Below are 112452 nucleotides of genomic sequence, written 5' to 3'. Positions count from 1 at the left end.
GTCGCCAGCACCGATGTCACGCTGCTCGACGCGATGGGCGTCGATCAGTCGCTGCGCCCCCTCGGCCTGTCGCGCGATGCCTCCGGCCTGTCGTCGAGGGTGGGGCGGGACACCGTGTACTGGGCGCTGACCGATGCGCGCTACCCGGCCACGATCGTGGGCTCGGACGGGCGACCGCAGGTCGTCGACCGGAACCCCGCACCGCCGGCGGAGATGCACGAGCCGCCGTCGTACGACGCGCTCATCGCACGGCTCCGCGATCACCAGGGACCGGATGCGGATGCGGCGTGGCTCGACCGCGAACTCGAAGCGGCTGTGCGCACCAAGGCCGTGCTGGTCGTCGAGGTGGGCATGCCTGACGGCTCGACGCGCGAGTTCCTTCTCGAGGCCAGCGGACTCGGTGGTGGCCGGCTGCGCGGTCGGGATCGTGCCGCGGACGTCGAGCGCACGCTGCCCGTCAAGAGCATCCGTTCGGCGCGGGTGTTCGATCCGTCACCGCCCGCTCCGACGACGTCGAGCCCGTGACACCCGAGCGCGGTAGACTGGTCAGCTATGTCTGATGGCCCACTGATCGTCCAGAGCGACCGCACCGTTCTGCTCGAAGTCGCGCATGCGGATGCGGAGAGCGCCCGGCACGAACTGGCGATCTTCGCCGAGTTGGAACGCGCCCCCGAGCACATCCACACCTACCGGATCACCCGCCTCGGCCTGTGGAACGCCCGCGCCGCCGGCCACACCGCGGAAGACATGCTCGAGACGCTCGATCGCTGGTCGCGCTTCCCCGTGCCGCCGTCGGTATCGGTCGATCTGCGCGAGACCGTGAACCGATACGGCCGCCTGGTGATCGAACGCGACGACGAGGGCGTGCTGATCCTCAGTTCGAACGATCCTGCGGTGCTCGCCCAGGTCGCGAACAACAAGCGCATCCAGCCGCTGCTGATCGGCCACCCCGCTCCCGATCGCTACGCGGTCGACGCATGGGCACGCGGCCAGATCAAGCAGGAACTGCTGAAGATCGGCTGGCCGGCGGAGGATCTCGCCGGCTACACGCCCGGGACCCCGTACGACATCGACCTCGCCGAGGACGGATGGCGGGTGCGCCCGTACCAGCAGGATGCGGTCGATGCGTTCTCGAAGGACGGCTCCGGCGTGGTGGTTCTGCCGTGCGGCGCCGGCAAGACGATCGTCGGCGCCGGCGCCATGGCCGCGACCAAGACGACGACCCTCATCCTCGTCACCAACACCGTCTCGGCCAGGCAGTGGCGCGATGAGCTGATCAAGCGGACCAGCCTGACGGCAGACGAGATCGGCGAGTACTCCGGTCAGGTCAAAGAGGTCAAGCCGGTCACGATCGCGACCTATCAGATCCTCACCGCGAAGCGGAAGGGCGAGTACGCGCACCTCGCGCTGCTGGATGCCCTGGACTGGGGCCTGATCGTGTACGACGAGGTGCACCTTCTGCCAGCGCCCGTGTTCAAGCTCACCGCCGACCTCCAGGCGCGGCGCCGCATCGGGCTCACCGCCACGCTCGTGCGCGAGGACGGCCGCGAGGGCGACGTGTTCAGCCTGATCGGCCCCAAGCGCTTCGACGCACCCTGGAAGCAGATCGAGGCGCAGGGCTTCATCTCCCCCGCCGCCTGCTACGAGGTGCGCGTCGACCTTCCCGCCTACGACCGTCTCGAGTACGCGGCGGCCACCGATGAGGATCGCTACCGTCTCGCGGCATCCGCTCCGGCGAAGATCGACGCCGTTCGGGAGCTGATCGCGAAGCATCCGGGCGAGCGCATCCTCGTGATCGGCCAGTACCTCGACCAGCTCGAGACGCTGTCCGAATCGCTGAATGCGCCGCAGATCACCGGTGCGACGCCCGTGGATGAGAGAGAAGAGCTGTATCGCCAGTTCCGCGAGGGCGAGATCGAACTGCTCGTGGTGTCGAAGGTCGCGAACTTCTCGATCGATCTGCCTGAGGCATCGGTCGCCATCCAGGTGTCCGGCTCGTTCGGCTCACGCCAGGAAGAGGCCCAGCGCCTGGGCCGGCTGCTGCGCCCGAAGGAATCCGGTCATACGGCCAGCTTCTACACGCTCATCGCGCGCGACACGGTCGACCAGGACTACGCCCAGAACCGCCAGCGCTTCCTCGCCGAGCAGGGCTACAGCTACACGATCCTCGACGCGGACGCTCTCGCGGCGGCCTGATCGTCGGGCCGGCTGATCCGCCGATCCGACGGATATCCAGCCACTGCATCAGCGAAGTCACCATAATGGGGACATGACTGATGCGCGCATCCTGGTCGTCGACGACGAGCCGAACATCCGCGACCTGCTCTCCACGGGTCTCAGCTTCGCCGGATTTCAGGTGAAGACGGTCGCCAACGGCGCCGCCACGATCTCCGCAGTGCTCGAGGAGGAACCCGACCTCATCATCCTCGATGTGATGCTTCCCGACATGAACGGGTTCAGCGTGACCAAGCGCCTTCGCGGCGCCGGATTCACCGCGCCGATCCTCTTCCTCACGGCGAAGGACGACACCCAGGACAAGATCGAGGGCCTCAACGCCGGAGGCGACGACTACGTCACCAAGCCGTTCGCGCTCGACGAGATCGTCGCCCGCGCGCAGGCCATCCTCCGCCGCACCATGCAGGCGGATGAGGAGTCGATCATCCGTGCCGGCGAGCTGTCGATGGATCAGGACACCCACGACGTGTTCGTCGGCAAGGAGCCGATCGAGCTCAGCCCGACCGAGTTCAAGCTGCTGCGCTACCTCATGCTCAACCCGAACCGCGTCCTGTCGAAGGCGCAGATCCTCGACCACGTGTGGGAGTACGACTTCAACGGCGATGCGGGCATCGTGGAGAGCTACATCTCGTACCTGCGCCGGAAGATCGACCCGCACACCGAAGAGTCCGTCATCCAGACCAAGCGCGGCTTCGGCTACATGCTGAAGGTGGGGAAATAACCCTCGAAAGGGAGCCTCATGGGGCACAAGCCTGACGCGGTCACCGGCTGGTGGCGGCAGATCAGCCTCCGCGCCAAGGTCACCGGTGTCACGGTCGCCGTGCTCGCGCTGGGTCTCGTGGTCGCCGGGATAGGCACGGTTCCGCTGCTGCGCAACTCCCTGATCAGCAACATCGACGCGCAGTTGCCGTCTCTGGTCACGAGCGACCTGGCCAGCCGCTGGTTCAACGTGGAGCTCGTCGACGGCGCCCTCGACCTCTCGCCATCGGAGAACGCCCCTCGCTCATCCGACTACTACTTCTCGATCTACTCCGCTGACGGCACGCGACTCGCCGAGGCCGGCGGCACGGCGGATTCCGAGCGGCCGGTGTTCCCGGAGACGATGACCATCGCTCAGGCGCATGCGCAGGAGGAGGAGACCGGGATCCCGCTGCAGGGCGAGGACGGCGGAGCCTTCCACGGTGCTGTCGTGGTCAGCGACGGGCCGGCCGGCACGCTCTACGTGCAGTACGTCGCGCTCCCGCTGGAAGAGGCCGACAGCATCATCGCCACCTACTTCGGTGTGTACACCACCGTCGCACTGGTGACGATCCTGATCGCGGCACTCCTGATCCGCGGTCTGGTCACCCTCACGTTCCGTCGTCTCGGCCAGGTCGAGTCGACGGCCATGCTCATCGCTTCGGGCGATTTCAGCCAGCGCCTGACCGATCTCGAACCCAGCACCGAGGTCGGACGCCTCAACTTCGCGATCAACACCATGCTCGAACGCATCGACCAGTCGATCGCCCAGCGCGACCGCACGGTGCAGCACATGCGTCGCTTCATCGGCGACGCGAGCCACGAGCTGCGCACCCCGCTCGTGAGCGTCCGCGGCTACGCGGAGCTCTACCGGATGGGCGCGATCCGTGGCGAGGAGGACACCGCCAGGGCGATGGAGCGCATCGAGAAGGAGGCGATCCGGATGGGTGTGCTCGTGGAGGATCTGCTCGCCCTCGCCCGCCTCGACGAGGAGCGCGAGCCCGAGATCGCGCCGCTCGATCTGCGCCCGGTCGCCAGGGACGCCGCTCTCGATCTCCGTGCGGCCGCACCCGGCCGCACGATCACGGTCATCGACAGGACCGCGGATGCCGTGGCCGTGGCGCCGCAACCGGCGCAGTCCCCGCATCCGACGACGACCACGACCGCGACCGGCCGCACCCGCACCGGGGCACTCGCGCGACTGCGGCGCCGTCCGCGCAACGCCGAGCCGGAGCGGCCGGAGATCGACTTCACTGAGGCCAGGGACACACCGGTGCGGACACCGCCGATCATCCTCGGCGAGGAGAACAAGGTGCGCCAGGTCGTCGCGAATCTGCTCGGCAACGCCCGCCGGTTCTCGAAGGAGGACAGTCCGATCGAACTCGTCGTCGACTCCGACCGCGCCGCCGGTACCGGCAGCATCGCGATCGTCGACCACGGCGAGGGCATCCCGCCGCAGATCCGCGAGCAGATCTTCGAACGCTTCTGGCGCGCCGACACCTCGCGCGCACGCGAGACCGGCGGATCGGGACTCGGCCTCGCGATCGTCGCATCCATCGTGTCCGCCCTGCACGGGACGGTTCGCGTCGATGAGACTCGGGGCGGCGGAGCAACGTTCACCGTGACATTCCCGCTCGCTCCGGCGCATGCGACGCCCGAGCATCTGCTGGAGGACACGCAGCCGCTCGAGCGCCTCGACCTCGACTCGATCTGACTGCTTCTGCACTGCGGGGCCATCGGCGCGATCCTCCACCGATGCGGCTTTCCGCCCCCTCGACGGCGCTCTCGTCCTCGTAGTGTCGGGGCTCCGATGAGAGGAGTTCCCATGTCCGTCTACACCGTCGACACCGACGCGGTCTTCGCCGCCACAGGTGCCACCCGCGCAACCATGGAGAGGCTGCGCAGTGAATCGCTCGCGCTGAAGGGGCAGCTCACGCAGCTGCAGTCGTCGTGGACCGGTGCGGCATCCGTCGCGTTCCAGGGGTGCAGCGATCAGTGGAGCGCGGCTCAACTGCACGTCGAACAGGTGCTGGAGTCGATCAGCGCGGCCCTCGGGTCTGCGGCGACGCAGTACTCGGACGCCGATCAGTACTCGGCGAGCCTGTTCCGCTGACCCTGAGCCGTTCCATCGCCCCCCATGGAACGCAGGAACGCCCCGGCCGAGGCCGGGGCGTTCCTGTCATGTCGGGGCCTGGATCAGAAGTCCATGCCACCCGTCGGGTCGCCTGCCGGAGCAGCGGCCTTCTCGGGCTTGTCGGCGACGACGACCTCGGTTGTGAGGAAGAGGCCGGCGATCGATGCTGCGTTCTGCAGAGCCGAGCGCGTGACCTTGGCCGGGTCGATGATGCCGGCCGCGAACATCTCCACATACTCACCGGTCGCGGCGTTGAGGCCGTGACCGCTGGTCAGCTCGGAGACCTTGTGAGCGACGACACCGGGCTCGAGACCGGCGTTGAGCGCGATCTGCTTGAGCGGAGCCGAGATGGCGACGCGAACGATGTTCGCACCGGTCGCCTCGTCACCCGTGAGCTCAAGAGCGTCAAGAGCCTTCGTGCCGGCCTGGATGAGTGCGACTCCACCACCGGGGACGATGCCCTCTTCGACGGCTGCCTTCGCGTTGCGAACGGCGTCCTCGATGCGGTGCTTGCGCTCCTTGAGCTCGACCTCGGTCGCTGCACCCGCCTTGATGACGGCGACGCCACCGGCGAGCTTGGCGAGACGCTCCTGGAGCTTCTCACGGTCGTAGTCGCTGTCGGTGTTCTCGATCTCGCGGCGGATCTGGGTCACGCGACCCTCGATCTGGTCGGTCTCGCCAGCACCCTCGACGATCGTCGTCTCGTCCTTGGTGATGATGACCTTGCGTGCGCGGCCGAGAAGGTCGAGCGTGGTGTTCTCGAGCTTGAGACCGACCTCTTCGGTGATGACCTGACCACCGGTGAGGATCGCGATGTCCTGCAGCTGAGCCTTGCGACGGTCGCCGAAGCCGGGAGCCTTGACGGCAGCCGACTTGAAGATGCCGCGGATCTTGTTCAGCACGAGAGTCGCAAGGGCTTCGCCCTCGACGTCCTCGGCGATGATGACAAGCTCCTTGCCGTCCTGGATAACCTTGTCGACGACGGGGAGAAGATCCTTGATGTTCGAGATCTTCGAGTTCGCGATGAGGATGTAGGGCTCCTCGAACACGGCCTCCTGGCGGTCTGCGTCCGTCACGAAGTACGGGTTCAGGTAGCCCTTGTCGAAGCGCATGCCCTCGGTGAGCTCGAGCTCGGTGCCGAAGGTCTGCGACTCCTCGACGGTGACGACGCCTTCCTTGCCGACCTTGTCGATCGCCTCGGCGATGAGCTCGCCGATCTCGGTGTCGGCGGCGGAGATGGATGCCGTGGCGGCGATCTGCTCCTTGGAGTCGATCTCCTTCGCGCTGGCGAGCAGCTCGGCCGTGATGGCTGCGACGGCCTTCTCGATGCCGCGCTTGAGCGAGATCGGGTCGGCGCCGGCTGCGACGTTGCGCAGGCCCTCGCGGACGAGCGCCTGAGCGAGGACGGTCGCGGTGGTGGTTCCGTCACCCGCGACGTCGTCGGTCTTCTTGGCGACCTCCTTGACGAGCTCCGCGCCGATCTTCTCGTACGGGTCGTCCAGCTCGATCTCCTTGGCGATCGAGACACCGTCGTTCGTGATCGTGGGGGCGCCCCACTTCTTCTCGAGCACGACGTTGCGACCGCGCGGGCCGAGGGTCACCTTGACAGCGTCGGCGAGGATGTTCAAGCCACGCTCGAGGCCGCGGCGGGCCTCCTCATCGAAAGCGATGATCTTTGCCATGAGTTTTGTCGTCCCTCCTGGACGTAGACGTTCTGATTAGCACTCAGGGTATGCGAGTGCTAACGCCCATTCTGGCACTCGACCCCATCGAGTGCAAGCCGCGGCCGACGTCTATTCGGCGGGAGGCTCTTCGGACTCGGGCGCGACGGTCGCACGATCGGTTCCGATGACGATCACGAGCTGCTTCTGGTCGGGATTGTTCGGGTCGGCATAGAAATCGTCCTGCACGACCTCCGCCCCTCCGATGACATCCGCGAGACCGATCGCGGCGAGTTCATCCGCCTCGGACACGTAGTAGACCGTGGTGTCGGCGAAATCCTGCGAGCCGGCCGGCCCGTAGCTCACCGAATCCGCAGACCATCCGCTGTTGACGATCGTCTCCTGGAGCTGCACGTCCAGATTCTCCTCACCCGAGGCGTTGAGCACGAGCACGCTGTAGGTCGTGTCGACGACGCCGGTGACCTCAGGGGTCGGCACGGCGGTCGGCTCCGCCGTGGGGAAGAGGTTGATGCGGCCCATCAGCACGAGGGCGACGAAGATGCCGATGACGATGAGGACGAGCGCGGCGACGAACGACCACAGCAGCACGATCCAGCCGTTCATCCCCGGGGCTTCGGCGCGATGCGCTCCCACACGCCCTGAGGAGGGCGCAACGTCATCGAATCGATCTCTCACGGATTTGGACACCCGACGATGCTATCTGCCCGTCGCCGAGAATCCACCCACAGGAGATGCCTGTCAGCCGGCGAATCCGCGCATCCTGGCCACGCGCTGATCGGTCCTGTTCTCGCGCAGGCGGCGCAGACGCCTCACCAGGAGCGGGTCGTGCTCGAGAGCCTGCTCGGTGTCGATGAGGCGACCGAGCAACTGGTAGTAGCGGGCAGGGCTCATGCCGAGAGTGCTGCGGATCGCCTCCTCCTTGGACCCGCCGTGGCGCGGCCAGCGCGCTTCGAGCGCGAGGATCGCGCGGTCGCGATCAGTGAGGTCTCCGAGCATGCCCCCCAGGCTAAGCGCGAACATCTCCCGCGCCGGCGCGCCACTCCCACCATCGCCCCAATGGATCCGCAGCCGCTCGCACGTCACCGTCGAGCGCGACGACGAACCCCGGCCACGTATCGGGGTCGAGCGCAGGCTGCCAGGCGTCGTGCAGCGATGGCGCGTCGATCGTGATCCAGCGGGCAGGAAGCGCCCGCACCTGTGCGATGAGCGCCTGCCGCGCCGCCCAGGGGATGTGGGCGAGCACTCCCGGGGTCGTGATCACGAGCGTGGCATCCACTGGCGCGGATGCGGCGACCGACGCGATGCGGTCGCGGGCGTCACCGCGCACGATCATCGGCGGCTCTGCGGCTGCGACATCGAGGGCGGCGGCGATGCGCTCCTCCCGCCCCGACTCCCCCGGCCAGACCAGACCCTGCAGCCACGCGCGATCACGCGGATCCCGCGCGTCGAGCGGGTCCAGGTCGATACCCGCACGCCAGACGACGTGCGGCATCCGCACCGGCGGCATCTCGCCGCGGACCTCGCTCGACAGGACGACTTCCGACACCCCGTCGTCCGGATCGAGAGCCGCCCGCAGCTCTCCCTCCGCATCCACGAAACGGTACGAATAGCGATCGGGGTACAGGCACAGCCCGGCGGATGCCCCGATCTCCAGCAGCGCCACGGGACCGTCGATCTCCGAGAGCACGGGCAGCAGCGGTGCGAGTCGCAACGGCTCGTTGGTCTGCACCCGGCGTGCCCCGCACTCGGCGACGATCTCGTCGGCGTGGGCGAGGAGGAAGCGGCGCCATTGATCGAACCTGGCGAGGGGCGCCCCCAGCATCCGCGTCACGGCGAACACGAGCGGAGGCTGCCGATGCGTCGCAGGGATCCGTGCGAGCACCGCCTGCACGTCGGCGTCGCCCTCGACGCCGCGCGCCCACTCCTCGTAGAGGGCGGAGCGCCCAGGAGCCTCGTCAAGGGCGAAGCGCCCGTAGCGTTCGCGCACAGCATCCGTCATGTCCTCATTCTCGCGCCGGCGACCATCGGATGCGACGCCGGTGGTGCGCAGGAGGGGCAGAATGGAAGTGACCCAGGAGGCACCATGGATTACAGCGTGAAGAAGACCGAGGACGAGTGGCGCGCGGAGCTCGGCGAAGAGCAGTACGCGGTGCTGCGCCAATCCGCCACCGAGCGTGCGTGGACCGGTGAGCTGCTCGACGAGACGCGTGCGGGTCTCTACACGTGCGGCGCCTGCGGCGTCGAGCTGTTCAAGAGCGGCACGAAGTTCGATTCCGGATGCGGATGGCCGAGCTTCTACGAGTCGATCCGCCCCGACGCCGTGCAGCTCATCGAGGACAACACCCTCGGCATGCAGCGCACGGAGGTGCGCTGCGCGAACTGCGGTTCGCACCTCGGGCATGTCTTCCCTGACGGGTTCGGCACCCCCACCGGAGATCGCTACTGCATGAACTCCCTCGCGCTGAACTTCACCCCCGGCGACACCGACGCGTGAGCGCACTCGATGCCGTGAGGGCGCGGCATTCCTGGTCCAAGGTCACGGATGCCGCGCCGACCCGCGAGGAACTGCTGACACTGATCACGGCCGCCGGTCGCGTCGCCGACCATTCCTCGCTGCGTCCGTGGCGCCTGATCGAGCTGCGCGGCGATGACAGGGTGACGCTCGGGAAGGCGCTGGCCAAGGCCGAGGGCGACAAGAGCCCCTCCTCCAAGCCGCTGCGCGCTCCCCTGCTGATCGCCGTCGTGGCGAGCTACCGTTCACGAAGCAAGGTGCCGCGCTGGGAGCAGGAGGCCGTCGCCTCCGGCGTCGCGCACACCCTGAGTCTGCTGCTCGACGAGGCCGATTGGGGAGTCTTCTGGCGCACGGGCGAGTACACCCGATCCAAGGCGGTCGCGAAGGCGCACGAACTGCGCAAGAACGAGGAGCTCCTGGGGTGGCTCTACGTCGGGGGCAAGCCTGCGGGCAAGAAGCCGGGGCGCCGCAGGAGCGTCGATGCCGAAGCGATGCTGACCGCGATGCCGAAGAAGAAGTCGAAGAAGTCGAAGAAGTAGTCAGCGACGACGCCGACGCCGCCACGGCAGCGCCACCACGACGGAGGCCACGGCCACCGCGATCATCAGCGCGAGCTGCCAGTGCGCCGGCCCGGATGCCGGCGGCCACAGCACGTCGATGATCACCGACGCGGTCAACTGGCCGAGCACCGAGCCGAGCCCGAGCAGCAGCACCCCGGTGTGCGCGACGATCGCCGCTCCGAGCAGGATGTAGGCGAAGCCGAGCAGCCCGCCGAGATACAGCCACGGCTCGAGCGGCAGCGCGTCCGGCATCCCTCGCACCGCGACGCTGACGGCGGCCGCGACGATGAGCACAGCGGTGCCGGCGAGGAAGCTCATCAGCGTCGCCGTCATCGGAGAGCCCACACGCTGGGCGAGGCGCCCGTTCGCCGCCGACTGCCATGCGATGCCGACACCGGCGGCGAACGGGAGCAGCAGCAGCCACAGCGGCGTGCTCGCGATCACGTCTCCGCTGAGCGACACGCCCACCGCCGCGAGTGCGAACACACCGCCGAGCACACGCCCGGGGGTCACGGCCACGACTCCGGCCGGCCCGAATCCGATCCGATCCAGCACGAGGCCGTGCACGGTCTGACCGGCGACGACGCCCACCGTGAACAGCGAGACGCCCAGCACGCCCGCGGTCACGCCCTGCGTCGACACCGTGAGCGCTCCGCAGGCGCCGCCGAGAAGCATCCAGTTGGGAATGGTGCGGGAGCGGACACCTCGCCAGAGGCGTCCGGCGCCTGCGCGCGCCGAGGGCAGCGCGACGGTGACGACGATGAGGGCGACGAGCCCCGCACCGAACGAGACGAGTCCGGCGACGATGCCGTCGTCGATGCGCACGCCGAGCACTCCGTTGATGCGCGCCTGGATCGCCGTCATCGCGCCGATCGCGACGGCACCGCCGAGCGCCAACGGCGCGGGAAGGCTTCGGGTCACGGTCACCTGAGCACACTACCCGAGCGGTTGCACGTGCCCGAAGTCGCCGGTCGGCGCTACTCTTGCGGCATGTGCGCGAGCTACGGACTGGATCCCCGATTCACCGACGCCGAGCTGCTTGCCGAGACGGACGCCGACGTCATCGAGGGGCTCCGGACCTGGGCGGAGCAGAACGATGGCGAGACCCTGCGACCGACCGGCAGGAATCTGCGCAATCTGAATCCGCTGGTCGTCTCCGACGGCGGCGCAGTCGCTGTGGAGCCCGCGTGGTGGGGCTATCTCGTCAACGGCGAGCCGGCGAAGTTCCCCTCGATCAACACGCGGTCCGAACGCCTGCAGGATCGCCCGAACGGACTCAAGACCCGCGCGATCGTGCCGTCGACCGGATGGTTCGAGATGCAGAAGCCGGCGAGGGTATGGCACGAGTTCGCCCTCGACAACCAGGCACTGTTCGGCATGGCCGCCGTGACCCAGCGCGGGCGCACACCGGACGGCGAATGGATCACGTGCTATTCCATCGTGATGGCGCCGGCCGCGGAGCACCTCAAGGAGTTCCATGATCGGATGCCGGTGCTGATCCCCCCTGGCATGAGCCAGGAATGGCTGAACGGCCCGCCGAGTCGCGAGCTCATCGACGAAGCACTCCTCGCATCCGGCGAGCTGGCCGAGCGGATCACCGTCTCGGCCCGGCCCTAGGCACGAGCATGCCGCATCTCGTCCTGATCGGTCTCGCCGCGATCCTGCTCTGGTCGCTGATCTCGCACCGGTTCGAACGCTGGGGAGTCGCAGGACCCTTGGGACTGCTGCTGCTCGGTGCTGCCACTGTCATCTGGGACGTCGATGCCTTCGGCAGCGCGATCGACTCGCCGATCTCCGAGAAGATCGTCGAGGTCATCCTCGCGATCCTGCTGTTCGTCGACGCCACCGAGGTCAAGGGCGGCATCTTCGGCCGCGAAGGCAAGGTGATCGCGCGTCTCGTGCTCATCGCGCTGCCGTTGTCGATCGCACTGACCGTGACGGCGGGCGCGTTCCTGATACCCGACGCCGGTCTGCTCCTGCTCTTCGTGATCGCGTGCGTGATCCTGCCGACCGATTTCGCTCCGGCCGCCTCGCTGCTGCGCAATCGGCGCGTTCCCGCGCGGTTGCGTCAGATTCTGAACGTGGAGAGCGGGTACAACGACGGGTTGATCTCTCCGGTGTTCGGCATGTCGCTCGCGTTGGCCGTCATCTGGTCGACGTTCTCGCACACGCCCGAATCCGATATCACCGAGGATTCGCTCGAGGCACCGATCATCAGGTTCTTCGACGTCTTCATCAACGCGGTGCCGTCGACGGTCATCGCCATCGTGATCGGCGTCGTGCTGGGTGCCGGAATCGGATACATGGTGCGCATCGTGCGGGCGCGGGCGATCGCGGATGCCCTCGGCGCCCGCTACGTCATGCTGATCCTCCCTCTGATCGCCTACGGCGTGGCGAACATACCGGCGTTCGAAGCGAACGGCTTCGTCGCCGCCTTCGTCGCGGGGATCGGCTACCGGATGACACGCACGAAGGGGCGATTGTCCGAAGGGATCGACCACAGCGAGCTGCTTCTCGTGGAGGAGGTGGGCTCCCTGGCGGCGAGCTTCGTGTGGTTCGTGCTCGGCGGCGCGATGCTCGTCGTGGTCGTGTCGGGGATCGACTGGTGGATGCTGCTGTTCGCCGTGCTCGCGCTGACCGTGCTGCGCATCATCCCGGTGTACCTCTCTCTCATGCGCAGCACTGTGGGCAGAGGCGACCGTCTCCTGGTAGGCGCTCTCGGCCCGCGCGGCACAGCGTCGATCGTGTTCGGGCTGCTCGCGTACAACGCACTCCCTGAGGACGAGGGCGTGATCGTGCTGACCGTCATGGTCGCGACGGTCGTGGGCAGCATCGTGCTGCACGGTCTGGCCGCGCCGTTGCTCCTCAGGCGGCGAAGGTCCGAGGAGCCGGCCTGACGCAACCGCGACTCAACTGCTGCGGGGAAGCAGTGCCCTGCGCAGCTGATCGCGTACTGCGCCGTCCACGCCCGCCCTCTCCAGATACGGCAGAGCGCCGCCGTGCTCACGGTCGAGCCAGTCGAACGCGTCGCTCAACGCCTGTACCGGCGACCCTGCGAGCACCTCAACCAGGTTGTCCGTGATGGGCACGCGGAATCGGCGCATCCTGCGCAGCATCCGCTCCGTCCACTCCCCCGACAGGTTCGCCGCCGTCGCGGAGTAGTCGGCCAGGATGATGTCGCGGTCGACATCGAGCGCTGTAAGGATGAGGGCGACGACCAAGCCGGTGCGATCCTTGCCCGCGGTGCAGTGCACGAGCACGGGAGCATCCGCCGACGCGACGGTGCGGATCACCCGTCCGAGATCGCCCTGATGACGCGACAGCACCGTCTCGTACACCTGTCGCAGCGTGAGGGTGCGCGGGTCGATCGTGCGCGGTGCACCGTCGATCGGCACCGACAGTCGTGTCGCACCAGTGCCTCGAAGCCGGTCGCGCCCTCCGATGCGTCGGTCGATGGCCGATCGGAGGTCGATGACCTGCCGGATGCCGAGCTGCCTCAGCCTCCTGCGTCCCTCGCGGGTGAGCCGGTGCAGCGCATCCGAGCGGTACAGCACCCCGGGCTTCAGCACGCCTGGGGCGACCTCGCGGAAGTTGTGGGTGCCTGCCAGATCGAGGCGGGTGAGGGGCTCATCCATTCGGTCATGCTATCTGCGGAGCCGCGGGACGCCGCCGCGCGTCTCGGCTATCGTGAGGCTTCACCGACGAAGGAGATTCGATGGGAACTGAGGAAGGCGGCTCGCGCCCTCGCGCGCGGCGCGACGGTACCGCGGACCCGCGCTTCGCCGCGCGCTACGCGACGATCGACGAGGTCGCCGAACTGCTCGGCGTGACACCCGTGTCGCTTCGACAGACGATGCGCCGGCGCGACTCCGGTGATGCGTCTTCGGCCAGCGATGCGTTCATCGATCCGATCGGGAACGTGTCAGGGTACCTCTGGGATCGCGATGATCTCACCCCGGAGGCGATTGCGGCATGGCACGATCGTCCCCGGCGTGGGCGGAGGCCGAACAGCGCGCGATAGAGCGGCGTTCGGGCGAGATGGAGCCGACTCGGATCAGGTCCGCTTACGGCTCGCGATCTCGTCAGAGAGCCGCTGCACGTCGGCGGGGTCGGCGTCGCGGCCGAGGGCGACGTAGTGGTCCATGGTCGCCGGTCGGTAGCGCACTGGCAACGTCTGGCCCGGGGAGAGCCGGGTGATTTCGGTGATCGTGAGCGCCTCGTCTGCGATGCCGCGGAACGAGATGCCGTCGACGGTCTCCACGTCGATCATCATGACCACGCGGGGGTCGCTGTTGATCTCCCGCCAGTCGACGAGAACGCCGAGCGCGAGCGTGCCGGTGCGCAGTTCTGCATTGCGTGCGAGCGCTTCACCGCTCATGAGCGGGTTCGGCGCGATCCCGGAAAGTCGGGCCCGACGCCGAGCGAATCCCGACTCAGATCCGGCCTGAGCTGCGCCGTCAGATCGCCGAGTCTCCCGACGGCGTGACCGGATAGCCCGGTCGCCGCGACGACGCGAACACGAACGAATGCATCGCGTCGGCGGGATCACAGGGTGATCGAGGAACCCGCGAAGGCGATCTGGACGTCAGAACAGCAGGAAGAGCAACGCCACGGCGATCGGGGTGCCGATCACGAAGAACAGCATGCCTATGATCTCGCCGCGACGGGAAGGCTCCGCGTCGCTGGAAGTCATGCCAAAAGTGAGAGACGGGCGGGAGCCGCTCGTCCGGCGAGTGATCCGATGCGTCCGCTGTCAGGTCTGTCAGGCGGGGACGACGACCGTCTTCTCGATGGTGAGCTCCGGTTGGGTGTTGACAGTGAGCGTGGCCGTGTAAGTGCCCGGCTCGACCCCGAGGCTGTCATTGGAGTAGACGTTCTCGTGGTGCTGTGGGGCCCCGACCGACGCACGTCCGCTGATTGAGGACGGCCCTGTCTCGTAGACAGGATCTGCGACGCCTGCTCTATGTATCGTGAGCCCCCATCCGAAGAGGTAAGAGTGCTCGGTGTCCGAACCGACGTAACCGATTGTCACACCCCACGGAAGCAGCGCGCGGTTGAGGTTCTCAGGGGCGGGCGCGACATACTCGGCGTCCAGCTGGAGCGTCAGATCCTCGCGCGCCGCGGACGGCGGTGCCGCAAGTGGCAAGGCGAGCCGGAACTCGGACCACGTGTCCCTCGTCCGCGCAGGAGTGGAGACGGTGATTGTCGCACGGTAGGTGCCGGGAGGCGTGGTGGAGGTGTCGAATGTACCGCTGGTCGTCCAGGTTTCGCCCCTCGCGATCACCGCAGCGCCGGAGTCGACCAGGATCGGGGCGGCACTGTCGTCATAGCGGTTCACCAGATGGATGGTCCAAGTGAAGGTCTCACCCGCAGGGTCATCCGCGACAAAGGTGGTGTACTCGATGCCAGCGTTGTAGGTCAAGGCGCCGGAGAACTGATCGGGAATGGCGAGAGCAGCACTGATGGACGGAGTGAAGCTCTGGGCCCCCGTTCCGGTGGAGGCGGCCGCGAGAGGAAGAGCGACAGCGGTGGCGATGACCGGCACGGACCACGCCGCCGTCTTGACGAATGTGCGCCTCGGAAAGCCCAGGGCCGGAGCGTGGGAAGGAACAGACGCATCGGGGTTCATAGGATGATTACAGCATGGCCGCCCCTGAGCGCAAAAATCTTGGATGTGGCGGGATCCACCGCACGCCTTGAACGGAGCCTGCCTCTCGCCCGCGGTCGAGTCGGTCATGTTGTCACAATCCCATCGTCGCAAGTCTGACGTCACGGCAGTGAGAGACCGGATGCCTGAGACGAGTGATTCCTCAGGCCTGCCGCCCTCAGCGACGAACTCTCACACGAGCTCGTCTGTCTTTGTCATCCTTCGCGAAGCCTCCGCACAAGGTGTAGTGCTTCCTCAGCGCGACGAAATAATCTGCGCTGAACCGGTGCCCATGTGGAGCCGACTACGGGATTCGAACCCGTGACATCCTGTTTACAAGACAGGTGCTCTACCAGCTGAGCTAAGTCGGCGAACCGCTCCAGTTTAGCGAGACCGGAGCTCGTCTCCGAACCGGCTACTCGGCCGGTGTCTCGGATGCTGTCGGCGCGGGCGTCGGCTCAGGCGTCGACGAGGAACCTTCTGTGTCGCTGGCCACCGTGAGCACGAACTGCGAGAACTCCGCGGGGTCCTTCAGGGAGCCCACATATGCCTGTCCGTTCACGACGATCATCGGAGCGCTGGTGAGCACGAGGTCGTCGGAGCCCACGAGCGGTCCCTCGAGCGCACGAGAGGTGGCGTCCTTGGCCCAAGAGGCGAAGTCGCCCTCCTCGATGCAGTTGCGAATCACCTTCGGGTCATCGACACCGACCGCGATCGCGAGGTCGGCGAGTTCGACATCCGAACGTCCGTCGGTGTCCATCTCGGGCTGGTCGACGAGGAGCTCGTGGTTGAACGGGTAGAACTGCTCCGGCGAGTGCGTCGCCACGCAGGCCGCCGCTGCCGCCGAACGCAGCGAGTACTTCGTGCCGTTCGAGCTCGCGGTGAGCATCGAGACAGGGTGATACGTGACGGTGACAGCGCCCTCGTTGATCCATCCCGCCAGCTGGCGTGCGTTGGCGCGCTCGAACTCGCCAGCACCCGGCGACAGGTAGTCGACGTAGATGTGCACGTCGACAGCCGCCTGCGATGCGGTCGGCTCTGGCGTCGGCTCGGCCGTCTCGCCTGCCCCGGCCTCGGTCTCCTCCGGTGCGGGAGTCTCGGGCACATCCTCGGCGCCCACGCTCGGAGCCGTGTTCACGATGATGCCGTCCGCGTCCATGCCGGTCGGACTCAGCGCCGGCTTCGACACCGACGAGGTCACGGCCATGGTCACTGCGGTGCCGATCGCACCGACGGCGACCACGGCGACAGCGCCGACGATGATCCGTCGCATGATGCGCGCCCTCGACTGCTTGGCGTGCACCTTCTGTGCCTTCTCCCGGACCGCCTCACGAGAATTGCGAGGGGTGGGGACGTTCGGCGTTTCGTCGCTCGACATCGTTCCTCTTGAAAGTCTTGATGGGGACGGGCTCCCCGGCGTCCTCTTCACGAGCAGGACCGCAATCGATGTTAACCAGTCAGGCTGGGAAATACCCAGGTGCGGCCGCCGCGTGCCATACTTGACTCGGCCCAAAGGTGGGCCACGGCGGCTCATACCCGCCGCATCCATCACAACGGATCGTCCGGCACGTACCTGCCGGTGAAGGAGAAAACAATGGCATCTGTCACGTTCGACGCGGCGACGCGTCTTTACCCGGGCGGCACCCGCCCGGCGGTCGACAAGCTCGACCTCGAGGTCGCAGACGGCGAATTCCTCGTCCTCGTCGGCCCTTCCGGTTGCGGTAAGTCCACGTCCCTGCGCATGCTCGCCGGCCTCGAAGAGGTCAACGACGGCCGCATCCTCATCGGCGATCGCGACGTCACCGACGTTCCGCCGAAGGACCGTGACATCGCCATGGTCTTCCAGAACTACGCGCTGTACCCGCACATGACGGTCGCCGAGAACATGGGCTTCGCCCTGAAGATCGCCGGCGTCAACAAGGAAGAGCGCGCAGCCCGCGTGCTCGAGGCCGCCAAGCTCCTCGACCTCGAGGAGTACCTGACCCGCAAGCCGAAGGCGCTCTCCGGTGGTCAGCGTCAGCGCGTCGCCATGGGTCGCGCGATCGTCCGTCAGCCGCAGGTGTTCCTCATGGACGAGCCGCTGTCGAACCTCGACGCGAAGCTGCGCGTGCAGACGCGTACGCAGATCGCCTCGCTGCAGCGTCGTCTCGGCGTCACCACGGTCTACGTCACGCACGACCAGACCGAGGCGCTCACCATGGGTGACCGCATCGCCGTCCTCAAGGATGGTCTGCTGCAGCAGGTCGGCACGCCGCGCGACCTGTACGAGAAGCCGGAGAACGTGTTCGTCGCCGGATTCATCGGCTCGCCTGCCATGAACCTCTTCTCGGCGGATCTCGCCGAGGGCGGCGTGCGGTTCGGCACCGAGGTCGTCGCGCTCGACCGCGACACCGTCGGTCGTGCGAACGGCAGCCAGGTCACGGTCGGCGTCCGCCCCGAGGACATCGTCGTCGGCCCCGCCGACGGCAAGGGCCTCTCGGTCACGGTCGACCTCGTCGAAGAGCTCGGCGCAGACGGCTACCTCTACGGTCACACCGACATCAACGGCAAGCGCACCGACCTGGTCGCTCGCGTCGACGGCCGCAGCCACCCGAACGCCGGCGAGACCGTCACTCTCGCAGCGAACGTGGGCCACGTCCACGCGTTCGACATCGAGTCGGGCCTGCGTCTGAACGACAAGCCGATCGTCTCGGCCGCGTAAGTTCCATCGCACACGGCGCGGGCTGACCTTCGGGTCGCCCGCGCCGTGTCGTTTCCCGGGAGCCACATGCAGGACGCACTGCGCATCACCGCCAGCAAGGTCACCCCCGACCTGCTGTCACTGCCATGGTCGACGCCGCTCGCGAAATGGCCGTCCGAACGCATCGTCTCGTTGCCCAAGGGCCTCTCCAGGCATCTCGTGCGCTTCGCCGATCTGTCCGGTCGCGTCGTCGCCGTCAAAGAGACCACGGCGGAGATGGCCCAGCGCGAGTACGACATGCTCGGAGGGCTCGCGCGTCTCGACGTGCCATGCGTCGATCGCGTCGCGGTGATCGCCGGAAGATCGGACGACGCAGGCACCCCGCTGCCCGCGGTGCTCGTGACGTCACACCTGCGGTTCTCGATGCCATATCGCGCGCTGTTCACCCGCGTGCTGCGTCCCGACACGGCCACCCGCCTGGTCGACGCTCTCGCGGTGCTGCTCGTCCGTCTTCACAACATCGGGTTCTACTGGGGCGACGTCTCGCTGTCGAACACGCTGTTCCGCCGGGATGCGGGCGCCTTCGCCGCGTATCTGGTGGATGCCGAGACCGGCGAACTGCATGAAGAGGGTCTCACGCAGGGGCAGCGTCTCTACGACCTGGATCTCGCACGCACGAACATCGCCGGTGAGATCATGGACCTCGCCGCCGGTGGGCGTCTCGAGCACGGCGTGGACGCCATCGCCATCGCCGACGGCATCGTCTCGTCGTATCATTCGCTGTGGGCGGCGCTCACCGCCGAGGAGTCGTTCTCCGCGAACGAGACGTGGCGCATCACGGAACGCGTCGAGCGGTTGAACGCTCTCGGCTTCGACATCGACGAGATGTCGATGACGACGACCGGCGATGGCACAGTCGTCGAGATACAGCCGAAGGTCGTGGACGCGGGCCACCACCAGCGCCGGCTCATCCGGCTCACCGGTCTCGACGTCGAGGAGAACCAGGCCAGGCGGCTGCTGAACGACCTCGACGAGTTCCGCGCGCGCTCCAAGAAGGAGTGGGCGGACGAGGAGATGTACGCGCACGAATGGCTCACCAGGGTCTTCGAACCGGTGGTGCGCGCGATCCCCTACGACCTGCGCGCCAAGCTCGAGCCTGCGGAGGTGTTCCACCAGGTGCTGGAGCACCGCTGGTACCTCTCGCAGGCGAACGGCAGATCCATCCCCCTGGCCGAGGTGCTGACCTCGTACATCAACGACGTGCTGCGGCACCGGCGCGACGAGGCCACGATCATGGGCCCACCGACCGAGACGATGTCGCTTCCGGTGATGACCGGCGCCGTGGCGGTCACCGACGACACCGGCGAGGTCGACTGGCGCGATCTCGTCTAGCGGTCAGTGACCAACAGCTCAGTAGCCGACGCCTCAGTAGCCGACGGCGAAGTTCTCGCGGTGATGGTTCGGGTTCTCGATCTCATCGACGAACGCGACACCGAGATCACGTCCTGAGATGTACGACTCGCCCGCGGCATCCGTCACCAGGACCGGCCCGCCGTCGCGGTACGTCCCGGTGCGCTCACCCGGTGCCCAGTTGCCGAAGCCGCCGGCCGGGTGCACGAAGAACCAGTCCTTGTCCTCCGGGGTGTTCTGGAGGTCCTCCAGCACACCGATCGCTTCCATGGCTTCGGCCTTGAACTCTTCGGGGAAGCCCGCATCCACGAGCCGAGGACCGTCCGGTGCGACCAGGCTGCCGCCCGCTCCCCCGACGACGCCGAGGCGCACGGCATCGGGCAGCGCCGCGAACAGTTCAGCGGTCGCCGGACGCACCTTGCCGACCATGTCACCACGCGGCGAAAGCGCCTGGATCACGACGTCGACCTCTTCTATCTGGGTCAGCAGACCTGGTACATCGAGGATGTTCCCCTCGATGTACACCGCGCCCTCGACGCGTTCGGTCGGCACGGAACGCGCGACCGAGACCACGGAGTGTCCGCGTGACACGGCCTCCGCGACGATGTTCGAGCCGGCGTAGCCGGTTCCTCCGATGACGGCGATGCGAGCCATGACCTCTCCTGACTACTTCCCGGCGAGCTGTGCGCGCACCGTCGCGACCTGGTACAGCGCGACGGATGCCGCGATGCCGGCGTTCAGCGACTCGGTGGCCGCGGAGATCGGGATCGAGACGATCTGGTCGCAGTTCTCGGTCACCAGGCGCGAGAGACCCTTGCCCTCGGATCCGACGACGATGACCACAGGGCGATCGGCGAGCTCGAGCGCCGGCAGCGACACATCTCCGCCGCCGTCCAGGCCGATCACGAACACGCCCTGCTTCTTGAACTCCTTCAGCTGCGTGGTGAGGTTCGTCGCCATGGCCACCGGAATGCGCGCGGCAGCACCGGCGCTCGTCTTCCAGGCCGCGGAGTTCACACCCGCCGAGCGGCGCTGGGGCAGGATGATGCCGTGTCCGCCGAACGCGGCGGTCGAGCGGATGATCGCGCCGAGGTTGCGCGGATCGGTGATGCCGTCGAGGGCGACGAACAGGGGCAGCTCACCGCGATCGATCACCTGCTCCAGCAGATCCTGCGGGTGCGCGTACTCGTACGGGGGAACCTTGAGCGCGACGCCCTGGTGCACGCCGTCGAAGCCGGCCATGCGGTCGAGCTCCTGGCGCGTGACCTCCATCACGGGGATGCCGCGGTGCGTGGCGATCGAGAGCATCTCCTTGACGCGATCGTCCATCTCGACGCGCTGCGCGATGTAGAACGCGGTGGCGGGGATCTTGGCCCGCAGCGCCTCCAGCACCGAGTTGCGGCCGGTGACGTTCTCGGTCTCGTCGCCCGCCTTCAACTTCGGAGCCCGGTTGGGGTTGCCGCCGCTCGGACGCCCGCCGGGTTTGCCCTTGCCGCCGGAGGCGGCGTAGCGCTCCGCGGCAGCCTTGCGCTTACCGGCCGGGTGCCAGGCGCGGTCCTCTGCCTTGGGCGTCGGGCCGCGTCCTTCGAGCGACTTTCGCCCGAGTCCGCCGGTGCCCTTGGTAGGGCCCTTCTTCTTGCTGTTGCTTGCGCCGGGGCGCTGTGGCTTAGCCATCAATACTCCAATGAGTTCCGTCTGGTGTGTCTTCGAGAGCGATGCCGGCCGCCGCGATCGCGTCGCGGATGCGGTCGGCTGCCGCCCAGTCCTTGTCGGCCCGCGCCTGGGCCCGTTGCGTGATCATCGTCTGCACGAGCGCATCGAGGGCGGATGCTTCGGCTCCGCCGTTCGTCGTCCATTCGGCATCGTGCGGATCGATGCCCAGGACGCTCGTCATCGCCGCGACCTCGCGACGTGCGCGCTCGGCGTCGGCCGCGTCGCCGCCGTCCAAGGCCGCGTTCCCCCGACGCACGGACTCGTGCACTGCCGCGAGAGCCTGCGGAACGCCGAGATCGTCGTCCATCGCGCGCTCGAACTCCGCAGGCAGTTCGATGCCGTCACGGTGCTCACCGTCGGCGACGGCGGCCCGCTCCGCCCTGGCCAGGAACGTCGTGATGCGTCCGAGCGCAGCCTCCGCCTCGGTCCACGACGACTCGGTGAGATCGAGGCTCGATCGGTAGTGCGCGGCGGCCAGCGCGTAGCGGACCACGAGCGGGTCGTGCACGGCCAGCACGTCGGCGGCGAGCGTGAAATTGCCGAGCGACTTGGACATCTTCTGCCCGTCGACGGTCACCAGTCCGTTGTGCACCCAGTACTTCGCGAATCTCTCACCCGCGGCGGTCGACTGCGCGAGCTCGTTCTCGTGGTGGGGGAAGCGCAGGTCGAGTCCGCCGCCGTGAATGTCGAACTCGGAACCGAGGTAGCGCTTGGCCATGGCGGAGCATTCGATGTGCCAGCCGGGACGGCCCGCGCCCCATGGCGACGCCCAGATCGCGTCGATCGGCTCATCGGGCTTCGCGCCCTTCCAGAGGGCGAAGTCCTGCGGGTTGCGCTTGCCTCGGGGATCGGCGTCCTCAGCGGCCTCCATCGCATCGACGGACTGGTGAGTGAGAGCGCCGTACTCCGCCCAGGACCGCACGTCGAAGTACACGTCGCCGGAGCCGTCGGGCGCCGGATACGCGTGGCCGCGCTCGATCAGGGTCTCGATGAGCTCCTGCATCTGCGGAATGGATGCCGTCGCGCGAGGCTCGTACGACGGGGCGAGGATTCCGACGCCGGCATACGCGGCGGTGAACTGCTGCTCCATGCGATAGGCCAGTGCCCACCACGGTTCGGCATCCGTCGCGTTCAGGAGCACCTTGTCATCGATGTCCGTGACGTTGCGCACGAACGTCACACGACCGAAGCGGTGCGTCAGCCAGCGGCGCAGGATGTCGAAGCTCAGCGCCGCACGGACGTGGCCGATATGGGGTCCGGACTGCACCGTCGGCCCGCACACGTACATCGTGACATTCCGCGGGTCGAGCGGCACGAAGTCGCGCAGCTGCTGTGCACGGGTGTCGTAGAGGCGGAGAGTCACTGCACCAGACTACCCGGGGTATATGAGCGCCACCGCTGTGACGGCGATGCCCTCTCCTCGACCGGGGAAGCCGAGGCCGTCGGTGGTCGTCGCGGTGACCGTGACGGATGCACCGCCGAGAGCTGCGGACAGTGCGCGTTCGGCCTCCGCTCGACGAGCGCTGAACCGCGGCCGCGCCGCCTGGAACTGCACCGAGACGTTGCCGATCGCGAAGCCCGCCGCCGCCAGGAGCTCGGCCGTGCGGGAGAGGAACACATCGGCATGCGCGCCGGCGTATTCGGGGTGCGCGGTGCCGAAGTGCTCGCCGATGTCGCCGAGCCCCGCCGCCGCGAGCAGCGCATCGACCATGGCGTGCGCGACCGCATCGCCGTCGGAATGGCCGGACAGGGGCGGCTCCCCCGGCCATACGATTCCTGCGAGCCACAACTCGCCCTCGCCGCCGAATGCGTGCACGTCCGTTCCGACGCCGATGCGAGGGATCGCAGGGCCGGCGGGTGCGGACGCGTCGAGTATCTGCCGTGCTCGTGCGAGATCCGCCGGTGTCGTGATCTTGAACGCGCGTTCCGAACCGGTGATGTGGCGTACCGGATGCCCCGCGGCAGCGAAGAGCGCGGCGTCGTCGGTGTACTCGACGCCGGATTCCTCCGCGGCGGCGTACGCCCGTTCGAGGAGCGCACGGGGAAAGCCCTGCGGAGTCTGGGCCGCGGCGAGCTCCGAGCGATCGACGGCGGCGAGCACGTCGACGGCATCCACTCTTTTGAGGGTGTCGATGACAGGCAACGCAGGGATCACTCCGGACTCGACCGTCACAGCCTTCGCGACCGCGTCGATCTGCGACGGCGGTGTCAGGGCGCGTGCGGCGTCGTGCACGAGCACCGTGGCGATGTCGCCCCACAGCGCCGCCAGCCCTGCGGCGACGGACCGCTGCCTGGTCTCACCGCCGGTCACGACACGACCGAGGTCATGCCGGTCCCCTGCGGCAGCGCGCAGCTCAGTCTCCGCATCACCCTCGTGTCCCGCGGGCGCGACGACGACGACCTGCGCGACCACCTCTGCGGCGAACACGCCGTCGAGCGCATGGCGGAGCACCGAGTGCTCGTCGATGCCGACCAACGCCTTGGGTGCCGCGGCGCCCAGCCGTGTGCCGGAACCGCCCGCCACGACGATGACCGCCGTGGTGGGTACAGGAATGAGAGTCACACGCTCACACTAGCGAGGCCCGAGGGCCCGAGCCATCAGGAAGCGAGGACCTCGTCGAGCAGTGCCCCGGCCTTGTCCTCGTCGCACTTCTCAGCGAGCGCGAGCTCGGAGATGAGGATCTGACGTGCCTTCGCGAGCATGCGCTTCTCCCCCGCCGACAGACCGCGGTCCTGATCGCGACGCCACAGGTCGCGCACGACCTCGCTGACCTTGATCACGTCGCCGGAGGCGAGCTTCTCGAGGTTCGCCTTGTATCGACGGGACCAGTTCGTGGGCTCTTCCGTGAACGGAGCGCGCAGCACCTCGAACACGTGGTCGAGGCCCTCCTGACCGATGACGTCACGAACGCCGACGAGGTCGACGTTCTCTGCGGGAACCTCGATGATGAGATCGCCCTGCGTGACGTTCAGCTTCAGGTACTTCTTCGTCTCGCCCTTGATGACGCGATCCTTGACCTCGATGATCGTCGCGGCCCCATGGTGCGGATAGACGACCGTCTCGCCAACTTCAAAAAGCATAAAATCGTGTCCTTTCGGCAACCTCCAGAATACCACAGGCGACATGCACTAAGGTTTGCCCCGCACTGTCCGATGGAGGGCCCTCCCATACCCGTAGAATGGTTTCGGATATCCCAAAATCTCCCAGGAGGACCCGTGAAATCGCGCCTTGTAGCGTCTGCCGCCCTCAGCGCCCTCGTTCTGCTCGGCGCAACGGGTTGCACGTTCATCACCCCGCAGTCGACTGAGATCCAGTACTCGGCCTCCGACGGGGTGAACATCGCCGACTCCGACGGACCTCTCGAGATCCGCAACGCCATGATCATCGCGACGGAGGACGGCTCGACCGGCAACCTCGTCGCCGCGATCGTGAACTCGACCGACAAGGCTGCGACCCTCACCGTCGAGATCGAGGGGCTCGATCCCCTCACCCTCCGCGTGGGCGCGGGAGACTCCGTGAGCCTCGGCGCCAATGCCGAGCCGCTGCGCATCGACGACCTCGACACGATGCCGGGCGCCACGGTCAGGATGTACTTCCAGTCGGGCGATGCCACCGGTTCCACCGCTGACGTTCCCGTGCTCGACGGCGCTCTCCCGTATTACGCCGATCTCGTCCCGCAGGAGGACGACGCCTGATCAGACGATCGCGCGACACGCGAAGAGGCCGGCACCCGGGTGGGTGCCGGCCTCTTCGCGTCTGGTGCGTCAGCCCTCGAAGCGATAGCCGAGACCGCGCACGGTGACGAGCATGACCGGTTCGCCGGGGTTCTCCTCGATGCGCGAACGGATGCGCTTGATGTGCACGTCGAGCGTCTTGGTGTCTCCGAAGTAGTCGCTGCCCCACACGCGATCGATGAGCTGCCCCCTGGTGAGGACGCGGCCGGAGTTGCGCATCAGCACTTCCAGCAGCTCGAATTCCTTCAGCGGCATGTTGATCTCCTCGCCGGAGACCGTCACGGTGTGCCGGTCGATGTCGAGCGTGACGCGCCCGCCGTCGAGCACCCGTTCGTCGAGATCGCTGTCCGCCTGGACCACGCGCCGGAGCACGGCGCGCATGCGCGCCAGCAGTTCGCGCGACGAGTACGGCTTCGTGATGTAGTCGTCCGCACCGAGCTCGAGCCCCACGACGATGTCCACCTCGGAGTCCTTGGCCGTGAGCATGATGATCGGCACCGCCGAGGTCGAGCGGATCTGCCGACACACCTCGGTACCCGGCATTCCCGGCAGCATCAGATCGAGCAGGACGATGTCGGCGCCGCGCTCCCTGAAGGCGGTCAGTGCGCCAGGGCCGTCCTCCGCGATCTCCACCTCATACCCTTCACGGCGGAGCAGGTAGGCAAGCGGATCGGCAAGGTCTGGCTCGTCCTCGACGAGAAGGATGCGGGTCATACGGTCTCTCCGTTTCGGGCGCGCAGGGCCGCGGCCTTGGCCGTCTTCCTCGCGCGCTTCTTCTTGGTCTTACGATCTGTGGCCTCGGGCAACGGGGCATCGATGCGAGGCAGAACCATCGTGAAGGTGGATCCGCGACTCGGCCGGGACCATACCCGCACCTCGCCGCCGTGGCGCTGCGTGGCGTGCTTCACGATCGAGAGACCGAGGCCGGTGCCGCCGGTGCGGCGGGAGCGCGCCTCATCCGCGCGGTAGAAGCGCTCGAAGATGCGTTCTCGGTCCGATTCCGAGATCCCGATGCCCTGATCGGACACCGCGACCTCGAGAGTCTCCCCCTCGATCTTCACGCCGACGCCGACGCGTGAGCCGCGCGGCGAGTAGACGATCGCGTTCGCGATGAGGTTGCCGACCGCCTCGATCAGGATCTGCGCGTCGCCTCTGACGAACGCGCCCCTGTCACCTCCGCGGATCAGTTCGACCCCCGCCGAATCGGCCTGCACCGCATGCGCTTCGATCGACGCGGTGACGACCTCGTCCATCGCAACCGGGTCGAAGTCGGTGATGCCGTCAGCGGCCTGCAGCCGTGACAGGCTCATGATGCGACCGGTGAGCTGTCCGAGCCTGGCAGCCTCCGCGGAGATGCGCGAGGCGAAGATCCGCACCTGTGCAGGATCGTCAGCCGCGGATTCGATGGCCTCAGCGAGCAGGCTCACGGCGCCCACCGGCGTCTTGAGCTCATGGCTGGTGTTCGCGACGAAGTCGCGGCGCACCTGATCCAGTCGCTCCTGCTCGGTGACGTCGCGCACGATGAGCAGCGTCAGCCGCGCGCCGAGCGCGCTGGCACGCGCAGACACCAATCGCGGATCGATGCTGACCCCCGGCCGGGTGATGCGCATCGTCTCGGTCGTGGATGCTCCGCTCGAGCGCACGCTGCGCACGAGTTCGCGCAGTTCGGGGATGTCCAATGTCGCACCGACCTCGATGCCGAAGCGCGCCGCGGCGTGGGAGATCGCGAGCACGAGACCGGACGGATCCACGACGCACGCGGCGTCATCCATGCTGTCCAGGACATCCACCGCACCCTGCGGGACCACCGACGAGGATTCCTCCACGACCCTGGCGCGAGCGCGGTACGCCCAGAACACGAGCAGCGCCAATCCCACACCGATCACCAGGCCGATGGCGAGGGCGAGCAGCGCGATCTGCGGCGAGTTCATGTCACCAGCGTAGAGTGCGTTCACCTCGCGTCCGGCGAGTTTCCGCGCCATCTCGGACGTCGGCGAACTAGTATTCACGTGCTGGGCACCGTTCGTTAACCTTCGACGAACACAATCGCCTAGGGCGTGCGCACACTGCAGCGCCCGCCATCAGCCGGCCGGACCGCCCGAGCTCAGAACGAAAGGTTGCGCCGCTCATGCGTGAACTCTTCCATCAGTCCCTCGAGGATGTGCAGTCCCGTCTCGTGGAGATCGCCGACCTCGTCAACGTCTCCATCGACAAGGCCACCCGCGCCTTCGCGACCGGCGATGTCGCACTCGCGGAGGAGGTCATCGCCGACGACGCGAAGATCGACGCACTCGCCGTGAAGCTCGACGAGCAGGCGATCGAGATCCTCGCCCGCCAGCAGCCGGTCGCCCGCGACCTGCGCATCGTCGTCTTCGCCCTCCGGGTGAGCGCTTCGCTCGAGCGCATGGGCGACATGTCCGAGCACATCGCCCAGCTGGCCCGTCTGCGCTTCCCGGAGCGCGCCATCCCCAAGGGCCTGAAGAGCACGTTCACCCGCATGGGTGAGCTCGACGTCGAGATCGCCCGCACGCTCAGCGAACTGCTGCGCACGCAGGATCTGCGCTTCGCGGACGACATCCGCAATTCGGATGACGATGTCGACGAGCTGCACGCCAAGGTCTTCGAGAAGGTGCTCAGCGACAATTGGAAGGGTGAGGCGGGCGCCACGGTGGATGCCACCCTCGCCAGCCGTTACCACGAGCGCTTCGCAGACCACGCCGTCGCGATCGCCAAGAAGGTCGTCTACCTCGCGACCGGCGATTGGGCCGTCGACGAGGAGGACATCGCGCTCGCCGCAGCCGAGGCTCAGGAGGCCGAGGGACAGAGCCCCGACGGCAAGGGCCTCGCCTGATCCGTCCCATTGCACTAGACGAAGGAACCCCCTGCAGAAGCTCTGCAGGGGGTTCCTTCGTAGTGGGCAGCGGTGGCTACTTCTTGCCCTGCGATGCGACAGCGGCAGCGCCCGCGGCAGCGGCCTCCGGATCGAGGTAGCGTCCGGGCCCGGTGGGCGCGTTGTTCTCATCCAGCTCGTACACCAGCGGGATGCCGGTGGGGATGTTGAGTTCGGCGATCGCGTCGTCGCTGATGCCGTCGAGGTGCTTGACGAGACCGCGCAGCGAGTTTCCGTGCGCGGTGACCAGGACGGTCTTGCCCGCCTCGAGGTCGGGAACGATCGCGCTCTCCCAGTAGGGCAGCAGACGATCGATGACGATCTTGAGCGACTCGGTGCGAGGAACCTCGCCGTCGATGCCCGCATAGCGAGGATCGTTCACCTGGCTGAACTCGCTGTCATCGTCGAGCAGGGGCGGCGGCACGTCGAACGATCGGCGCCACAGCTGGAACTGCTCAGGCCCGAACTCCTCGAGCGTCTGCGCCTTGTCCTTACCCTGCAGCGCGCCGTAGTGACGCTCGTTGAGGCGCCACGAGCGGGTCACAGGGATCCAGAGCCGATCGGCGGCATCCAGCGCGATGTCCGCCGTCTGGATGGCGCGGCTGAGCAGAGAGGTGTGGAGCACGTCGGGAAGCAGACCGGACTCCGCGAGCAGCTCGCCGCCGCGACGGGCCTCGGCCTTGCCCTGATCGGTGAGGCGGACATCCACCCAGCCGGTGAAGAGGTTCAGTTCGTTCCACTCGCTCTGGCCGTGGCGGAGCAGGATGAGGGTGCGCGTCGCAGTCATGCGTCCAGTCTATGAGGTCTGGGAGAATGGACGCATGGCGTCATCCCCGCTCGGCCGCCCCACCAGGGGCACCACGGGGACCAACCGACTCCGCCGCAACGACCGGTGGATCGCGGCGAGCACCGCGTTGCGCACTGCGGATGATCCACTGGTCATCGACCTCGGCTACGGCGCGAGCGGCGTCACCGCGTTCGAGTTGGCGGCACGACTCGTCAGAGTGCGCCCCGACGCCGAGGTGATCGGCTTCGAACTCGACGCGGAACGCGTGGCCACCGCGCGCTTTCAACTCGAAGAGGTGCGGGCCGGACGCACGGCGTTCTCCCCGACTCTGCCGGTCGCCTTCGCCCGTGGCGGCTTCGAGGTGCCGCTGGGCGGATCGAGGCGTCCAGTGGTGATCAGGGCGATGAACGTGCTGCGCCAGTACGACGAGACCGATGTGCCCGATGCCTGGGCGTCCATGACCGCCCGTCTCGCACCGGGCGGACTCCTCGTCGAAGGCACGTGCGACGAGATCGGGCGTATCGCGAGCTGGGTCGACGTGTCGGCTGCCGGCCCGGTCCGGTTCACGATCTCGCTCCGGGTCGCGGGGCTCGAACGGCCGGGCATCGTCGCCGAAAGGCTGCCCAAGGCACTGATACATCGCAATGTGCCCGGCGAGCGCATCCATGCTCTGCTCACCGACCTCGACAGCGAGTGGGACAGATCGGCGGCGCTGTCGACGTTCGGCGCCACCCAGCGCTTCCTCGCAGCGGTCGAAGGCCTCAAGGAGCGCGGCTGGCCTGTCCTCGGCGACCGCAGACGCTGGCGACTCGGAGAGCTGACAGTGCCTTGGGAGGCCGTGGCACCTGGTCAGGCGTTACGCGGGTCCTGACCGGCGGGGCGCCGGGAGAGCCTTGTCAGCCGAGGGATGTCGGCTGTCGCGCCGGCGTCCGCCGGCACGATCACCTGCTGCGCGGCGGCGACGTCGATGCCGCCGGCCCTGACGATCAGGTCCCCGATCGGCGCACGGCGCGAGAGGATCGCCAGGGCGATCGGACCGTCCTCGTGATGCCGGGCCACCGACGTGACATGGCCCACCTCGTCGTCGGCGGCGAACACCGCGGCGCCGGGCTCAGGGAGCACATCGTCGCTCCCGTCCAGCTGCAGCGCCGCCAGCCGGCGCGGTGGATGCCCGAGATTGTGCACCTTCGCGACCGTCTCCTGACCGCGGTAGCACCCCTTGCTGAGGTGCACGGCACTGCGGATCCAATCCGACTCGTGCGGCAGCGATCGTTCGTCGACCTCGCTCGCCCACCGTGGCCGCCAGGCCGCGACGCGCAGCGCCTCGGTCGCCAGGACCCCGGCGGCATCCAACCCGGCACCCTCCATGCGGTCGATGACGGATGCCGCAGCATCCGCATCCACGATCGCCACGCGCCAGGCGTAGTCGGCCGACGGGTGCTGCTGGATCGTCGAGTACTGGTGCCCTCCGAGCTGGACCGCCGACCACGGGTCGGCCCAGATCAGCGGAGTGCCGTTCGGGGACGATGCCAGTTCGCGCATGACCGACTCCGCCTCGCCACCGGCGAAGAAACCGAGCAGCGCGAGCTCGGCACGGACCGTGACCGTGACGCGGGAGCGGAACACCATGCGCTGCAGCCAGGCGGCGAGCGCGTCGGCATCAGCGGCATCAGCGATCAACCAGACCGATGAGCCGTCCTCGAGCACACCCGCGGCGTGTTCGACGCGCCCCTGAGGGTCGAGGATCAGCAGTTCGGTGCTGTCGCCCGCAGCGAGCCCGGCGACCGACTGCGACGTGATCGAGTCGAGCCAGCTCAGACGGTCTTCGCCAGCGACCTCGATGACCGTGCGATCGCCGAGGGGCGCCAGCGCCGTACCGGCGATGAGACGCCGCTGCTCCCGGATGGGGTCTCCGAGATGCAGGACGACCTCCCCCTCGGTGACCGCACCGGGCAGCGCGGAGAACCCGCTCATCATCAGACCTTCGCCAGTCGCGCGGACGCGTGCGAGGCGAGCTCGGTGCCGAGAGCGGCGATGTCCCATGCCCACAGCAGGTGCCCGTCGACGAGGCCGTACATGCGACTCGCCGCGCGATAGTCCTTGCTGCCCTCGCCGCGCACGATCGCATCCGTCGCGATGTCGATGCGAGGACCGTTGATCTCGCCCAGGTAGAGCTCGAGCATGCCGTCGGAATGCGCGATGGACACCTCGAGCGGGAAGCCGCCGGATGCCGCTCGCAACTGCTCCACGTCGTCCACCGTGCGCGCGGCCGCACTCTCGACGGGCGGCAGCAGTGCCGGGCCCGCATCAGCGGGAGTGGCGGGGCGGGCGAGCCTCCAGAATCCGGTCTCCGCGACCAGCGCGACGGAGGGTTCGCCCTCGGCACTGGCCATCCACCCGGTGGCCGAGTAGTTCAGGTAACCCGTGCCGTCGTGACTGAAGCTCACGCGGTGCGTGAACTCGCCCTCGAAGCGTTGTCCGTCGGCAGTGTACTCGATGACCCCGGTGCCCTCCCAGACGCCGATGAGCCAGCTCAGGGGCGCGAGATCTGCCGGTAGGTCGGTGGGAAGTTCGAGCATCGACACTCAGCTCAGCGCTGACCGCGGAACAGGTTCCACAGCACGGTGCCGGCCACGAAGGCGATCGCGAGACTCGCAAGGCCCAGCAGACCGATGAAGAAGAGTTCGAGTGCGACGAGATCCATGCCCTCTACTCTACCCCTGGGCCGTGCGCGCGCGGCGAGAGCGTCAGACCGGAACCAGAGCCGCCAGCGCGAACCCGGCGGAGACCACTCCCAGCAGCAGGAGCGCGCCTGTCACGCTCGCGGCGGTGCGGAAGATGAAACCCTTCGTCTGCCCGTACCAGAGCTGCAGCGCGAACGAGAGCAGCACGGCACCGCCGAACCCGACGATCAGCCACTGCACGCGCCACTGCATCGGCACGAAGATCCCGATGGCGACTGCGGCGATGAGCGCCGCGCCCCACACGATGACGACGCCGCCGAGGGGGCTGCGCGGCGCGAGAGCAGGATCGGACATGCCTCCATTGTCACCCATTCGGCGGCGGATGACGCGATGCGCGTCATCACGATCCGCGGCGCTGGGTATCATGGGGCGCACGGCGTCGTACCCGATCGCCGTTCAGGGCGACGGTTCCCGCAGCCCGGAAGGAAAGCGCGTGGCCCTGCTCCTGGTTCTGACCTCAGCTCCCGCAACGGAGCACGTACTGCCCGCCCTGGAACTGCTGAGCCACCGCGTACGGCAGATCCCCGCAGAGCCGGCCCACCTCGTCAGCGCACCCGAGAGCGACATCGTGATCGTCGACGGGCGCCACGATCTCTCAGCGGCGAAGTCGCTGTGCAAGCTGCTGCGCACGACCGGGCAGGACGCCCCGCTGCTGCTGGTCGTGACCGAGGGCGGGATGAGCGCCGTCTCCGGCGACTGGGGCATCGATGACGTGCTGCTGACCGACGCCGGCCCCGCCGAGACGGATGCCAGGATCCGTCTCGCGATCGCGCGCGGCGAGGCCGCGGCGGAACCCGCCAGGGTGCAGGCCTCCGGCGTCACGATCGACGAGCAGTCGTATTCGGCGAAGCTGCACGGGAGGGCGCTGGATCTCACGTACAAGGAGTTCCAGCTGCTGCACTTCCTCGCGACGCATCCCTCACGCGTGTTCACGAGGGAGCAGCTGCTCAGCGAGGTCTGGGGCTACGACTACTTCGGCGGCACACGAACGGTCGACGTGCACGTGCGGCGCCTGCGCGCGAAGCTCGGCGATCAGGAGCAGATCATCGGCACCGTGCGCAACGTCGGTTACCGGTTCAACGTGTACGACGAGGATCAGCTCGCAGCTTCGCGGTGACACGGATCCGTCCCGTTCACGCGCGTGTCACCTCGCGATGCCAAGATGTACTCCATGATCGATTCCGCGCTCGCCGACGCCGGGCTCGGTGATGCCGAAGACGATGACTTCGACGCCATCGAATCCCCGGACTCCCTGCTGCCAGACCATCGTTACCACGACCGCGAGGTCAGCTGGCTCGCCTTCAACCAGCGGGTGCTCGAACTCGCCGAGGACCCGACGCTCCCCGAGCTGGAGCGCGCGAACTTCCTGGCGATCTTCGCGAGCAATCTCGACGAGTTCTTCATGGTGCGCGTCGCGGGACTCAAACGACGCATCGTCACCGGCCTCGCCGTTCCGACGAACGTCGGGCGCTCCCCCTCCGACGTGCTCGCCGACATCTCCCGCGAAGCCCACGCGCTGCAGCTGCGTCACGCCGCCGCGTGGACCACGCAGGTGCGTCCGGCCCTCGCCGACGCCGGGATCGAGATCACCGAGTGGGACAGCCTCACCGAGGCGGAACGCGCCGCGCTCACCGAGTACTTCCAGCTGCACGTCTTCCCCGTGCTCATGCCGCTCGCGGTGGATCCTGCGCATCCCTTCCCGTACATCTCCGGCCTTTCGCTGAACCTCGCGATCCGCATCCGCAATGCGCGCACCGGACGGCAGGAGTTCGCCCGCCTCAAGGTGCCACCCATGCTGCCGCGTCTGGTCGAAGTGCCGGGCGGCAGCGAGATCACCCGCTACCTCCCCCTCGAAGATCTCATCTCCAATCACCTGGGCGACCTCTTCCCCGGCATGGAGGTGCTCGACCACCACGCGTTCCGCCTCACCCGCAACGAGGACGTCGAGATCGAGGAGGACGAGAGCGAGAACCTCATCCAGGCACTCGAGGCAGAGCTGCTGCGTCGCCGCTTCGGCCCGCCGATCCGTCTCGAGATCGCCGACGACATGGACGAAGTGACCCTCGATCTGCTGATCAAGGAACTCGACATCACCGACCAGGAGGTCTACCGCCTGCCGAGCCCGCTCGATCTGCGCGGTCTCTTCTCGCTCTCACGTGTGAACCGGCCCGACCTGCGCTACCCGCCGCATCTGCCGACGACCGCCGTGCCGTTCCAGCCCACTGGTTCGAACAGCCGCGCCGACATCTTCGCCGCCATCCGCAAGGGCGACGTGCTGGTGCACCATCCGTACGAATCGTTCGCGACGAGCGTGCAGGCCTTCCTCGAGCAGGCGGCGCGCGACCCCGACGTCCTCGCCATCAAGCAGACCCTGTACCGCACGTCGGGCGACAGCCCCGTCGTGCAGGCTCTGATCGATGCGGCAGAGGCGGGCAAGCAGGTGCTCGCCCTCGTCGAGGTGAAGGCCCGCTTCGACGAGGCGAACAACATCGTCTGGGCGCGCAAGCTCGAGAAGGCCGGCGTGCACGTCGTGTACGGCCTGGTCGGACTCAAGACCCATTGCAAGCTCGCCCTCGTCATCCGCGAGGAAGACGGGATGCTGCGGCACTACTCGCACGTCGGCACGGGCAACTACAACCCGAAGACGAGCCGCGTGTATGAGGACTTCGGCCTCTTCACCGCGGACGCGCAGGTCGGAAAAGACCTCACCCGTCTGTTCAACGAGCTCAGCGGGTACGCGATCGAGAAGAAGTTCAAACGCCTTCTCGTCGCGCCGCTGCACCTGCGCAAGGGTCTCCTGCGCCAGATCGACAACGAGCGCAAGAACGCGGAGGCGGGCAAGGCCTCGCACATCCGCATCAAGGTGAACTCGATGGTCGACGAGGAGATCATCGACGCGCTCTACCGTGCGAGCCAGGCGGGCGTGAAGGTCGACGTGTGGGTGCGCGGCATCTGCAGCATCAAGGTCGATCTCCCCGGGATCAGTGACAACATCACCGTGCGCAGCATCCTCGGGCGCTACCTCGAGCATTCCCGGATCTTCGCGTTCGAGAACGACGGCGACCCGCAGGTGCACATCGGCAGCGCCGACATGATGCACCGCAACCTCGACCGTCGCGTCGAAGCGCTCGTGCGCGTCACCGATCCCGCGCACGTCAAGGAACTGCTGAGCTTCTTCGACCTCGCCATGGACGACACCACGAACTCCTGGCATCTGGGAGAGGAGGGCGTCTGGACGCGCCACTCCGAGGATGCCGAGGGCAATCCGCTCGTCGACCTGCAGGATAAGACCATGAGCCAGATCCGACGACGCCGGCGCACCCGCACGGTGCGATGAACGCGATGGCGTACGCGAGCGAGGTGGTCACATCCGACAAGGCCGTGTACGCGGCCGGCGCGGTGGTGTGGCGCCTCGTCGAGGGAAAGCTCTGCATCCTGCTGATCCATCGCACGAAGTACCGCGACGTGACGCTGCCGAAGGGCAAGGTGGACCCCGGCGAGATGCTCGCTCAGACGGCGGTGCGCGAGGTTCATGAGGAGACCGGCATCCGGGTGCATCTCGGTGTGCCGGTGGGCGTGAGCCGTTACTTCATGCGTCCCAAACGGCAGAAGGTCGTGCACTACTGGGCCGCGGAGGCAACGGAGGAAGCCATCCGCGACTCCACGTTCGTGCCCAACAACGAGATCGCGGCGCTGGAATGGGTGAGCACGAAGAAGGCGCGGGGGCGCCTCAGCTATCCGGTCGACCTCGAGATCCTGGACGAGTTCGAGCGTCTCGTCGATGACGGCATCCTGCACACCTTCCCGATCATCGCGCTCCGGCACGCGAAGGCCGTCCCGCGAGGGGAATGGGACGGGTCGGATGCGTCGCGCATCCTCACGGATCGCGGCCGCAGGCAGGCCAAGGCGATCGTCGCGCCGCTGCGCGCGTTCGGCGTGCGCAAGATCATCACGAGCGATGCCGTGCGCTGCGTGCAGACCGTGACACCTCTCGCGAAGAACCTGGACCGCAGACCGGTCGAGACCGAGTTGATCAATCAGGACGCGTGGGAGGACGGCCGCTCCGACGTGCGCGCCGTGATCGGCAAGCGCGTGCGGGCGCGCAAACCCGCAGTCATCTGCAGCCACGGCCCCGTGCTGCCCGACATCCTCAGTGAGATCGCCCTCGCGACAGGCACCATGCAGGGCTCCTACCTCGGCAGCGCCTCCGCGCTCGAGGTCGCGGCATTCTCCGTCGCGCATCTGTCGGCGACGAATCCCGGTTCGGGCATCATCTCGATCGAGACGCACGTTCCCAAGCCCTGATCCCACCAGGGCGCCACCCCAAGGGGTTGCCAGTCGTTCACCTGCTGTTTACCGAGCCGGGAGAGTCTCGTTAACCGCCGCACATAGCGTCACTGTGTGCCCTGCACCGGGCCTCACCCATTCAACGATCGAAGGATCCACAGTGAAGATCTCCCGAATCGCTCGCATCGGCGCCGTCGGCGCCGCAGCAGTTCTCGTCCTCGCCGGCTGTGCCGCGAACGAAGGCGGAACGCCTGAGGGCTCCGAAGAGCCGTCCACGTCGACTCTCACCGGCTCCGTCGAGGCGACCGGCGCCTCCTCGCAGGAAGCAGCCCAGCAGGCATGGGTCGCCGCCTTCCAGACCTCCAACCCCGACACCACGGTGAACTACACCGCCACGGGCTCCGGCACCGGCCGCGAGAACTTCCTCGCCGGCTCGTCGAACTTCATCGGCTCCGACCGCGCGTTCAACGCCGAGGAGATCGCCGCCGGCGGCTTCGGCTCCTGCACCTCCGACGAGATCGTCGAGATCCCGGTCTACATCTCCCCGGTCGCCGTCGCGTTCAACCTCGAGGGCGTCGACACGCTGAACCTCGACGGCGCGACCATCGCGGGCATCTTCGCCGGCACCATCACCAACTGGAACGACCCGGCGATCGCCGACCAGAACCCCGACGCCACGCTTCCCGACCAGGCGATCGTGCCGGTGCACCGCGCCGACGCGTCCGGCACGCAGGAGACCTTCACCAGCTACCTCGAGGCCGTCGCGCCCGACGTGTGGACCAACGAGGCCAGCGACGAGTGGCCGCTGTCGACGGGTGAGGCTGCTGACGGCACCTCCGGCGTCGTGAGCGCGATCACCAACGGTGTCGGCTACATCGGCTTCGCCGACGCGTCGCAGACCGCCGAGCTCGGCCAGGTCGCCGTCGAGGTCGAGGGCGAGTACGTCCCGTACTCCGCCGAGGCCGCTTCCGCGCTCGTCGCCGCTTCGCCGCTCGAAGAAGGCCGTTCGGCTCACGACCTCGCCTTCGCGGTCGACCCGGCAGCTGCTCCCGCCGGCTCTTACCCGATCGCTCTGGTGTCGTACCTCATCGGCTGCGTCGAGTACGAGGACGCAGAGGTCGCCTCGCTCGTCAAGGCGTACTTCGAGTACGTCGCATCGCCTGAGGGCCAGGACGTCGCCGCAGAAGCTGCCGGCAGCGCCCCGATCTCCGACGACCTCCGCGAGAAGGTCACCGCCGCGATCGACGCGATCGTCACCGAATAACACGATCCCTCAGTCCTAGGCTGAGCCGTGATGAAGCCCCCGCGGCACTGGTCAACAGATCGAACCAGTGCCGTGGGGGCACGCGCATGAACACACCCAGCAACATCCCTCCGAACACCCGTGGAGCCACGCAGATGACCACCACCACGACGGATACCGAGAGCACCCGTTCGCCCGTGTCACCGAAGGCCGTGCTTCGCCCTGGAGATCGCATCTTCTCCGGCACCGCCCTCAGTGCCGGCATCATCATCCTCATCACTCTGGCCGCTGTCGCCGTGTTCCTGGTCGTGCAGGCCATCCCGGCGTTCGCCCCGGACACGTCCGACAACCACATCCTCGAGGGCCAGTCCTTCATCACCTGGGTGTGGCCGTTCGTCTTCGGAACGCTGTGGTCGAGCCTGATCGCTCTGGTCATCGCCGCCCCGATCGCGATCGGCATCGCGCTGTTCATCTCGCACTACGCGCCGCGCAGGCTCGCGGGCCTGCTGGGCTACATCATCGACCTGCTCGCGGCCGTCCCGTCCGTCGTGTTCGGCCTCTGGGGCGCCCTCACGTTCGCCCCGATGCTCGTGCCGTTCTACAAGTGGCTCAACACGAATCTCGGCTGGATCCCCATCTTCTCCGGCACCCCTTCCGGCACCGGCAAGACGATCCTCACGGCATCCCTCGTGCTCGCGGTCATGATCCTGCCGATCATGACCGCCATCTGCCGTGAGATCTTCCTCCAGACGCCCAAGCTGCACGAGGAAGCCGCGCTCGCGCTCGGTGCGACCCGCTGGGAGATGGTGCGGATGGCCGTGCTGCCCTTCGCCCGCAGCGGCATCGTCTCGGGTGCCATGCTCGGCCTCGGTCGCGCACTCGGCGAGACCATGGCCGTCACGCTCGTGCTCTCGCCCCTCGGCATCGTCACCTTCAACCTGCTCAACCCGGAGAACCCCACGACGATCCCGGCGATCATCGCGCTGCGGTTCCCCGAGGCCCACGATTCGGGCGTCAACACGCTCATCGCAGCCGGTCTGATCCTCTTCATCGTCACCTTCGCGGTCAACTTCGTCGCACGCTGGATCGTGTCGCGTCGTGCCGAGTTCTCGGGAGCAAACTGACATGACCGCCATCGCCATCACCCCCACCACCCACACGACGAGTGCGGGTCATCTGCCCAAGTGGGCTCCCTGGGCTCTCCTCGCCGTCTGCTTCGTGATCGCAGGCACGATCTTCGCCTTCGCCAATGCCGGTGGTGACCCAGCCGACTTCAACATCGCCATGACGCTGGTGGTCGGGATGGTCCTCTACATGGGGCTCATCTTCGTCGTCTCCACGGTCGCCGAGAGCCGACGTCACGCGACGGACCGCCTGATGACTGCTCTCGTGTCGGCAGCGTTCGTGGTGGCGCTGCTCCCGCTCGTCTCGTTGCTCTACACCGTGGTCATCAACGGTCTCGCCCGCTTCGACGGCGAGTTCTTCAGCTTCTCGATGCGCAACATCGTCGGAGAGGGCGGCGGCGCGATCCACGCGGTCTGGGGCACGCTGCTCATCACGCTGGGAGCGACGATCATCTCCGTGCCGATCGGCCTGATGACCTCGATCTACCTCGTCGAGTACGGCGAGGGCAAGAAGCTGGCACGCGGCATCACGTTCCTCGTCGATGTGATGACCGGCATCCCCTCGATCGTCGCCGGTCTGTTCATCTACTCGGTGTTCGCGCTCATCATGGGCCCCGGCACGCGCATCGGCATCATGGGATCTCTGGCGCTGTCCGTGCTCATGATCCCCGTCGTCGTGCGCGGCTCGGAAGAGCTCCTGCGCATCGTGCCGAACGAGCTGCGCGAAGCCGCATACGCGCTCGGCGTTCCGAAGTGGCTGACGATCATCAAGGTCGTCATACCGACGGCCATCGCCGGCATCGTGACGAGCATCATGCTCGCCATCGCCCGCGTCATCGGTGAGACGGCGCCGCTCCTGCTCACCGTCGGCATCGTGCAGGGCATGAACCTCAACATGTTCAGCGGACAGATGTCGACGCTTCCGGTGTTCTCGTACATGCAGGCCAAGTATCCGGGTCTTCCCGCGGACGCGTACATCGACCGTGCATGGGCATCCGCGCTCACGCTCATCCTGATCGTGATGGTCCTCAACCTCGCCGGTCGCCTGATCGCCAAGGTCTTCGCCCCCAAGATATCCGGCCGCTGAGCCGACTCCACTCTCCAGACTGAACTTTCCCGACCGAAGGATCTCTCAGATGTCCAAGAGCATCGAAGTAAACGACCTCAACGTCTACTACGGCGACTTCCTCGCCGTCGAGGGCGTCAGCATCGACATCAAGCCCAACACGGTGACGGCGTTCATCGGCCCGTCCGGCTGCGGCAAGTCGACGTTCCTGCGCACCCTCAACCGCATGCACGAGGTCATCCCCCGTGCCCGCGTCGAGGGCGAGGTGCTGATCGACGGCAAGAACCTCTACGGCGCGAACGTCGACCCTGTTCTCGTGCGCCGCCAGGTCGGCATGGTGTTCCAGCGGCCGAACCCGTTCCCCACGATGTCGATCAAGGAGAACGTGCTCGCCGGCGTCAAGCTCAACAACTCTCGCATGGCGAAGAGCGACCAGGAGGCCCTCGTCGAGCAGTCGCTGCGCGGCGCGAACCTCTGGAACGAGGTCAAGGATCGCCTGGACAAGCCGGGCTCTGGACTCTCCGGCGGACAGCAGCAGCGTCTGTGCATCGCCCGTGCGATCGCGGTCTCCCCCGACGTGATCCTGATGGACGAGCCGTGCTCCGCACTCGACCCGATCTCGACCTTCGCGATCGAGGAGCTCATCGCCGAGATCAAGACCCAGTACACGGTCGTGATCGTCACGCACAACATGCAGCAGGCGTCTCGCGTCTCGGACAAGACCGCGTTCTTCAACATCGCGGGCACCGGCAAGCCGGGCAAGCTCATCGAGTACGACGAGACCGCGACCATCTTCACGACGCCGTCCGTTCAGGCGACCGAGGACTACGTCTCGGGCCGCTTCGGGTAAGCCCCGCCCCGCCCTCCGGAAAACCCAGACCAGCTGGCGTGTCCTCGGCGTGTCGCACTGCGACACACCGAACGACACCAAGTCGGTCTGGGTTTTCCCATTGATGAGTGGTTCTGCACAGGATGCGGAACCGGCCGCTTGTGCACGGAGCGCGCCTTCGCGGCCCCGAACTGCAGGGACGACGAGTCAGGATCGTGGCCATGTCGTTCATGGCTGCATCCGCAGCGCTGCGATCTCTGGGCCCCGTGCATCGACCGGGATCGCGCGCCCTGTCGTCAGGCCCCGGACGGATCAGTCGCGGGGCGAGAGGAGGTACCGGTTCAGTTCCGACGTCAGCGCATGGTCGACCGGAAGCTCCACACCGTCGACGGACACGATGGGCGCGGCGAGACGGACGCTGGAGACCAGCCACGCGGCATCCGCACGCGCGAGGTCGGCCGCCGGGATGCGGTCGTAGCCGGTGTCGAGACCGCGGCCGCTCAGGTGCTCGTACACGCTCAGCTGCGTCGTGCCGTGCAGGATGCCCCCGCTGGGCGCGGGAGTCGTGAACCGGTCGCCGAAGCGGAGGATGAGCGATGCCGTGGGCGCCTCGAGAACGAAGCCGTCGCTCGAGAGGAAGATCGCATCATCGGCTCCCCTGCGATGAGCCTCGCGCAGCGCAGCCATGTTCACGGCGTACGAGAGCGTCTTCGCACCCAGCAGCAGCCAGGGCGCCCGCTCCGCCGTGTCGAGGCCGTACCCCCGATCGAGGGTGACGACCTTGACACCCTGCTCGCGGACGGCGGAGAAATCGGATGCCGGTGCCGCAGTCACCCACGCGGTCGGGGTGGGTCCGTGCTCGACGCCGCGGCTGAGGATGAGTTTGATCACGGCCTCCCCCGCCGGGCACTCCGCTGCCGCGACCGCGACGGCCTGACGCCACTGCTCCTGGTGAGGCACCGGCAGGTCGCACAGCCGTGCGGAATTCGCCAGGCGCTCCAGATGCGGGATGACCTCCTGCGCGTGCCCGTCGATCACACCGATCGATTCGAACACGCCGTCGCCGCGCTGCGTGCTGAGCTCGCCCACGCTCAGCGCCGGTGCCGCCGCATCCACGACGGTGAACGTGTCGGCGTAGTCGGCGCGCTCCTCGGAGGCGTCGACGGGATCGATGATCAGAGCGAAGCGCCGGGTCATACAGCGACTCTACGGCCACGACCCCACCGGGAATACCAGCGACGTGCGGACGTTACAATGGAGTGGCCGGGCCGCATAACCCCGGGCTCCAAACATTGCCGCTGCGAGCGGCCTTCCGCCGAGAGGCGTTCTTGCGGCCCGGTCTTTCCATGTCAGGACGCCCTACCCGCTCCCGACGTACGCACAGCCGTCAGTTCAGTCCGCCGCTGCGCCACAGTCCGGCCGCAGCGCTCAGGTCGCCGGCGTAGGTGTGCAGCCGCCTGGCTCGAGCCGTGAGTTCGCTGGCGCGCTCCGGTTCGGTCGCCTCGTAGTCGTCGGCGGTGTGCGTCGCTCCCGAGACCTGCACGCGGCAGAATGCCGCCGCGCGCTCGAGCGCGACCGAGAAGTCGCCGCGGAACACTCCTCGGAGGATCGTGTCGATCAGCACCACGATCTCCTCGGGGTTCGCCGGCACCGGCGCACCGGCGACGAGCGCATCCACCGATCCGAGTTCGACGCGACCGCGTTCGTACAGCAGCGCAGATGTCTGCGGATCGCTGTGAATCGCGAGCTGCAGCAGGTACAGACGCCACAGGGCACCGGGCAGGGAGACCGCCGGCGCGGTGGCCCACAGCTCCGCGATGTCATCGATGCCGTGCTCGGCCGTGAACGCGATCATCCGCTCCGCGCTCTCGCCGCTCTCGTCCTCGCGGGCGCGTGTCAGCAGAGCGGATGCCGTGGCATGAGCGACTCTCGTCGCCTCGGCGGAGTCCGAGGATCCCACGAGGTTGTCGAAGGATGCCGAGGGTCGGCGGACGGGACGGTGGAACTGCTCGGGCATCCGTCCAGGGTACTCGCGCTCAGGCGGTCGGGATCGCGATGATCGGATCGCTCGTCGGCTGCCCCGTGGGCGATCCGCCCGCCGGCTCCACCGTGACGGCGATCACGTCGCCTTCGTGCATGGCTCCGTCGAGCAGGGCGGTGGCCTCACCGGCATCCGCCTCGAAGAGTCCGGCCGGCACTGGTCCGTCGTCGTCGCGCACGAACCAGAGTTCGTACGTCTGATCATCGCTGAGAGGCTCGAGGCCGTCCGCGACGAGAACCGCGCTGCCCACAGACGCCGACCAGTGCGCGGTGGCGACGGCACCGGTGTCCAGCTCCACAGAGGCCTGCTGCGCGTCATCGGCCGACTGGATCTCCTGCAGGGCGACGACGGATGCCGGCGTCGCCAGCTGCGATGTGAGCGCTGCGACCCCGAACCCCAGTCCGACGAGGAGTACGAGGCCCGCCGCGAGTCCGAACAGAGTGCGCCCCCAGCGGCGCGGCGGACGCAGGAACGGTTCGTCGGCGTCGGGGATCGACGCTTCTGATGGATGCGGCTCCTCCGCATCATCGCCCTGCGGCATCGTGGCGATCTGCGCCAGCAACCCGGCGCGGATCTCCAGCGGCGGCGGCACGGCCGGCGAGGCATCCGCGAGCATGTGGGCGGTCTCGGCGTCGTAGTCCGCTATGGCCCGCCATTCGGGGTGGCTGGCGAGGGCATCCGTGAAACGCCGCTCGTCGGCGTCCGAGAGTGCGCCCAGGGCGTGTCCCGCCGCCAACTCCGCGAACTCCTTCTCGTTCATGCGTTCACCCCCATTTCACTTCTCAGACGCGAGAGCCCATCTCGCATCCTCGTCTTGATCGTTCCCAGTGGTGCCCCGATCAGCACCGCGATCTCACTCTGGCTGTACCCCCCGTAGTACGACAGGACCAAGGCCTCCCGTTGCGGCTCGGGGAGCGTTGCGAGGGCTGCGACGACCTTGCCTCCCTCGATGCTCAGTTCCACCTGCTCGGCGACACTGTCATGCGAGACACCGAGATCGCGCATCCCGACCCGCACATCACGGTCAGCGCTGGACTGGGACGCACGTACCCGATCGACCGCCCTTCGGTGAGCGATCGTGAGTACCCACGTCCTGCCTTGACCCTTGTTCGGAGCGAACCGCCCGGCGGATTGCCACACTTCCAGAAAGACTTCCTGGAGCACTTCCTCGCTCTGCGACCGGTTGACGAGCACACGGAGGATCAGTCCGAAGACACGAGAGGAGAGCAGATCGTACAGGTCGGCGAAGGCCCGCTGATCTCCCGCGGCGACGCGGACGAGGAGGTCGGCGGCGAGATCTCCCGCCGAACCGTCCTCCGGCATGTCCACGCCGTCAATGACCATCCACACAAGCATGCCGTATCGCGCGCGTCGCGTGCTGTTCCCTCGCCCGACGGCGCATCATCCGCCGGACGAAAAGTTTCTTCGATCCGCTCCCATCCGATCCTGGAAGGGCTCCGAAGAATCCTCGACACCGCGGGAATGCCGCGGTTCCGATTCCCGGAGGTAGACATGTTCAGCACCAAGAAGAAGATCACCGCAGCTCTTTCCCTCGGCTTCGTCAGCGTTCTCGTGCTGTCGGGTTGTTCGATGAGCTCGGACACGGCCGAAGAGCCGACGGAGCCCACCGCACCTGAGACGTCGGAAGAGGCGCCTGAGACGATGGACCCCGCAGCGAACCTCGTCGGTCCCGGATGCGAGGCGTACGCCGAGGCAGTGCCGGACGGCGGCGGCTCGATCGAGGGCATGTCGCAGGATCCTGTGGCAGTCGCCGCATCGAACAACCCGCTGCTGAAGACGCTGGTCGCCGCAGTCAGCGGACAGCTCAACCCCGATGTCGACCTGGTCGACACTCTCAACGGTGACGAGTTCACGGTGTTCGCACCGGTCGACGAGGCGTTCGCGAAGATCGACCCCGCCACGATCGAGGCGCTGAAGACCGATTCGGCCACCCTGTCGTCGATCCTCACGTACCACGTGGTCCCCGGCCAGATCTCTCCCGAGGACATCGCAGGAATGCACACCACGGTCCAGGGAGCCGACCTCGAAGTCACCGGCAGCGGCGACGAGTGGATGGTCAACGACGCGAACGTGATCTGCGGTGGAGTCCAGACCGCGAACGCGACCGTGTACCTGATCGACACGGTGCTGATGCCGCCGGCTGCGTAAGGAAGGATTCCGCGCCTGGGGAGGCCGGAACGGGGGGGGCGACGCGGTCGCCGGCGAAGCTGTGTCGCCGGCGGCCGCGTTCTGTCGTCCAGGACTCAGGCAGGTCGAGTGCCGCCGTCCGATTCGAACCGGCCCCGACGCCCGCTAGAATGGAAGTACGGGCCTCTAGCTCAGTTGGCAGAGCATCGGACTTCAACATAATAGGAGCGCCTCGAGGGAAACCTCGAGGATGACACCACTCAAAGTCGGGGAACCCTTCCTGGGAAACCAGTTGGCGATCCCGAGCCAAGCCGGATGCAAGTCCGGAAGGTGTAGAGACTGGACGGGTGGCACCTACAGCGAAAGCCAAGGTGAAGGGACAGTCCAGACCACGAACGTCCGACGGACGGCGGCGAAAGTCGAAGTGGTATGTTAATCCGCGGGTCATGGGTTCGAGCCCCATGGGGCCCACCGTATTCGAGGTCAGACCTCGGCAGTAACGTGCCAGCATGAAGATGTGCGGCACGTGCCAGAAGGTCAAACCCCTGACCGCGCGCATGGGGAGCAACTGGCGTTCGGCCGCTGCCGGCACGGCCATTGATCCGGAGCTCTAGCACGGGCCGCGCGCATCGGCCACCCCCTTCACGGCATCCGCCCTCGACGGGAGAGTCGAAGCGTCCCGACCGGGACGATCCACTCACCGCGAAAGGAGTCAATGATGGCCCAGCTCACCGACAAGCGCGTCGCGTTCCTGGCGACGAACGGCTTCGAGGACAGCGAACTCACCAGCCCCTGGGATGCCGTGACCGGCGGCGGCGCATCCGCCCTGATGATCGCGCCAGAGGGGGCGGAGATCACGGGCAAGAACGGACACATCCAGACGGTGGATCTCTCCTCCGCCGATGCTTCTGCAGACGACTTCGACGCGCTCGTGCTTCCGGGCGGCGTCGTGAACGCCGATCATCTGCGGCTGGACAAGCCCTCGATCGCTTTCTCACGCGCCTTCTTCGAGCAGCACAAACCGGTCGGGGTGATCTGTCACGGATCCTGGATCCTCATCGAGGCTGATGTGGTCAGCGGTCGCACGCTGACCAGTTACCCCAGTCTCGCCACTGATCTTCGCAACGCCGGAGCAGCCTGGGTCGATGAGGAGGTCGTCGTCGACCAGGGGTTGGTCTCGAGCCGCACCCCTGATGATCTCCCCGCATTCAACTCCAAGGTGATCGAGGAGATCGCCGAGGGAAGGCACTCCGGCCAGACGGCGTGACCGCGCTCAGGATGCCGTACGCGAACGATGGCGCCTGACCGCGGCGCGGTTCGCGCACCGCACCGAGCAGTAGCGCTGACGTCCGTTGCGGGTCACATCGACCACGACATTCGTGCACGGTGCGGCCGCGCAACGGCGCAGCCTGCTCATACCACGGGTGACGAGGTGCAGGGAGGTGCCGACGCTGATCACGGCCCGCAGGACGAACGGCAGCGCGTCGTTGCTGTCGCGGTAGTGCAGGTGCCATCCCTCGCCGTTGTGGTCCACCAGCCGCGGATAGGCCGCCGCTGACGCCATCTGGTCGTTGAGCATCGCCGCACGGTCCTCGTCGCGGTCGCTGTCGACGATCCGCAGCCAGTCGTCGATCACTTCGCGGCACGCGGTGTGGTCATCCGTCCCGTGGGCGAAATCCATCGTCATCCCGGCCTCGCGCGTGCGCTCGACGATGCCTTCGCGATGCGTGGGCCAGTCATTCGCCAGGGATGCCGCGAGGAGCACCGCGTACTCGCCGTAAGGGTTGAGATGCATAAGAGCATTACAGCACGCTGGAACCATGACCCGCCAGTACACTGCTTCCCTCCCCGTCCTGCCGGCCGCTCCCGCGGCGCACGAGCACGGCTGGATCGTCGAATCGCGGCACCCGACGAGCGAGGGTCTGGTGCTCTATGTACGCTGCGACGTGTGCGGCGCTCGACGAGTCGATGCTCAGCGGATCCCTCATCTGCCGCCTGAGGCGGTCAGTCGCGCAGCGCAGGCCTCCGGATGCCGACCAGCTTCTCCGCGCCCGTGAGCACCGGCCGCACCGCGCCACCGGACGCCGCCGCCAGTTCGGCCGACAGCGCCGGCAGCTCCGACGAAGGCGCCCACACCTCGAACTCCGCCTTCGCGCGGTACACCGGGTCGCCGAGGAGCGCACCCCGCGTGCGCACCCACTCGCGCAGCAGGTTGTCGTAGCGTCCGGCATCCGCATGCTCGACCGTCACCGCGACGGCAGAGAGCATCCGTCGATCGACGATGGTCGCGAGTTCGAGCGCTTCGGAGACGGCAGAGGAGTACGCGCGAACCAGGCCGCCGGCGCCGAGCTTGACACCGCCGAAGTACCGCGTGACCACCACGACGACATCGGTGAGCTCGCGGCGCAGCAGCACCTCCAGCATCGGGACCCCGGCCGTGCCGGACGGTTCGCCGTCATCCGAAGAGCGCGCCCGATCGCCGAGGGCTCCCGTGACCTGCGCCGAGCAGTGGTGACGGGCATCCCACGCCGCGTGCTTCACCGCGCGGATGACCCGATCCGCTTCATCCGCGGACGCGACAGGCTCCGCATGCGCGATGAATCGGGACTTCTTGATCACCAGTTCGTTGTCGACCGCCGTGGCGATCGTGGAGGGATATCGACGGCTCACCGCAGATCACGCAGTGAGCTCGACGAGCGTGCGCACGGTGCGCAGGTTGCGTGCCGTGCCGGCGACGCCGAGCGCCTTGTCGAGCGCCGCCTTCGTGAGCTTCGTGGCCTGCACCCCCCGCTCGCTGTACGAGATCCAGAGATCTCTCACCACGAGCGCGATCCGCTCTCCCGGTACGAGGCGCCCCTCGAGGGCGACGACGCCCTCGCCCGCCGGCTCGCCCTCCAAGAACATCGCGTGCACGAGCTTCTCGGCCCCGCCGTCGAAAGGCTGAGCGGCGAGCGATGCCTCGAGCTCTTCATGGGTGCGGGCGATCACGGGCGTGTCGACGCCGAACTCCGCCGCGATCACCTCGCGGACGCGCGCGCAGGACGCCACGGCATCCGCGGGCTCGTCGCAGATGATGTTGCCGCTGGCGATGTAGGTCGCGACGCCGACCAGGTCGGTCTCGGATGCCAGCACCTCACGCAACCGCGGCATCGGCACAGGATTTCGACCGCCGACGTTCACTGCCCGCAGCAGCAGGACGCTGCGGCTCACGCCTGTGGACCCTCGGCGGCCAGGGTGCTGTCGATCAGCTCGGCGCCGGCGTGCGCCATCTCGGCCAGCGCGGCCTCGCTGGATTCGGCGCCGACGCCTGCGACGAGATCGGTCAGCACACGGACGTTCACGCCGTGCGCTATCGCGTCGAGAACCGTCGCCCGCACGCAGTGATCCGTCGCGAGGCCGACGACGTCTGCCGAGAGCACGCCACGCCCGCTCAGCACCGCGGCCACCGAGGAGCCTTCCTGCGTGGCTCCCTCGAACATCGAGTATGCGGGCTTTCCCTGCCCCTTGTACACGTGGTGGGTCACGGCGTCCGTCACGAACAGCTCGTCGTAGTCAGCACCCGGGGTCTCGGCGACGCAGTGTTCCGGCCAAGTGTCGACGTAGTCGGGATCGCCTGCGAAGTGCCCGCCGTTGTCGCTGTCGCCCTCGTGCCAGTCGCGCGATGCCACGATCACGTCGTAACGGGCGGCCTGCGCCGTGAGGTACGAGGAGACGGCGGATGCCACCGCGTCTCCGCCAACGACGGCGAGCGCGCCGCCTTCGGTGAAGTCGTTCTGCACGTCGACGATGAGTAGTGCCCTGGTCATGATTCGAGGGTACGCCGTGCTCGTCCGCGTGGGAGGGAGAATCGTCGCGGTGGCGGATCAGGCCGACGCGGGAGTCGCCCGCGGCGGCATGTGCGGGATCAGGATGGGCCGCCGCGACCGGTTCTTCCGGTACAGGCGTCGAAGATCCTCGAGGACGTCGAAAGGACTCTGATACGACGACGACATGGGCAGATCACGCAACCAGGTGACTTCGACTTCCGTGTCGGACAGCGCGAAGACGCTCGCGACCGGGCGACGCGGATCATTCGTCCTGTAGCGGTGATCCAGAATCACCCACTCGTCGTCTGTGACTCTGCGCAACTCGAATCGCTGCTCGTTCGCCGCACTCATCTCAACCTCCAACCAGTCGGATCCTCATGACTGACGGGGCGTGCGGGACGGTGAAACAAGGGTGGACGAAACCCGAGCGGATCTCGTCCACCCTGTTCGACAGGCGCCGTTGCCCGTCAGTCGTCACCCACGATTATACGCTCCGGACGGGCGCATGAGCCGGGACGGCGTGAACGCGGAAACCCCCGGAGATCTCTCGATCTCCGGGGGTTGTGGAGCCGCCTGTCAGAATCGAACTGACGACCTTTTCATTACGAGTGAAATGCTCTGCCGACTGAGCTAAGGCGGCGTGCGCTGCGAGAGCGGCACGATCAACGATATTACCCTGTCGGAGCCGCCATCGCGAACCGACGCCCTGGCCCGGTCAGATCAGCTGCATTCGAGGTCGGCCTCCGGCACGGCGTCGTCGAGGAAGTAGGCCTCGACCGCCTCGTCGACGCAGATGTTGCCCTTGTTGTACCCGGTGTGGCCCTCGCCGACGCGGGTGATGAGCACGCCCGCTTCGAGCTGTTCTGCGAGTGCGACGGACCACTCGTAGGGAGTGGCCGGATCGTTCGTCGTGCCGACGACGAGGATCGGGCCCGCGCCTTCGGCGTGGATCTCGCCGCGCGTGCCGGTGGGCGGATACGGCCACACCTCGCACGTGTCGGGGCCGCTCCAGTACGGTGCGATCGTCGGCGCAGCGGCTTCGATCTTCGCCATCGTGGCGTCCTCCGCGGCCTGATCGTTCTCGAGCGGGTAGTCCATGCAGTTGTACGCCGTGAACGCCTCGCTGGAATTCGAGAGGTAGACGCCGTCTTCACGTTCGTTGTAGAAGTCGGCGAGGTAGAACGCGCTGTACGGATCGCCCTGCAGTGCCTCATCGAGCGCCTGGGTCAGGAACTCCCAGCTGTCCTGGGAGTAGAGGGCGGCGATGATGCCCGTCATCAGCGAGTCCGCGCCGAGCATCCGGCCGTCATCGTTCTTCAGGGGCGTGCGGTCGACGCTCGCGAGCAGTGCGCCGAGGTCTGCCATGGCCTCGTCCACCGTGCCGTTGAACGGGCACGACCCCGAGTCGAGGCAGTCCTGCATGTAGGCGCGCAGCGCCGCTTCGAATCCGATGGCCTGGGTCGCGCCGACCTCGAGGCCGGGAACGGCGGGGTCGATCGCGCCGTCGAGGACCAGCCTGCCCGCCTTCTCGGGGTACAGCTCGGCGTAGGTCGCGCCGAGGAACGTTCCGTAGGAGTAACCCAGGAAGTTCAACTGCTTGTCGCCGAGCACCGCGCGGATCAGATCCATGTCACGTGCAGAGTTCACGGTCGTGATGTGGGGCAGGATGCCGCCGCTGTTCGCCTCGCATGCATCGGCGAACGCCTGGTCGGCCTTGGTGAGCTCCGCCTCCCACGCATCCGTGCCGCGCGCGGCGGTGGGGATCTCGTAGAGGTACTTGTCCATGTCGGCGGCATCGAAGCACTGCACGGCGGTGGAGTCGCCGACGCCGCGCGGGTCGAACCCGATCACGTCGTAGTTCTCGATCAGATCGGCGCCGACGGCGTAATCGAGGCTGTCGAGGATGAAGTCGACGCCGCTGCCGCCCGGCCCGCCGGGGTTGGTGAGCAGCGAGCCCATCGGCGTGCCCGTGGCCTGGTGGCGCACGACCGAGAGCTCCATCGTGCCCTCGCCCGAAGGGTTCTCCCAATCCAGCGGCGCCGTGACGTACGCGCAGTCGAAGCCTGCCGCTCCCCCGTCGCACTGCGTCCACTCGAGCGTCTGCTCGTAGAACGGCAGCAGCTCGGCCGCGACGCCCTCGGTGTCGGGTGCGTTCGTCCTGGACGGCCTGGGCTCTTCCCCCTCAGGGATGATCGAGTACAGGCATCCGCTGAGCATCATGGATGCCGCGGCGAGACCTGCGGTGATCGCGACCAGGCGTCGCGCGCGAGAAGTCTGTCGAGTCTTCACGGTTTCCTCCCGCTCGCGACCGTCACGAGCAAACTCTCCAGGGCGAGCGTCGGAGCGACATTGCGCTCCAGAGCCTCCCTGGTCTCGGCAAGATGATCGAGAACAACCAGCGTACGTGTCACCGGCCATGCCTGAGCCATCGCGCTGAGATCGTCACGCAGTTCCCGGTTGATGAGATCGTCTCCCCTGCCGTACTGCAGCATCACGACGTCTCGGAACATCGACTGCAGATCGGTGAGCACACGGTCGATGCCGTCGCGCAGGCTGCGCGTCGCACGCTTCTTCTGGTCGTCCTCCAGTGCCGAGATCTGCGAGCGCAGCGCAGGCGGAACCGCCTGTCCCTCGGCGACGCCGACGGTGCGCAGCAGGCTCGCGCGCTCTGCGGCGTCGCGTTCAGCGGTCAGCGCCTTCGCATCATCGGTCGCCGCTTGGATGATCTGCCCCGCCACCTCCACGGCGCTGCCGACACCGCGCACGCCGAGCACCGAGCGCAGCGTACTGTCGCGCCTGCGGCGGGCATCGTCGTCGGTGGCGAGACGCTGCGCCATGCCGATGTGGCGCTGGGAGTGCCGCGCCGCCTGTTCTGCGGTGACCTCATCAGCACCTGTGCGCTGCACGATCAGCCGCGTGACGTCGTCGACATCGGGTTCGCGCAGCCGCAGCGGCCGCACGCGCGAGCGGATGGTGGGCAGCAGATCGGCCTCGCTCGGTGCGCAGAGGATCCAGACCGTGTTCTCGGGCGGCTCCTCGAGAGCCTTCAGCAGCACGTTCGACGTGCGCTCAACCATGCGGTCGGCGTCTTCCACGACGATCACGCGGTAGCGGCCGGCCGAAGGCGCGAAGTACGAGCGCTCGACCAACGACCTCGCCTCTTTGATCGTGATTATGACCTTGTCGGTGCGCAGCGCCGTGACGTCGGGATGCGTGCCGGCGAGCACCTGCCGCATCGTGTTCTCGTCGTCGGGACCGTCAGCGATGAGCGCGGCCGCGAACGCGTAGGCGAGAGTCGAGCGACCGGACCCCGGAGGTCCGGTGATCAGCCACGCATGCGAGAGGGCCGAGGGATCGGATGCGGCGGTGCGCAGCGCCTCGACCGCGTCGTCCTGCCCCCACACATCCGTCCACGGGAACGGGGCGAGCGTGGGCGCGGATGGCATGGACTCAGCCTAACCGGAGCATCGGACGCGACGCGCGGCCGGTGCTCAGACGAGAGCGGCGACGCGCGCGCGGATGTCCGCGGCGATGCCCTCAGGATCCCGCGCGGCATCGACGATGAAGAAGCGCTCCGGCTCCTCGGCGGCGAGTGCGAGGAACGCCTCGCGCACGCGGATGTGGAATGCGGACTTCTCGGATTCCAGCCGATCGAACGGCTTGTCGGCCGAGTCGAGGCGGGTCCTGGCCGTCGCAGGGTCGAGATCGAGCAGCAGCGTCAGGTCGGGCAGTGCGCCCTCGGTTCCCCACAGCGACAGGTCGCGCACCTCGGTCGGATCGAGCACTCGTCCTGCACCCTGGTAGGCGACGGAGGAGTCCAGGTAGCGATCCTGCAGCACGATCTCGCCGCGCTCGAGCGCCGGCCGCACGACCGTCGCGACATGATGCGCGCGGTCGGCCGCGTACAGCAGTGCCTCTGCGCGCGGCGCGATGTCGCCGCGGTGGTGCAGCACGATGTCGCGGATCAGCTGACCGACCTCGCTTCCCCCTGGCTCGCGCGTGCGCAGCACCGTGTGCCCGGCATCGGTCAGCCACTTCTCCAGCAGCTCGGCCTGGGTCGTCTTCCCCGAGCCGTCACCGCCCTCGAGAGTGATCCACACCCCTGAGCGTGCACCCACCAGCGCCTACTTCTTCTTCGCCGCGTTCGCGGCTCGGGTGGCAGCGGCCTTCTTCGCCGCAGCCGAACGCGCAGCGGCCTTCTCATCGTCGGTCTTCGCCGCTGGCTTCTTCGCTGCCGGTTTCTTGGCACCCCGCTTGGGAGCGGGGCCCTTGGCGCGCTTGTCGGCGAGCATCTGCACGGCGATCTCGAATGTGATGTCCTCGGGCTTCTGCCCGCGAGGGATCGTGACGTTCGTCTCGCCATCGGTGACATAAGCGCCGAAGCGTCCATCGCGGATGCGGATCGGCTTGCCGCTGACGGGATCGGCCTCGAACTCGGCGAGCGCACTGGACGCCCGGCGCGACCCCGCACCGTACTTCGGCTGCGCATAGATCGCGAGTGCCTGATCCAGGGTCACATCGAAGATCTGCTGTTCGCTCTCGAGCGAACGCGAGTCCGTGCCCTTCTTCAGGTACGGGCCGTAGCGGCCGTTCTGCGCGGTGATCTCGTCACCGGTCTCCGGATCGTTGCCGACGACGCGCGGCAGGCTCAGCAGCGTCAGCGCGGTGTCGAGGTCGATGTCCTCCACGGACATCGACCGGAAGAGCGAGGACGTGCGCGGCTTCGGCGCATCCTTCTTCGCAGTCTTCTTCTTGGGCTTGTCGACGACTTCACCGGTGGCCTCGTCGACCGCGACGTCCTCCTCCGGCAGGTTCTCCTGCACGTAGGGGCCGTATCGGCCGTCCTTGACGACGATGACCCGACCGTTCTCGGGGTTCTCCCCCAGCACACGGTCGCCGGCCACCGGAGCATCGATGAGCTCCTGCGCCTTGGCCGCGGTCAGTTCATCGGGCGCGAGGTCCTCAGGAACGTTGACGATGCGTCCGCGCTCTTCGGGCTTCGCAGGGTCGATGACCTCGAGGTACGGGCCGTACTTGCCGAAACGCAGCGTGGCGGTGTCGGTGATCGGCGTGGAGTTGAGCGCGCGGGCGTCGATCTCGCCGAGGTTGTCGACGACCTGCCGCAGACCGACCTGCGCCTCGGTGCCGAAGTAGAACGACTTCAACCATTCGACGCGCTTCTGCTCGCCACGGGCGATCGCGTCGAGGTCATCCTCGAGCGCTGCCGTGAAGTCGTAGTCGATCAGATCTGCGAAGTGCTCCTCGAGCAGCCGCACGACGCTGAACGCCATCCAGGTCGGCACGAGTGCCTGGCCGCGCTTGGTGGCGTAGCCGCGATCGATCACCGTGCCGATGATGCTGGCGAACGTCGAGGGGCGTCCGATGCCGTGCTCCTCGAGCGCCTTGACCAGCGATGCCTCGGTGTAGCGCGGCTTCGGGGTGGTCTTGTGCCCCTTCGCCTCAGCATCCGACATGCCCAGCTCATCGCCGACGGCGACGGCGGGAAGCGACTGGTTCGAGTCCGCGTCGGCGTCGCCCCGCTTCTCGTCCTTGCCCTCTTCATAGGCCTCGAGGAAGCCCTTGAAGGTGTATACGGTGCCGGATGCCGTGAACTCGGCGACCTCGCCGGCGGCCTGCACGGCCAGCGTCACGGTGGTCGTCTCGTACTTCGCGTCGGCCATCTGGCTCGCGACGGTGCGCTTCCAGATCAGGTCGTAGAGGCGCAGCTCTTCGCGGTCGAGTTCGCCGGAGACGGATGCGGGCTTGCGGAAGTTCTCGCCAGACGGACGGATCGCCTCGTGGGCCTCCTGCGCGTTCCTGCTCTTGGACTTGTACACGCGGGGCTTGAGGGGGACGGCCTTGTCTCCGTACAGCGCGACGGCCTGGCTCCGTGCCGCCTGCACCGCCTGGGTGCTCAGGGCGACGGAGTCCGTTCGCATATAGGTGATGAAGCCCTTCTCGTAGAGGCGCTGGGCGACGCTCATCGCCTGCTTCGCGCTCATCGAGAGCTTGCGTCCTGCCTCCTGCTGCAGCGTGGAGGTGGTGAAGGGGGCGTACGGGCTGCGCGTGCCCGGCTTGGCCTCGACCTTGGTGACGGTGCCTGCGCCTGCGGCGTCGACAGCGTGCGCGAGGGTCAGCGCCCTCTTCTCGTCGAGGACGACGACGGCCTTCTTGAGCTTTCCGTTGTCGTCGAAGTCCGTGCCTCGGGCGAGCTGGCCGCCGTCGACGCGCACCAGGCGCACCTTGAATGCGGTTCCGGTGGCGGAGGCGGATGCCTCGACGTCCCAGTAGTCGGCGGAGACGAACGCCATGCGCTCGCGCTCGCGCTCGACGATCATGCGCGTGGCGGCGGACTGCACGCGCCCAGCGGAGAGGCCGGTCTTGACCTTGTACCAGAGCACGGGCGAGACATCCCACCCGTACAGACGATCGAGGATGCGACGGGTCTCCTGCGCGTCGACGAGCGCGAGGTCGAGCTCGCGGGTGTTGCCGACGGCGGCCTGGATGGCGTCCTTGGTGATCTCGTGGAACACCATGCGCTTGACGGGCACCTTCGGCTTCAGCGTCTCCAGCAGGTGCCAGGCGATCGCCTCGCCTTCGCGGTCCTCATCAGTGGCGAGCAGGAGCTCGCCGGCGTTCTTGAGCGCGCGCTTGAGTTCGGCGACGGTCTTCGTCTTGCGATCCGACACGACGTAATACGGATCGAAGCCGTTGTCGATGTCGATCGAGTACTTCCCGTACGCGGCCTTGTCGGCGGCGGGGATGTCCTTCTTGTCAGCGAGGTCGCGGATATGGCCGACAGAGCTGAGCACCTCGTAGTCGTCGCCGAGGTACCCCTGAATCGACCTCATCTTCGTCGGAGACTCGACGATGACGAGCTTCTTGCCTTCAGCCAAGGGTGCGTCCTTTCTTCGAAGCACACCATACACACCACTGTCGTGGTGCATTCACAGCGGAGCCGTGGGTGGAACCGTCAGAATCCCTCGGGTGGCCCGGCACGGGCGCGGGAGACGGCAGCAAGACCAGCGTACGCCGCCTCGACCTGCACGGTCGCCACCGGGCCTTCCAACAGGCACGACACCAGGGTCGCTCCCGATGCCGCCGCCACCCTCGCCGCGAGGGCGCAGGGCTCCTCGCCGGTGACGATCGCGCCGGATGACGCGTCGGCGGCCGCGAGCGCGGCAGCATCCGCCGCGCCGGCGACGCGCTGCGCCGTGACCGATGCGCCGCCGACCGCCGCCAGGCCGAGGGACAGTGAAGCCGCAACGGCCAGCACACCGGCGGCCAGGGCGCTGCCCGCCATCAGAGCCCCCCGCTGAGGGCGCAGCTCGACGCCGTGAGCGGGATGTGGATCACGCGTCCGATCACCGCGTCCACGCGGGCGCTCACGCAGCTGAGGTCGCCGCGCAGCTCGCTCGACACGCGTGCGTCGTCGACGGATGCCGTCACGGCGGCGTGCGCGATCGCCGCGCTCTCGCCGCGCCCGAGCAGACGTGCCGCGTCTGCGACAGCATCCTGCAGGGAAACCTGCCGTGCGGCGGCACCGAGCGCGCCCGCTCCCAGCAGCAGTGCGAGCACCACCGCCGGGAGCGTGATCGCCAGCTCGGCGGCGACCGATCCCCGCTCGGAGTCGGTCTTCATCCTCATGAGATGCTCATCGCTCGCTCGAGCCCTGTCGCTGTCTACGAGACCGTGAGCGCACGGCGCACGAGGTCCGTGAGGATGCCGCGCACCTCATCCGAGCGCATGATGACGACCAGCAGCCCGGCGAAGGCGACCGCCGCCATCGTCGTGATGGCGTACTCCGCCGTGGCGGCCCCGGATTCATCGGTGAAGAGCGACGCAGCACGGCGCCTGGTGAGGGTCGGGATGGAGTTCATGATGTTCCTTCTTTCTGTTGTGCTGCCGTCAGATCGGCAGCGGGGTCGATGACATGACGGAGAGCATCAGCGGCGCGACGCCGAGCAGCAGGAAGGCGGGCAGCGTGCAGACGCCGAGCGGTATGAGCAGCTGCGACGAGAGCTTGGCCGCGCGCAGCCGGCCGTGTATGCGTGCATCATGGCGCTCCTGGGCGGCCGCTGCTCTCAGCAGCTCTCCCGCCGGCACGCCCGCCGCACGCGACAGTTCGAGCACGCCCCTGGTGTGCTCGCCGCTGATGCGGTCGCGCGCGGGGCTGTCGTCGACGAGCCGCAGGGAGCGCTCGATCGAGGCACCGCCCGACAGAGCGACCGACATGAGCTCTGCGTGCATGCCCGGTGTCCGCTGATCCGGCTGCGCCCGTCGCAGCAGGCGTCTCGTCCAGAGGCGCGCACCGAGCACGAGCAGTGATCCGCCGATCAGGCACGCGATGCCGATGGGGTTGGTGAACAGCACGCCGACCGTGTCGAAGCCGAGGGCGAATCCGAGCAGGAGTCCGGCGAGCGGCATCCACAGGAGCAGTCGCGCCGTGCCCGCCGGCTCTGCGAGCGCGATGCGCACGTCGTCGGCCGCAGCGGCCGCATCGCGCATCGTCTCCGCGAGCGATCTGAGCACTTCGGCGAGGGGAGCCCCCACGGTCGTCGCGACATCCCACGCCGCGGCGACGTCCGCCCACGCGCCGCCCTCGGCCTCGATCGCGTCCACGAGCGCGGCACCGTCATCGCAGCGCTCGACCACGCTCTCCGCGTGCGCATCACCGGAATCGGCGAGGTGACGCCAGGCATTGAGAGGAACGGCACCCGCCTGCAGCAGGACGGCGAGGGTGCGCACTGCCACCGCCGCCTCCTCGGCACCGGCATCCGACCGTCGCGCCGTTCGCAGAGCGCCCATCGACGCGAGCCTCACCACGGCCGCACCTCCTCGATGTCCAGCCGATCCGCGCGCAGCAGAAATCGTCCGACCTTCGCGATGCGGCGCACACCGTCACTCCCACGGGCGAGATGCACCACGATCGTGAATGCACTGACGGCCTGCCGCGCCAGGGCTGTGGCATCCATCCCGGCCAGTGCACCGAGCGCCTCCAAGCGCGCCGGCACATCGACGAGCCCGCTGGCGTGGAGGGTTCCCGCGCCGCCGTCATGTCCCGTGTTCAGCGCCGAGAGGAGCTCCCGCACCTCCTCGCCGCGGCACTCGCCCACCACGAGCCGGTCGGGCCGCATCCGCAGCGACTCGCGCACGAGACGCGCTAGGGTGATGGAGCCGGCTCCCTCCAGATTGGCCTGTCGCGCCTCGAGCGCCACGTGGTGCGGATGCGCAGGGCGCAGTTCTGCGACATCCTCGATCGTGACGATGCGCTCGGCCGCTGGAACGCTGTGCAGCAGCGCGGTCAGCAGGGTCGTCTTGCCGGTTCCGGTGCCTCCGGTGATGAGGATGTTCGCGCGATCCGCGACCAGCTGCTCCAGCCAGGCCTGCTGCGACGCGTCGAACGCTCCCAGTGCCGCCAGCGCGTCGAGATCGGCCGCCCGCACCCTGGGGATGCGCACCGACACCGCGGTACCGGAAGCGGACACCGGCGCGAGCACCGCGTGCACGCGGATTCCGGACGCCAACCGCACATCGACACAGGGCGACTGGTCATCCAGGTGACGGCCGCCCGCTCCGATCAGCGCGACGGCGAGGTCGCGCACTTCCCGCTCTGATGCCGCCCATCCGGCCACCCGCTCTGCGCCGTCGCCGCGGTCGACGAACAATCCGTCCGTGCCGTTCACGAAGACATCCGTCACCCGGGGATCGTCGCAGTGCTCAGCGAGCGGCCCGAACGCGGCGTCCAGATCGACGGGGACGGCACGTCCGCCGACCGACACGGGCGCCGCATCGCGCGGCTGGATGATGAACGGCTGTGGCATGCCCCGACGTTATGCGCCGCCGCGATCGCGCACACGCGGCTATCGCACGTGCTGTGCGGAATCCGTCGCGTGGCCCCTGCGGTGCAGAACGACTGCAGACACGGAGAAGGGCGGCACCTCACGGGGGGAATGGGATGCCGCCCAGAGGCGTGCCGGTCCGGGGAGAACGGGCACGCCGAGGCCGAATCAAATTGCGGCTGTCGTCGAGTGTACGCATGGCAGCCGTCCTCACAAAACCCACGTGGTTACCGACTTTCGGCAGTATTGACCGGAACAGGCGCAGACTAGATTCACCGTGTCACGGTCGTGCGCTCTGCACGACCTCGTCCCGCCGCAAAGGAGCGCATGCCATGAGCAGCCAGATCGATCATCTCCTCGACGAGACCCGCAGGTTCCCGCCGTCCGAGGATTTCGCCGCCGCCGCCGTCGCTCAGCCGGAGATATACGACCGTGCAGCGACCGACCGGGAGGCGTTCTGGGGCGATCAGGCCCGCGAGCTCATCCACTGGCACAAGCCCTTCACACGTGTCCTCGACTGGTCGACTCCGCCTTTCGCCAAGTGGTTCGACGACGGCGAGCTCAACGTCGCCTACAACTGCCTCGATCGCCACGTCGAGGAGGGCAACGGCGACCGCGTCGCGATCCTCTGGGAGGGCGAGCCAGGCGATTCACGACGCATCACGTACGCCGAACTGACCGATGAGGTCAAGCGCGTCGCGAACGTGCTGTCCGGATTCGGAGTCGGGCCGGGAGATCGTGTCGCGATCTACCTCCCGATGATCCCCGAGGCCGTCGCGTCGATGCTCGCCGTCGCGCGCCTCGGTGCCGTCCACTCCGTCGTCTTCGGCGGTTTCAGCGCCGACAGCCTCCGCTCACGCATCGACGATGCCGGGGCCAAGGTCGTCATCACCGCCGACGGCGGCTATCGCAAGGGCCGCGTGTCGGCGCTCAAGCCCGCTGTCGATCAGGCCCTCAGCGATCGAGGAGACGGCGTGCAGCAGACCGTCGAGCACGTCCTCGTCGTCAAGCGCGGCGAGAACGACGTGGACTGGGTCGAGGGCCGCGACGTGTGGTGGCACGATGCCGTGCCCGCGGCGTCCGCCGAGCACGACGCTCAGGCGTTCCCCGCCGAGAATCCGCTGTTCATCCTGTACACCTCCGGCACCACCGGGAAGCCGAAGGGCATCCTGCACACCTCGGGCGGATACCTCACCCAGGCGGCCTACACCCATAAGAACGTGTTCGATCTGAAGCCGGAGTCCGACGTGTTCTGGTGCACGGCCGACATCGGCTGGGTCACCGGTCACACCTACGTCGCCTACGGCCCGTTGGCCAACGGCGCCACGCAGGTGCTCTACGAGGGCACACCGGATGCGCCGCATCCCGGACGCTGGTGGGAGATCATCGAGAAGTACGGCGTGACGATCTTCTACACGGCGCCGACCGCGATCCGCTCGTTCATGAAGATCGGGCGCAGCGTTCCCAAGAAGTTCGATCTGTCCTCCATCCGTCTGCTCGGATCGGTGGGTGAGCCCATCAACCCCGAAGCGTGGATGTGGTACCGGGAGGTGATCGGCGGGGGCGACACCCCGATCGTCGACACGTGGTGGCAGACCGAGACCGGGGCGATCATGGTGTCGCCGCTGCCCGGTGTGACGGCGACCAAGCCGGGCTCTGCGCAGGTGCCCCTGCCCGGCATCACGATCGATGTGGTCGACGAATCCGGCGAAGAGGTCGGCAACGGCAAGGGCGGTCTGCTCGTGATCACGGAGCCGTGGCCGAGCATGCTGCGCGGCATCTGGGGCGATCCGGAACGGTACAAGGAGACGTACTGGGAGAAGTTCGAGAAGCAGGGCTACTACTTCGCCGGAGATGGCGCGCGCCTCGACGAGGACGGCGATCTGTGGCTGCTCGGACGCGTCGACGATGTGATGAACGTCTCTGGCCATCGCCTGTCGACCGCCGAGATCGAATCGTCGCTCGTGGCGCACGAGGCCACGGCGGAGGCCGCAGTTGTCGGCGCGTCGGATGAGACCACCGGCCAGGCCGTGGTCGCCTTCGTGATCATCAAGGAGAGCTACCTGTCCGCTCATGACGCGGCGGGGCTCGCGACGCAGCTGCGCCAATGGGTCGGCGAGCAGATCGGCGCGATCGCGCGGCCGCGCGACGTCTACATCGTCGGCGAACTGCCCAAGACCCGCTCCGGAAAGATCATGCGCCGCCTGCTGCGCGATGTCGCAGAGGGCCGTGAGGTCGGAGACACCACGACATTGGCCGACACCGCGGTGATGAGCATCATCTCGGCGCAGGTCAAGTAACCGGATCCATGAGAAAGGTCCCCACGCCCATCGGGCGCGGGGACCTTTCTCATCGCCTTCAGGCGAGGATGAAGGTGACCTCCACCTCGACGGGGCTGTCGAGCGGCAGAACCGAGACACCGACAGCTGCACGGGCGTGCTGCCCTGAGTCGCCGAAGATCTCGCCGAGCACCTCGCTCGCACCGTTGATCACGCCGGGCTGGCCGGTGAAGGCAGGATCGGATGCGACGAAGCCGCCGACGCGCAGCACTCCGCCGATCTTCTCCAGTCCGCCTGCGGCGGCGGCCGCGGCGGCGAGCGCGTTCAGCGCGCAGGTGCGCGCGTACGCCTTGGCGTCGTCCGCCGTCACCTCAGTGCCGACCTTGCCGGTCGCGGGGAGTGCACCTGCTGCGAACGGCAGCTGCCCGGAGGTGTAGACGAGGCCGCCGTGCACGACGGCGGGGACGTACGCCGCGACGGGAGCAGCGACCTCCGGCAGATCGATACCGAGCTCGCTCAGGCGCGCCTCGAGGCTCACTGGGCGTCCCCTTCGAACTGACGTGCGGCCTGCTCAGCGGCCGCGAGTCCTGCACTGTTGGATCCGTCCTGCGACACCGGCCGCTTGAAGTAGGCCACGAGGCCCCCCTCCGGCCCCTGGACGACCTGGACGAGTTCCCAGCCCTGCTTGCCCCAGTTGTTGAGGATCGCGGCGGTGTTGTGGATCAGCAACGGGGTGGTGAGGTACTCCCACGTGGTCATGGCACTCCTGCGGTCAGAGACGGTCGACAAGCCCGATCGTCAAAGGCGGTATTCAGGGAACTCCCCTACGATCTAGCGTATGCCTCAGAAGAATCGCACGGCGAAAGGCGTGCTCGGTGGACTTCTCGGTCTGATCGGGCTCAGCGCTGTCGCCGGGATCCTGGTGACCGCGACGGTCACGCCCGCACTCGCCGTCGCCGGTGCCGCCGGATCCCAAGCCCTCGATCTGTTCGACAAGCTGCCTTCGTATCTGAAGCCGGACGCGCCGATGGAGCCGAGCACGTTCTATGCGATCGGTCACGACGGCAAGCCGGTGCAGATGGCGACGTTCTTCGACCAGAACCGCACGCAGGTCAACTTCGATCAGATCTCGCCCATCATGTACGACGCCATCCTCTCCAGTGAGGACAAGGGCTACTACGAGCACGGCGGGGTCAACCTCGGCGCGACGGCGAAGGCACTGATCGACAACCTCCGCGGCACCTCGTCGCGGGGCGCGTCGACGATCAGCCAGCAGTACGTGAAGAACGTGCTCGTGCAGCAGTGCGAGCAGAAGGTGCTGCCCGGCGACGAGAACTATTCCGACAAGACCGCGCAGTGCTGGCTCGATGCCACCAATGCCGTGGGCACGGACGGCATCGAGCGCAAGCTGCAGGAGATGCGCTATGCCATCCAGATCGAGAAGGACTACTCAAAGAACGAGATCCTTCTCGGGTATCTGAACATCGCCAGCTTCGGCGGAACCGTCTACGGCATCGAGGCCGCGTCGAAGTACTACTTCAATACGAGTGCATCGAACCTGACAGTTGCACAGGCGGCGACGCTCGCCGGCATCGTGCAGAACCCGAACCGGTACCGTATCGACAAGATCGGCGGCTCCGCCACCGACGCGGACGGCAACCCGGTCAATGGCGAGGCAGACGGTTACGAGCTGACGAAGGTCCGCCGCGACTACGTCATCAACCGCATGTACGAAGACGGCAAGATCACCGAGGCGCAGCACACCGAGGCGATCGAGACGCCGATCACCCCCGCTCTCAACCCCCCTGCGCAGGGATGCGCGGCTGCGGGTAACAACGCGTACTTCTGCCAGTACGTCAAGACGGTGGTGCTCAGCGATACGACCTTCGGTGATACCTACGCCGAGCGCGTGAAGGCGCTGCAGCGCGACGGCCTGGAGATCTACACCTCGCTGGATCTGCGCATCCAGGACCCCGCCGTCACCGCTCTCAAGGACCGCGTGCCGGCCAACTACGACAACCAGCACTTCGGAGGCGCCGGCGTAACGATCGAACCTGCGACGGGTCGCGTTCTCGCGATGACCCAGAACACCACGTTCCAGGAGACCCCGACCGAGGATCAGCAATACTCGAGCCTCGTGTACGCCGCGGACTATGCACATGGCGGTTCGGCAGGATTCCCGGTCGGCTCGTCCTACAAGCTGTTCACTCTGATCAACTGGCTCGAGACCGGGCATTCCGTCAGAGAATCACTCAACGGCCGTCACCAGGCGCTGGACATGAACGTGTGCGACGGGGAGACGAGCCCCCTCGACACGAGTGATGTCGGCAACTTCGACAACGCCGGCGGTTACACCGGCACGCCGATGCAGTTCACGAGGGACTCGTTGAACTCGGGATACTTCGCGATGGCCTCGAAACTCGAGATCTGCGACATCAACGCCGTGGCCGACCGCATGGGGGTCACGACGTACGACATCGACACCCGCGACACTGCGAAGACGACGGACGCCAATTATCCGTACAACGTTCTCGGCGACAAGCCCATCGCTCCGCTCGACATGGCCGGCGCCTACGCGACGGTCGCGAACAAGGGCGTGTTCTGCGAGCCGAAGTCGATCGATAGGGTCGTCAACCAGAAGGGCGAGGAGCTGCCGATTCCGGCGACCAGCTGCTCTCAGGTGATCAGCCCCGAAGTCGCGGCGACCGCGGCGTATGCACTGCAGGGCGTCATGGATTCCGGCGGCACCGGTCAGAACGCCAACCCCTACGACGGCACTCCCCTCATCGGAAAGACCGGGTCGCACCAGACCTACGCGACGATGATGATCGAGTCCAGCACGAAGGCCACGACAGCCGTGTACATCGGCCGTACAGAGGGCACCGCGAACATCTGGAACGAGTGGTACAACGACAACCGCCTGCAGGACATCCGGTACGACGTCGCCCGTGACATGCAGTACACGGCCAATCAGGTCCTCGGCGGCGGAGACCGCTTCCCCGAGCCCGACCCCAATCTGTCCCGCCGCATACTGGTCGATCTGCCGAGCGTCGTCGGGCAGAGCGTGGCGGATGCGACCGCGACCCTCGAGAACGCAGGATTCTCGGTGTCCGTCGGGCCCGAGGTCGACAGCGACGCCGCCAAGGGCATCATCGCCAAGCAGGACCCCGGTGCCGGCCAGGTCTCCAGCGGCACGACCGTCACGATCTCGCCGAGCAACGGACAGGGCGCGACAGTGCCCGACGTGTCCGGAAGCAAGCTCGCGGATGCCGTGGAGGCGCTGAAGGCCGCCGGGTTCACCACCGTCAGTCCGCATGCCTCATGCTCCGCCGGCGACGACGACAAGAAGACGGTGACGAGCACCACCCCTGCGGCCGGAACCGCCACGAAGAAGTCGACTGCCGTGACAGTCAAGTGCTCGTAACAGGCTCCCGCTCCGCACACCCGGCCCTCATCGCGCTCAGCGCGGTGGGGGCCGTCGGTGCTGCCTGCGCGGTGTGGGGCATCGGCATCGAACGCCACCTCTTCACGGTTCGCGAAGCCTCGGCCGAGGCGCTCCCAGCCGGCTCGCGACCGATCCGGGTCCTGCACGTCTCGGATGCGCACATGGCACCCTGGCAACGACGCAAGCAGGACTGGCTGTCATCGCTCGCCGAGCTGGAGCCCGACCTCGTCGTCAACACCGGTGACAATCTCGGGCACCGTGACGGCCTGCAGGGCATCCGCCGCGCTTTCGACGCCTTCGCCGGCATCCCCGGCGTGTTCGTGCACGGCTCCAACGACGTGTTCGGTCCGTCGCCGCGCAACCCTCTGCGCTACTTCTCCGGACCTTCGCAGCGGCATCGGGAGCCAGAGCACCTCGACACGGATGCGCTCGACGCGTACTTCACCGACGAGCTCGGCTGGACCGATCTGAACAACGCGGCCGCACGCTTGCGGGTCGGCGGTGCCGACATCGACCTGTTCGGCGTCGACGATGCGCACCGCGACTGGGACGACCTCGATGCGGTGCCGGCGGCCATCGCCGCACTCGGCGCCCGCGATGCCGGCACTCCCCTGCTGGGGGTCACCCACGCCCCGTACCAGCGCGTGCTCAACTCGTTCACCGACCTCGGCGCGCAGGCGATCTTCGGCGGGCACACCCACGGCGGCCAGGTCTGCCTCCCCGGCTTCGGCACTCTCGTCGCGAACTGCGACATCCCGCTGAAGCAGGCGAAGGGGCTCAGCACCTGGACGCACGGTGGCCGCAGCATCCCTCTGAACGTCAGCGCCGGCTGCGGGCATTCGATCTACGCGCCGGTGCGCTTCGCGTGCCGCCCGGAGGCGACGCTGCTGACGCTCACGGCACCGGGCACGTCCGCCTAGCGCGGGCGAGCGTCGATTCGGCGCAGCGCACGATTGCCTGTAGACTCAAACGGTTGCAACGGGGTGTGGCGCAGCTTGGTAGCGCGCTTCGTTCGGGACGAAGAGGCCGCAGGTTCAAATCCTGTCACCCCGACCACTGTTGCAAGAAGGCCGCCCTCCGGGGCGGCCTTCTTCTCTTCCCGGATGGAAAGAATGCCGCGCCACGCTCGCTACGCTGGAGACATCATGACCACTCCCCGCCTCGTCGCATTCGACCTCGATGACACGCTCGCTCCGTCGAAGAGCGCCATCGATCCCAGGATCGCCGCTCAGCTGCTCGCGCTCCTGCGCCGCGTCGATGTGGCGATCATCTCCGGCGGCAACGAACAGCAGTTCCGCACCCAGGTGATATCCCGGCTCGGCGATGCGGATGCCGTGGACCTCGGCCGTCTGCACCTGCTGCCCACCTGCGGCACACGCTACCTGCGCCACGACGGCGTCGGGTTCGACACGGTCTACGCGCACGATCTCTCGGATGAGCAGAAGTCGGCCGCGCTGCAGGCGCTTCGCGAAGAGGCGGAGCGGCTCGGATTGTGGGAGCCGAATCCCTGGGGCGAGATCCTCGAGGACCGCGGTTCGCAGATCACGTTCTCCGCACTCGGGCAGAAGGCCCCGCACGAGGCGAAGCAGGCGTGGGACCCCTCGGGCGCCAAGCGCGCTCTACTGCGCGACGCCGTGGCCGCCCGCCTGCCCGAACTCGAGGTGCGCTCTGGCGGTTCGACCTCGATCGACATCACTCTCGCCGGCATCGACAAGGCGCACGGCATGAAGGCCCTCGCCGAGCACACCGGCATCCCTCTCAGCGACATGCTGTTCTACGGCGACCGCCTCGACGAGGGGGGCAACGACTACCCGGTCAAGGCACTCGGCGTCCGGTCGATCGCGGTCACCGGGTGGGAGCACACCACGTCCGAGCTGGAATCGCTGATCCCCACGCTGTAGTCGCCCAGCGAGAGCCTGGTCGTAGCATTACGGCATGGATCCGCTGACACTCACCATCATCGTCGCCGCGTGCGCCAGTGCGGCGTGCTGGCTGCTGTCCCTGTTCACCCGCGACACCTCGTGGGTGGACCGCGCATGGTCGATCGTGCCGGTCGTCTACGTGTGGATCTTCGCCGTCGCCGCCCTCGCCTCGGGAATCGAGGCGACTCGCCTCGTGATCATGGCCGTCCTCGTCACCGCGTGGGGCGTCAGACTCACCTTCAACTTCGCGCGCAAGGGCGGGTACACAGGCACCGAGGACTACCGATGGGCGATACTGCGCAAGCGGATGCGCCCGTGGCAGTTCCAGCTCTTCAACCTGCTGTTCATCATCGGGTTCCAGATGACGCTGCTCGTGCTCATCACCCTCCCTGCTCACCTCGCGCTGCAGCATCCTGCGCCGTTCACCGCCTGGGATGCCGTGTTCGGGGCGCTCTTCCTCGCGCTGCTGATCGGCGAGACGATCGCCGACCAGCAGCAGTGGAACTTCCACCGGAGCAAGGCCGCCGGCCGCGCATCCGGATTCCTGACCGCCGGGCTGTTCCGCTACAGCCGGCACCCGAACTTCTTCTTCGAGCAGGCTCAGTGGTGGGTGTTCTACGCGATCGGTGCGACGGCGGCCGCGGCATCCGGTCTGGGCTTCTTCGGAGGCGTGCTGAACGAGACGATCATCGGCGCGCTGCTGCTGACCGCGCTCTTCATCGGCTCGACGATCTTCACGGAATCGATCTCGGCATCCAGGTACCCCGAGTACGCGGAGTACCGGCGCCGCACCTCGATGATCGTGCCGCTTCCCCCTCGCACGGCGAAGCAGTGTGAACCGCGATCAGCCGGCTGAGACCTCCGTCCGCGCCGACGCCCCTCCCACCGGCACGAGCCGGGTGAGCTGGGTGACATGCGCAGGCTCGAGCTCGGCGAGGGAGGCGACGCCGAGCAGACGCATGGTGCGCTCGATCTCGGTGCGCAGGATGGCGATCGTGCGATCGACGCCCTGCCGGCCGCCGGCCATCAGCCCGTACAGGTATGCGCGTCCGATGAGGGTGAAGTCCGCGCCCAGTGCGACGGATGCGACGATGTCGGCCCCGTTCATGATCCCGGTGTCGATCATCACGGTGAAGTCGTCGCCCACCGCCGCCCGCACCTTCGGCAGCAGGTGGAACGGGATGGGCGCGCGATCGAGCTGGCGGCCGCCGTGGTTGGACAGCACGATGCCGTCGACACCGGCATCCTGCAGGCGCACCGAGTCCTCGACGTTCTGCACGCCCTTGATGACGATCCGGCCCGGCCAGAGATCGCGGATCACTGCGAGGTCGTCATAGCTGATCGTCGGGTCCATGGCGGCGTCCAGCAGCTCGCCGACCGTGCCGCCCGTGGTGCTGAGCGAGGCGAACTCGAGCTTCGGCGTGGTGAGGAAGTCCCACCACCACCAGGGGCGGGGAATGGCGTTGATGATCGTCCCGAGCGTCAGCTGCGGCGGGATCGAGAACCCGTTGCGCTTGTCGCGCAGGCGGGCGCCGGCGACCGGGGTGTCGACGGTGAAGTGCAGCGTGTCGAAGCCCGCAGCGGCGGCACGGCGGGTGAGTTCGTACGAGATCTCGCGGTCGCGCATGACGTAGAGCTGGAACCAGTTGCGCCCGTTCGGGTTCGCTGCCTTCACGCCCTCGATCGAGGTCGTTCCGAGCGTGGAGAGCGTGAACGGGATGCCGGCGGCAGCTGCCGCACCCGCCCCCGCCTCCTCGCCCTCGGTCTGCATGAGACGGGTGAATCCCGTCGGCGCGATGCCGAACGGCAGCGCGCTGGGGCCGCCGAGGATGTCGACGGAGGTGTCGACGTCGGGCGCGGGCTTGAAGATGCCGGGGTGGAACTCGACGTCCTGGAACGCCTGTCGCGCGCGCGTCAGCGACAACTCGCCCTCCGCGGCGCCGTCGGTGTAGTCGAACGCCGCCTTCGGCGTACGGCGCTTCGCGATCGTGCGCAGGTCGTCGATCGTGAGCGCCGCGTCGAGGCGGCGCTTGCGTCCGTCGAACTCCGGCTTCTTGAACTTCATGAGCTCGAGGAGTTCTGAGGGCTGGGGAACCTGGCGGGTGACCATGGCCGTCCTTTCAGTGAGGCGGATGTGTGCGGGTCAGACCGGCGGCGGTGTAGTAGCCGGTGATGTGGTCGTGGACGAGGGCGCGCGCGGCATCCGCATCTCCCCCGTCGATCGCAGCGATCAGTGCGCGGTGCTCATGCCGCAACCGGATCGCCATCGCATCCCAGTCGTCGATGGATGCCGAGCCGGCGAGCACGTACGACTCGATGGAGGTGCGCAGTCCCGCCATCATCGCGGCGATCACGGTGTTGCCGCTGGACTCGGCCAGCGCAAGATGCATCTGCGCGTCGAGCGCGAGGAACTCGCCGGTCGTGAGCCCCTCGGCATCCATCGCGTCGAGCAGCCCGTGGGCCGCGCCGGTGTCGCGCGCGGGGTTCGATGCGAGATCCGACACGACGGCATCCTCGAGCACCAGCCTCGTGCGCACCACGTCGCCCAGCGCGAAGCCCTGTGCGGCCACCTGAAGCCGCAGAAGCGCCGACATGCCCCCGGAGGGCGTGGCGATCACGATCGCGCCCGACTGCGGCCCTGAGCCGGTCGCCGTGCGGATCAGCCCCAGGACCTCGAGCACGCGCAGCGCCTCACGGACGCTCGAACGGCCGACGCCCAGATCGGCGGCGAGATCTCGCTCCGACGCGAGCCGGTCGCCGGGGCCGAGGCGACCGTCGAGCAGGTCGCGCTCGATGTGCTCGAGCACGACGCGCCACGCGCGCGGTGTCTGCGCAGCATCCGGCATCGGCATCCTCCATGAGCGATCTCGTGGTCTGACCACAGACTAGCCGCTGTGGTCTGACCACGCAATCCAGACGTAGAGGGCGCTTCAGCCCAGACGCCCGCCGGATTCCTGCAGGTAGCAGTCGCCGCACAGCGACTCGTACGTGACGACGTCGGCCGGGGCGCCGGCCGCGGCACCCTCGTCGATCGCCACCTGGTCGCCGTCGAACACGAAGCGCCCGTTGATCACGCGGCCGTTGAAGACGGCCTTGCGTCCGCAACGGCAGATCGTCTTGAGCTCCTCGAGCGAGTGCGCGATGGCGAGCAGACGTGCCGAGCCGGGGAAGGCATGGGTGAGGAAGTCGTTGCGGATGCCGTAGGCCATCACGGGGATGCCGTCGACCACGGCGATCCGGAAGAGGTCATCGATCTGCGCGGGCGTGAGGAACTGCGCTTCGTCGATGAGCAGGCACGCCACATCGATCGGTTCGCCGGGGATCAGACCCTCGTCGTTGCGCTGCCGCATCCGCGCCCGTTCACGCTGGAACAGCGCACGCGCGTCACCGTCCGGCGGGATGAGGAAATCGACCTCGCGCGTCATGCCGAGGCGGCTCTCCACCTGATTCGCACCCTTGGTGTCGATCGCCGGCTTGGCGAGCAGCACGTGCTGCCCGCGCTCCTCGTAGTTGTACGCCGCCTGCAGCAGTGCCGTGGATTTGCCGGAGTTCATCGCCCCGTAGCGGAAGTACAGCTTCGCCACGGTGCGCTGCTACCTCGAGATGCCGAGGGCGGCCGCCGTCGCCGTCATGGACTCGTCCGCAGCGGCCGGGTTCTCGTTGAGCTTCTCGCCGTAGGTCGGGATCAGTTCGCGCAGTGCAGGCTCCCACCCGGCGTACTGCTCGGGGAAGCACTTCTTCAGCAGGTTCAGCATGATCGGCACGGCCGTGGACGCACCCGGCGATGCACCGAGCAGCCCGGCTATCGAACCGTCGGCAGCGGAGACGACCTCCGTGCCGAACTGCAGCACGCCGCCCTTCTCCGGGTCCTTCTTCATGACCTGCGCGCGCTGACCGGCATCGATGAGCGACCAGTCCTCGTCCTTGGCGGTGGGCATGAACACGCGGAGGCCGTCGACCTTCTTGCGATGGTTCTTGAGCAGCTCGCCGACCAGGTAGGTGATCAGATCGGGGTTGGCGAATGCGACCCGCAGCATCGGCCACAGGTTGTGCGTGCGCACCTGGCTGACGATGTCGAACATCGAGCCGTTCTTGAGGAACTTCGGGCTGAACGTCGCGAACGGACCGAACAGCAGCGACGCCTCGCCGTCCACCACGCGCGTGTCCAGGTGCGGCACCGACATGGGCGGCGCGCCGACGGATGCCTGCGAGTAGACCTTCGCCTTGTGCTGGGAGACGACAGCGGGGTTCGTCGTCTTGAGGAACTGTCCGCCGATCGGGAAGACGCCGTACCCCTTGATCTCCGGGATGCCGGAGCGCTGGAGCAGTTTCAATGCCCAGCCGCCGGCGCCGACGAAGACGAACTTCGCGTTGAGCTCGCCCGGCGTGTGCCCCAGTGCCCGCCGGTACGACACCCGCCAGCTGCCGTCGTTCTGCTTCTTGAGCTTTCGCACTTCCTGGTTCGTGCGCAGTTCGACGCCACTGGCCGCGAGGTGATCGAAGAGCTGATGCGTCAGTGCGCCGAAGTCGACGTCGGTGCCGGCCGGAACCCTGGTCGCCGCGAACGGCTCGCCCTTGCGCCGCTTCTGCATGAGCAGCGGGGCCCACTGGTTGATGACGCGGGAGTCCTCGCTGTACTCGATGCCCTCGAACAGCGGCTGCTCCTTGAGCACCTCGTAGCGCGCCTTGAGGTAGGCGACGTCCTTCTCGCCGCGCACGAAAGTCATGTGCGGGGTGGCGTTGATGAACGTCGACGGCTCATCGAGCACGCCCTTGGAGACCAGCGACGACCAGAACTGGCGGCTCTGCTGGAACTGCTCATTGATCGAGACGGCCTTGGCGGGATCGAGCGGTCCGCCGTCGCTCTGCGGCATGTAGTTCAGCTCGCAGAGCGCCGCGTGGCCCGTGCCCGCGTTGTTCCAGGGGTTCGAGCTCTCCTGGGCGACATCGGACAGTCGCTCGAAGGCGACGATCTTCCAGTCGGGCTGGAGTTCGTGCAGCAGAGTGCCCAGTGTGGCGCTCATGATGCCACCACCGATGAGGACGACGTCGACGGATTCAGTCACCAGACCAGTCTAGTTCGCCCTCCCGCAGCCGCGAACCACCGCCGGATCGTCGACCCTACGCCGCGACGCCCAGTCGCGCCCCGACGATCTCTGCGATCTGCACGGCGTTCAGCGCGGCCCCCTTGCGGAGGTTGTCGTTGCTGACGAACAGCACGAGCCCCTTGTTCTCGGGTGCGGACTGATCGGCGCGGATGCGGCCGACGTAGCTCGGGTCGTTGCCTGCGGCCTTGAGAGGCGTCGGTACCTCTTCGAGCACGACGCCGGGAGCTGCGGCGAGCACCTCGGCCGCGCGCTGGGGCGTGATGTCTCGAGCGAACTCCGCGTGGATCGACAGGGAGTGCCCGGTGAAGACGGGAACGCGCACACATGTTCCGGCGACCCGGAGCTCGGGCAGCTCGAGGATCTTGCGGCTCTCGTTGCGGAGCTTCTTCTCCTCGTCGGTCTCGTTGAAGCCGTCGTCGACGATCGATCCGGCGAGCGGGATGACGTCGAAAGCGATGGGTGCGACGTACTTCTGCGGTGCGGGGAAGTCGATGGCCGAGCCGTTGTGGACCAGTTCCAGGACGCCGCCCTGCTCGATGGCGGACTCGACCTGGCCGAGAAGCTCCTGCGCACCGGCGAGCCCCGAACCGGAGACCGCCTGGTACGTGCTGACGATGAGCCGCTCGAGACCGGCCTCAGCCGCGAGCGGCTTGAGGACGGGCATGACGGCCATCGTGGTGCAGTTCGGGTTGGCGATGATGCCCTTGGGGCGCTCATCGATCGCATGGGGGTTGACTTCGCTGACCACGAGCGGGACCTCTGGGTCGTTCCGCCAGGCGCTGGAATTGTCGATCACGACAGCACCGGCGGCCGCGAAGCGCTCCGCGTAGGCGCGGCTGGCCGTGGCGCCTGCGGAGAAGAGCGCGATCTCGATGCCGGCGGGGTCGGCCGTCTCGACGTCCTCGACGATCACGTCGACTCCGGCGAACGCGATCGACGTTCCGGCGGAGCGCGCGGAGGAGAACAGCCGCAGCTCACGGATCGGGAACGAGCGCTCCGCGAGAATCTCACGCATCACGGTGCCCACCTGGCCGGTGGCGCCGACGATGGCGACGGAGTGTCCTGAGTCGGAGATACGGGTCATGAAAGGCTCTTCCTACGGGGTTTGGGCGAGTCTATCGCGGGTTTCAGCGGCCGGTGCCGGCGTGCACGACGGCCTCGTCCTCGCCGTCGAGACCGTATGCGGTGTGCACGATGCGGGCGGCGTCGGCGAGGTCGGAGCCACGCAGCACGACCGAGATGCGGATCTCGGAGGTGGAGATCATCTCGATGTTGATGCCGGCGGTCGACAGCGCCTCGAACAGGGTGGCCGAGACACCGGAGTGCACCCGCATGCCGGCGCCGACGACCGAGAGCTTGCCGATCTGGTCGTCGTGGATCAGGCTGTCGAAGCCCACATCGGACTGCTCGGCGGCGAGCGCCTTGAGCGCCGTGGACGCGTCGCCCTTGGGGAGCGTGAACGAGATGTCGGCACGGCCGGTGGCGGCTGCCGAGACGTTCTGCACGATCATGTCGACGTTCGCACCGGACTTCGCGACGATCTTGAAGATCTCGGCGGCCTTGCCAGGCACGTCCGGCACGCCGACGACGGTGATCTTGGCCTGCCCCAGCTCTGTCGCGACACCTGCGACGATCGGCTCTTCCATGGCTTCTCCCTCGGTTTCGCGGGGGTTCTTCATGCCCTCGCCCAGAACGTACGTGCCTTCGCTCGATGTGAACGTCGAGCGGGCGTGGATGAGCACGCCGTGCCGGCGTGCGAACTCGACCGCGCGGATGTAGAGCACCTTGGCGCCGTTGGCCGCGAGCTCCAGCATCTCCTCGCTGGAGACGTGATCGAGCTTCTGCGCACGCGGTATGACCCTAGGGTCGGCGGTGTAGATGCCGTCGACGTCGCTGTAGATCTCGCAGACGTCCGCGTCGAGCGCGGCGGCGAGCGCGACGGCCGTGGTGTCGGAGCCGCCACGGCCCAGCGTCGTGATGTCGCGGGTGTCGCGGTTGAACCCCTGGAACCCGGCGACGATCACGATCGCACCTTCGTCGAGCGCTTCGCGCAGCCGCACCGGCGTCACGTCGACGATGCGTGCGGAGCCGTGGTGGTCGTCGGTGATCATGCCGGCCTGGCTGCCGGTGAACGAGCGCGCGTCGAATCCCATCGAGTGGATCGCCATCGCCAGCAGCGCCATCGAGATGCGCTCCCCGCTGCTGAGCAGCATGTCCATCTCGCGCGGCGCGGGGATCGGGGCGACCTCGTTCGCCAGCTCGAGCAGCTCGTCCGTGGTGTCGCCCATCGCGCTCACCGCGACGACCACGTCGTTGCCCGCGCGTCGCGCGTCGACGATGCGCTTGGCGACGCGTTTGATGCTCTCGGCGTCGGCGACGGAGGAGCCGCCGTACTTCTGCACAATGAGGGCCAACGTACTCTCCCTGGGATCTCGGGCGGATCCGCCCACGGCCATTGTACTTTCGACGCGTATTCCGCTCCGCGTATGTGACGCTCGCGCAGTCTTCAGAGCAGGCCGAGCCGCCGAGCCTCGCTGGCCGCAGCGGTGCGGCTGGCGACTCCCAGCTTCTCCAGCAGGTGCACGATGTGGGTCTTGACGGTGGATTCGGAGATGTACAGTCGCGAGGCGATCTCCTTGTTCGCTGCACCCTCGTCGACCAGCATCAGCACGTCCCGCTCGCGTTCGGTGAGCGTCACGCGGGGCGCGCGCAGCGCGGCGATCAGGCGTTCGTCGCCGCCCGGCGTGAGCACCATCGCCCCCTGCTGCCGCGTCGATGATCGCACGCGCGATCGTGTCGTTGTCGACGTCCTTGAGCAGATAGCCGGCCGCACCGGCCTCGAGTGCACGGATGATCTGCGCATCGTGGTCGAAGGTCGTGAGGATCAGCACGGCAGGAGGATCCGGCATCCGTCGCAGCGCCGCGGTGGTCTCGACGCCGTCGATGCCGGCCCCCAGGCGCAGATCGCACAGCACGACGTCAGGATGCAGCCCCGGTGTCAGCGCGAGCGCCTCCTCGCCGGTCGAGGTCTCCCCGACGACGCGGAATCCCCTCGCCTCGATGATCGAGCGCAGTCCGGCACGGACGACCGGATGGTCATCGACCAGCAGCACACGCACGCTCATGGCCGGCTCTCCCCTGATGCCGGCGATGCGGAACCCGGCGCCCCGGTGCCAGACACCGCCGGCGCCGTCACCGCCTGTACCGTCGTCAGCGGCACCGTCGCGACGAGCGATGTGCCCTCGCCCGGAGCGGAGCGTACTTCGAGTTCGCCGGCGAACTCGCGCAACCGCGATCGCATCGCGGCGAGGCCGTACGACGATCCGCCCGGTGCTGCGGCGGGCTCTGAGAATCCGACGCCGTCGTCCGTGACGGACAATCGTGCAGACGGTCCGGCCATCGACAGTTCGACGCCGACCGTGCCGGCTCGCGCGTGCCGGCGCACGTTCGCGAGCGCCGACTGCGCGACGCGCAGGAACACCACCTCGACCGGCGTCGGAAGATCGGGGAGCGCAGGATCCACCGCGAACGAGACCTCGATCCCTGTGTCTGCGCGCAGCGCCTGCAGCATCCGCTCGATCGCCGCGGTGAGTGCCGATCCCTCCAGTTCGGCCGGCGCGAGGGCCGCGACGATCCGGCGCAGGTCGGTCAGCGAATGCTGGGCGAGGGATTCGATCTGCGGCATCCGTCCCGCATCCGCACTGCGCGCGAGCAGGACCATCGAGCTGAGCTCCTGTGCGATGGTGTCGTGCAGATCGCGGGCGAGCCTGGTGCGCTCCTGCGTCGCACCGGCCTCGCGCTGGGTGTGCGCGAGCTCCTCCTGGAGTGCCGCCATCTCGTCACGAGCGCGCACCAGCGATGCGATGAGGCGGTCGCGCTCGACGGCGTCTCGCAGCAGCGCGTCGTAGCCGAGCGAGATCGCGAGCGCGAACCCGCCGCCGAGCAGCGGACCGGCGATGTGCGCGAACGAGACCGGCGCCTGATGCAGGATCGGCGCGAGGATGGCCGCGGCGAGCACGGGCGCTGCGAAGGCGACCGATGCCCACGCACGCAGCAGATGCCCGGCGAGCAGCAGCAGCGGGAAGGACAACCAGACGAACTCGGCCGAAACCGCGAGCATCACGACCCAGATGATCCCGAGTCCGAACAGCCACCAGCGGGAGAGACGTCCACGCGCGAAGGCGGCGCCGGCTCCGTACCAGGCCAGGAACACACCGGGGAGCAGCAGCGCGAGAAGCAGCGGCGCGTCGACGGCCGCGGCGCGGAAGGCGGTGACGACGGCGAGCAGCACGGTGATCAGATGCAGGGCGAAGCGCGCGGAGCGCAGCATCCGCCCCCGCGTGGGGTCGGTGGCCGCTGGCTCTGACATGTTCCGATTCTCCCTCTTCCGCGCTCCGAACGCCCGGCGGCGAGATCGATCATTCGATGGATCCCGTCGGCAGAGGCGAAGATCAGGCTGGAGCCATGACTCACGACACCGTCTCCCGCACCGCTTCACGTTCCGCCCAGCTCCTGCTTCTGCGCACGATCGCCGTCTACACCGTGGCGGGCCTCGCCGCCGGACTCTTCTACCGCGAGTTCACGAAGGCCAACGGCCACCCAGAGGGGTTGATGGGCCAGTTGGGACTCGCTCACACGCACATCCTCACGCTCGGCTTCATCGTCCTGTTGATCGTGCTCGCGCTCGAGAAGGTGTTCGCCCTATCGGCGAGCAGACTGTTCCGCTGGTTCTTCTGGATCTACAACGCCGGCGTCGTGCTGACCTCGGCGATGCTGGTGTGGCACGGGATGCTGCAGGTACAGGAGCTGGAATCGTCGAAGATGATCGCCGGGATCGCCGGAGTGGGGCACATGCTCGTCGGCGCCGGGCTGGTCCTGCTGCTGCTCAGCCTGCGGACGGCGATCCGTCGGGCATGACGGGAGGGCGGGTGCGAAGGCGCCCGCCCGTTGCAGCGAACCAGCATCCGGCGAGGATCACGGGGAATCCGATCAGCAGTCCCGGCGTGATCGGCTCCGCGAGCACGATCGCACCGAGCACGATCGCGACGACGGGGTTGATGTACGTGAACAGCGGCGCGCGCACCGGTCCGACCTCGCGGATGAGTGCGAAGAAGGCGATGAACGCGACGGCCGTGCAGACGACTCCGAGGAGGACCAGCGACACGGTGGAGCGGATCGTCGGCACCTCGTGCTGGGTCAGGAGCGCGGCGGGCAGATAGCCGAGGCCGATCGCGAACAGGGCGAGTGTGATGGTGCCGATCGAGGGGACGTCCGCGAGCTTGTGCGCGATGATGAACGGCGCGATGGCGTACAGCAGCGCCGTGAGCAGGATCTCACCGATCGCGAAGACGCTGGCCTGCCCCTGCGGGAACAAGCCGGGGCCCGCTACGACGATGCCGACGCCGATGAAGCCGAGCAGGAGTCCGCCGAGGCGCACAGGGGCGAGCACGGTGCGGTCACCCCGCATGAGGGCGATGATGACGGCGAACAGCGGCACGGTCGCCACCAGGAGTCCGGTGAGCCCCGAGGGCAACTGCGTCTCGGCATGGCTGAGCAGCAGGAACGGCCCTGCCATCTCGACCAGACCGAAGGCTAGCACCCATGGCCAGCGCTTCCATGCCGCCTTCAGCGCGCCGCTGCGGATCGCGAAGGGCAGCAGGACGAGTCCACCAAGAAGCGTACGACCGGCGACGACGGCGGGCGGTGTGAAGGAGTGCACCGCCTCCTTGATGAAGAGGTAGGTGATGCCCCAGACGAAGGCCATGATCGCGAAGAGGATCCATCCTCTGCGTGTGAAGCCTCCGCGAGCGTTCATCCGGCCGCTGCCGCGGTGATGCCGGCGACGGGCAGGATGATCACAATGTCCGCCGGCCTTCGAAGGCGCGACCGAGGGTGACCTCGTCGGCGTACTCGAGGTCGCCGCCCACTGGCAGCCCCGACGCCAGTCGCGACACGGTGATCTGCATCGTGGTCAGCAGTCTGCTGAGATAACTGGCTGTCGCCTCACCCTCGAGGTTCGGGTTCGTCGCAAGGATGACCTCCTGAACCGTGCCGTCCGCGAGACGCGACATCAACTGCGTGATGCGCAGGTCATCGGGTCCGACGCCTGCGATCGGACTGATCGCCCCGCCGAGCACATGGTAGAGCCCGCGGAACTCCCTGGTGCGCTCGATGGCCGAGACGTCCTTGGCGTCTTCCACCACGCAGATCAGCGCAGGATTGCGGCGCGGATCGCGGCAGATCGCACACCGGTCCTGCTCGGAGACGTTGCCGCAGATCTCGCAGAACCGCACCCGCTCGCGCACGTCGGTGAGGAGCTCGGCGAGGCGGGCGACGTCGAACGTCGGCGTCTGGAGGATGTGGAACGTGATGCGCTGCGCCGACTTCGGGCCGATGCCGGGAAGGCGCCCGAACTCGTCGATGAGCTCCTGAACGATGCCGTCGTACATCAGGCGAACCTCGTCGGCGGCTCATAGGGCTCTTCCCGCACGAACGTCGCACCGAGCACCTGGCGGATCACGGCCTCGCCGTAACGCTGCACACCGCCGGCGGCGGCGGAACGCTCGGTCACGACGGGTGCGGAGCGCGGCGGTGCGGACTGCTGCGCCGGTCGCTGCGGCGCGGATTGCTGCGGGATGGTCGGCGGCTCGTAGGGCGGCTCGTCGTCGTCGGCGGGCGCATCCTCGTCATCCGGCAGAGGCGGCACATCGTCATCGACCGCTCCGTCCTGCGGCGGCTGGGGAGCGGACCCCGCAGACTCGACTTCAGCGGGTTCGTCGTCGACGGGGAACTGCGGCTGCGGAGTCGCCGGCGTCGGAGCGGAGCTGGGGATCGCGGCGACGGCCCATTCCGTCACGGATGCGGTCGCGGATGCGGATGCGGCAGGCTTCTGCGGCGGCGCCGTGCGCACCGGCGTCGGAGCAGCCGACTCGGCGAGCGCCGCCGGCGGCAGAGGCTTGGGGAGGTACTTCACCCGAACGCCGAGCTCCTGCTCGATCGCGGTGCGCAGATGGTCGGACGGGCCTGGGCCAGGTGTCGAACCCTTGAAGGACTTGACGTCCTGCTGACTCGCGAATCCGAGCGTGAGCACCTCGGACTCGGCCACGTAGTCGAGCGGCTGCACGGTCGTGACCACCAACCATGCCGTGCGGCTGGCACCCTCGAGCCGCTTCAGGATCGCCGGCCACGACGCGCGGATGCGATCGAAGTCGACCGGGCCCGACGTCACGACCGGACCAGACGTCGGGGCAGGCGCATCCGCCTGAGCGGGAGCGGGTTCCGGCGCAGGCGACGCGACCGGCTCGACCGCAGGGACCTCGACAGGCGCGGAGGCCTCCGCCGGAGTCTCCGGAGCAGTCGCCGCCGCCGGAGCCGGCGCAGACGTCTCCTCGACCCGAGTTGGTGCCGGTTCAGGCACGGCGACCGCGGCAGGAGCAGCCGGCGCAGCAGCTGCCGGCGCAGGAGCGGTAGGCGCGGGAGCCGACGAGACGGCCCCAGGGACGGCGACCGCGGCAGCCCCCTCCCCCGCAGCGCTCAGCACGCGAGCGATCATGAGCTCGAGATGCAACCGCGGCGACGTGGCCCCCGTCATGTCGTCGAGAGCGGCGCTCACGACGTCGGCGGTGCGCGAGAGGCGTGCGGATCCGAAGGCGGTGGCCTGCGCGCGCATGCGTGCGAGCTCGTCCTCAGCGAGGCCGCGCAACACGGCTCCCGCGCCTGCTCCGACCGCCGCGATCACGATGAGATCGCGCAGGCGCTCGAGCAGATCGTCGACGAAGCGACGCGGATCCTGACCGGTCTGGACGACCCGATCGATGGCGGGGAAGGCCGCAGCCGCGTCGCCGGCGGCGAGCGCATCGACGATCTCGTCCAACAGCGCGCCGTGCGTGTAGCCCAGCAGCGAGACCGCACGCTCGTACGCGACGGAGTCGCCGTCGGATCCGGCGATCAACTGGTCGAGCAGCGACAGCGTGTCTCTGGGCGAGCCGCCGCCGGCGCGCACCACGAGGGGAAGCACGCCTTGAGCGACCTGCACGCCCTCTTCGGCGCACAGCTTCTCGACGTACTCGAGCATGGCCGCCGGCGGCACGAGCCGGAACGGATAGTGGTGCGTGCGCGAACGGATGGTGCCGAGCACCTTGTCGGGCTCGGTCGTCGCGAAGATGAACTTCACGTGCGCCGGGGGCTCTTCCACGAGCTTGAGCAGCGCGTTGAAGCCCTGCGGGGTGACCATGTGCGCCTCATCGAGGATGAAGATCTTGAACCGGTCGCGGCTGGGTGCGAAGGTCGCCCTCTCGCGCAGGTCACGCGCGTCGTCGACGCCGTTGTGGCTGGCGGCGTCGATCTCGACGACATCGAGCGATCCGCCACCGGCGCGCGACAGCTCCACGCAGCTCGGGCAGGTGCCGCACGGGGTGTCTGTGGGGCCCTCGGCGCAGTTGAGGCAGCGAGCGAGGATGCGTGCTGACGTCGTCTTGCCGCAGCCACGGGGGCCGGAGAAGAGGTACGCGTGGCCGACGCGGTCGCTGCGCAGCGCAGTCATCAGCGGCTCGGTCACCTGGGACTGCCCGATCATCTCGCCGAAGTTCTCGGGCCGGTAGCGGCGGTACAGGGCTGTGGTCACCGGTCCAGCCTACGGCGTGCCGCCGACAGTGCGCTCGCTACGACCCATCGATGACGACCCGGCTCACGACAACGTGTCGAAGACCTCTCCGACGAACGCCGCGGCGGAGCCGCCGGCAGCGCGTCGCGCAGCACCGCACCATCAGCGGTCGGGGCGAAGCGGGGCCCAGGCGAGCGCGGAAGACGACGCGATCGCACACGTGCCATCCCGGCGAGCACGAGAAGGGCCGCAGCGGGGACGAGCACGAGCACGATGATGCTGAGAGTCAGGTTCGACATCCGTTCATCCTGCCCGACGAGCGCGTCGATCATTCGACGAGCGTGCTCAGTCCTCGAACACGTTGATCACCGGGATCGCGCTGGTCACCACCGGAACGGATGCGGAGATGCGGGTGCCGTCGTCCCTGCGCGCGTCCTCGAACTGCCCCAGTGTGGGACGCCCCCTCAGCACGGGCCCCTGATCGGCCAGTGCGACGACGACGTCCTCCGACTCGGTCACCGTGTACTCGGCGCCGCGCACGGTGAACGACACCGCCTCACCCGCCTCCGCGGCGACGCGCAGCTGATCACGGGTGACCGTGACCTTCAGCGCAGTGCCCTGCCACTGCAGCGAGTACGACAGCGAGGGCCAATCGACGGGCAGCCGCGGATCGAAGCTGAGCTCACCGGCGTGATCGCGCATGCCGCCGAAGCCGCACACCAGAGCGGTCCACACCCCGCCGGCCGACGCCACGTGCACGCCGTCCGATGCGTTGTGGTGCAGGTCTCCGAGATCGACGAACAGCGACTGCTCGAAGTACTCCCGTGCGAGGTCCTGGTAGCCGACCTCGGCGGCGAGGATCGACTGCACGACCGCCGACAGCGTCGAATCCCCCGTCGTCAGCGGGTCGTAGTACTGGAAGTCGGCGAGCTTCTCCTCGGGCGTGAAGTGGTTGCCCTGCAGGAACAGCGCCAGCACCACGTCGGCCTGCTTGAGCACCTGGAACCGGTAGATCACGAGCGGGTGGAAGTGCAGCAGCAGCGGACGCTGGTCATCCGGGGTGTGATCGAGATCCCACACCTCGCGTTCCAGGAACATCGCGTCCTGCGGATGGATGCCGAGGCTCTCGCTGAACGGGATGAACATCGCCTCCGCGGCGGTGTCCCACGCGTCGGGCTCTCCGGCATCCAGTCCGGTGCGTTCGACCAGTGCGTCGTACCCCCGCGGATCCTGGGCGGCGATCTCCCGCACCACGCGAGCCGCGTAGCGCAGGTTGTACCGCGCCATGACGTTGGTGAAGAGATTGTCATTGACGACCGTCGTGTACTCGTCCGGACCCGTCACACCGTGGATGTGGAAGGTCGCGTCGCCGTTCTGGCCGCGCCAGAAGCCGAGGGTCGCCCAGAGCCTCGCGGTGTCCACCGCGATGTCGACGCCCTCGCGGCACAGGAAGTCCACGTCGCCGGTGGCGCGCACGTACTTGCCCAGCGCGAAGCTGATGTCGGCGTTGATGTGGTACTGCGCGGTGCCGGCGGCATAGTACGCCGATGCCTCTTCACCGTTGATCGTGCGCCAGGGGAACAGCGCGCCCGCCTCGTTCAGCTGCGCCGCCCTGCGCCGAGCAGCGGGCAGCATGAGCACGCGCGCACGCAGGGCGTTCCTGGCCCACTGCGGCGTCGTGTACGTCAGGAACGGGAGCACGTAGATCTCGGTGTCCCAGAAGTAGTGGCCGCTGTAGCCGGACCCCGTCAGGCCCTTCGCCGGCACACCGGAGCCGTCGGCGCGCGCAGCAGCCTGGGCGAGCTGGAACAGGCACCACCTACTGGCCTGCTGCAGGTCGTCGTGGCCTTCGATCACGACATCCGAGCGCTTCCAGAATGCGTCGAGCCACTCCTTCTGCCTGCGGAACTGCTCGTCGATGCCTTCGATGCCCGCCCTGTCGAGCGAACGCCGGCAGCGATCGACGAGTTCGCGCGCCGGCACACCGCGTGACGTGTGATAGCTCACGAGCTTCGTGATGCGGATCGGCACGCCGCCCTTCGCCTGCACGCGGAAGACGTTCTTGGCGACGTCCTGCTCGACGAGCATGCGCGCGCTGTAGTCGTTGTCCGTCTCGATCACGTGGTCGGCGACGACCGCCACGGTCATCCCGGATTCGCTGGTCTGATACGACAGCGCCGAGCGGAGCCCGTCCTGCCAGTACTCCACCGGCTGCAGCACCCGCTCGGTGATCTTCTCGGTCTTGCGCGGATCGAAGCCCGCCTTCTTGGCCGCCTTAGGCGTGCCGCCGTAGACGCTGCCGCCGTCCTGGCGATTGAGCAGCTGGCAGCTGATCGTGACCGGCGCGTCCGAGTTCTCGACCGTCACCTCAAGACGCAGGATCGCCAGGTGACGCTCCTCGAAGCTGACCAGGCGCTCGTCGCGCATGCGGATGCGCTTGCCGGACGGCGTCTCCCAGACGAAGCTGCGCTCCACGATGCCGGTGCGCATGTCGAGAGTACGGGTGTAATCCCTGACCTCTGACTCCTCGAACGAGATCGGCTCGTCGTCGACGTAGACCCGCATGATCTTGGCATCGGGCGCGTTGACGATGGTCTGCCCCACTTCGGCGAAGCCGAACGCCTGCTCGGCGTGACGGATGCGCCACGTCTCGTGCAGACCGTTCAGGAACGTGCCGTGCTCGTGCGCGCCTCGACCCTCGATGTGGTTGCCGCGCAGGCCGAGGTAGCCGTTGCCCACGGCGAACAGCGTCTCGGAGACGCCGTCCTCCGCGTAGCGCGTCTCGGTCAGACGCCATGGGTCGACGGGGAATCGGTCGCGATCGATCATGCGGTCTCCGGGTTGTGGGCGGCTGATGCGCCGGGAAGCAGTCGGGCAAGGTCATCGACGATACAGGTCGCACCGGCGGCGCGCAGCGCTTCAGGACCCGCGCCCCTGTCGACGCCGACGACAGTGGCGAAACCCGCTGCGGAGGCCGAAGCGACGCCGGACACGGCGTCCTCCACCGCCGCGCTCGCGGCAGGATCGACGCCGAGCCGCTCGGCTCCGGCGCGGAACATGTCGGCGGCCGGCTTGGAGGTCAGCCCCTCGCGCGCGGCGACGGTGCCGTCCACGACGACCGTGAAGAAATCGCGGATGCCCGCAGTCGAGAGCACCTCTTCAGCGTTGGACGAGCTGGAGACGACGCCCATGGGGATGCCGGTGCCACGCAGCGCCTCCAGCAGCGCGAGCGAACCGGGGAACGGTGAGACTCCACCGCTGCGCAGCGCAGCGGCGAACGCGGCGTTCTTGCGGTTGCCGATGCCGCACACGGTCTGCGCATCGGCCGGATCGCTCGGATCGCCCCATGCGAGTTCGACGTTGCGGCTGCGCAACAGGCTCGCCACGCCGTCGTAGCGACGCTTGCCGTCGACGTAGGCGAAGTAGTCGGAGTCGTCGTAGGCGGGCGTGATGCCCCATTGGACGAAGACCTCGTCGAACACCGCCTGCCAGGCGCGCATGTGCACCTCTGCGGTCGGCGTCAGCACACCGTCGAGATCGAACAGGATGCCTTCGGCGAGGCTGAGGTCTGGCAGAGATTCGGGCATGCGGGCCTCCAGGGTTTCACGCGAAGGGACCGGCACCTCACTGTGCCACCCAGCCAGCGTAGTGGCGCGGGGTTCACGGGCATAACCCCCTTCGGAGCCGCGTCGCAGGGCTCAGACCAGGCTCAGGGTCTGCCGCGCGATCTCGAGCTCCTCGTCCGTCGGGACGACGAGCACGGACACCGAGGATGCGTCGGTGGAGATGCGGCGGATGCCGTGGCCGCGGGCCTCATTGCGCTCCGGGTCGATCTCGATTCCGAGGAAACCGAGGGTCGCGAGCGCCTCGGCGCGCACCCGCGCCGCGTTCTCGCCGACACCCGCGGTGAACGAGATGACATCCACGCCGCCGAGCTGAGCGATGTACGCGCCGGCATACGCGCGCAGTCGATGGATGTACACGTCGAACGCCAGTGCGTCCGCCTCCTCGCCCGCATCGACGCCAGCGAGGATGTCGCGCATGTCGCTGTGCCCGGCGAGCCCCTTCAACCCGCTGCGCGTGTTCAGCAGCGTGTCGATCTCCTCGATCGAATAGTCGGCGACGCGGGCGACGTGCACCAGCACCGCGGGATCGAGGTCACCGGAGCGCGTGCCCATGACCAGGCCCTCGAGCGGGGTGAATCCCATCGAGGTCTCGACAGAGCGGCCGCCGTCGATGGCGGTGACCGACGCCCCGTTGCCCAGGTGGAAGACCAGCTGACGGAGCGAGGAGAGGTCGCGCTCGACGAAGGCCGCGGCCTGCTCGCTGACGTACTTGTGACTCGTGCCGTGGAACCCGTAGCGACGGATGCGGTGCTTCTCGGCGAACGCCGCATCGATCGCGTATGTGTACGCCGCCGGCTCGAGCGTCTGATGGAACGCGGTGTCGAAGACCGCGACGTGCGGCACGTCCCGGAACACGGCGCGTGCGGCCCGGATGCCGGCGAGGTTCGCCGGGTTGTGCAGCGGCGCGAGCACTTCGAGCTCACCGATCGACTGCTCCACGGCATCCGTCACGAGCGTCGGCTCGAAGAATCGCGCGCCGCCGTGCACGACGCGATGTCCCACGGCCACCGGCGGATGATCGGCGAGGACGGGGCCGTGCGTCTCGAACTGCTCGAGCATCACGGCGAACGCCTCGTCATGGTCGGCGATCGTCCGTTCGCTCTTCCTGGTGGCGTCGAGCACGGTCGGCGCCGGTTCCCCGTCGTCGAGGCGTCGGACGGTGTGCGAGATCGCACCGCCGTCCTGGCCGATGCGTTCGATGAGCCCTTCGCCGAGCGGCGCCTCGCGGTCCATGTCGATCAGGCTGTACTTCAGCGACGAGGAGCCGCTGTTGATGATGAGGACGACGCTCACCGTGCCACCCCCGCAGGATGCGCGACGCCCTGCGCCTGGATCGCCGTGATGGCGACCGTGTTGACGATGTCGTCGACCAGCGCCCCGCGCGAGAGGTCGTTGATCGGCTTGTTCAGCCCCTGCAGCACCGGGCCGATCGCGACGGCTCCCGCCGAGCGCTGCACGGCCTTGTACGTGTTGTTGCCGGTGTTCAGGTCGGGGAACACGAACACGGTCGCGCGCCCGGCGACCGCCGAGTCCGGCATCTTGGCCTTCGCCACGGCGGCGTCCGCCGCGGCGTCGTACTGGATGGGCCCGTCGACGGGAAGCTCTGGCGCGCGTTCGCGGACCAGAGCCGTGGCCTCTCGCACCTTCTCGACGTCGGCCCCGGTCCCGGATTCCCCGGTCGAGTACGACAGCATGGCGACGCGCGGCTCGATGCCGAACTGCTGCGCGGTCTCAGCAGAGGAGATCGCGATGTCGGCGAGTTGAGTGCTGGTGGGATCGGGGATCACAGCGCAGTCGCCGTAGACGAGCACGCGGTCGGCGAGAGCCATCAGGAAGACGCTGGAGACCACCTCCACGCCAGGACGCGTCTTGATGATCTCGAACGACGGCCGGATGGTGTGCGCCGTGGTGTGGGTCGCACCGGAGACCATGCCGTCGGCGAGGCCGAGATGCACCATCAGAGTGCCGAAGTACGACACATCGGTGACGGTGTCCGCGGCCTGCGACACTGTGACGCCCTTGTGCGCACGCAGGCGCGCGTATTCCTCGGCGAACTGCTCGACGTACTGCGGATCGGTGGGGCTGATGATCTGGGCTGCGCCGATGTCGATGCCGAGCTCGGTGGCGCGGGCGCGGATCTCGCTCTCGTCGCCGAGGATCGTCAGGTCGGCGACGTCACGGGCGATCAGACTCGATGCGGCGCGGAGGATGCGGTCGTCCTCGCCCTCCGGCAGCACGATGCGCTTGCGATCCGCACTCGCGCGCTCAATGAGGCCGTACTCGAACATCAGCGGCGTCACCACGTGCGCCTCGGCGAGTCCGAGCTGCGTCGCGAGCTCGGCGATGTCGACGTGGGTCTGGAAGAGCCCGAGCGCACGGTCGTAGCGGTGCCGCGAGTCGGCGGCCAGCCGTCCGCGAGCGCCCATCACCCGCACGGCGGTGTCGTACGTGCCGTGGTCGGTGGCGATGATCGGAACCGTCGAGGCCAGGCCGCCGAGCAGTCGCTCGATCGACTCGGGCAGCGGGAAGGGCCCGTTCAGGATGATCCCCGCGATCGACGGGAACGTGCCTGCCGCATCCGCCATCAACGTCGCGAGCAGAACCTCGGTGCGATCAGCGGGGATGACGACGACGGCGTCCTGAGTGAGGCGGGGCAGCACGTTGACCATCGACATGCCCGCCACCACCACGTCCAGCGCTTCGCGAGTGAGCAGGTCGGGATCGCCCTTGATGAGCCGTCCGTCGACGGCCGCGAGGATGCCGCGTATCGACGGCGCGACGAGTGTGCGGTCCTCGGGGATGGCCCAGACCGGCGTGTGCTCGGCCTGCGCAGTGCGCACGGCGTCGACGCTCGGCTGCAGGGCGTCCGGATCGGCGCGATTGACGATGACGGCGAACAGCTCTGCCCGCTCGTCATGCAGTTCGGCGAGCGCGAGCGCGGCGATCTGGCCGACCGCGTCGGCCGTACGCGCGGTCGACGTGCCGAGCTGTTCACCGCCGCCCTGCTGGTCGCGGCCGCTCAGCACGAGCAGCACGGGGGCACCGAGGTTCGCGGCGATGCGGGCGTTGTAGCCGAGCTCGGCAGGACTGGCCACGTCGGTGTAGTCGCTGCCGATCACGACCACGGCGTCGCACTGCGCCTCCACGGCCTTGAACCTGGACACGATGGTCGCCAGCGCCCGATCGGGGTCGTCGCGCACGTCGTCGTAGGTCACCCCGAGGCTGTCGTCGTAGTCGAGATGCACGCCGTCGTGCGCGAGCAGGAGCTCGAGCACGTAGTCGGGCTCAGCGGAGGACCGCGCGATCGGCCGGAAGACACCCACCCTCGGCGTCACGCGCATGAGCGCGTCGAGCACGCCCAGTGCGATGGTGGACTTGCCTGTGTGCCCCTCGGCCGAGGTGATGTAGATGCTCCGCGCCACGGTGCCACCCTACGCCGGACAGGGACCGGAAAGCGCGTCGACCACCGCGCCCGCGTCATCTTCGAACCGGGCGTAGTGGTTCGGGTCGGAGTTGACCTGCACGCGATGGATCGCATGCGTGGGCTCCATGCCCTGCCACCCCTCGAGTCCGGCGAGACGTCCGTAGAAGAGGGCGGCGGATGCTGCCGGGTCCATCCTCGTCTCGACGCTTCCCCACCACTCCTGCTGCTGGAACAGGCCGATGCTGCTGGTGCGCGTGCCGTCCGGATTGGTGAAGCCGGACGTCTCCCAGTCGCCGTAGTCGATGTTCTGCAATGAGCTCTCGCCCATCGCCGCCATGACGCCGAGGACCTGGCCGTCGCGCTCGAACCCCTGCTCCGAGGCCGTGCGCACGATGATCGCGGCGTTGTGGAGCTGCTCACCCTGCCAGCCTTCGACCCCTGCGTCCGGCAGATCTTCCGGCGCGTCCACGCACACCGCGAGCGGATCGCTCGACGTCGCCATCGGCACGAGAACGATGAGGAGCGCGGCGAGGGTGAGCCCGCCGAGCGCCGCGATCATGAGACGTGCGTGCTTCGGCCGACGCGTCGCGCGGGAGACCGGCCGCCCGCCCGGTCTCCGTCGTCTCGTCGCGCGCCTTCTCGTCCGCTGCGCCGCCCGCCCGCGCGAACCGGTACGACCCCGGGTGCCGGAGGCGGCGCGCTTCGAGCCTGCGCTCACGTGCCGCGCGCTCCGCGGCTGCGAGGACCACGCGCTCCCGCGAGCGCCGCCACACCGCCGCCGACCGCGCCGAACAGATGCGCCTGCCAGGAGACGCCGGGGCCCACGCCGACGATGCCGGCGAGCATCGACCCGCCGTACAGGACGAGCACGATCACAGCGATGAGGGCGTGCGCGATGCGGTGCGCGATCGGCCGAGGCGAGAACACGCGCACGACGATGTATGCGAAGTACCCGAAGACGAGCACGGACGCACCGACCGTGAGCGTGCCCGGTGCGTTGAGCAGCCAGGTGCCGACGCCCCCGACGAGCGCGGTGACCGCGGTGACCATCCAGAAGCGGCCGGCGCCTTCGATGGCGATGAGACAGCCGAGCACCAGCAGAGGCAGGGTGTTGCCGATCAGGTGCGCCCATCCCGCGTGCAGCAGCGGTCCGAGCACGAGCCCCTGCAGGCTGCCGAAGTCCCATGACCTCAGGCCGAAACCGGTGAAGGAGCCGGGGAGCACGGCGTCGGCGATCTGGATCACCCACATCAGCGCGACGAGAGCGATCGGAGAGGCGAAGCGCCCGATCGCCGCGGAACGCGCAGGAGTGGTGGATGTGCTCACACCACGATCCTCGCAGGCGAAGCTGAACGATGGGCCGTCGGGCGGCAAAGTGCCCGAGAGAAGAAAGGACCCTCCGCGCACCCAGCAGAGCCCGGTTACCCTTGCTACGTTTCCGTCCTGGGGGAATTGGCCTGGATGCTGCCACGCGGAGAGCCTCGGACAGTCTACCCGGCGTTCGGCGGAGAGACGAACCGGGGCCGGCTCCGTGAACCACGAATCCACAGGAGCGCCGGCCGCTCGCGCGGGTTACGATCGATTCACGCGCACAGAAGTGCCGGGGCGAGAGGGAACGCATGGACGACACCGCACCCGAGATCACGGCCGAGCAGTTCCGGACGCAGACCTCCGCCATCCTGACATCGGTGGGCGAGGTCATCGACGGCAAGCCGGATGCCGTGCGCAGCGCCCTGACGTGCATGCTGGCCGAGGGCCATCTGCTCATCGAGGACGTCCCAGGGGTCGGCAAGACGATGCTCGCCCGTGCGATCGCGGCGAGCATCGACGCCACGGTCCGCCGCATCCAGTTCACCCCCGATCTGCTGCCCGGCGACGTCACCGGCGTCTCGGTGTACAACCCCGTCGATCGTGAGTTCGAGTTCAAGCCCGGTGCGGTGTTCGCGCAGATCGTGATCGCCGACGAGATCAACCGCTCATCCCCGAAGACCCAGTCCGCTCTCCTCGAGGCCATGGAGGAGGGACAGGTCACCGTCGACGGCCGCACGCACCCGCTTCCCGATCCCTTCCTCGTCGTCGCGACCCAGAACCCGCTCGAGATGGAGGGCACGTACGCGCTGCCCGAGGCGCAGCGCGACCGGTTCATGATGCGCATCTCGATGGGGTATCCGGATGCCGCGGCCGAGGCCCTCATGCTCCGCCAGCGCGACAGCGTCAATCCGCTCGCCGCGATCACCCCTGTCGCTGACGCTCGCGCGATCAGGCGGCTGATCGGCTTCGCGCGCGCCGTGCACGTCTCCCCCGCTGTCGAGGAGTACGCCGTCGCGCTGTCCCAGGCCACGCGATCGGATCCCAGCCTGCATCTGGGCGCGAGCCCGCGCGCCACTCTTCAGCTCGTGCGCGCGGCGAAGGTGTGGGCGGCACTGGACGGACGAGAGTTCGTGATCCCCGACGACCTCACCGAACTCCTCGTGCCTGTCTTCGCGCACCGGCTGCTCCCGGCCCGTGGCGTGCACCGCGCGGGCGCGCAGCCGGTGGAGGCCGCGCTCGCCCAGATCGTGGACCGCGTGCGCGTTCCGCTGGCCGCCAGATTCTGAAGTGACCCCGACCGTGCGTCGACGTCACGTTCTCACGGCCAGGGGAGCCGGCGCGCTCCTGGCCGGCCTGCTGTTCGTGATCGCGGCCAATCTCGTGGCGGCGCCCATCCTGCTCTACTTCGCGGTGCTGCTCCTCCTCCTCGTCGTGTTCGCCGTCCTCGTCGTGCGTCTGCCCCGGCGCAGCGGCCCCGTCACCAGGCGCATATCGACCGATCTGCTCACGGTCGGCGAGCGATCGCAGGTGGATGTGCGCTTCGACCTGCGCGCGCTGCGCATCCCCCACGGCATCTGGCGCGATCACCTCCTCCTGCCGTGTCCGGCGACGCCACGGGCGAGTTCCCCACCGACAACGGCACGAGCATCCGCTACGCGATCACGGGTGTGCGCCGCGGCGTATGGGCGATCGGCCCTTTGTCGCTGCACACGATCGATCCGTTCGGCTTCGCGCAGCGCGTGCAGGAGTTCGGCGAGACCCGCACGGTCACGGTCGTCCCCGAGGTGATGCCGCTCGCTCCGCTCAGCTCGAACGTGGGTGCGGCCGGCGGCACCGCGCACACGTCATCCACACGGCTCGGTCAGGGCAGCGACAACCTCTCCCCTCGGCGATACGTCTCCGGCGACTCGATGCGCCGCATCCATTGGCGCGCGACCGCGCATCGGGGTGACCTCATGGTGCGCCAGGAAGAGGAGGAATCCAGCCCGGATGCACTGGTGGTGCTCGATCGCACGGCACGACGATGGGACTACCAGCTCGACCATGCCGATCCTGCGTTCGAGGCCGCCGTCTCCGCCTGCGCCTCCGTCGCACTTCACCTGGTCCAGGAGGGGTACAGCGTCGACGTCCTCGACTCCGCGGGCACCGTGCTCGGAAAGCTCCGCGGACACGAGGACGACCGAGACGCCCTGCTGGTGGCGCTGGCCCTCGCGCGGCCGCAGGGCGAAGGGCGCGACATCATCACACTGTTCGACGGAACCCCTCCCGGACCCCTGGTGCTGATCACGGGGCATCTCGATGAGGAGGACGCGGCGATCCTGCGCCACGGCGGTGCCGCCGCACCCATTCTCCTCGCGACCGATCTCGCCGCCGGCGCCGCCGACGCCCTCACCAGGCTCGGATGGTCGTCCGCGTTGCTCGCTGACGACGTCGCGGCCGCCTGGGAAGACGCCCTCCCTGCACGAATGGCGACAGGAGGCGGTCATGTCTCCCGCTGATCCGCCGCGCGTGCAGCGTGCACCATGGGTGGAGGCTGCTGCTGCGGCAGAGCGGCAGATGCGCACACTCGCGATCGCCCTGCTCACGGCATGCGCGGCGTTCGTCGCACTGTGGCCGTATGCGGCGGTCATCGCGCCGGGACCCTGGTCACTCGTATGCATCACGGTCGTGGTCCTGATCGCATCCGTCGGTGCGTTGGCGCGCCATCTCGCATCCCGGCGTCGCGCCGGGGACGCCTGGGCGCTGCTCGCACAGCTGGCCGTCGCGGTGTGCGCGCTGACGCTGATGCTGGTTCCTCAGGGCGCCCTGCTCGGCATCGTCCCGACGGGCTCCACCCTGCGGGCCCTGGCGCCGCTGGCCGCCCAGGCCTTCGAGGAGGTGCAGCTCGGCACGGCCCCGCTGAACGACACGCTGGCCCTTCGCACCATGATCGCCGCCGGCTTCGCCGTCATCACGATCATCGTCGACCACCTCATCGCGCAGCGTCTCGGTCTGCTCGCAGCGATCGTGGTCGCCGCGGTCGGCGTGACGCCGATGATCATCTCGTTCGGCGATGCCAACGTGCCGTGGTTCGTCGTGCTCGCCGTCCTCACTCTCTTCCTGCTGCGGCACAGCACGCGCCACGATGCCCGCCGGGCACGGCGGGCATCCGTCGGCGTCGCACTCGGCGTCGGGGCGGCCGCGATCGTCGCCGCCCTCGTCATCACGCCGGTCCTTCCCGTCTCCGCCAGCTGGGTCGGTGCGGGAACCGCGGTCACGCTCAACCCGTCGCTGCGGCTCGGCGACGATCTGCGCCGACCGGCGCCCACCGACGTCCTCACGGTGGCGACCAGCGCCGCGACGGCGCCCTACCTGCGCATCGCGACGCTGTCCGGTTTCGACGGCCGCGTCTGGCAGGCGGACGAGGAGGGCACCCGCCCCCTCGCCGACGGCTTCGGCGAGGCGGAGTGGACGGAGGACATCTCCGTCACGGATCGGCGCACGTCGATCCGAGTCGTGGGCATCTCCAGCTCGTGGCTCCCTGTGCCTTACCCTGCGACGCAGGTCGCAGGCACCTCGTCGGGGTGGGAGATCATGCCCGGCAACCGCACCGTGGTCTCCGAGACGCGAGACGCAGCGGGCGAGGACTACACGGTGTCCGCAGCCTCCGTGCAGCCCACACTCGAGCAGATCCGTGCTGCCGCCGCCGACCGTGGCCCCGCGGATCGGCCGGCCCCCGACGACCTTCCTTCCGTGATCGAGGAGAGGGCGCGTGAGGTGACGGCGGATGCGGAGAACGACTACGACCGGATGATCGCCCTCCAATCGTGGTTCCGCTCGGACTTCACGTACTCGCTCGATGCTCCGGTCGACGGCGGCTTCGACGGCACGGGCGCGGACGCCGTCGCGGAGTTCCTCGAAGTGCGTTCGGGATACTGCATCCATTTCGCTGGCGCCTTCGCACTGATGGCGCAGACGCTCGATCTTCCGGTGCGGATCGTGGTCGGCTACCTGCCCGGCCGGCTGACCGAGGAGAAACGCGGCGACGAGTTCGTGTACGTCGTCAGCAGCGATCAGCTGCACGCCTGGCCGGAGGTGCGCTTCGAGGGCATCGGATGGGTGCCGTTCGAGCCGACCGCGTCGCTCGGCGTACCAACGGGATTCCAGGCCGCGTCCGTCGATGGCGGATCGACCAGCGGACCTGCGACACCGGCGCCGAGCGCGGCGCCCTCGACAGCGCCGACGAGCGGACCGGAACTCGAAGACGAGCTGGACGACCCATCCGCAGCGGGCGGCGGCTCACTGCAGCGGCTCGACCCGACGCCCGTGGTGCTCGTGGTCGCCGGGACGCTCGTGCTGCTGCTGCTCCCCGCCTCGATCCGGCTGCTGGTGCGGATGCGGCGACGTTCGCGTGCCGGCTCGGGCGACGCCGCCGCCGCGTGGCGCGAACTCACCGCGACGCTGATCGACCTGGGCCTGCCGGTCTCCGATTCCGACTCCCCGCGCGCCAGGGGCAGTGGGGTCGTCGAGCGCGGTGCGGACGCCGCTGCCGTGCGGAGGCTTGTGGATGCCGTGGAACGGGCCAGCTTCGCCCGCGAGGCTCAGGATCCGATCGACCTCGCACCTGATCTCATCCGCGTGAGCGCGGACCTTCACCGCCACGTCGACGCGCGCACGCGGGTCGTGGCACTTCTGCTGCCGCGCTCACTGGTCGTCGCCGACGCGTCCCGTCGTCCGATGCGCGCCTGAACCGGCTGTGCCGGGGAATCAGGCCGGTTGCGCGGCGTGGTCGGCGCACGAGACAGCGTCGCAGCCCTCGCACACGACGAACTGTCGGCGGCACGCGGCATCGGGGCAGTTCGCCGTGCGCTTGGTCGGTGCTCCGCACCCGGCGCAGGTGCCGATCACGGCGGTGTGGTCGCTGAAGTCCACCGATCCGCGCTTGTCGAACACGTAGAGCGACCCGTCCCACAGCCCGTCGTCTCCGAATCGCTCCCCGTATCGGACGATGCCGCCCTCGAGCTGGTACACCTCGCCGAACCCGCGCGCCGTCATGAGGCTCGACAGCACCTCGCAGCGGATGCCGCCCGTGCAGTACGTGACGACCGGCTTGCCCTTGAGATCGTCGTACGCTCCGGAGTCGAGCAGGTCGACGAAATCCCTGGTGGTCTCGGTGTCGGGAACGATCGCACCACGGAAGCGGCCGATCTCGGCCTCGAGCGCGTTGCGGCCGTCGAAGAAGACGACGTCGTCGCGCGACTGCACGAGGTCGTGCAGCTGATCAGGACTCAATCTGGTCCCACCGCCGACGACGCCGTTCTCGTCGACGCGCAGCTCCCCCGGTGCTCCGAACGAGACGATCTCCTCGCGCACCTTCACACTGAGCTTGGGGAAGTCCACACTGAGACCGGCTTCGTCGAGCCCTGTTCCCTCACTCCATTTGATGTCGGCGTCCTTGAACGCCGGGTAGGAGCGGAATGAGCGAACCCACTTCTTGAGGGCGGGCAGGTCGCCGCCGAGCGTGCCGTTCACGCCGTCCTTCGAGATGATCAGCCGCCCGCGCAGCCCGAGGGCCCCTCCGAGGTCGCGCTGCCACACGCGGATCGCCTCGGGGTCGGCGAGGGGCGCGAACGCGTAGAACAGGACGATCTTGGGTGTGGCCACGCTGCGATTTTACGCGGGCTGCGCTCCACGGCGCCTGCGCGCCCACGCCCCGGCGCTCTCACTCGAGAGGCACAGGAGCGTGACGGCCTGGACGGAGGCGGTGAGCAGAGTCCAGTCCAGCCCGAGCACGGCGCTGCCGTCCAGGTAGTCGATCGCCATGAAGACGATCTGCAGTGTGACGAGCACCATGAGCACCGCGCGGGAGCGGCGACCGCCGCGCAGGACCAGCCAGGCCATGACGAGCTGCCAGATCATGAACGCCCCGAACACGGAGACGACGATCACGATCAGCGCCACTTCCTCGGGCTCCGCCGACGCGAGCAACTGCCAGAACGTGGCGTCGCTGAGCACGTCGACGAGCTGCAGAGCGGTGACGAGCGCGATGAGCGCCACCGCGGCGATCACCGTCAACGGGGCGCGGGCGATCTGGCGTGCGGTGCTCGGATCGGGTTGCCGAACGACCACAGGCTCCGGCGGAACGGTGCGGGAGACGTCGATGATCGGGAGGTCGCCGTCGGTCACGAACCGGTCGCCGCCGCCGTTTCGCGAATGGTATCCGGTGGTGAAATCGCGGAGCAGTCGCACATGGACGTCGGCGTCGGCCGACTGCGCCGTCGTGACCACGTGGTCGCGTTCCACGTCGGTGTTCTGGTCGATGCGATGCGTGACCTGCAGTGTGAACAGCGACAGCCCCACATCCGTGTCGTAGGTCGCCGCCCCCAGCCAGTCGGCGTGCGCGCCGCCTGGCAGCAGCCATCCGGGAGGACTGTGCCAGAAGCGCACGTGATGGCGCTGCTTGGGATTGCCCTCCACCTCCTGCTGATAGGCGACATCGTGGCGTCGGCCGAACAGCATGAGCGGCGACACCGGTGCGGTCGCGTAGCTGCGCCGGGTGAGTGTGGATGCGATGATCCGCCACGTCGATGCGGCAGTGATCTCATCCGCGCGATGCCACCCCGCCGTCGTCATGACGTGATCGAGCTGGGCTCCTGAGCCGTCGACTCCGAGGTTCACCGGGTCACCGAGCAGCCCGTCGGCCGTGCGGGTGCGTCCGAAGAAGTAGTCGGGCACGTAGAGATCGGAGAGCATCCGATGCAGACGAGGGAGCACGAGATACGCGGTGATCGCCCAGATCGGGATGAACCAGGCCAGCGCCCAGGGCGTGCGAACGCCCTGGATCGCGATGATGACGGCCATCCAGACGGCGGCCGCGGTCCCCACGAGGAACGCGGTCCTGTCGAACACGGTCGCCGGCGGCAGCGGCTGCTGCATCTGCAGCATCCACCGTCTGCGGTGCGGAAGCTCGTTCACGCGCTCTCCCTGTGCGATCCGATCACGTCGTGCCCCTCACCCTATGGGGCTGAGCGCGACTGGCGCAGGCGGCTTCGGCGATCGGATAGACTGTTCAGGTTGTTCCTTGGTGACGTGTCCGAGCGGCCGAAGGAGCACGCTTGGAAAGCGTGTGTTGTGCAAGCAACCGCGGGTTCGAATCCCGCCGTCACCGCCATGTGACTGAAGGGCTCCGCGCCAGCGGGGCCCTTCAGCCATTTATCGGACTCAGTCCGTGAACCGTTCTCCGTAGCTGCGCCCGCCGTCCTCGGACGCCAGGCGCTCCATCCCGAGCCGCTCGTAGAACGCGGCGGCACCCGTGTTCTCAGGGTTCATGCCGAGGTGCAGGCCCTTCACGCCGCGACGGCGGAGTTCTGCGAACAGCGTCTCGATCAGCCGGCGCCCGAGGCCTTGGCCCTGCGTCTCGGGCAGCAGGTCGATGTGCAGGTGCGCCGGATACTGCGCCGTGTGAGGGTTCTGCCCTGGCCCTCGCTGGTAGCCGTACTCGATCATCTTCTCCTCGGCGCTCTTCGCGACCGCCGGGCGAGGGAAGCGCTGGGCGAACTGCGGCCACCACTCATCGCGGAACCACTGCTCGAAAGCATCCGTGTCGTCGGTGGCGACGATGTAGCCGATCCCGCGGCCGTCGTCGGCCTCGACCATCCAGCACAGATCGGGATGACGCTCGGCGTACGGCACGGCGAAGAGGAGTCCCCACAGCTCGTCGTCGCCGAACATCCCCGTGGCATCGGCACCGGCATCCGCCGTCTTCACGCAGACCTCGAACAGCGCCGGGCGATCCGCGGGGCGATAGGGACGGATGCCGGTCATGGCAGGCTCCTCGGTGTCGGGGGGCCGTCGGTGGCCGACGGCGGCGGCGTGAACTCTTTCGTCCGAACCCAGGTCAACATGATCGCACCGACGATGAGCACCGTGCCGACGCCGACGAGCATCCCGCCGATCGTGTCGCTGAGCCAGTGCACCGAGAGCAGGGTACGTGAGAAGGCCATGGCGATCGTCCAGATCACGCCGAGCAGCAGCACCCAGATCCGCGGGAACAGCAGCACCGCGATCACCGCCATGGTCGCGGCGTTGGCCGTATGCCCTGAGGGGAATGAACCGAAGTCGGAGATCACGAGCATCTCCTCCGGTCGGGCGCGGCCGAACAGGCTCTTGAGCAACTGCACGACGACGACGCTCGCGAGCAGCGAGATCACCACGAACAGCGCCGCTCTCCACCGCCGCACGATCAGCAGCGCCGCCACGATCACGAGCGGGATCAGATATATCGCGATCCAGTTGCCGCCGACGTCGTTCATCACCTCGGAGAACCCCACCAGCAGCGGCGTCTGGATCCCGATCATCATCCGGTTCCATCCGCTGTCCATCGCCGAAGGGAGGTCGGGGCCCGGCGCGGTCATCGAAGCGCCCAGCGCCATCGCCGCAAGCAGGGCGCCGATGCCCCACCACAGCAGTACGGGTCGTCTGGTCATCCGCCCATTCTCACACGCGACACGCGCCCGACTACGGAGTGAGCATCCCGACGGTGCGCGGACGCACGATCAGCCACAGCGCGAGGATGCCGACCACCGCGCAGCCGACCATCACGGACGCCATGGTGGTCGCGGTGATCCCCGCCCCGACCGAGATCAGGCCCACCACGGGAGAGATGATCGCGGCGATGCCGTTGTTGCTCGCGCCGAGGATCGATGCCGCCGTGCCTGCGGCCTTGCCGTGACGGTCGAGTGCGAGCACCTGCACGCAGGGGAAGGAGAACCCGCACGCCGTCATGAACACGAACAGCGGGACGACGGTTCCCCAGAATCCCAGGTCGAGCTGATCGAAGACGATGATCGCGGTGCCGCTGAACAGCAGCACCGCGGTCGAGAACGCGAGCACCCACTGCGGGCCGAAGCGTGCAGCGAGGCGCGACGCGGCCTGCACGCCCAGCACGACGCCGACCGAGTTGACGGCGAACAGCCAGCCGTACTCCTGCGCGTTGAGCCCGTGCGTCTCCTGGAACAGGAACGGGGATGCTGAGAGGTACGAGAACAGCCCCGAGAACGTCATACCGCCGATGACCAGCACGCCGAGGAACACCCGATCGCTGAGCACGCTGCGGTAGCGCTGCCAGATGGTGGTGCTGCCGCGTTCGTGGCGGCGCTCCTTCGGGAGGGTCTCGGGAATGAACAGCACAGCCGACAGCAGCATCACGACCCCGTAGCCGGCGAGCACGACGAAGATGCCGCGCCACGGCATGATGCCCAGCAGCCATGATCCGATCAGCGGTGCGGCCACCGGCGCCACGCCGGAGACCAGCGCGAGCCGCGACAGCATCACGACCAGCCGGCGTCCACCGAACAGGTCGCGCACGATCGCCATGGCGACGACGCCACCGGCTGCCGCACCGATTCCCATGACGACGCGCGCACCGCCGAGCAGCAGCAGATCCGGTGCGACAGCGGCGGCGACGCTCGCGAGCACGTGCAGCGCCGTGACCGTGATGAGCGGCATGCGCCGGCCGACTTTGTCGGAGAGCGGACCCACGACGAGCTGACCGACGGCGAAGCCGATCATGGTGCCGGTCAGGGTGAGCTGGATCGCCGCCGAGGTCGTCTGGAAGTCGGACTCGAGCAACGGGAACGCCGGCAGATACAGGTCGATCGTGAACGGCCCGAGCGCTGTGAGCGCGCCGAGCAGCACGATGTACAGCACGCGACGGCTATGCGGGATCGCATCGCCGGGATGCAGCATGATCGGCGCGGTCGCCGGGTTCGGCCCCAGCACGCGGATCGCGCCCGTCGGCGTGCTGGTGCGGATCGTGCTCGTGACGGCGCGGATACTGCCGGTCGGTGTGCGTTCGGAATCGGGAGTGGGGGCGTCAGCCGGCGATGAATCGTTCAAGATCCCTCAATGCTACTCGCGTCCCTCTGCCGGACCGGAGTCGATCAGCTGCCGAGGCGCGCGAGTCCCTGTTCGAGGTCGGCGATGAGGTCGGACACGTCCTCGATGCCGACCGACAACCGCACGACGTTCTCCGGCACGGCGAGGGCGGTTCCGCGCACCGACGCGTGCGTCATGTCCGGCGGGTAGCCGATCAGCGATTCGACCCCGCCGAGGGATTCGGCGAGCTGGAACAGTTCGGTCGACTCGGCGAAGGAGCGTGCCGCGTCCGCACCCGCGGCGAGCGCGAGCGACAGCATCCCTCCGTATCCGCTCATCTGACGCGCCGCGATCTCGTGACCGGGGTGCGAAGCGAGGCCAGGGTAGAACACCGTCTCGAACTCGGGGCGGGCGGCTGCCCACTCCGCGATCGCCTGCGCATTCTCGCTGTGCTGGCGCACGCGCACCGCGAGCGTCTTGATACCGCGAGTGGTGAGCCACGCATCCAGAGGGGCGGAGACCGCGCCGACCGCGAACTGCTGGAACTTCACCTGGTCGTAGAAGCGATCGTCGGCGAAGACCACCGCGCCGCCGAGCACATCGGAGTGGCCGCCGAGGTACTTCGTCGTCGAGTGCACGACGAAGTCGGCGCCGAGCGAGAGCGGACGCTGCAATGCGGGTGAGGCGAACGTGTTGTCCACCACGACGACGGCTCCGGCCGCATGCGCGATCTCGGCCGTCGCTGCGATGTCGACGATCTTGAGCAGCGGGTTGCTGGGCGTCTCGAGCCAGACGATCCTGGTCTCGGGGCGCAGCGCCTCACGGATCGCGTCGGCGTCACCGAGCTCGACGGTGGTGGTCTCGATGCCCCACGGCGCGAGCACCTTGGTGAGCAGTCGGTAGGTGCCGCCGTACACGTCGTTGCCGAGCAGCACATGATCGCCCGGCTTCAGGATTCCGCGCAGCAGCGCGTCCTCCGCGGCGAGGCCGGATGCGAACGACAGCGCGCTCGCGCCGCCCTCGAGTGCGGCGAGCTGCGTCTCCAGCGCACTGCGCGTGGGGTTGCCCGCGCGGTTGTACTCGTAGCCGTCCCGGAACCCGCCGATGCCGTCCTGCACATGCGTGGAGGCCTGGTAGATCGGCGGGATGATGGCGCCGGTCAACGGATCGGGCGCTTGGCCTGCATGGATGGCACGGGTGGCGAAGGAGTGATCGGAGGACATGCTCACAGCCTACGTCCGTCCCCGGCGGCATCCGCTCCTGTTACGCCGGGTGACCGGGGTGCCGGCCGGTCACCGCGCGAGGTAGGCCAGCAGGTCCTGACGGGTGAGCAGCGTGTGCGGCCTGCCGTCGACCGTCACCAGCAGCGCGTCGGCGTCGGCCAGCGCACTGCGCGCCTGATCGACGGATGCGTGGATGCCGACGAGCGGCATCCGCGCACCGACGTGGGCTCCGATGGCGTCGGACGGCTTCGCCTCACCGCGGAAGAGCAGATCCAGCAGTCCGCGCTCGTCCACGGTGCCCACGACCTCGCCCATCATCACGGGCGGTTCGGCGCTCAGCACGACGAGCTGGGAGACGTCGAACTCGGTCATCATGCTGATCGCTTCGAGCACGGTGTCGCTGGGATGGGCGTGCACGAGGTCGGGGACGACGTGCTGACCCTTCCGCATCGAGGCGCGCGCCTCGAGCACGTCCGCGACCGTCTCCCCCTCTTCGACCTCGCTGAAACCGTACGAGCGCATCCATGAATCGTTGAAGATCTTCGACAGGTAGCCGCGGCCGCCATCGGGCAGGAGCACCACCATCACCGCGTCCGCGGGCAGGGTCCTGGCCACACGCAGCGCGCCGACGACGGCCATGCCGCTCGATCCGCCGACGAGGATGCCCTCCTCGCGAGCCAGGCGGCGAGTCATCGCGAACGACTCCGCATCGTCGACCGCCACGATCTCGTGAGGGACGGCGGGGTCGTAGGAGCCGGGCCAGATGTCCTCCCCCACGCCCTCGACGAGATATGGGCGACCTGTGCCGCCGGAGTACACGCTGCCTTCGGGGTCGACCCCGACGATGCGCACGCGCTCCTCCGACACCTCGCGCAGGAACCGGCCGGTCCCGCTGATCGTGCCACCGGTGCCGATACCGGCGACGAAGTGCGTGATCCGGCCGTCGGTGTCGCGCCAGATCTCTGGACCCGTGGTCTCGTAGTGGCTGCGCGGCCCGTTCGGGTTCTCGTACTGGTTTGGTTTGAACGCGCCGGGGATCTCCTTCACGAGCCGGTCGCTGACGCTGTAGTACGACTCGGGGCTGTCCGCCGGGACGGACGTCGGCGTCATCACGATCTCCGCGCCATATGCGCGCAGCACGTCGATCTTGTCCTCGCCGACCTTGTCCGGCAGCACGAACACGCACTTGTAGCCGCGCTGCTGCGCGACCAGTGCGAGACCGACGCCGGTGTTGCCGCTGGTGGGCTCGACGATCGTGCCACCAGGCCTCAGCTCGCCTGAGGCCTCCGCCGCATCGATGATCCGCTTGGCGATGCGGTCCTTCGACGATCCCCCCGGGTTGAGGTACTCGAGCTTGACGAGCACCGTGCACTCGACGCCCTCGGTGACGTGCTGCAGCTTCACGAGGGGTGTGTCGCCGACGAGATCGGCGATGTGCTCGGCGTAGTCCATGCCTCCCAGGGTACGGCCAGGGCCGCGCTCGAGATGCAGTGTTACCCCTTCGTCGAGCCCGCCAGCAGCCCTCGCACGAAGTACCGCTGCAGGGAGAAGAACACGATGAGCGGGACGATGATCGAGACGAACGCGCCGGCGGTCAACAGGTACCAGTCGTTGCCTCGCGTTCCGGTGATCTCGGCGAGCAGCTTCGTGATCGGCGCCGCGCCGCCGTCCGCGAACACGAGCGAGACGAGCAGATCATTCCAGACCCACAGGAACTGGAAGATCGCGACCGATGCGATGGCCGGCATCGTCAACGGCAGCACGATCCGGAAGAAGATCTGCCCACGGGATGCGCCGTCGACGCGAGCGGCCTCGATGATCTCACCGGGGATCTCCGCCATGAAGTTGTGCAGCAGGTAGATCGCCAGTGGCAGAGCGAACATGGTGTGCGCGAACCAGACCTGGGCGTAGCCGCCCGCTGCTCCCAGCGGCAGGGTCACCTGCAGACCGAAGAGGTTCAGTCCCCGCGAGAAGGTGCTCAGAAGCGGCACCAGCGCCATCTGGATCGGAACGATCTGCAGGGCGAAGACCAAGATGAACAGGAAGTTGCGTCCCTTGAAGTCGATCCAGGCGAACGCGTACGCGGCCATGGAGGCGACCATGAGGGGGACGATCGTCGCCGGGATCGTGATCGCGATCGAGTTCACGAAGGACTCGAGCATCGTCAGCTGAGTGGTTCCGGATGCGAGGACGTCGACGTAGTTCTCGCCCGTCACCTGCGGGTTCAGGAAGAACTCCCACCACCCGCTCGTGAGGATCTGATCGCGGGGACGGAACGACGAGATGAACAGCCCGAGCGTCGGGATCGTCCACAGCACCGCGATGACGATGGATGCCGCCGACGCCCACGGACGTGACAGCTTCTTGCGGGTGCGCCCGGCAGAGGCGTTGAGCTTCCCGCCGGTGGTGATCGCCCGCGTCGCGGATCCGCTCGCAGCGCCTTCGGCAGCGTCGGTCTTGACTGTATCGCTCATCGGATCTCCCGCTGCTTCTGGATCTGGCGTGCGTTGTAGATGACGATCGGCAGCACGAGTATGAACAGGATCACGGCCAGGGCGGCGCTGCGCCCGGCCTCGAACTTCGAGAACTGCGTGTACATCTCATTGGCGAGCACCGACGTCTCGTAGTTCCCGGCCGTCATGGTGCGCACGATGTCGAAGACCTTGAGCGAGGCGATCGAGATCGTCGTCAGCACCACGATGAGCGCCGGACGGATCGCCGGGACGGTGACCGAACGGAACCGCTGCCAGGCGTTCGCGCCGTCGAGCTCTGCTGCCTCCAGCAGTTCCTGGGGCACGCCCTTGATGGATGCCGAGAGGATCACCATCGCGAATCCGGTCTGCACCCAGATCAACACGACGATGAGGAACATCGTGTTCCACGGCGGATTGAGCAGGAACTGCTGCGGTTCACCGCCGAACCACACGATGATCTGGTTGAGCAGACCGATCTGGTCGTACTGCTTGTCGCGGTACTCGTACATGAAGCGCCAGATGATGCTCGCGCCGACGAACGAGATGGCCATCGGCATGAAGACGAGGATCTTGTAGATCTTCTCACCGCGGGTGCGGTCGATGAACACCGCGTAGGCGAGACCGACGATCGTGGACACGGTGGGCACCACCAGCACCCAGACGATCGTGTTGACGACCACGCGCACGCCGTCCGGCTGTCCGAAGATCCAGGCGTAGTTGTCCAGTCCGATGAAGTCGGTGCCCGCGGAGTTCATGAACGACGCGACCATCGTCTGAATCGACGGCAGGACGAGGCCGATCGTCAGGAGCAGGAAGGCCGGTGCCATGAACGCGACGAGCTGGATGAAGTACCCCTTGCCCTGCCGCGATCGGAAATCGAGCAGGAAGAAGACGGCTCCCACGACGACGGCGACGCCGATCGCCCAGTAGTACGAGCGGAAGAACCACATCACGGCGAGCGGAATGATCAGGCACATCGCCAGGCGTGCGACGGTGTACCACTTGCCCGTGCGCGGCGCGACGTCGATCAGGAACAGGATGATCGCCACGACCACCGCGAACGCGATGACGACGACGACCGCCTGCAGGATGGGCGGCAGCTGGCCTACCCAGCCGAAGAACTCAATCGCGGTCACAGAATCCCCTTCATAACTGCGTGCAGATCAACAGCTCACTCGGCGTCGAGTGAACCGGTGGAGCGGACCGCCTGCGAGGGCGGTCCGCTCCCAGTCCGATCAGCTGGCCGGCCAGCCGGTCTCGATCTGCTCGAGCACCTCCGGCGTCGGGCTGCCGTTGACCCAGGCGACCATGCCCTTCCAGAACGTGCCTGCGCCGACTGCGCCGGGCATGAGGTCAGAACCGTCGAAACGGAACGTGGTCTCGTCGTCCTGCAGGATCTTGATGCTCTCCTGGAGGATCGGGCTCTGCGCGCTGTCAGGGTCGAGACCCGTGTTCGCCGACACCACGCCGCCGAGGGAGACGCGGTTGTTCGCCCACTCGGGAGTGGAGAGGTAGGCGAGCACCTTCTGGGTGGCCTCGTCGTCGCTGAACGCACCGATGATCTCACCGGCGCCGGTCACCGCGGTCTCTCCCGCAGTCATACCGGGGGTCATGAAGGCCCAGACGTCGCCGTCCTCACCGACCTCGGTCCCGTCGGGGAGGAAGCCGTCGAGGAACGACGGAGCGTGCGTCAGTGCGCACTCGCCGTTGGCCACTGCCGGTCCGACATCGCCCCACGCCGTGGAGTTGATCGATCGCACGTCGCCGAAGCCGGCGTTCACGTACTCCGGGTTCAGCAGGATCTCACCGAGCGTGTCGAACGCGGTGGCGATCTGCGGGTCGGTGAACGGGACCTCGTTGGCGACCCACTGGTCGTAGACCTCTGGTCCGGCCTGACGCAGGACGAGATCCTCGATCCAGTCGGTGCCGGTCCAGCCGGAGGCCGTACCGGATTCGAACCCGTGGCACCACGGGGCCGAGCCGGTCTTGTCGCGGATCGTCTGGGTGAGCGTCATCAGCTCGTCCCAGGTTCCCGGAACCTCCACTCCCCACTCGGCGAAGCTCGCCGGCGAGTACCAGATCCAGCCCTTCACGCTGGCCATCATCGGTGCGCCGTAGAACGTGTCCTCGTAGGTTCCGTAGTTCACCCAGTCCTCGGACCAGTACTCCTCGGCGTTCGCCTTGACTTCCTCGGGCGCTGGCTTCAGATAACCACGCGCGGCGAAGTCGGCGAACAGACCGGGCTGGGGGAAGATCGCGATGTCAGGCGGGTTGCCGCCCTGTGCACGGGTACCGACCTGGGCCTCGAAGTCCTGGCTTCCCTCGTACTTGATCTCGATGTCGTTCTCCTCTTCCCAGTCCGCCCAGGACTCTTGGAGGAGTTCCGCCTCTTCATCGGTGATCGTTCCGTACATCGTGACGACGTTGTCGCCACCGCCATCGCCACCGCCGCCGTCCGGCGCACCCGGTGCGCCACAACCTGCGAGCGCGAAGGCCGCAGCCCCGAGCAGGGCGAACGGCGCGAGGCGCCGATAACGCTGTGTCAGTGCCATGTGTATCTCCTCTTCGAGTTCGCGTTCCGCACCTGAGGGCGTCGACTGACGCGTTCAATAGGGAACCGCTTCCAGGGCCAACATACTGGCCTCCGCGACCCTGCACAATGACCGGATGGTCACAAGCCGACAACCTTTGGGGTTCGATCGGACGAACTCATGGGAGCGCTCCCGTGGTTTCTGGTGTGGAACCGGTTCCTTTTCCGGGGACACGCGGCTACGCTGTGCCAGGGGCGCGCCCCTTGGGCTGCCGTCATCGAGGAGGATGCATGAGCACGATCGCGGATGTCGCGGCGCGCGCCGGCGTCTCCAAGGCCACGGCCAGCCGCGCACTGAGCGGACGCGGATACGTCTCAGCCGAGACGAGGGCGCTGGTGTCGGCCGCAGCGAGCGAGCTGTCGTACGTCGCCCACTCCTCGGCGACCAGCCTCGCCACGGGTCGCACGTCGACGATCGGCGTGATCCTGCCGACGGTCGGGCGATGGTACTTCTCGGAGCTGCTGTCGGGCGTCCAGAGCGCCCTGCTCGCGCACGACTACGACCTTGCGCTCTACGGCGTGTCGGAAGGCTCGCCCACCAGGGATCGGGTCTTCGAAGCCGTGCTCCCCCGCAGACGGTTCGACGGCATCATCGCCGTGGGGATCCAGCCGCGCAGCCACGAGCTGGAACGCCTGTCGGCGCTGGATCGCCCGTTGGTCACCGTCGGCCCGTACCACGCCGGCACGAGCTCGGTGTCGATCGATGACGCCGCCGCCGGTCGGATAGCGACCGAGCACCTGATCGACCTCGGCCACGAGGCGATCGCATTCATCGGCGCGTCGGACGATGACGCGAACGCGGGGTTCGGCGACGCGTGCCGCCTGCAGGGCTATCGAGAGGCGATGGATGCCGCGGGGCTCGGCACCCGCATCAGTGTGAGCCCGGCGGCGAGCGACATGCCCAGCGGATATCAGAGCGCTGTCGATCTGCTCGGCGACCGGCGCACCCGCCCGACCGCTGTCGTCGGAGTGTGCGACGAGACGGCGATCAGCGCCATCATCGCCGCCCGGCGACTGGGGATCGCCGTACCCACCGAACTGAGCGTGGTCGGCATCGACGACCATCAGCATGCGGAGATGTTCGCCCTGACGACCATCCGGCAGCAGCCGCGGGATCAGGGCGTGGCAGCAGTGGGACTGCTGCTTCATCAGCTCGCCCATCCGGACGCCGGGGTCGAGCACGTCGTCGCGGCATCCGCTCTGGTCGTGCGCAACTCCTCCGCCGCGCCGCGTTGACGTTACCGCCTGCACGCACGAATGCCCCGGGCACAGGCCCGGGGCATTCGAATGAGTGAGGCGGTCGACCCGCCTCGGCTCACTTGAGGGTGACGGTCGCGCCGGCAGCCTCGAGGGTCTCCTTGGCCTTCTCGGCCGTCTCCTTGTTGGCGCCCTCAAGGACAGCCTTCGGAGCGCCGTCGACGACAGCCTTCGCCTCGCCGAGGCCGAGCGAGGTGAGCTCGCGGACAGCCTTGATGACCTGGATCTTCTTGTCGCCGGCAGCCTCGAGGATGACGTCGAAGGAGTCCTTCTCCTCAACCTCTTCAGCAGCGCCTGCGCCACCGGCGCCGGCAACGGCGACGGGAGCGGCAGCGGTGACGTCGAACTTCTCCTCGAACGCCTTGACGAACTCGCTGAGCTCGACGAGGGTCAGGTCGGCGAACTGCTCGAGCAGCTGCTCGGTGGTGAGCTTAGCCATGATGTATCTCCTAGATTGATGGGGTTTGTGGAAAGAGAACGCCGGTCGCTCACGCGGCCTGTGCGGTCTCCAGCTTTTCGCGAAGCGCGTCGATGGTGGCGGCAGCCTTGCCCATCGTCGCCTTCATCATGCCCGCAGCCTTCGCCAGCAGAACCTCACGGCTCTCGAGCGAGGCGTACTTGTTGACCTCGTCGGCGCTGAGGGCATTGCCCTCGAAAACGCCGCCCTTGATCACGAGAAGCGGGTTGGCCTTGGCGAAATCACGAAGAGCCTTCGCAGTGGCGACGAAGTCACCGTGCACGAATGCGACAGCCGACGGACCCTTGAGGTCATCGTCCAGCGCAGAGATGCCGGCCTTGTTGGCGGCGATCTTGGTCAGCGTGTTCTTCACCACGGCGTACTCAGCGTCCTGACGGATGCTGTTACGCAGCTCCTTGAGCTGGGCAACCGTCAGACCGCGGTACTCGGTCAGCAGGACGGCGTTCGAGTTCTCGAATGACTTCGTGAGCTCGGCAACCGATGCATCCTTCTGCGCCATGGTCACTCCTTGGTGGGTACGAGATGCCGCACGGTGGTGGGGCATCGACCTCGACCACCCCACAAGCCAAACAAAAAAGCTCCGGCGCAAGCGCACGGAGCTTCAGAAACTGTTCGTGACACCTGCGCGGGCCTCTGCTGAGCAGTGCTTCGATCATGCTGCGCTTGCGCGCATCACGATGACCGGCGGTCTTCGGTTGATCCAAGGATACGACATCTCGTCGCGTCCCCCAAATCGGCGCCGCCCGGCGTCTCAGCGACGGTCGGCCGCGCGCCCGGTGTGGCCAGCGAGCGCGTCGGCCGCGCGGACCATCGCGAGGTGGGACAGCGCCTGCGGCGTGTTCCCCGCATGCCTGGCGCCCTCGATGTCGTACTCCTCCGAGAGCAGCCCGACGTCGTTCGCCAGCGCGACGAGTCGCACCATCAGCGCTTCGGCATCCCGCAGTCTGCCGCTCGCGGCGTACTGCTCCACGAGCCAGAAGCTGCAGGCGAGGAACGGGTGCTCCCCTCCCTCGAGTCCGTCGACCCCGCTCGTCGTGCGGTAGCGCATCAGCAGGCCGCCACGCAGGAGAGTGCGCTCCATCTGCGCGACCGTGCGCGTCATCCGCGGATCGTCTGCTTCGCAGTACCCGACCTGCGGCAGGACCAGCAGCGAGGCATCGACCTCGTCGGAGTCGTAGTGCTGCACGAAGTAGCCGTCGGCATGGACGCCGCGTTCGTCGATCTCGGCCCGCAGGCGATCGCGCATCTCGGTCCACCGATCTGCGTCACCGGTCAGACCGTGCTCGCGAACCGCGCGGACGCCGCGATCGAGCGCCGCCCACATCATCACGCGCGAGTGCGTGAACCACTGCGGCTCGCCCCTGATCTCCCAGATGCCGTTGTCCGGGCGGTCCATTCCCGCGATGACGCGTTGGAGCAGCGCACGCTGCAGCGGCCACGAGAAGGTGGACTCCTCGAGTCCGGCGATGCGCGCCGCCTCCAGAGCCACGAGCACCTCGCCGATGACGTCGCCCTGATACTGGTCCACCGCACCGTTGCCGATGCGCACGGGGGACGCGCCCTCGTAGCCAGGCAGGCAGCTGAGCTCACGTTCGGTGAGGTCGCGCTCGCCCGCGATGCCGTACATGATCTGCACTTCGGCCGGATCGCCCGCCACCGCCCTCAGCAGCCACAGCCGCCAGTGCTGTGCCTCGTGCAGGAACCCGTGCGAGATCAGCACCTCGAGAGTCAGCGCGGCGTCGCGCAGCCACACGTAGCGGTAGTCCCAGTTGCGTGATCCTCCGAAGTCCTCCGGAAGCGAGGTGGTCGCGGCCGCGACGATGCCGCCGGTGTCGCGATTGGTGAGCGCGCGCAGCACGAGCAGCGAACGGACCACCGTCTCTCGATGCGGCCCGTCGTGCTCGATACCGCTGGCCCATCCCTGCCACCACGCGCGCGTCCTCGCCACTGCCGCTTCGATGTCGAGCGGCTCAGGTGCGCTCTCGTGCGAGAGGAACCAGGTGAGGGTGAGCGCGCGCTCCTCGCCCTCGGAGACGGTGACGTCGCCGGTGTGGACGTGATCGGATGCGGAGAGCGCGACGCCGCGGACGATCACGGCATCCGGCCCTGCTGTCGCCCTCAGCGCTGGTGCGGAAGAGGTTCCCACCTGTCGCACCCACGGCAGCGCCCTCGCGTAGTCGAAGTGCATCCGCAGCTCGGTGCGGAACTCGACGGTGCCCGAGATGCCGATCACCCGTCGCACCACGTCGGTGCGGTGAGAGCTCATCGGCATGAATTCGTGCACCTCCGCGACGCCTGCCGCGCTCTCCCATCGAGTGACGAGGATGAAGGTGTCCGGCAGATACTGCCGGCTCATCGTCGCGTCTTCATCGCTCGGCCGCAGCGTCCAGCATCCGTGGGTCGGGTCACCCAACAGCGCTCCGAAGATCGACGGCGAATCGAAGCGCGGCAGGCAGAGCCAGTCGACGCTTCCATCCCTCGAGACGAGGGCCGCCGTGCGGCAGTCGCTGAGCAGTGCGTAGTCTTCAATCGGAGATGGCATCCGTCCGAGTCTGGCAGTGACCGTGCATGCGATCCAGACCTGTTGCGATCTCTCTGCGCCGACTACGGTGGGCCGCATGGCCGACCACACCGCACTCATGATCTTCGGCGCATCCGGCGACCTCACCTCCCGGCTCCTGCTGCCCGCACTGGGCCAGCTGCTGATGACCGAGCCCACGCGCACGGTGCAGCTGATCGGCGCCGGTATGGACGACTGGACCGATGACAAGTGGCGCGACGTCGTTCAGATCGCGTTCACATCATCGGATGCCGCGGATGCGATGGCGCGCGTGAAGACCGAGTACCACCGCGCCGACATCACCACGCCCGAGGATCTGAAGACGCTTCTCGACGGGCGCGAAGCCCCGCTCGCGCTCTACTTCGCCGTGCCGCCGTCGGTCGCCGCAGCAGCCTGCGACGCGATGGCGACGATCGATCTCCCCACGGGAGTCGTGCTCGCACTCGAGAAGCCGTTCGGCGTCGACGAGGACAGCGCCAGAGCGCTCAATGAGCGCTTGGCGCTGCTCGTGCCGGAGAGCCAGGTGTTCCGCATAGATCACTTCCTCGGACGTTCCACGACCCTGAACCTGCTCGGCGTGCGTTTCGCCAATCGTGTGCTCGAGCCGCTGTGGTCGGCGACGGACATCGAATCGGTGTCGATCACGTACGACGAGTCCCTCGGCCTCGAGGGCCGCGCGGGATATTACGATCATGCCGGCGCCTTCGTCGACATGATCCAGAGCCATCTGCTGCAGGTGATGGCGGTGTTCGCGATGGAAGAGCCCGCGACCCTCGACGAGGTCGACTTCCGTGCCGCGACGACGGCCGTGCTGCGGGCGACATCGGTGTGGCAAGACGATCCGGTGCGCAACTCCTACCGGGCGAGGTACACGGCCGGCAGCGTCGGCGACCGCACCTTCCCCTCGTACGTCGACGAACCGGATGTCGATCCAGCACGAAACACCGAGACGCTGGGAGCGGCGACCTTCGAAGTGCGCAACGCCCGCTGGGCGGGTGTGCCGATCACGTTGCGCTCGGGCAAGGCCATCGGCGAACCCTCGCGTGAGATCGTCGTGCGCTTCCGTCCCGTGCGCCACGTGCCGGTCGGCCTCCACGGCGAAGCCGAGGGTGCCGTACTGCGGTTCTCGCTCGGCACGGCCGAGATCTCGCTCGAGCTCAACGTCAACGGCGAGGCCGACCCGTTCGAGCTGGAACGGACGACGATGTCGGCTGAGCTCGGTCCCGGGGCGCTCAAAGCGTACGCCGAGGTGCTCTCGTGCATCCTCGACGCCGATCCCGTCCTCGCAGTGCGGGGCGACGCAGCCGAGGAGTGCTGGCGCATCGTGCAACCGGTCCTGGATGAGTGGAAGGCGGACAAGGTGCCGCTCGAGGAGTACTCCGTGGGCTCGCGCGGCCCGGACGGCTGGCCGGCCGCCGGCTGAGATCCGGAGGCGGCGCACCCCGGCGCGGCTGGTCCTGCGCGTCCGAGGCCGCGGGTAATCTCGAATGGTGACTCCCGAACTGCAGGCTCGTATCGTCGCGGACTCCCGTGACCGCGTCGCCTGGCTCAGGGCACGCACACGCGGGATCACCGCGACCGACGTCGCGGGGCTCTCCGGCGAGAAGTCGATCATCCGCGCCGCAGACGCGAAGCTCGGAGGCGGTGCCCACTTCGGAGGGAACGCCTACACCGACCATGGGCGTCGCCGTGAACCGGAGATCGCCTCCTGGGTGGCGGGGACGCACGGCATCCACCCGTCATCGGCGCTGTTCCGGGCAGAGGCGGAGCACCGTCATCTGGCGACGCCGGACGGCATCGTGCAGGACCGCGACGGGCGCATCCTGCTCGCCGAGATCAAGACCACGAACAAGAACTGGCGCACGATCCCGCGCACATATCTGCGCCAGGTGTGGTGGCAGCAGCACGTGCTCGGCGCGGAGCGCACCCTGTTCGTCTGGGAGGAGCACGACAGCTTCCGCCCGATCCACGACGAGCCGCGCTGCGTGTGGATCGATCGCGACGAGAAGGAGATCGGCCAGCTCGTCTCCCTCGCGACGCGGCTGATCGACGAGCTCTACCACCGCACGACGGGGCAGCGTCCACCCACCGCTGCCGTCGCAGCTAACGCCAGCCGACGCGAATCGCTGCGCGAACGCGATGCGTTCCGCGCACTCGCCCTCGCCGACTGAGCGCCGCGACCGCGTCAGTCCAGGACCCGCCCGGCTTCCGCGATGATCTCCGCCGCGATCGCATCGAGCAGCGCTGATCGCAGGTTCCACTGCTGCCAGTACAGCGGCACGCTGATCGGTTCTCCCCCCAGCGGGATCGCCGTGCCGGCCGCTGCGGCCTCGGTCGCCTGCGAACCGGGCAGCATGCCCCACCCCAGACCGAGCAGCACGGCCTGCGCGTAGTCGTACGACGCAGGCACATAGTGGCGAGGAATGCCGTGCTCGTCCAGTCCGCGAGAGCGCAGCCAGGTGTGCTGCAGGGTGTCGCGCCGGTCGAAGTCGACGAACGGCGCGCGGCGCAGCGCGGCCTCGGTGGCGCCGTCGGGGAACCATCGCGCCACGAAGGCGGGGGTCGCCATCGCCTCGTAGCGCAGCACTCCGAGCGGCGCGACGATGCATCCCGCGACCGGAGCATGCTCGGAGGTCACCGCAGCCATGACCTCCCCCGATTCGAGCAGTCGCGCGGTGAAGGTCTGGTCGTCCCGGTGCAGATCGAAGTCGATGTCGTGCTCCTCCGCGAGGCGTGCGAGCGGCGGAAGGAACCAGGTGGCCATGGAATCGGCATTCACCGCGAGAGGGATGCTGACGCGGTCGCCGACCGCGTCGAGCCCGAGGGCCGACAGGGCATCGTGCTCGAGCAGGGCGATCTGACGGGCCAGCCGCACGACCGATTCGCCGGCGGCCGTCATCCTGGCCGGTCGACCGCGGACGATGAGGACCTGGCCGAGCTGCTGCTCAAGGCTCTTGAGCCGCTGACTCACCGCGGACGGGGTGATGTGCAATGCGCGCGCGGCCGCATCGAGGCTGCCCTCATCGACGATCGCCGCGATCGTCGATGCCAGTTCCGGTGAGATACTCGCCATGTAAGCCATGCTAATGGTGAGTAAGAACCGTTAGCTGGTGCTAATGCTGTCGCGCTCGTAACGTCGAAGAGTGATCTCGTTCTTCGCCGGCCTCGGGCTGGGCCTCTCCCTCATCATCGCCATCGGCGCTCAGAACGTCTTCGTGCTGCGCCAGGGAATCAGACGCGAGCACGTACTGGCCGTCGTCCTCATCTGCGCCCTGTCGGACGCCGTACTCATCGCGACGGGTGTCGCCGGCCTCGGCTTCGTCGTCGAGAGCGTGCCGTGGCTGGTCGATGCGGCGCGCGTTCTCGGCGCGGTGGTCCTGCTCGGATACGGACTGCTCGCTGCACGGCGGGCATGGCGAGGAACGGATCAGACCCTGCGCGCGGACGGCGGCGAGAAGCGGGAAGGACGACTGGCGACCGTCATCGCCGTAGCTCTCGCACTGACATGGTTGAATCCTCACGTCTATCTCGACACGGTCCTGATGCTCGGATCCATCGCGGCCACCCACGGTGAAGGACGCTGGGTGTTCGCCGCGGGCGCGATCGTCGCGAGCGTGCTCTGGTTCACCGCCCTCGGATACGGCGCGCGCTGGCTCGCCCGCTGGTTGGACACGCCTCGGGCGTGGCGCATCCTCGACGGCGTCATCGCCGTCATCATGATCGCGATCGCCGTGAGCCTCGTGGTGCCCCTGTTCACGAGCCGGTGAAGGTTCTAGACTCCTGCGCGAAGCGAAGGAGACGACATGCAGACTCTGACGATCGACTTCATCTGCTCTCTCGACGGCTTCGGCTCTGCAGTGGGCTGGCCCGGATGGTGGGGGATGGAGAGCCCCGAGTACCTCGACTGGCTGGAACAGGCGCCCGACAGCGGCGCCCCTCTGCTGATGGGGGCGACGACGTACCGCGTCATGTCCGAGCTCACAGCCGGAGGCGAACCGGGCACTGACGTGCTCAACGACATACACAAGTACGTCTTCTCGTCCTCGCTCGATGCTCCGTTGAAATGGGCGAACTCGACACTCGTGGATACGGATGCCGTCGCGTACGTGCGACGTCTCAAGGACGAGTCGGCGCAGCCGCTGCGCACGATCGGCAGCATCGCGCTGTGCCGGTCGCTGTTGAAAGCGGGTCTGGTCGACCGCTATCGGGTCGTGATCTTCCCCGTCATCACCGGGGCGAGCGGTCGAGACCGCATCTTCGACGGCTATCCGGACGTGACGCTCGAACTCGTAGAGGAGCGCACCTTCGATCACCGGACTCAGCTGCTCGAGTACATCCCGACCGTGGTGGATGGTCCGCCAGGCAGCTGATGGCGAACCGACAGAAGGACGGTTAACGCAAAATGGCCACCCTGCGTTGGGTGGCCATTTTGTTTAGAAGAAGTT

Annotated in this window: 110 protein-coding genes, 4 tRNA genes, 1 other RNA gene and 1 pseudogene (1 of these 116 only partly in view); 40 read left to right on the top strand and 76 right to left on the bottom strand. The window is 67.8% G+C overall.

Annotated elements, in window-relative coordinates; translation table 11 throughout:
* The 5 genes from ACYVG2_RS16860 to ACYVG2_RS16840 all read left to right on the top strand — a co-directional run.
* Window positions 1-525, top strand: partial view of a helicase-associated domain-containing protein gene (locus ACYVG2_RS16860; RefSeq protein ID WP_460782048.1) — the 3' portion only. 1242 nt of this gene lie to the left of the window's left edge; 525 of the gene's 1767 nt are visible here — the last part of the coding sequence; its start codon lies off the left edge, out of view; the stop codon is at window positions 523-525.
* Between the two features lie 27 nt (window positions 526-552).
* Entirely contained in the window at window positions 553-2196 is a 1644-nt protein-coding gene (locus ACYVG2_RS16855; protein WP_448967494.1) for a DNA repair helicase XPB, read from the top strand.
* 73 nt (window positions 2197-2269) lie between these two features.
* The gene (locus tag ACYVG2_RS16850; protein ID WP_033106665.1) at window positions 2270-2956 is read left to right on the top strand and encodes a response regulator transcription factor; all 687 of its coding nucleotides are present in this window, start codon (window positions 2270-2272) and stop codon (window positions 2954-2956) included.
* An 18-nt stretch (window positions 2957-2974) separates the two neighbouring features.
* Window positions 2975-4687, top strand: coding sequence for a sensor histidine kinase (locus ACYVG2_RS16845; RefSeq protein WP_460782047.1), 1713 nt, complete (start codon window positions 2975-2977; stop codon window positions 4685-4687).
* A 111-nt stretch (window positions 4688-4798) separates the two neighbouring features.
* Window positions 4799-5086 (top strand): WXG100 family type VII secretion target, encoded by a 288-nt coding sequence (locus ACYVG2_RS16840; RefSeq protein WP_448967492.1) that lies wholly within the window; start codon window positions 4799-4801, stop codon window positions 5084-5086.
* 83 nt (window positions 5087-5169) lie between these two features.
* On the opposite strand, the gene groL is transcribed toward ACYVG2_RS16840, so the two are convergent.
* From groL to ACYVG2_RS16820, 4 genes are all read right to left on the bottom strand, one after another.
* The gene (gene groL / locus ACYVG2_RS16835) at window positions 5170-6789 is read right to left on the bottom strand and encodes a chaperonin GroEL (protein WP_259063833.1); all 1620 of its coding nucleotides are present in this window, start codon (window positions 6787-6789) and stop codon (window positions 5170-5172) included.
* Between the two features lie 111 nt (window positions 6790-6900).
* Entirely contained in the window at window positions 6901-7476 is a 576-nt protein-coding gene (locus ACYVG2_RS16830; protein WP_460782045.1) for a LytR C-terminal domain-containing protein, read from the bottom strand.
* Window positions 7477-7527: 51 nt separating this feature from the next.
* Window positions 7528-7785: a DUF3263 domain-containing protein gene (locus tag ACYVG2_RS16825; protein WP_448967490.1), complete on the bottom strand. Its 258-nt coding sequence runs from the start codon at window positions 7783-7785 to the stop codon at window positions 7528-7530.
* A 10-nt stretch (window positions 7786-7795) separates the two neighbouring features.
* Entirely contained in the window at window positions 7796-8788 is a 993-nt protein-coding gene (locus ACYVG2_RS16820; RefSeq protein ID WP_460782044.1) for a DUF2332 family protein, read from the bottom strand.
* Window positions 8789-8872: 84 nt separating this feature from the next.
* Between ACYVG2_RS16820 and msrB the strand changes: the two genes are divergently transcribed.
* Both msrB and ACYVG2_RS16810 read left to right on the top strand, forming a co-directional pair.
* Entirely contained in the window at window positions 8873-9283 is a 411-nt protein-coding gene (gene msrB / locus ACYVG2_RS16815; protein WP_460782043.1) for a peptide-methionine (R)-S-oxide reductase MsrB, read from the top strand.
* A complete protein-coding gene (locus ACYVG2_RS16810) occupies window positions 9280-9840 on the top strand; it encodes a nitroreductase family protein (protein ID WP_460782042.1) in 561 nt (186 codons plus the stop codon). The genes msrB and ACYVG2_RS16810 overlap by 4 nt, the downstream gene beginning before the upstream one ends.
* Here the strand turns inward: ACYVG2_RS16810 and ACYVG2_RS16805 are convergent, their stop codons facing one another.
* Window positions 9841-10758, bottom strand: coding sequence for a DMT family transporter (locus ACYVG2_RS16805; RefSeq protein WP_448967793.1), 918 nt, complete (start codon window positions 10756-10758; stop codon window positions 9841-9843).
* Between the two features lie 93 nt (window positions 10759-10851).
* Between ACYVG2_RS16805 and ACYVG2_RS16800 the strand changes: the two genes are divergently transcribed.
* Together ACYVG2_RS16800 and ACYVG2_RS16795 are read left to right on the top strand one after the other, a co-directional pair.
* Complete coding sequence (locus tag ACYVG2_RS16800; protein ID WP_460782041.1) at window positions 10852-11478, top strand: SOS response-associated peptidase family protein; 627 nt, start codon at window positions 10852-10854, stop codon at window positions 11476-11478.
* Window positions 11479-11486: 8 nt separating this feature from the next.
* A complete protein-coding gene (locus ACYVG2_RS16795) occupies window positions 11487-12758 on the top strand; it encodes a cation:proton antiporter domain-containing protein (protein ID WP_460782040.1) in 1272 nt (423 codons plus the stop codon).
* Window positions 12759-12770: 12 nt separating this feature from the next.
* Here the strand turns inward: ACYVG2_RS16795 and ACYVG2_RS16790 are convergent, their stop codons facing one another.
* Window positions 12771-13496, bottom strand: a complete 726-nt coding sequence (locus ACYVG2_RS16790) for a tyrosine-protein phosphatase (RefSeq protein ID WP_460782039.1) — start codon at window positions 13494-13496, stop codon at window positions 12771-12773.
* Window positions 13497-13576: 80 nt separating this feature from the next.
* On the opposite strand from ACYVG2_RS16790, the gene ACYVG2_RS16785 reads away from it, so the two are divergent.
* Complete coding sequence (locus ACYVG2_RS16785; RefSeq protein WP_460782038.1) at window positions 13577-13882, top strand: hypothetical protein; 306 nt, start codon at window positions 13577-13579, stop codon at window positions 13880-13882.
* A gap of 33 nt (window positions 13883-13915) precedes the next feature.
* Here the strand turns inward: ACYVG2_RS16785 and ACYVG2_RS16780 are convergent, their stop codons facing one another.
* From ACYVG2_RS16780 to ACYVG2_RS16765, 4 genes are all read right to left on the bottom strand, one after another.
* On the bottom strand, window positions 13916-14239 hold the full coding sequence (locus ACYVG2_RS16780; RefSeq protein WP_460782037.1) for a hypothetical protein: 324 nt from the start codon (window positions 14237-14239) through the stop codon (window positions 13916-13918).
* Window positions 14240-14623: 384 nt separating this feature from the next.
* Complete coding sequence (locus ACYVG2_RS16775) at window positions 14624-15406, bottom strand: hypothetical protein (RefSeq protein ID WP_460782036.1); 783 nt, start codon at window positions 15404-15406, stop codon at window positions 14624-14626.
* A 397-nt stretch (window positions 15407-15803) separates the two neighbouring features.
* Window positions 15804-15879: transfer RNA gene (locus ACYVG2_RS16770), tRNA-Thr, on the bottom strand.
* A gap of 44 nt (window positions 15880-15923) precedes the next feature.
* On the bottom strand, window positions 15924-16886 hold the full coding sequence (locus ACYVG2_RS16765; RefSeq protein ID WP_460782035.1) for a DsbA family protein: 963 nt from the start codon (window positions 16884-16886) through the stop codon (window positions 15924-15926).
* Between the two features lie 216 nt (window positions 16887-17102).
* Between ACYVG2_RS16765 and ACYVG2_RS16760 the strand changes: the two genes are divergently transcribed.
* Both ACYVG2_RS16760 and ACYVG2_RS16755 read left to right on the top strand, forming a co-directional pair.
* Window positions 17103-18209 (top strand): ABC transporter ATP-binding protein, encoded by a 1107-nt coding sequence (locus tag ACYVG2_RS16760; RefSeq protein WP_460782034.1) that lies wholly within the window; start codon window positions 17103-17105, stop codon window positions 18207-18209.
* 66 nt (window positions 18210-18275) lie between these two features.
* A complete protein-coding gene (locus ACYVG2_RS16755) occupies window positions 18276-19580 on the top strand; it encodes a DUF4032 domain-containing protein (RefSeq protein WP_448967792.1) in 1305 nt (434 codons plus the stop codon).
* A gap of 33 nt (window positions 19581-19613) precedes the next feature.
* Here ACYVG2_RS16755 and ACYVG2_RS16750 read toward each other — a convergent pair whose 3' ends face one another.
* From ACYVG2_RS16750 to ACYVG2_RS16730, 5 genes are read right to left on the bottom strand one after another with little or no spacing between them, the layout of a single operon-like run.
* Window positions 19614-20252: an NAD(P)-dependent oxidoreductase gene (locus tag ACYVG2_RS16750; protein ID WP_460782033.1), complete on the bottom strand. Its 639-nt coding sequence runs from the start codon at window positions 20250-20252 to the stop codon at window positions 19614-19616.
* Between the two features lie 12 nt (window positions 20253-20264).
* A complete protein-coding gene (rlmB, locus tag ACYVG2_RS16745) occupies window positions 20265-21272 on the bottom strand; it encodes a 23S rRNA (guanosine(2251)-2'-O)-methyltransferase RlmB (protein WP_460782032.1) in 1008 nt (335 codons plus the stop codon).
* Complete coding sequence (gene cysS / locus ACYVG2_RS16740) at window positions 21265-22674, bottom strand: cysteine--tRNA ligase (RefSeq protein ID WP_460782031.1); 1410 nt, start codon at window positions 22672-22674, stop codon at window positions 21265-21267. The genes rlmB and cysS overlap by 8 nt, the downstream gene beginning before the upstream one ends.
* 9 nt (window positions 22675-22683) lie before the next feature.
* Window positions 22684-23874 carry a 2-C-methyl-D-erythritol 4-phosphate cytidylyltransferase gene (gene ispD, locus ACYVG2_RS16735; protein WP_460782030.1) on the bottom strand — a complete coding sequence of 397 codons (1191 nt, stop codon included), beginning with the start codon at window positions 23872-23874 and terminating at the stop codon, window positions 22684-22686.
* Window positions 23875-23909: 35 nt separating this feature from the next.
* Window positions 23910-24392, bottom strand: coding sequence for a CarD family transcriptional regulator (locus ACYVG2_RS16730; protein WP_033106646.1), 483 nt, complete (start codon window positions 24390-24392; stop codon window positions 23910-23912).
* Window positions 24393-24527: 135 nt separating this feature from the next.
* Here ACYVG2_RS16730 and ACYVG2_RS16725 point away from each other — a divergent pair, with 135 nt between their 5' ends.
* Entirely contained in the window at window positions 24528-25007 is a 480-nt protein-coding gene (locus ACYVG2_RS16725) for a DNA modification methylase (protein ID WP_460782029.1), read from the top strand.
* Between the two features lie 69 nt (window positions 25008-25076).
* Here the strand turns inward: ACYVG2_RS16725 and ACYVG2_RS16720 are convergent, their stop codons facing one another.
* Both ACYVG2_RS16720 and ACYVG2_RS16715 read right to left on the bottom strand, forming a co-directional pair.
* Window positions 25077-25760, bottom strand: coding sequence for a response regulator transcription factor (locus ACYVG2_RS16720; RefSeq protein WP_188437158.1), 684 nt, complete (start codon window positions 25758-25760; stop codon window positions 25077-25079).
* On the bottom strand, window positions 25757-26977 hold the full coding sequence (locus tag ACYVG2_RS16715) for a sensor histidine kinase (RefSeq protein ID WP_460782028.1): 1221 nt from the start codon (window positions 26975-26977) through the stop codon (window positions 25757-25759). The genes ACYVG2_RS16720 and ACYVG2_RS16715 overlap by 4 nt, the downstream gene beginning before the upstream one ends.
* Before the next feature lie 197 nt (window positions 26978-27174).
* Here ACYVG2_RS16715 and phoU point away from each other — a divergent pair, with 197 nt between their 5' ends.
* Window positions 27175-27897, top strand: coding sequence for a phosphate signaling complex protein PhoU (gene phoU, locus ACYVG2_RS16710; RefSeq protein WP_460782027.1), 723 nt, complete (start codon window positions 27175-27177; stop codon window positions 27895-27897).
* Between the two features lie 76 nt (window positions 27898-27973).
* Here the strand turns inward: phoU and ACYVG2_RS16705 are convergent, their stop codons facing one another.
* A complete protein-coding gene (locus ACYVG2_RS16705; RefSeq protein WP_460782026.1) occupies window positions 27974-28723 on the bottom strand; it encodes a phosphoglyceromutase in 750 nt (249 codons plus the stop codon).
* 34 nt (window positions 28724-28757) lie between these two features.
* On the opposite strand from ACYVG2_RS16705, the gene ACYVG2_RS16700 reads away from it, so the two are divergent.
* On the top strand, window positions 28758-29594 hold the full coding sequence (locus ACYVG2_RS16700) for a methyltransferase domain-containing protein (RefSeq protein WP_460782025.1): 837 nt from the start codon (window positions 28758-28760) through the stop codon (window positions 29592-29594).
* Here ACYVG2_RS16700 and ygfZ read toward each other — a convergent pair.
* The 3 genes from ygfZ to ACYVG2_RS16685 form a co-directional block, all read right to left on the bottom strand.
* Window positions 29573-30697: a CAF17-like 4Fe-4S cluster assembly/insertion protein YgfZ gene (gene ygfZ, locus ACYVG2_RS16695; protein WP_448967471.1), complete on the bottom strand. Its 1125-nt coding sequence runs from the start codon at window positions 30695-30697 to the stop codon at window positions 29573-29575. The two genes, ACYVG2_RS16700 and ygfZ, sit on opposite strands and share 22 nt — an antisense overlap.
* A gap of 2 nt (window positions 30698-30699) precedes the next feature.
* Entirely contained in the window at window positions 30700-31302 is a 603-nt protein-coding gene (locus ACYVG2_RS16690; protein WP_460782024.1) for a nitrobindin family protein, read from the bottom strand.
* A gap of 168 nt (window positions 31303-31470) precedes the next feature.
* Window positions 31471-31761, bottom strand: coding sequence for a hypothetical protein (locus ACYVG2_RS16685; RefSeq protein WP_448967469.1), 291 nt, complete (start codon window positions 31759-31761; stop codon window positions 31471-31473).
* 139 nt (window positions 31762-31900) lie between these two features.
* Here ACYVG2_RS16685 and ACYVG2_RS16680 point away from each other — a divergent pair, with 139 nt between their 5' ends.
* The 7 genes from ACYVG2_RS16680 to pstB all read left to right on the top strand — a co-directional run bounded on the left by ACYVG2_RS16680 (window position 31901) and on the right by pstB (window position 40037).
* Window positions 31901-32584, top strand: a complete 684-nt coding sequence (locus ACYVG2_RS16680; protein ID WP_460782023.1) for a winged helix-turn-helix transcriptional regulator — start codon at window positions 31901-31903, stop codon at window positions 32582-32584.
* Window positions 32585-32638: 54 nt separating this feature from the next.
* Entirely contained in the window at window positions 32639-34804 is a 2166-nt protein-coding gene (locus ACYVG2_RS16675; RefSeq protein ID WP_460782022.1) for an RNA degradosome polyphosphate kinase, read from the top strand.
* Window positions 34801-35772, top strand: coding sequence for an NUDIX hydrolase (locus ACYVG2_RS16670; RefSeq protein WP_460782021.1), 972 nt, complete (start codon window positions 34801-34803; stop codon window positions 35770-35772). The genes ACYVG2_RS16675 and ACYVG2_RS16670 overlap by 4 nt, the downstream gene beginning before the upstream one ends.
* Before the next feature lie 142 nt (window positions 35773-35914).
* Window positions 35915-37018, top strand: coding sequence for a phosphate ABC transporter substrate-binding protein PstS (gene pstS / locus ACYVG2_RS16665; protein WP_460782020.1), 1104 nt, complete (start codon window positions 35915-35917; stop codon window positions 37016-37018).
* 134 nt (window positions 37019-37152) lie between these two features.
* Window positions 37153-38121 carry a phosphate ABC transporter permease subunit PstC gene (pstC, locus tag ACYVG2_RS16660; protein WP_460782019.1) on the top strand — a complete coding sequence of 323 codons (969 nt, stop codon included), beginning with the start codon at window positions 37153-37155 and terminating at the stop codon, window positions 38119-38121.
* Between the two features lies 1 nt (window position 38122).
* The gene (pstA, locus tag ACYVG2_RS16655; protein WP_460782018.1) at window positions 38123-39208 is read left to right on the top strand and encodes a phosphate ABC transporter permease PstA; all 1086 of its coding nucleotides are present in this window, start codon (window positions 38123-38125) and stop codon (window positions 39206-39208) included.
* Window positions 39209-39257: 49 nt separating this feature from the next.
* On the top strand, window positions 39258-40037 hold the full coding sequence (gene pstB, locus ACYVG2_RS16650) for a phosphate ABC transporter ATP-binding protein PstB (protein WP_448967463.1): 780 nt from the start codon (window positions 39258-39260) through the stop codon (window positions 40035-40037).
* 291 nt (window positions 40038-40328) lie between these two features.
* On the opposite strand, the gene ACYVG2_RS16645 is transcribed toward pstB, so the two are convergent.
* The 4 genes from ACYVG2_RS16645 to sigK form a co-directional block, all read right to left on the bottom strand.
* On the bottom strand, window positions 40329-41213 hold the full coding sequence (locus ACYVG2_RS16645; RefSeq protein ID WP_460782017.1) for an aminodeoxychorismate lyase: 885 nt from the start codon (window positions 41211-41213) through the stop codon (window positions 40329-40331).
* 190 nt (window positions 41214-41403) lie between these two features.
* Window positions 41404-42033, bottom strand: coding sequence for a DNA-directed RNA polymerase subunit beta (locus tag ACYVG2_RS16640; protein WP_448967461.1), 630 nt, complete (start codon window positions 42031-42033; stop codon window positions 41404-41406).
* A 19-nt stretch (window positions 42034-42052) separates the two neighbouring features.
* A complete protein-coding gene (locus ACYVG2_RS16635) occupies window positions 42053-42817 on the bottom strand; it encodes an anti-sigma factor (RefSeq protein WP_460782016.1) in 765 nt (254 codons plus the stop codon).
* Window positions 42814-43413, bottom strand: a complete 600-nt coding sequence (gene sigK, locus ACYVG2_RS16630) for an ECF RNA polymerase sigma factor SigK (RefSeq protein ID WP_448967459.1) — start codon at window positions 43411-43413, stop codon at window positions 42814-42816. The genes ACYVG2_RS16635 and sigK overlap by 4 nt, the downstream gene beginning before the upstream one ends.
* A 156-nt stretch (window positions 43414-43569) precedes the next feature.
* Between sigK and ACYVG2_RS16625 the strand changes: the two genes are divergently transcribed.
* Together ACYVG2_RS16625 and ACYVG2_RS16620 are read left to right on the top strand one after the other, a co-directional pair.
* On the top strand, window positions 43570-44226 hold the full coding sequence (locus tag ACYVG2_RS16625) for a fasciclin domain-containing protein (RefSeq protein ID WP_448967458.1): 657 nt from the start codon (window positions 43570-43572) through the stop codon (window positions 44224-44226).
* A 697-nt stretch (window positions 44227-44923) separates the two neighbouring features.
* On the top strand, window positions 44924-45472 hold the full coding sequence (locus ACYVG2_RS16620) for a type 1 glutamine amidotransferase domain-containing protein (protein ID WP_460782014.1): 549 nt from the start codon (window positions 44924-44926) through the stop codon (window positions 45470-45472).
* A gap of 6 nt (window positions 45473-45478) precedes the next feature.
* Here ACYVG2_RS16620 and ACYVG2_RS16615 read toward each other — a convergent pair whose 3' ends face one another.
* The 15 genes from ACYVG2_RS16615 to ACYVG2_RS16545 all read right to left on the bottom strand — a co-directional run bounded on the left by ACYVG2_RS16615 (window position 45479) and on the right by ACYVG2_RS16545 (window position 57835).
* Window positions 45479-46000, bottom strand: a complete 522-nt coding sequence (locus ACYVG2_RS16615) for a CGNR zinc finger domain-containing protein (RefSeq protein ID WP_460782013.1) — start codon at window positions 45998-46000, stop codon at window positions 45479-45481.
* 209 nt (window positions 46001-46209) lie between these two features.
* Entirely contained in the window at window positions 46210-46875 is a 666-nt protein-coding gene (locus ACYVG2_RS16610; RefSeq protein WP_460782012.1) for an IMPACT family protein, read from the bottom strand.
* A gap of 6 nt (window positions 46876-46881) precedes the next feature.
* Window positions 46882-47415 carry a DUF1697 domain-containing protein gene (locus ACYVG2_RS16605; protein ID WP_460782011.1) on the bottom strand — a complete coding sequence of 178 codons (534 nt, stop codon included), beginning with the start codon at window positions 47413-47415 and terminating at the stop codon, window positions 46882-46884.
* The gene (locus ACYVG2_RS16600) at window positions 47412-48011 is read right to left on the bottom strand and encodes an isochorismatase family protein (protein WP_460782010.1); all 600 of its coding nucleotides are present in this window, start codon (window positions 48009-48011) and stop codon (window positions 47412-47414) included. The genes ACYVG2_RS16605 and ACYVG2_RS16600 overlap by 4 nt, the downstream gene beginning before the upstream one ends.
* 57 nt (window positions 48012-48068) lie before the next feature.
* Entirely contained in the window at window positions 48069-48362 is a 294-nt protein-coding gene (locus ACYVG2_RS16595) for a hypothetical protein (protein WP_448967451.1), read from the bottom strand.
* Window positions 48363-48575: 213 nt separating this feature from the next.
* A tRNA-Thr gene (locus tag ACYVG2_RS16590) sits at window positions 48576-48651 on the bottom strand.
* A gap of 80 nt (window positions 48652-48731) precedes the next feature.
* Entirely contained in the window at window positions 48732-50300 is a 1569-nt protein-coding gene (locus ACYVG2_RS16585; RefSeq protein WP_460782008.1) for an alpha/beta hydrolase, read from the bottom strand.
* Window positions 50297-51457 carry a DNA polymerase III subunit delta' gene (locus ACYVG2_RS16580; protein WP_448967449.1) on the bottom strand — a complete coding sequence of 387 codons (1161 nt, stop codon included), beginning with the start codon at window positions 51455-51457 and terminating at the stop codon, window positions 50297-50299. The genes ACYVG2_RS16585 and ACYVG2_RS16580 overlap by 4 nt, the downstream gene beginning before the upstream one ends.
* A 45-nt stretch (window positions 51458-51502) precedes the next feature.
* On the bottom strand, window positions 51503-52129 hold the full coding sequence (tmk, locus tag ACYVG2_RS16575) for a dTMP kinase (RefSeq protein ID WP_448967448.1): 627 nt from the start codon (window positions 52127-52129) through the stop codon (window positions 51503-51505).
* Between the two features lie 6 nt (window positions 52130-52135).
* On the bottom strand, window positions 52136-54907 hold the full coding sequence (gene topA, locus ACYVG2_RS16570; RefSeq protein ID WP_460782006.1) for a type I DNA topoisomerase: 2772 nt from the start codon (window positions 54905-54907) through the stop codon (window positions 52136-52138).
* A 77-nt stretch (window positions 54908-54984) separates the two neighbouring features.
* Complete coding sequence (locus ACYVG2_RS16565) at window positions 54985-55314, bottom strand: Rv3654c family TadE-like protein (RefSeq protein WP_448967446.1); 330 nt, start codon at window positions 55312-55314, stop codon at window positions 54985-54987.
* Window positions 55314-55658: a TadE family type IV pilus minor pilin gene (locus tag ACYVG2_RS16560; protein WP_460782005.1), complete on the bottom strand. Its 345-nt coding sequence runs from the start codon at window positions 55656-55658 to the stop codon at window positions 55314-55316. Before ACYVG2_RS16560 ends, ACYVG2_RS16565 begins: the two co-directional genes overlap by 1 nt.
* 35 nt (window positions 55659-55693) lie before the next feature.
* Window positions 55694-55891, bottom strand: a complete 198-nt coding sequence (locus ACYVG2_RS16555; protein WP_259063896.1) for a DUF4244 domain-containing protein — start codon at window positions 55889-55891, stop codon at window positions 55694-55696.
* Window positions 55892-55919: 28 nt separating this feature from the next.
* Window positions 55920-56819 carry a type II secretion system F family protein gene (locus ACYVG2_RS16550; RefSeq protein ID WP_460782003.1) on the bottom strand — a complete coding sequence of 300 codons (900 nt, stop codon included), beginning with the start codon at window positions 56817-56819 and terminating at the stop codon, window positions 55920-55922.
* A gap of 11 nt (window positions 56820-56830) precedes the next feature.
* Window positions 56831-57835 carry a TadA family conjugal transfer-associated ATPase gene (locus ACYVG2_RS16545; RefSeq protein ID WP_460782002.1) on the bottom strand — a complete coding sequence of 335 codons (1005 nt, stop codon included), beginning with the start codon at window positions 57833-57835 and terminating at the stop codon, window positions 56831-56833.
* 350 nt (window positions 57836-58185) lie between these two features.
* Between ACYVG2_RS16545 and acs the strand changes: the two genes are divergently transcribed.
* The gene (gene acs, locus ACYVG2_RS16540) at window positions 58186-60153 is read left to right on the top strand and encodes an acetate--CoA ligase (RefSeq protein WP_460782001.1); all 1968 of its coding nucleotides are present in this window, start codon (window positions 58186-58188) and stop codon (window positions 60151-60153) included.
* Window positions 60154-60211: 58 nt separating this feature from the next.
* Here the strand turns inward: acs and ACYVG2_RS16535 are convergent, their stop codons facing one another.
* Entirely contained in the window at window positions 60212-60670 is a 459-nt protein-coding gene (locus ACYVG2_RS16535) for a RidA family protein (protein ID WP_460782000.1), read from the bottom strand.
* Window positions 60667-60891 carry a DUF4177 domain-containing protein gene (locus ACYVG2_RS16530; RefSeq protein ID WP_460781998.1) on the bottom strand — a complete coding sequence of 75 codons (225 nt, stop codon included), beginning with the start codon at window positions 60889-60891 and terminating at the stop codon, window positions 60667-60669. The genes ACYVG2_RS16535 and ACYVG2_RS16530 overlap by 4 nt, the downstream gene beginning before the upstream one ends.
* Before the next feature lie 79 nt (window positions 60892-60970).
* On the opposite strand from ACYVG2_RS16530, the gene ACYVG2_RS16525 reads away from it, so the two are divergent.
* From ACYVG2_RS16525 to ACYVG2_RS16505, 5 genes are all read left to right on the top strand, one after another.
* Window positions 60971-63556, top strand: a complete 2586-nt coding sequence (locus ACYVG2_RS16525) for a transglycosylase domain-containing protein (RefSeq protein WP_460781997.1) — start codon at window positions 60971-60973, stop codon at window positions 63554-63556.
* Window positions 63547-64497, top strand: a complete 951-nt coding sequence (locus ACYVG2_RS16520; protein ID WP_460781996.1) for a metallophosphoesterase — start codon at window positions 63547-63549, stop codon at window positions 64495-64497. Before ACYVG2_RS16525 ends, ACYVG2_RS16520 begins: the two co-directional genes overlap by 10 nt.
* Window positions 64498-64556: 59 nt before the next feature.
* Window positions 64557-64633: transfer RNA gene (locus ACYVG2_RS16515), tRNA-Pro, on the top strand.
* A gap of 89 nt (window positions 64634-64722) precedes the next feature.
* Complete coding sequence (locus tag ACYVG2_RS16510) at window positions 64723-65478, top strand: HAD-IIB family hydrolase (RefSeq protein WP_460781995.1); 756 nt, start codon at window positions 64723-64725, stop codon at window positions 65476-65478.
* A 34-nt stretch (window positions 65479-65512) separates the two neighbouring features.
* Window positions 65513-66355, top strand: coding sequence for a DUF1295 domain-containing protein (locus ACYVG2_RS16505; RefSeq protein ID WP_460781994.1), 843 nt, complete (start codon window positions 65513-65515; stop codon window positions 66353-66355).
* On the opposite strand, the gene ACYVG2_RS16500 is transcribed toward ACYVG2_RS16505, so the two are convergent.
* The 9 genes and pseudogenes from ACYVG2_RS16500 to ACYVG2_RS16460 form a co-directional block, all read right to left on the bottom strand.
* Entirely contained in the window at window positions 66344-67609 is a 1266-nt protein-coding gene (locus ACYVG2_RS16500; RefSeq protein ID WP_460781993.1) for an alpha-hydroxy acid oxidase, read from the bottom strand. The genes ACYVG2_RS16505 and ACYVG2_RS16500 overlap by 12 nt on opposite strands.
* 10 nt (window positions 67610-67619) lie before the next feature.
* A complete protein-coding gene (locus ACYVG2_RS16495) occupies window positions 67620-68345 on the bottom strand; it encodes a FadR/GntR family transcriptional regulator (RefSeq protein WP_460781992.1) in 726 nt (241 codons plus the stop codon).
* An 84-nt stretch (window positions 68346-68429) separates the two neighbouring features.
* On the bottom strand, window positions 68430-69083 hold the full coding sequence (locus tag ACYVG2_RS16490; RefSeq protein ID WP_460781991.1) for a thymidine kinase: 654 nt from the start codon (window positions 69081-69083) through the stop codon (window positions 68430-68432).
* Between the two features lie 9 nt (window positions 69084-69092).
* Window positions 69093-70523, bottom strand: a complete 1431-nt coding sequence (gene mqo / locus ACYVG2_RS16485; RefSeq protein ID WP_460782120.1) for a malate dehydrogenase (quinone) — start codon at window positions 70521-70523, stop codon at window positions 69093-69095.
* A 97-nt stretch (window positions 70524-70620) separates the two neighbouring features.
* Entirely contained in the window at window positions 70621-71691 is a 1071-nt protein-coding gene (locus ACYVG2_RS16480) for an aspartate-semialdehyde dehydrogenase (RefSeq protein WP_460781990.1), read from the bottom strand.
* Window positions 71692-71734: 43 nt separating this feature from the next.
* Complete coding sequence (locus ACYVG2_RS16475) at window positions 71735-73021, bottom strand: aspartate kinase (RefSeq protein WP_448967431.1); 1287 nt, start codon at window positions 73019-73021, stop codon at window positions 71735-71737.
* Window positions 73022-73113: 92 nt separating this feature from the next.
* Entirely contained in the window at window positions 73114-73392 is a 279-nt protein-coding gene (locus tag ACYVG2_RS16470) for a helix-turn-helix domain-containing protein (protein ID WP_460782119.1), read from the bottom strand.
* Window positions 73393-73444: 52 nt separating this feature from the next.
* A pseudogene (locus ACYVG2_RS16465) lies at window positions 73445-73732 on the bottom strand (response regulator); the annotation flags it as partial.
* Window positions 73729-74976, bottom strand: a complete 1248-nt coding sequence (locus ACYVG2_RS16460) for a sensor histidine kinase (protein WP_460781989.1) — start codon at window positions 74974-74976, stop codon at window positions 73729-73731. The gene ACYVG2_RS16460 and the pseudogene ACYVG2_RS16465, both read right to left, overlap by 4 nt.
* Before the next feature lie 95 nt (window positions 74977-75071).
* Between ACYVG2_RS16460 and ACYVG2_RS16455 the strand changes: the two genes are divergently transcribed.
* A complete protein-coding gene (locus ACYVG2_RS16455) occupies window positions 75072-75524 on the top strand; it encodes a DUF2871 domain-containing protein (protein ID WP_460781988.1) in 453 nt (150 codons plus the stop codon).
* On the opposite strand, the gene ACYVG2_RS16450 is transcribed toward ACYVG2_RS16455, so the two are convergent.
* The 11 genes from ACYVG2_RS16450 to ffs form a co-directional block, all read right to left on the bottom strand.
* Window positions 75493-76422, bottom strand: coding sequence for a DMT family transporter (locus ACYVG2_RS16450; protein WP_460781987.1), 930 nt, complete (start codon window positions 76420-76422; stop codon window positions 75493-75495). The two genes, ACYVG2_RS16455 and ACYVG2_RS16450, sit on opposite strands and share 32 nt — an antisense overlap.
* A gap of 40 nt (window positions 76423-76462) precedes the next feature.
* On the bottom strand, window positions 76463-77056 hold the full coding sequence (recR, locus tag ACYVG2_RS16445; protein WP_307358149.1) for a recombination mediator RecR: 594 nt from the start codon (window positions 77054-77056) through the stop codon (window positions 76463-76465).
* Window positions 77056-79230 (bottom strand): DNA polymerase III subunit gamma and tau, encoded by a 2175-nt coding sequence (locus ACYVG2_RS16440; RefSeq protein WP_460781986.1) that lies wholly within the window; start codon window positions 79228-79230, stop codon window positions 77056-77058. The genes recR and ACYVG2_RS16440 overlap by 1 nt, the downstream gene beginning before the upstream one ends.
* Window positions 79227-79541, bottom strand: coding sequence for a hypothetical protein (locus ACYVG2_RS16435; protein ID WP_460781985.1), 315 nt, complete (start codon window positions 79539-79541; stop codon window positions 79227-79229). The genes ACYVG2_RS16440 and ACYVG2_RS16435 overlap by 4 nt, the downstream gene beginning before the upstream one ends.
* Before the next feature lie 13 nt (window positions 79542-79554).
* Window positions 79555-82038: a glycoside hydrolase family 65 protein gene (locus tag ACYVG2_RS16430; RefSeq protein ID WP_460781984.1), complete on the bottom strand. Its 2484-nt coding sequence runs from the start codon at window positions 82036-82038 to the stop codon at window positions 79555-79557.
* A complete protein-coding gene (locus tag ACYVG2_RS16425) occupies window positions 82035-82796 on the bottom strand; it encodes an HAD family hydrolase (RefSeq protein ID WP_460781983.1) in 762 nt (253 codons plus the stop codon). Before ACYVG2_RS16425 ends, ACYVG2_RS16430 begins: the two co-directional genes overlap by 4 nt.
* 111 nt (window positions 82797-82907) lie before the next feature.
* Complete coding sequence (locus ACYVG2_RS16420; RefSeq protein ID WP_460781982.1) at window positions 82908-84128, bottom strand: acetate/propionate family kinase; 1221 nt, start codon at window positions 84126-84128, stop codon at window positions 82908-82910.
* Window positions 84125-86257, bottom strand: coding sequence for a phosphate acetyltransferase (gene pta, locus ACYVG2_RS16415; protein ID WP_460781981.1), 2133 nt, complete (start codon window positions 86255-86257; stop codon window positions 84125-84127). The genes ACYVG2_RS16420 and pta overlap by 4 nt, the downstream gene beginning before the upstream one ends.
* 9 nt (window positions 86258-86266) lie before the next feature.
* Entirely contained in the window at window positions 86267-86818 is a 552-nt protein-coding gene (locus ACYVG2_RS16410) for a hypothetical protein (protein WP_460781980.1), read from the bottom strand.
* 155 nt (window positions 86819-86973) lie between these two features.
* Window positions 86974-87585 carry a rhomboid family intramembrane serine protease gene (locus ACYVG2_RS16405; RefSeq protein WP_033106598.1) on the bottom strand — a complete coding sequence of 204 codons (612 nt, stop codon included), beginning with the start codon at window positions 87583-87585 and terminating at the stop codon, window positions 86974-86976.
* 61 nt (window positions 87586-87646) lie between these two features.
* An RNA gene (gene ffs / locus ACYVG2_RS16400) (signal recognition particle sRNA small type) lies at window positions 87647-87743 on the bottom strand.
* Between the two features lie 135 nt (window positions 87744-87878).
* Here ffs and ACYVG2_RS16395 point away from each other — a divergent pair.
* The 3 genes from ACYVG2_RS16395 (at window position 87879) to ACYVG2_RS16385 (ending at window position 92298) form a co-directional block, all read left to right on the top strand.
* Complete coding sequence (locus ACYVG2_RS16395) at window positions 87879-88856, top strand: AAA family ATPase (RefSeq protein ID WP_460781979.1); 978 nt, start codon at window positions 87879-87881, stop codon at window positions 88854-88856.
* Window positions 88857-89168: 312 nt separating this feature from the next.
* Window positions 89169-90068 (top strand): DUF58 domain-containing protein, encoded by a 900-nt coding sequence (locus ACYVG2_RS16390; protein ID WP_460781978.1) that lies wholly within the window; start codon window positions 89169-89171, stop codon window positions 90066-90068.
* Complete coding sequence (locus tag ACYVG2_RS16385; protein WP_460781977.1) at window positions 90055-92298, top strand: transglutaminase family protein; 2244 nt, start codon at window positions 90055-90057, stop codon at window positions 92296-92298. Before ACYVG2_RS16390 ends, ACYVG2_RS16385 begins: the two co-directional genes overlap by 14 nt.
* Window positions 92299-92316: 18 nt before the next feature.
* On the opposite strand, the gene trhO is transcribed toward ACYVG2_RS16385, so the two are convergent.
* Together trhO and ACYVG2_RS16375 are read right to left on the bottom strand one after the other, a co-directional pair.
* Window positions 92317-93213, bottom strand: a complete 897-nt coding sequence (trhO, locus tag ACYVG2_RS16380; protein ID WP_460781976.1) for an oxygen-dependent tRNA uridine(34) hydroxylase TrhO — start codon at window positions 93211-93213, stop codon at window positions 92317-92319.
* A 9-nt stretch (window positions 93214-93222) separates the two neighbouring features.
* Window positions 93223-94524, bottom strand: a complete 1302-nt coding sequence (locus ACYVG2_RS16375; RefSeq protein ID WP_460781975.1) for an LssY C-terminal domain-containing protein — start codon at window positions 94522-94524, stop codon at window positions 93223-93225.
* 108 nt (window positions 94525-94632) lie between these two features.
* On the opposite strand from ACYVG2_RS16375, the gene ACYVG2_RS16370 reads away from it, so the two are divergent.
* A tRNA-Ser gene (locus ACYVG2_RS16370) sits at window positions 94633-94720 on the top strand.
* Window positions 94721-94770: 50 nt separating this feature from the next.
* Here ACYVG2_RS16370 and ACYVG2_RS16365 read toward each other — a convergent pair.
* From ACYVG2_RS16365 to ACYVG2_RS16330, 8 genes are all read right to left on the bottom strand, one after another.
* A complete protein-coding gene (locus tag ACYVG2_RS16365; RefSeq protein WP_460781974.1) occupies window positions 94771-95373 on the bottom strand; it encodes a GNAT family N-acetyltransferase in 603 nt (200 codons plus the stop codon).
* Complete coding sequence (locus ACYVG2_RS16360) at window positions 95370-96035, bottom strand: phosphatase PAP2 family protein (RefSeq protein WP_460781973.1); 666 nt, start codon at window positions 96033-96035, stop codon at window positions 95370-95372. Before ACYVG2_RS16360 ends, ACYVG2_RS16365 begins: the two co-directional genes overlap by 4 nt.
* Before the next feature lie 31 nt (window positions 96036-96066).
* Window positions 96067-97296: a multidrug effflux MFS transporter gene (locus tag ACYVG2_RS16355; RefSeq protein ID WP_460782118.1), complete on the bottom strand. Its 1230-nt coding sequence runs from the start codon at window positions 97294-97296 to the stop codon at window positions 96067-96069.
* Window positions 97297-97490: 194 nt separating this feature from the next.
* Window positions 97491-98648, bottom strand: coding sequence for a cystathionine gamma-synthase (locus tag ACYVG2_RS16350; RefSeq protein WP_460781972.1), 1158 nt, complete (start codon window positions 98646-98648; stop codon window positions 97491-97493).
* A 69-nt stretch (window positions 98649-98717) separates the two neighbouring features.
* Complete coding sequence (locus ACYVG2_RS16345; protein ID WP_460781971.1) at window positions 98718-100100, bottom strand: cystathionine beta-synthase; 1383 nt, start codon at window positions 100098-100100, stop codon at window positions 98718-98720.
* Window positions 100101-100141: 41 nt separating this feature from the next.
* Complete coding sequence (locus tag ACYVG2_RS16340) at window positions 100142-101122, bottom strand: carbohydrate ABC transporter permease (RefSeq protein WP_460781970.1); 981 nt, start codon at window positions 101120-101122, stop codon at window positions 100142-100144.
* Window positions 101119-102258, bottom strand: a complete 1140-nt coding sequence (locus tag ACYVG2_RS16335; protein ID WP_460781969.1) for a carbohydrate ABC transporter permease — start codon at window positions 102256-102258, stop codon at window positions 101119-101121. The genes ACYVG2_RS16340 and ACYVG2_RS16335 overlap by 4 nt, the downstream gene beginning before the upstream one ends.
* A gap of 99 nt (window positions 102259-102357) precedes the next feature.
* Complete coding sequence (locus ACYVG2_RS16330) at window positions 102358-103674, bottom strand: ABC transporter substrate-binding protein (protein ID WP_460781968.1); 1317 nt, start codon at window positions 103672-103674, stop codon at window positions 102358-102360.
* Window positions 103675-103943: 269 nt separating this feature from the next.
* On the opposite strand from ACYVG2_RS16330, the gene ACYVG2_RS16325 reads away from it, so the two are divergent.
* Window positions 103944-104948: a LacI family DNA-binding transcriptional regulator gene (locus tag ACYVG2_RS16325; protein WP_460781967.1), complete on the top strand. Its 1005-nt coding sequence runs from the start codon at window positions 103944-103946 to the stop codon at window positions 104946-104948.
* A 79-nt stretch (window positions 104949-105027) separates the two neighbouring features.
* Here ACYVG2_RS16325 and rplL read toward each other — a convergent pair whose 3' ends face one another.
* From rplL to ACYVG2_RS16310, 3 genes are all read right to left on the bottom strand, one after another.
* On the bottom strand, window positions 105028-105408 hold the full coding sequence (rplL, locus tag ACYVG2_RS16320; RefSeq protein WP_259063947.1) for a 50S ribosomal protein L7/L12: 381 nt from the start codon (window positions 105406-105408) through the stop codon (window positions 105028-105030).
* Window positions 105409-105457: 49 nt separating this feature from the next.
* Window positions 105458-105946 carry a 50S ribosomal protein L10 gene (rplJ, locus tag ACYVG2_RS16315; protein WP_307358214.1) on the bottom strand — a complete coding sequence of 163 codons (489 nt, stop codon included), beginning with the start codon at window positions 105944-105946 and terminating at the stop codon, window positions 105458-105460.
* A gap of 252 nt (window positions 105947-106198) precedes the next feature.
* Entirely contained in the window at window positions 106199-107989 is a 1791-nt protein-coding gene (locus ACYVG2_RS16310; protein ID WP_460781966.1) for a glycoside hydrolase family 15 protein, read from the bottom strand.
* A 76-nt stretch (window positions 107990-108065) separates the two neighbouring features.
* Between ACYVG2_RS16310 and ACYVG2_RS16305 the strand changes: the two genes are divergently transcribed.
* Together ACYVG2_RS16305 and ACYVG2_RS16300 are read left to right on the top strand one after the other, a co-directional pair.
* The gene (locus ACYVG2_RS16305) at window positions 108066-109430 is read left to right on the top strand and encodes a glucose-6-phosphate dehydrogenase (RefSeq protein WP_460781965.1); all 1365 of its coding nucleotides are present in this window, start codon (window positions 108066-108068) and stop codon (window positions 109428-109430) included.
* A gap of 67 nt (window positions 109431-109497) precedes the next feature.
* Window positions 109498-110178, top strand: a complete 681-nt coding sequence (locus ACYVG2_RS16300; protein ID WP_460781964.1) for a YqaJ viral recombinase family protein — start codon at window positions 109498-109500, stop codon at window positions 110176-110178.
* A gap of 14 nt (window positions 110179-110192) precedes the next feature.
* Here ACYVG2_RS16300 and ACYVG2_RS16295 read toward each other — a convergent pair whose 3' ends face one another.
* Window positions 110193-111080, bottom strand: coding sequence for a LysR family transcriptional regulator ArgP (locus ACYVG2_RS16295; RefSeq protein ID WP_460781963.1), 888 nt, complete (start codon window positions 111078-111080; stop codon window positions 110193-110195).
* A 70-nt stretch (window positions 111081-111150) separates the two neighbouring features.
* On the opposite strand from ACYVG2_RS16295, the gene ACYVG2_RS16290 reads away from it, so the two are divergent.
* Together ACYVG2_RS16290 and ACYVG2_RS16285 are read left to right on the top strand one after the other, a co-directional pair.
* The gene (locus ACYVG2_RS16290) at window positions 111151-111774 is read left to right on the top strand and encodes a LysE/ArgO family amino acid transporter (RefSeq protein WP_460781962.1); all 624 of its coding nucleotides are present in this window, start codon (window positions 111151-111153) and stop codon (window positions 111772-111774) included.
* A 36-nt stretch (window positions 111775-111810) separates the two neighbouring features.
* Entirely contained in the window at window positions 111811-112377 is a 567-nt protein-coding gene (locus ACYVG2_RS16285; protein ID WP_460781961.1) for a dihydrofolate reductase family protein, read from the top strand.
* Window positions 112378-112452: the final 75 nt, after the last annotated feature.

This window comes from Microbacterium shaanxiense (genome assembly GCF_054779995.1).
Note: the sequence above shows the minus strand (reverse complement) of the source record. Positions and strands in the feature narration are given on the sequence as shown.

Excerpts from the sequence above, each read along its gene's own strand:
- ACYVG2_RS16790 (WP_460782039.1), bottom strand. The coding sequence starts at position 13,496 with ATGGATGAGCCCCTCACCCGCCTCGATCTGGCAGGCACCCACAACTTC.
- ACYVG2_RS16495 (WP_460781992.1), bottom strand. The coding sequence starts at position 68,345 with ATGCCGGATGCTGCGCAGACACCGCGCGCGTGGCGCGTCGTGCTCGAG.
- ACYVG2_RS16530 (WP_460781998.1), bottom strand. The coding sequence starts at position 60,891 with ATGACCACGTGGGAGTACCTCACCACCCCGTTGCTGATCCACAACACC.
- ACYVG2_RS16395 (WP_460781979.1), top strand. The coding sequence starts at position 87,879 with ATGGACGACACCGCACCCGAGATCACGGCCGAGCAGTTCCGGACGCAG.
- ACYVG2_RS16285 (WP_460781961.1), top strand. The coding sequence starts at position 111,811 with ATGCAGACTCTGACGATCGACTTCATCTGCTCTCTCGACGGCTTCGGC.
- ACYVG2_RS16525 (WP_460781997.1), top strand. The coding sequence starts at position 60,971 with ATGCCTCAGAAGAATCGCACGGCGAAAGGCGTGCTCGGTGGACTTCTC.
- ACYVG2_RS16545 (WP_460782002.1), bottom strand. The coding sequence starts at position 57,835 with ATGCCACAGCCGTTCATCATCCAGCCGCGCGATGCGGCGCCCGTGTCG.
- ACYVG2_RS16720 (WP_188437158.1), bottom strand. The coding sequence starts at position 25,760 with ATGACCCGCATCCTTCTCGTCGAGGACGAGCCAGACCTTGCCGATCCG.
- ACYVG2_RS16780 (WP_460782037.1), bottom strand. The coding sequence starts at position 14,239 with ATGAGCGGTGAAGCGCTCGCACGCAATGCAGAACTGCGCACCGGCACG.
- ACYVG2_RS16690 (WP_460782024.1), bottom strand. The coding sequence starts at position 31,302 with ATGCTCGAACTTCCCACCGACCTACCGGCAGATCTCGCGCCCCTGAGC.
- ACYVG2_RS16700 (WP_460782025.1), top strand. The coding sequence starts at position 28,758 with ATGGCGTCATCCCCGCTCGGCCGCCCCACCAGGGGCACCACGGGGACC.
- ACYVG2_RS16435 (WP_460781985.1), bottom strand. The coding sequence starts at position 79,541 with ATGATCGACGCGCTCGTCGGGCAGGATGAACGGATGTCGAACCTGACT.
- ACYVG2_RS16715 (WP_460782028.1), bottom strand. The coding sequence starts at position 26,977 with ATGAACTCGCCGCAGATCGCGCTGCTCGCCCTCGCCATCGGCCTGGTG.
- rplL (WP_259063947.1), bottom strand. The coding sequence starts at position 105,408 with ATGGCTAAGCTCACCACCGAGCAGCTGCTCGAGCAGTTCGCCGACCTG.
- msrB (WP_460782043.1), top strand. The coding sequence starts at position 8,873 with ATGGATTACAGCGTGAAGAAGACCGAGGACGAGTGGCGCGCGGAGCTC.
- mqo (WP_460782120.1), bottom strand. The coding sequence starts at position 70,523 with ATGAGCGCCACACTGGGCACTCTGCTGCACGAACTCCAGCCCGACTGG.
- ACYVG2_RS16730 (WP_033106646.1), bottom strand. The coding sequence starts at position 24,392 with ATGCTTTTTGAAGTTGGCGAGACGGTCGTCTATCCGCACCATGGGGCC.
- ACYVG2_RS16800 (WP_460782041.1), top strand. The coding sequence starts at position 10,852 with ATGTGCGCGAGCTACGGACTGGATCCCCGATTCACCGACGCCGAGCTG.
- ACYVG2_RS16310 (WP_460781966.1), bottom strand. The coding sequence starts at position 107,989 with ATGCCATCTCCGATTGAAGACTACGCACTGCTCAGCGACTGCCGCACG.
- recR (WP_307358149.1), bottom strand. The coding sequence starts at position 77,056 with ATGTACGACGGCATCGTTCAGGAGCTCATCGACGAGTTCGGGCGCCTT.
- ACYVG2_RS16295 (WP_460781963.1), bottom strand. The coding sequence starts at position 111,080 with ATGGCGAGTATCTCACCGGAACTGGCATCGACGATCGCGGCGATCGTC.
- ACYVG2_RS16565 (WP_448967446.1), bottom strand. The coding sequence starts at position 55,314 with ATGGCGGGCAGCGCCCTGGCCGCCGGTGTGCTGGCCGTTGCGGCTTCA.
- rlmB (WP_460782032.1), bottom strand. The coding sequence starts at position 21,272 with ATGGCTAAGCCACAGCGCCCCGGCGCAAGCAACAGCAAGAAGAAGGGC.
- ACYVG2_RS16850 (WP_033106665.1), top strand. The coding sequence starts at position 2,270 with ATGACTGATGCGCGCATCCTGGTCGTCGACGACGAGCCGAACATCCGC.
- ACYVG2_RS16345 (WP_460781971.1), bottom strand. The coding sequence starts at position 100,100 with ATGGACTACGCCGAGCACATCGCCGATCTCGTCGGCGACACACCCCTC.
- ACYVG2_RS16670 (WP_460782021.1), top strand. The coding sequence starts at position 34,801 with ATGAACGCGATGGCGTACGCGAGCGAGGTGGTCACATCCGACAAGGCC.
- sigK (WP_448967459.1), bottom strand. The coding sequence starts at position 43,413 with ATGCTTGTGTGGATGGTCATTGACGGCGTGGACATGCCGGAGGACGGT.
- ACYVG2_RS16765 (WP_460782035.1), bottom strand. The coding sequence starts at position 16,886 with ATGTCGAGCGACGAAACGCCGAACGTCCCCACCCCTCGCAATTCTCGT.
- ACYVG2_RS16685 (WP_448967469.1), bottom strand. The coding sequence starts at position 31,761 with ATGTCCGATCCTGCTCTCGCGCCGCGCAGCCCCCTCGGCGGCGTCGTC.
- ACYVG2_RS16455 (WP_460781988.1), top strand. The coding sequence starts at position 75,072 with ATGACTCACGACACCGTCTCCCGCACCGCTTCACGTTCCGCCCAGCTC.
- acs (WP_460782001.1), top strand. The coding sequence starts at position 58,186 with ATGAGCAGCCAGATCGATCATCTCCTCGACGAGACCCGCAGGTTCCCG.
- ACYVG2_RS16505 (WP_460781994.1), top strand. The coding sequence starts at position 65,513 with ATGGATCCGCTGACACTCACCATCATCGTCGCCGCGTGCGCCAGTGCG.
- ACYVG2_RS16500 (WP_460781993.1), bottom strand. The coding sequence starts at position 67,609 with ATGGTCACCCGCCAGGTTCCCCAGCCCTCAGAACTCCTCGAGCTCATG.
- ACYVG2_RS16510 (WP_460781995.1), top strand. The coding sequence starts at position 64,723 with ATGACCACTCCCCGCCTCGTCGCATTCGACCTCGATGACACGCTCGCT.
- ACYVG2_RS16580 (WP_448967449.1), bottom strand. The coding sequence starts at position 51,457 with ATGCCATCCGCGCCCACGCTCGCCCCGTTCCCGTGGACGGATGTGTGG.
- ACYVG2_RS16340 (WP_460781970.1), bottom strand. The coding sequence starts at position 101,122 with ATGAGCGATACAGTCAAGACCGACGCTGCCGAAGGCGCTGCGAGCGGA.
- ACYVG2_RS16600 (WP_460782010.1), bottom strand. The coding sequence starts at position 48,011 with ATGACCAGGGCACTACTCATCGTCGACGTGCAGAACGACTTCACCGAA.
- ACYVG2_RS16555 (WP_259063896.1), bottom strand. The coding sequence starts at position 55,891 with ATGAACTCCATCCCGACCCTCACCAGGCGCCGTGCTGCGTCGCTCTTC.
- ACYVG2_RS16855 (WP_448967494.1), top strand. The coding sequence starts at position 553 with ATGTCTGATGGCCCACTGATCGTCCAGAGCGACCGCACCGTTCTGCTC.
- ACYVG2_RS16625 (WP_448967458.1), top strand. The coding sequence starts at position 43,570 with ATGTTCAGCACCAAGAAGAAGATCACCGCAGCTCTTTCCCTCGGCTTC.
- rplJ (WP_307358214.1), bottom strand. The coding sequence starts at position 105,946 with ATGGCGCAGAAGGATGCATCGGTTGCCGAGCTCACGAAGTCATTCGAG.
- groL (WP_259063833.1), bottom strand. The coding sequence starts at position 6,789 with ATGGCAAAGATCATCGCTTTCGATGAGGAGGCCCGCCGCGGCCTCGAG.
- ACYVG2_RS16410 (WP_460781980.1), bottom strand. The coding sequence starts at position 86,818 with ATGATCGCGGCGCTCGGCGGGCTCACCCTCGCCGCGCTCCTCATCGTT.
- ACYVG2_RS16840 (WP_448967492.1), top strand. The coding sequence starts at position 4,799 with ATGTCCGTCTACACCGTCGACACCGACGCGGTCTTCGCCGCCACAGGT.
- ACYVG2_RS16425 (WP_460781983.1), bottom strand. The coding sequence starts at position 82,796 with ATGCCCGAATCTCTGCCAGACCTCAGCCTCGCCGAAGGCATCCTGTTC.
- pstA (WP_460782018.1), top strand. The coding sequence starts at position 38,123 with ATGACCGCCATCGCCATCACCCCCACCACCCACACGACGAGTGCGGGT.
- ACYVG2_RS16595 (WP_448967451.1), bottom strand. The coding sequence starts at position 48,362 with ATGAGTGCGGCGAACGAGCAGCGATTCGAGTTGCGCAGAGTCACAGAC.
- ACYVG2_RS16825 (WP_448967490.1), bottom strand. The coding sequence starts at position 7,785 with ATGCTCGGAGACCTCACTGATCGCGACCGCGCGATCCTCGCGCTCGAA.
- ACYVG2_RS16430 (WP_460781984.1), bottom strand. The coding sequence starts at position 82,038 with ATGATCGATCGCGACCGATTCCCCGTCGACCCATGGCGTCTGACCGAG.
- ACYVG2_RS16640 (WP_448967461.1), bottom strand. The coding sequence starts at position 42,033 with ATGCCCGAGCAGTTCCACCGTCCCGTCCGCCGACCCTCGGCATCCTTC.
- ACYVG2_RS16845 (WP_460782047.1), top strand. The coding sequence starts at position 2,975 with ATGGGGCACAAGCCTGACGCGGTCACCGGCTGGTGGCGGCAGATCAGC.
- ACYVG2_RS16620 (WP_460782014.1), top strand. The coding sequence starts at position 44,924 with ATGGCCCAGCTCACCGACAAGCGCGTCGCGTTCCTGGCGACGAACGGC.
- pstB (WP_448967463.1), top strand. The coding sequence starts at position 39,258 with ATGTCCAAGAGCATCGAAGTAAACGACCTCAACGTCTACTACGGCGAC.
- ACYVG2_RS16560 (WP_460782005.1), bottom strand. The coding sequence starts at position 55,658 with ATGAGGATGAAGACCGACTCCGAGCGGGGATCGGTCGCCGCCGAGCTG.
- ACYVG2_RS16615 (WP_460782013.1), bottom strand. The coding sequence starts at position 46,000 with ATGCATCTCAACCCTTACGGCGAGTACGCGGTGCTCCTCGCGGCATCC.
- ACYVG2_RS16325 (WP_460781967.1), top strand. The coding sequence starts at position 103,944 with ATGAGCACGATCGCGGATGTCGCGGCGCGCGCCGGCGTCTCCAAGGCC.
- ACYVG2_RS16550 (WP_460782003.1), bottom strand. The coding sequence starts at position 56,819 with ATGGGCGCTCTGCGAACGGCGCGACGGTCGGATGCCGGTGCCGAGGAG.
- ACYVG2_RS16480 (WP_460781990.1), bottom strand. The coding sequence starts at position 71,691 with ATGACCCGTATCTCCGACTCAGGACACTCCGTCGCCATCGTCGGCGCC.
- ACYVG2_RS16750 (WP_460782033.1), bottom strand. The coding sequence starts at position 20,252 with ATGGCTCGCATCGCCGTCATCGGAGGAACCGGCTACGCCGGCTCGAAC.
- ACYVG2_RS16635 (WP_460782016.1), bottom strand. The coding sequence starts at position 42,817 with ATGAACGAGAAGGAGTTCGCGGAGTTGGCGGCGGGACACGCCCTGGGC.
- ACYVG2_RS16330 (WP_460781968.1), bottom strand. The coding sequence starts at position 103,674 with ATGGCACTGACACAGCGTTATCGGCGCCTCGCGCCGTTCGCCCTGCTC.
- ACYVG2_RS16755 (WP_448967792.1), top strand. The coding sequence starts at position 18,276 with ATGCAGGACGCACTGCGCATCACCGCCAGCAAGGTCACCCCCGACCTG.
- ACYVG2_RS16365 (WP_460781974.1), bottom strand. The coding sequence starts at position 95,373 with ATGACCGGCATCCGTCCCTATCGCCCCGCGGATCGCCCGGCGCTGTTC.
- ACYVG2_RS16705 (WP_460782026.1), bottom strand. The coding sequence starts at position 28,723 with ATGACTGCGACGCGCACCCTCATCCTGCTCCGCCACGGCCAGAGCGAG.
- phoU (WP_460782027.1), top strand. The coding sequence starts at position 27,175 with ATGCGTGAACTCTTCCATCAGTCCCTCGAGGATGTGCAGTCCCGTCTC.
- pstC (WP_460782019.1), top strand. The coding sequence starts at position 37,153 with ATGACCACCACCACGACGGATACCGAGAGCACCCGTTCGCCCGTGTCA.
- ACYVG2_RS16785 (WP_460782038.1), top strand. The coding sequence starts at position 13,577 with ATGGGAACTGAGGAAGGCGGCTCGCGCCCTCGCGCGCGGCGCGACGGT.
- ACYVG2_RS16820 (WP_460782044.1), bottom strand. The coding sequence starts at position 8,788 with ATGACGGATGCTGTGCGCGAACGCTACGGGCGCTTCGCCCTTGACGAG.
- ACYVG2_RS16385 (WP_460781977.1), top strand. The coding sequence starts at position 90,055 with ATGTCTCCCGCTGATCCGCCGCGCGTGCAGCGTGCACCATGGGTGGAG.
- ygfZ (WP_448967471.1), bottom strand. The coding sequence starts at position 30,697 with ATGAGCGGGTTCTCCGCGCTGCCCGGTGCGGTCACCGAGGGGGAGGTC.
- ACYVG2_RS16450 (WP_460781987.1), bottom strand. The coding sequence starts at position 76,422 with ATGAACGCTCGCGGAGGCTTCACACGCAGAGGATGGATCCTCTTCGCG.
- ACYVG2_RS16760 (WP_460782034.1), top strand. The coding sequence starts at position 17,103 with ATGGCATCTGTCACGTTCGACGCGGCGACGCGTCTTTACCCGGGCGGC.
- ACYVG2_RS16675 (WP_460782022.1), top strand. The coding sequence starts at position 32,639 with ATGATCGATTCCGCGCTCGCCGACGCCGGGCTCGGTGATGCCGAAGAC.
- ACYVG2_RS16305 (WP_460781965.1), top strand. The coding sequence starts at position 108,066 with ATGGCCGACCACACCGCACTCATGATCTTCGGCGCATCCGGCGACCTC.
- ACYVG2_RS16350 (WP_460781972.1), bottom strand. The coding sequence starts at position 98,648 with ATGTCCTCCGATCACTCCTTCGCCACCCGTGCCATCCATGCAGGCCAA.
- ACYVG2_RS16795 (WP_460782040.1), top strand. The coding sequence starts at position 11,487 with ATGCCGCATCTCGTCCTGATCGGTCTCGCCGCGATCCTGCTCTGGTCG.
- ACYVG2_RS16360 (WP_460781973.1), bottom strand. The coding sequence starts at position 96,035 with ATGACCAGACGACCCGTACTGCTGTGGTGGGGCATCGGCGCCCTGCTT.
- ACYVG2_RS16645 (WP_460782017.1), bottom strand. The coding sequence starts at position 41,213 with ATGACCCGGCGCTTCGCTCTGATCATCGATCCCGTCGACGCCTCCGAG.
- ACYVG2_RS16460 (WP_460781989.1), bottom strand. The coding sequence starts at position 74,976 with ATGTCAGAGCCAGCGGCCACCGACCCCACGCGGGGGCGGATGCTGCGC.
- ACYVG2_RS16355 (WP_460782118.1), bottom strand. The coding sequence starts at position 97,296 with ATGCTGCATCCCGGCGATGCGATCCCGCATAGCCGTCGCGTGCTGTAC.